Raw genomic sequence first — 115,343 nt, 5'->3', positions numbered from 1 at the left:
TGAAGCCTACTGGGATCGCTCCTTTCGGTTCACAGCTCAAAGGCTACTTCCATACCTCCTTCACGAAGATTTCCACCAACCATCTTCTCTCTTTGCTTCCGGTGAGTATGTACTCCTCCTTGTCAACGCTATTTTGTCATGTGTCCGTTTTTTAGTAATATTAATTTATAATATGCAAAATGTCAATAAATATTTATTACTTTATTTCATTTTGAGCCGCTACCAGGCTGGATGCTCCGAATTTCTCCCTCAGCCTGGGCTTTTCTATCTTTCCCGTTGGATTGCGGGGTACTGTATCAAATATAACCTTTTTAGGGCGTTTATAACGGGGCATCGGAGCACAGAAGGCTTCGATTTCCTCTGTCGTACAGGCACAGTCGGACTTGAGCTCAATAATGGCCGCCGCGATTTCCCCCTGCCGCTTGTCGGGCAGGCCGATAACCGCCACATCCTTTATTGCCTTGTGCGCCCTGAGGAAATCTTCTATCTGAACCGGATATATGTTTTCTCCCCCGCTTATGATGACATCCTTCTTCCTGTCAACCAGATATATGAAGCCGTCTTCATCCATTCTGGCCATATCTCCGGTAAACAGCCACCCTTCCTTAAGGACGGCAGCAGTGGCTTCAGGATCGTTAAAGTAGCATTTCATAACTCCGGGGCCCTTTACAGCCAGCTCTCCCACCTGACCCTGTGAAACCGGAATACCGTTTTCGTCGGTAATTCTGACTTCCCATTCATGTCCCGGAATACCTATGGCACCAACCTTGTGTATATTTTCAACTCCCAAATGCACACAGCCGGGGCCGATGGATTCGCTCAGTCCATAGTTGGTATCGTACTGGTGGTGCGGGAAGTATTGCTTCCAGCGGCGGATAAGGCTTGGAGGAACGGGCTGGGCACCTATATGCATCAGCCTCCACTGGGAAAGCTCATAATCCTCAAGTCTGACCTCTCCCCTGTCCAGAGCGTCAAGAATATCCTGCGCCCAGGGCACCAGCAGCCAGACAATGGTTATCCTCTCCTCCGACACCGTTTTGAGAATCCATTCAGGTTTTATTCCGCGCAGAATCACTGCTTTGCTGCCTGCCAGAAAGCTTCCGAACCAGTGCATCTTGGCTCCGGTATGATAGAGCGGAGGAATGCAAAGAAAATTGTCATCGCGAGTCTGTCCGTGGTGGTGGTATTCTGTATAACAGGCTGACATCAAGCTCCTGTGCGTATGTAAAATCGCTTTTGGAAAGCCCGTTGTCCCCGAAGAGAAATATATGGCCGCATCGTCCTCATCGGTCAGCTTTATATCAGGAGCCTCGGAGGAACAGTTTGCGGTAAGACGGTCATAATTTTCCGCAAAAGTCGGACGGTTTTCTCCGGCAAAAAACAGGGTTTTTACCTGTGGTATCTGATCATATATGGATTCAATCCTGCCTATGAACTCAGGTCCGAAAACCAACGAGGAGGTTTCCGACAGCTCAAGGCAATATTTGATTTCTTCGGCAGTGTAGCGGAAGTTCATGGGTACTGCGATGGCACCGGCTTTGAGGATTCCAAAGTATATTGGCAGCCACTCAAGGCAGTTCATCATGAGAATAGCCACCTTGTCACCTTTTTGGATTCCCCTCTTCAGCAGCAGATTGGCCATCCTGTTGGCTTTTTCGTCAAAGACGCGCCAGGTCATATCGCGCCGGTATTCTCCGGCAGGATTGTTCTCTATCAGTTCATATTCCTTCCATATAACGTTGTGACTGTCCTGGAGATCAAGATTTATTTCGGTAAGGCATGTCTCTGATCCGTATAATCCGGCATTTTTAGATAATATTTCAGTAATAGGCATTTCTGATTTCCTCCCGTTCTACCATAAAAGACAAAAATATTTTTATTCGACCGTACTACATAATACTTGATAATACTCGGCACAATTTACTTTCAAGTAATACAACACTATATAATATTATAAATACTTATAAGCTGCTAATCAACATAATAATACCACCTGAGGCCAGTACTTTAAATTAGCGTGCTGTACTAATTTTGCTTTAACTATATAATTTTTTATATCAACTGGTAACTTCCGTACTAACTTCATAAAATAAGAATGCACCCAAAACAATTACGAAAATTGTACCGCCTCATTTAAAGAGGTTTTGCCGTCGCTCAAACTCGACATCCTGTCTCGATTTGAAGCTCAAAGCAGCGTCCTGCTGCTTTGCCGGCAAAACCTCTTTACCTTCGTCGACAATTTAACGTAATTCTTTTTAACCGTGCATTTTATTTTATGAAGTTGTCCTCGCGCACCTGTTGATTCTAAATAAATCTATCTGTAAAGCAAAATTAAATTTTATTTTGCGCAAATTATCCTACCGCCTCCTCGAGACACTTCCGGGCGGCACTCCAAACCGTACTGACTATTGAAGGTTCAATGGCGGAGGGCTGATACTGAATACTCACATTCATGCTGCCTCCGGAGGTCACAATGCCAAGAACTTTTTCATTATTCGGCCAGTACGGAGGTATGAAGAAAACCGTTATAATAAGAGTCCCTAATATGCCGAATATTCATTTGTGCCGCTGATAAGGCGGTAGGTACCGCACTGTTTACAGTGACCTTTTCTTCAATTACTATCGCCTGAAAGACAGAGGTTTCAACCGTAATTGACTTTATGTAAAATCAAATGGTCCAACCCGGGCAATAGGGAAATATTGAAAAAACCTTTCTGCCATTACATATTATTTATGAAATGAATACATGCTAAATTAGGATAATTTTCAAAATTTAAGGTTGGATTATATTGTATTGAATTAACAAGGGATGCTACAATATAAATGAAATACAAAACAAAAAAATAGGGAGGCACATTTTAATGAAGAGGATTTTAGCAATAGGAATGGCTCTTGTAATGTCAGCTGTAATGTTCACCGGCTGCGGTGCTAACGCTGGCACAGGCTCTGACAACAACGGCAAGTTTGAAATCGCACTGATTACCGACAAAGGCAATATTGACGACAAATCATTTAACCAGGGTTCCTGGGAGGGTGTGGTAAAATTCGCCGATGAAAACAAAGTTTCCCACAAGTATTACAAGCCTGAAGAAGCCTCGGATGCAGGTTATCTTGCAGCTATTGACCTCGCTGTAACAGGCGGAGCAAAGACTATCGTAACACCAGGGTTTTTGTTTGAAGTACCTGTATACGAAGCTCAGACCAAATATCCGGATGTAAAATTCATACTTTTAGACGGAGTACCTCATAAGGCGGAGGAGGGCGCTCCACCAGATATAAAATCCAATGTAGCCAGTGTTAAATATGCTGAACAGGAACCAGGTTACCTGGCAGGTTATGCAGCTGTTACCGACGGCATGACAAAGCTTGGTTTCATGGGCGGTATGGCAGTTCCTGCTGTTCAGGCTTACGGCTACGGTTTCCTTCAGGGAGCTGAAGCTGCTGCTGCTAAATTAGGCCTGGGTGATGGTTCGGTTTCAGTTACTTATCACTATACCGGAGACTTTGCCGAAACAGATACCAACAAGGCTACGGCAAAGACCATTTACCAGGAAGGTGCCGACGTTATTTTTGCCTGCGGAGGATCGGTGGGCAAGAGTGTTATGTCAGCTGCAAAAGAAGCAGGTAAAAAGGTTATAGGTGTTGACGTCGACCAGAGATATGACAGCGATACGGTTATAACCTCTGCAATGAAGGAACTTGGCGGTTCTGTTTACCATGTGCTTGAATCCATTTACAAGGATAACAAATGGGATACTTATGCAGGTAAAACTACCATATTTGATTCCAAGAATGATGGTATAGGACTCCCGACTGTTGTAATCGGAGATGAAAAGGCAGATGCCTTTGACAGATTCAAATCCTTCAAGAAAGCTGATTATGAAGGCGTATTGGCAACACTCAAAGACGGTTCGGTAAAACCCATCAATACTATCAATGTTGCTGCTAAAACCGGATATGCCACAGCAGATGAACTCACTTCACAATTGAACCTCAAGAAGGTTAAGGTTACAGTAAGATAATAAAAATAATTACTGTACAGCCTTATCATTAAGTGTCTTAAAGGGGAAGGAAAAACCTTCCCCTTTAATTGTATGTAAAAAAATGCAATGTGGCTTTGCTACCTTTCTTTTTGTTTAAAAATAATTTATTATATATGTGTAACATCTCACAATACGCTACAATTTTTTACTACGTGCAGAGCACGCAGACGGGGAGCTTAAACTTATGGAAGAATTTATTATTGAAATGCTCAATATTACAAAAGAGTTTCCGGGAATTATAGCAAACGACAATATAACCCTGCGGTTAAAAAAGGGTGAAATTCATGCCCTGCTGGGAGAAAACGGTGCCGGTAAATCAACTCTTATGAGTATTCTTTTTGGTCTGTACCAGGCCGAAAAAGGCGAAATCAAAATGAACGGAAAGCCTGTCAAAATCAATAACCCCAACGATGCCAATGCCCTTGGAATAGGTATGGTGCATCAGCATTTCAAGCTTGTCGAAATCTTCACAGTTTTAGAGAATATTATTTTAGGTGTTGAGCCAAGCAAAGCCGGCTTCATTCAGAAAAAGGAAGCAAGAGAAAAAGTATTGCGTCTGAGTGAAAAGTATGGTTTGAAGGTCAATCCCGATGCGCTGATTGAAAAAATTTCTGTGGGCATGCAGCAGCGTGTGGAAATTCTAAAAATGCTGTATCGTGACAATGATATCTTGATTTTCGACGAGCCCACTGCAGTTCTGACCCCGCAGGAAATCGACGAGCTTATGGAAATAATGCGGGGTTTTGCCAGAGAGGGAAAATCAATATTGTTTATAACCCATAAATTGAACGAGATCATGGCAGTGGCCGACCGTTGTACTGTTTTGTGGAAGGGAAAATACAAAGGTACCGTTGCCATAAAGGATACCAATAAGGAAGAACTGTCAAGAATGATGGTTGGAAGAGATGTTACCTTTAAAGTTGACAAGAAGGATGCCAACCCGGGAAAGGTTGTTCTTTCGGTTCAAAATGTAACCGTCCCTTCCAAAACCCATAAGAACAATGCAGTTAAAAATGTTTCCTTTGATGTCAGAGCAGGTGAGATCGTCTGTCTGGCAGGTATTGACGGAAATGGCCAGACGGAGTTTGTGTCGGGGCTTACCGGCCTGGAAAAGTTAAGTGAAGGAAGCATTAAACTCTGTGATACAAATATAACTAAAGCGTCCATCCGTACCCGTTCCAAAACAGGTATGAGCCACATTCCCGAGGACAGGCACAAGCACGGTCTTGTACTGGATTATTCCCTTGAGGAGAATATGGTTTTACAGCGTTACTGGGAACCTGAGTTCCAGCAATCCGGTTTTATAAAGAGCTCGGCTGTGCGCTCCTATTCTGAGAAACTTATTGAACAATATGACGTGCGCAGTGGACAAGGCCCAGAAACCGTTGTCCGGAGCATGTCTGGCGGCAATCAGCAGAAGGCCATCGTAGCGCGGGAAATCGACAAGCGTCATCAACTGCTTGTGGCTGTCCAACCTACCCGCGGTCTTGATGTGGGAGCCATCGAGTACATTCACAGACAGCTGGTCGCAACCCGTGATGCGGGAAAAGCTGTTTTACTGGTATCCCTGGAGCTTGATGAGGTCATGAATGTAAGTGACCGCATTCTCGTAATGTATGAGGGTGAAATAGTCGGGGAGCTGGATCCAAAAACAACAACAGTTCAGGAACTTGGACTTTACATGTCAGGTGCAAAACGTAACACTGTAAAGGAGATCGAAAATGCGTAACAATACAGTTTCTTCATCCAGAAAAGTTGATTTTAAAAGGCTGACGGGCCTTAAGGGATTTTCGGCCTTTACAGCTGCACTGCTGGCAATATTTTTGGGCCTCATATTCGGCTTTATTGTAATGCTTGTTGCAAGCCCCGCCAATGCATCGGCAGGCTTTCAAATGGTACTGGTTGGCGGCCTGAAACGTTTAGGCGACGTATTCTACTTTGCCACACCCATATTGATGACCGGTCTGGCTGTGGGCTTCGCCTTTAAAATGGGACTGTTCAATATCGGAGCCTCGGGCCAGTATACCATGGGCATGTTCTTTGCGCTGTATGTGGGCTTTATGTGGGAATTGCCCCCCGGTCTCCACTGGCTCGTATGCGTTCTGGCAGGTATGGCCGGCGGAATGCTGTGGGGCTTTATCCCCGGCATATTCAAGGCTCTGCTCAATGTAAACGAGGTTATTACCTCCATTATGTTCAACTATATAGGTATGTATCTGGTGGACATGCTTATTCAGGGAAATGCGGCAATGTATATTTCCTCCAAGACCAGAACGGCATACCTGCCGGCTTCGGCACAGCTGCCCTCACTGGGTATAAAGAATTCCAGCCTGAACATTTCCTTTATAATCGGAGTTGCCGTAGCGTTGATTTTATACATTATATTGAATAAAACTACCTTCGGTTACGAGCTTAAAGCCACCGGCTACAATAAATACGCTGCAAGCTATGCAGGTATGAACGGCAAGCGGAATATAATACTTACAATGGTTATTGCAGGAGCAATGGCAGGACTTGGCGGAGCATTTGCCATATTGGCCCCATCCACCATAGCCGGCAGCAGCATGACCTATGAGCCTATAAATGTTATAGCGGCAAACGGTTTTAACGGTATCGCGGTAGCACTGCTGGGAAACAACAGTCCCGTGGGTATTATTTTCTCGGCCATTTTTGTTTCTCATATTCAGCGGGGTGGAACTCTTGCAAGCCTGTACGGTTTCAAGCCTGAAATCATTGATGTGGTAATCGCCGTAATCATTTATTTCTCCGCCTTTGCAATGTTAATGAATTCAACGGTTGTAAAAATGTTAAAGAGGCGCAGAAGCAACAAAGGTCAAGGTGACCCGGGAACCTTTGAAAATGCGGCCGACTTGAATAAATCGCAGCAAGTTGATAAAAAGGGGGAGGCGTAAATTATGGACACTATATACTATTTGATTCAAAATACGCTTCCGGTAGCCATTCCACTGCTTCTGGTAGCGCTGGGCGGTATGTTTAGCGAACGCAGCGGTGTAATAAATATCGCGCTTGAAGGTATCATGATGTTCGGTGCCCTGTTCGGCTGTCTGTTTGTTTACCTGATTCAGGGCAATTCCATGGACCCGCAGCTGATACTGCTTCTGGGCATGGTTGTGGCCGCAGTGGCCGGCTTTATATATTCCCTGCTGCTGTCCTTTGCAGCCGTGAACATGAAAGCAGATCAGACAATTACAGGTACGGCATTAAATATGCTGGTTCCTGCTGCCATGCTGCTTTTTGCCAAAATGTATTTCAACAGCGACGGAATAACTACCGACGTTGACTTTTACCTTAAAGGTGTACCTGGTTTAAAGGATATCCCCATACTGGGCAGAATGTTTTTTCAGAATACTTATATCACCGTGTATATAGGCCTGTTTTTCCTGCTGATAGCCACTGTAATCTTTTACAAAACAAAATTCGGCCTGCGCCTGAGGGCCTGCGGTGAGCATCCCCATGCAGCCGATTCAGTCGGTATAAATGTTTATTTTATGCGTTACGCAGGTGTGAGTATTTCAGGTATTCTGGGAGGAATGGGCGGATTTTTCTACGCAGTAGGTGTTATGGACGGAAATATCAACGGTCATACGGGAGTTGCAGGCTTCGGTTTTCTTGCACTTGCCGTAATGATTTTCGGACAGTGGAAGCCAATAAAGATTTTGTTTGCAGCCCTCTTCTTCGCCTTCCTGCGTACTCTGGCCTATTCCATTGCACTTATCCCCTTCCTGGATGCTCTGGATATAAATCAGACCTTCTACAAAATGCTTCCTTATCTGGCCACAATGGTGGTGCTGGCGTTTACATCCAAGAAATCAAGAGCGCCAAAGGCCGAGGGTATACCTTATGATAAGAGCCAGAGGTAAAGTTAAGTTACCCTGTTGTGCTATTTGAAATTTTGTATTGCTTTACAGATAGATTTTAATCAAAATCAACTGGTACGCGAGTACAACTTCATAAAATAAGATGCACAGTTAAAAACAATTGAGGTAGATTGTTTTGGGTGCGTCCTTATTTTATGAAGTTAGTATGGAAGTTACCAGTTAATGTAAAAATTACATATGTAAAGCAAAATTCAAATTAATCGGCACAACGAGTTAAGTTAAAGCAAAGCCGCAGAACCCAATAACTTTATGGTTTTCTGCGGCTTTATTTATAAATCCGTATGATTTACTCTTTTATTGTTTTCAGTTTAAGCAGGTGAATGCTGATCCCCAGACCTATCAGCAAAAGAAGTACAGTTAAATGAATACTTTTTACCACAAATATGGAAACAGACATGGAAATCCACAAACAAACCAATGCGTATATTTTCACGCTTCTTTTCACCGCTCTGTGAGTTATGTAGTTTTCCAAATACCTGCCGAATACTCTGTGATTCATTAACCAGCCATGAAGCCTTTTTGAACTCCGGACATAGCAAAATGACGCCAACAGCAAAAAAGGTGTCGTCGGCAGAACGGGAACGAAAATGCCTATAATGCCCAAAGCCAAAGCTATGGAGCCCAAGCCGGCCAGTATATATTTTTTTATGGTATCTGTAAACATGTACACCTGCCCCGTTTTTTATGCACCAAGTATAATATTTCTCAGTTTTCTGGTGAGCGCTGTTGTTCCGCTGTCGGTCTTCTGCATCATAAACAGGAAGGTCAGCTTCTCCCTGGGGCAGTTGCAAAAATATGCTCCCAGCCAGCCATCCCAACCATACTCTCCGGGGCTGGCCAGTATGCCTGCCTTGCTGCAGTCGGCCATCACCCGCATGAGATTTCCGTAGCTGTATCCTCCAAGGGCGGGCCAAATATACTTTTGATGTTCGGGATTCAAAGTGCAGGATGTCATATATTCAACTGTCTTGGGCTTTAAAATCCGAACACCGTCCAAACTTCCGTCATTCATAAGCATACCTGCAAACCGTGCATAATCATCAATTGTGGATGCAAGGCCTGCACCTCCGGATTCAAAGGCAGGAACCCTGTCCATGCCGCTTATTATACCCAGATGGTTGCCTTGGTAAGGTATCAGCTCCCCATTTTTGTCATATTCATAAGTTTTAGCAAGGCGGCTTCGCTTTTCGTCTGGCACCCAGAAAGCAGTGTCTTTCATGCCTAAAGGTTCAAATATCTCTTTTTCAAGAAATTCTCCAAACCTCATACCTCCGGCCACTTCCACGACAGCTCCCAATACATCGGCCGAGGCCCCGTACTGCCATGCACTTCCGGGCTGAAAAGCCAGGGCACATTTTCCCAGCCTGTTCATGGCTTCATATGTATTGACAGGGTTGTCGCCCAAAAGCCTGCTGTCAATCTCCTCAAACAGTGCCTCCGTTTCCCTTCCAGCCTTGTCATCGCCTCCATATACAAGCCCCGAGGTCATTGAAAGCAAATCCTTGACATTTACTTCCCTTTCCACAGAAAACAACTGATCTCCCGCTGCCACAGCCTGATTTTTGAAACCCGGAAGGAATTTGCTCACAGGCTCATATAAATCTATCACTCCGCGTTCCAGTAAGATCATGGCCGCTGCTGCCGTAACCGGCTTTGTCATGGAATACATCCTGAAAATGGTATCCCTTTCTATGGGCAATCCCTCTTCCAGGTCTGCACAGCCGTCCTGGTGATAGAAGATTTCCTTTCCCTTTTTTAAAATCATCATATTTGCACCGGCACATTCCTTATTGCCGATTGCATTCCTCAACACTTTTTCCAATTGTTCCTTTTCCGCTTTACCAAACATTTTACCGTCTCCTTCATAAATGTTTTATGGGTTTTGGTACTCTGACTCTACTCCTACTATAAGATAAAGTGGAAATGGTTTCAATATTATATTGTGTAAATTTCTTTTTTGATGCTATAATTTATTTAACTGGCGGGTCAAAACTATATAAAGGGGAATCAAAATTGATAAAGGACATTTATACACAAAAAAGAACCGTATTTTCGTTGGAGGTATTCCCTCCGAAAAATGATACCGATATTTCGTCCATTTATAGTGCGTTGGACGGGCTAAAAGCCTTAAATCCCGACTTTATAAGTATCACCTATGGCGCAGGAGGCAGTACAAGCAAAAGAACAATGGATATTGCAGCCTACGTTCAGAAACAATGCAATATTAATGCTCTTGCACACCTGACCTGCGTTTCCCTGGATGAGCTGCTTCTGGGCAAATTCATGGAGGAATTGAAAGCCAATCAGATCACCAATGTGCTGGCTCTCAGAGGGGACCGCCCCAGGGACATGACCGACGGTGCTTTTCACAGCCGTCCATACAAATACGCTTCCGAGCTGGTATCGATAATCAGGCGGAACTACGGTTTCTGTGTGGGCGGAGCCTGCTATCCCGAAGTTCATCCCGAATCCCGCGATCAGGAATCGGATCTGCATTTTTTGAAGGCAAAAATTGAAGCCGGTACCGACTTTTTATTAACACAACTATTTTTTGACAACTCAAAATTTTTCAGCTTTTATGAAAAATTGAGACATGCGGGGATATCTGTTCCTGTTTCAGCAGGCATTATGCCCATAACCTCAATAAACCAGATAAAAACAATAGTTGATTTATCAGGTGCATACATACCTTCCAGGCTGAAAGAATTATTTGAAAAATACCGGAATGATCCGGAGGATTTCAAGAAGGCAGGTTTGGAATATGCCATAGAGCAGATTCACGAGTTATTGCATCATGGCATCCAGGGAATTCATCTCTATACCCTCAACAAAGTCGACACCAGCACTGAAATATTCAAAAATCTATGATATTCAGCTTACCTGCAGCATGAAGAAAGTTACATCATCCCGCAATCCGCCGTTGTCTGAAAAATATTTTATATTTTTATCAATCTCGGCATAAAGCTCCAGGTTGCCCCTGCCTCCATACTTTAACAAGAGCTGTTTTAAATGCCCGGTATCAAAGATTTTGCCGGTCTGTTTGCTGTTTAGCTCCACAAGGCCGTCAGTATAGAAAAACACCCTGTCCCCATCTTCCAGCTGAATCTTTTTATCTATGTAATCTGCCGGACATATCTCTGCCAGGTTACAAATGGGCAATCCCTTGATATCCAATTCCAGCACCTGTTCCCTATTCTTTACAATAAGAGGCTGTGCATTCATCCCTGCAGACGAATATACCAGCTCTTTCGTTTCAGTATTAAAAATGGCATATAGGACCAATATGTATGTATCATCCTTAAAATGAACCTTATTGTACAGCTCGTAAAGATTCTCCAGAACTTTTGCCGGGTTAATTATCTCAGACCTGTTTCCTTCCAGTTCCTTTGTTGTTTTAATGCTTTGATTAAGAAATACCGTTAACATGGCTGCCGGAACCCCGTGTCCCGACACATCTCCTATATACATTCCTATGTTTTTTTCATCCAGCCTGAATATGTTGTAGAAATCCCCGCTCACCCTTTCGGCCGGATAGTATTGTGCAAAAAAGCTTACCTGCTCGCTGTCGGGTAATTTTACGGGCAGTATGGCCTTTTGAATATCCCTGGCATACTCCAGATCCTCAAGAAGTTTCTGATTTTTGTACGCCAGATCCTTAGTCCGTTCGGCAACCAGTCTGTTCAGGTTCCTGGCATTGGCCTTCAGCCTGTTTTTAGCTTCATATAGCGCCATGTAGGGCTTTTGAATGTTGTTGACAAAAGCAACTCTGAAAACCAGATAATATGATAGGAACTTATACACATGGCCCAGATAGTTGTAAATGTCATAGACCGAAAAGTATTTGATAAATGAAAACTCGCTGAATATACTGGCTGTAATGGCTATTGTAAAAACAAGGTTTGAATTGTCTTTATATTTTAAGTACTGCTTTAAAAACCTTAAGCCCGCAAAAGTAAAAAATAGAATTACAATGCACTCAAGCCCTTTTTTGGCTGCGGTCACACCGGCGCCTTCAATATACATTACAGGAAAAATCCCGGGATGATATGTAACGATAAGCAATACTGCAATTATAAATATGATGGATATACCAAAGGGTATCCTTCTGTCAATCCGACATCTTTTATTCAGCCTGATAAAGCTCACTGCCGTGATACCTAGTGCACCGACAAGCCTTGCAATTATCCAGAAGGTTGTTGCCCGGTTTGCAGTTCCGTTTTCCACCAGGAAAGTCGTCATGCCCTTATAACTCAGAGTATGAAACATATCGATACTGCCCATGATAAAGAAAACATGAGCCGTTACCAAACCTCTCAGCCTGTGATTTTGCTTGTATGAATAATAGGGCAGAGTAAACACGCACAGGGATATCAATATACTTATGAATTCGAAAAGTGTATGCCAGGAAAGATACGCCGCAGGACTCATGACACTGTTAAAAAACGGTCCAAAAATATATACAAATCTGAAAAGTATGATTGAAAATAAAATAAAAATACCCAGCCAATAAAGTTTTTTATATTCAAATATAATTTTATGCTTATTATGTAACTGCAAGACAACACCACCCACAAAATTTGGTTATTACCAAAAAAGCTAAATCGTTCTTGCACTTTCAGGCTATTTGATATCTTTTTCTATCAAATATATAACTATTATAAATTGTATTATCTCAAAGCTCAAGGTTATTCCATGCTTTAATCATATATTCGGCATCAAGCCCATAAATATAATAATACTCAAGTAATAAGGAGGGTTATTATGCTGTTAAAAGGATTAAAGATAGGCTATGGATTTACAGGAGCATATTGCGTATTTCACGAAGTTTTTCCTCAATTGGAGGCACTGGTCAACGAAGGAGCCGAGGTTATCCCGGTGGTATCCTATCAGGTCGCCGTCACTGACTCACGCTACGGTAATGCGGCGGACTTTTTGAAAAGAATGAAAAATATCTGCGGCAGAGAAGCTGTTAAAACAATGGCAGACGCTGAAATTTACAACAAGCAGGAAATACCTTTGGATGCATTCATCATATCACCCTGTACCGGCTGCAGCCTGTCAAAGCTTGCAGACGGAGCTACAGACACGCCTGTCCTGATGATGGCAAAAGAGATGTTCAGAAACAACAAACCCGTTGTCCTTGGGATAGCTACAAATGACGGTCTTGGAATCAGTGCAAGGAATATAGGAATACTGCTGGGCACAAAGAATGTTTTCTTTATTCCTTTCGGACAGGATAATCCAAAAGATAAGCCCTTTTCTCTCATATCCAAATTTGAGCTGACAGTTCCAGCTGTAATCGAAGCACTAAAAAATGAGCAGCTGCAGCCGGTGCTTGAAAAATATTGAGTTAGCCTGTTGTACTTGTTATTTCCCGGTACTCGCGTACCGGTATAGCAGGAAATCTTCCCGGTTTTCCTGCTTTTTTGCTATGGAAAACAGTACAAGTTCTATTTTCTCCTGTCCGGGTGATATATACCCCACAGGTATCCTCAGTCCTCTATACCCGATTCTCGGTACATCCTTCAGCTGTTCAATCAACATCATGGGTGCCATGGTATAGTTTATGCCGCCTTCCAATCTACCTGCGGTCAGCAGATCAAACGCGGATATATTTTCATCAAACTCAACCGCTGTACACAGCAAGCTTTCGTTTTCTTTACCCCGAAAAGGTTCCTTCTGTCTTCCTCAATTTGTTCTGCAAAAAATTCCTTTATATAAAGAAATCTATCCTCCAGAGTTACCGGGTCAGTATACCCCTTTCCTTTTAACCGTTTTATTATAGCAATCCAAAGAATCTCAGCAATTATCCGACCCCCACCTGTACCAATATTTCTTTAAACGCCTGTTTTTCGGAGTTTATTTTTATATGTTTAAGTATGTGGCTGGTAAGCTCTGAATTGTTTTGGTGATTTACCCTTTACCCTTTTAAACATTTTTGAAAACAGCAGGGGATCATCATAACCTACAGACCTTGAAATATCACTGATGGCCAGTTCTCTGTCCCTCATCAGCAGACAGGCCTTATTCATCCTGTATTCAAGCAGAAACTGCTGCAGGGACTTTTGTGTGTATTCCCTGAAAACCGACCCGAGATAACTCCTGTCAAGACCAATATAAGCTGCAATGTCGGAAATTTTTATCTTCCTTGAGTAATTCATTTCAACATATTCGATTACCTTCTTTACATAGAACTCCTGTCTGTTTTCAATTTGCCTGTTAATGGGCTGTATGCCTGCTTCATCTATAAGATAAGTGAGAAACAGATACAACAGGCTCAATATTTTAGTTTCATTCCAGATATTTGATTCATAGGTCTCCACCATTTGTAGTATGCAGTCTGCCAGAGCACTGTCCCTGTCATAGCGGAAAACCGGTTCCTCCTGATTGAGCCGGGCCTGTTCCAGATAGTATGACGCCTTATAGCCGGTAAACCCCACCCAGCAATAACTCCATGGCTCAGCGGTGTCAGCCTGATAATAGGTTACCTTTCCGGGACATATTAAAAATCCCTGCCCCTTCTCCAGCCGGTATATCTTTTCGCCATATTTAAAAATACCTTTTCCGCCCATAATGTAGTGTATCAGGTAATGATCCCTCACCGCTGGTCCGTAGTAATGTCCCGGCCTGCAGACTTCCATTCCGCAGTGGTATAAACCCAGATCATAATTTTCCCTGTTGCTGCCATACTGAAAATCCGCCATAGTACTCTCCCGATCAAAATTATAACCGCCGCCATATATCTAGCATTATACCATATAAGTGCAGTATTCCTCCATTTACATTTTAAACCGTCAAGGTAAAATATATTCATGGCAAAAATATAATCAAGGATGTGATAGTATGGCTATTTTATACAACCCTCAGGAAAATATCTTCCACTTACAAACTGATACTGCAAGTTATATAATCAGGGTTCTGAAAAGCGGGCACCTGGCACACCTGTATTGGGGCAAGGGAATAAGGAATTCAAATTTTGAAAATTTACTGAAAATGCAGGAAAGGGCCTCCTTCTCACCAAACGTATCCGGCTCTGATAAAGCGCTGTCACTTGATACACTGCCCCAGGAATACCCTGCATACGGAAATGGAGACTTCCGCACTCCTGCCTTTCAGCTTAAGCTGGAAAACGGTTCCACAATTACCGATCTCAGATACCAGAACCATCGTATTTACAGCGGTAAACCCAAGCTCGAAGGACTGCCCGCCACCTATGCCGAACAGGAAGACGAAGCAGAAACTCTCGAAATAGACTTGTTTGACTCATTAATATCACTCAGGGTGATACTGTCCTATACGGTTTTTAAAAACCACAATGTTGTAGCAAGGTCGGCCCGCCTCGTAAATGAGGGTCCTCAGCAGTTTAAATTACTGAGAGCCTTGAGTATGAGCGTGGATCTTCCCCGCTGTGATTATGATTTACTGCAGCTGCAGGGTGCCTGGGCCAGGGAAAGATATATGGAGCGCCGCCCTTTAGCCCATGGGAACCAATCCATAGAAAGCCGCCGGGGTGCCAGCGGACACCAGCTTAACCCGTTCATGGCCCTGCTTTCAAAAAATGCGGGGGAAAATTACGGGGAAGTATACGGCTTCAGTCTTGTTTACAGCGGAAGCTTTATAGCCCAGGTAGAAGTTGACCAGTTTGATACCGCCAGAGTTTCAATGGGTATAAATCCCTTTGATTTCACCTGGAAACTGGAACCCGGCAGCAGCTTTCAAACACCGGAAGCGGTTATGGTCTATTCCGACAGGGGATTGGGCCATATGTCCAGGGAATACCACAGACTTTACAGGTCCCGCCTGTGCCGCGGCAAGCATCGGGACAGCTCAAGACCGGTATTGATCAATAACTGGGAAGCGACATATTTTGACTTCAACGCAGAGAAGATCCTGGATATTGCCCGTGAAGGCGCCAATCTGGGAATGGAGCTTTTCGTACTGGATGATGGCTGGTTCGGTAAAAGAGACAGCGATAACTGTTCACTGGGCGACTGGTTTGTAGATAAGAGGAAATTGCCTGACGGCCTGAAGGATTTGGCTTCAAAGGTAAACCAGCTGGGATTGAAATTCGGCTTGTGGTTTGAGCCTGAAATGATATCGCCCGACAGCGATCTTTACAGGGCCCACCCCGACTGGTGCCTCCATGTTCCCGGACGCAAGCGCACCGAGGCCAGAAATCAGCTCGTGCTGGATTACTCCAGAAAAGATGTCTGCGATGCTATTATTAAAATGGTCTCCGACATCCTTTCCACAGCCCCTGTAGCCTACGTTAAATGGGATATGAACAGGAATATGACTGAGATCGGCTCTGCGGTTTTACCTGCCGACAGGCAGCGTGAAACTGCCCACAGGTATATTCTGGGGCTGTACCGCGTAATGGAGGAGATAACCTCCAGGTTCCCCGACATACTGTTTGAAAGCTGTTCGGGAGGCGGCGGGCGTTTTGATCCCGGAATCTTGTATTATATGCCTCAAACCTGGACAAGTGACGATACCGATGCTGTTGAGCGCTTGAAGATACAGCACGGTACAAGTATCGTGTATCCGGCAGGCACCATGGGGGCACATGTTTCAGCAGTTCCAAACCATCAGGTCGGCAGGAGCACCCCTATTGAAACCAGAGGCAACGCAGCCATGTGCGGCAATTTCGGCTATGAGCTGGATCTCACCAAACTCAGCGAAGCCGATAAAGCAGCTGTCAGGGAGCAGGTCAGAACCTACAAGGAAATCAGGCATATAATACAGTTCGGCGATATGTACAGGCTTCTGAGTCCTTTCGAAGGCAATGAGACGGCATGGATATTTGTAACCGAAGATAAGTCGGAAGCCTTTTTAACCTTCTTCAGAGTTCTGGCCCAGCCCCATGCACCTCTGTCCAGAATACGTCTGGAAGGCCTGGATGAGGCCAGAAATTACAAGCTTGAGGGAATGGATCTGATAATGGGCGGGGATATTCTTATGAATTTCGGCCTGAATGTTCCAGAACTCCAGGGGGATTATGCAAGCTTTTCCCTTGGATTGAAAGCTATATAGGTTAAAAACGGTACTGTTTGAGAACTGTATATCAGTTCAAAAGTGGCACCTCAAAGTGTTATTGCAATAAATGGATTGCCCACAAATTTCATGTACTTACTTTGCGGGCAATTCCATTTATTAAGACCGGTTCAGTTATAGCCAATATTTCACATGTACCCATTTACATTTTATTACATATATGTTAAACTGATATAAAGTTTGCTGTTCCCTTCGGGCATTTATTCCTCACATTCTATGAATGGAGGATATTTATGTCTCACAAAAGGAAATCCCTATTATCAGTTTTTTTATGTATTGTTCTGATTATTTTCTCTTTTCAGGTTAAAACCACATATGCAAGCTCCTTAAATTCCGTTTCATTTGTTCTTCTCTCAAAATACAATGCTTCTGTTGATATCGGCAATGAATTTTACATTTTAGCCATTACTTCCAACGGCAAGCAGCCAACCTGGAAGAGCAGCAGCTCAAGTATTGCTTCTGTCAATACCTATGGCAAAGTTACGGCAAAAAAGGCAGGTTCCGTTACCCTGACTGCCAAAATCAAAAATGCGGAAGCTTCCTGTAAAGTCAAAGTAAATAAAACGAATATCACTATCAGTAAAGCAAGCGCTTCCATCGAACGGGGCGAAAAGCTCAAACTCTCCGCTGCAGCCTCCAACAAGTCTGAAATCACCTGGAAAAGCAGCAAATCAAGCATTGCTGCAATTGATGACAATGGAAATATTACCGGTTTGAAACCCGGTGAGACAACAATAACCGCATCTGCCGACGGCAGCAGTGCCACCTGCAAACTCAAGGTGAAAGCTCCGACTGTTCAATTGAACAAAACAAATATCAAATTATACCGGGGTCAGAAAGTTAAGCTGTCGGCCACGGTTTCTTCAGGCATTTCGCCCAACTGGAAAACAAACAAGAAGAGTGTTGCGGTGGTCGATGAGTACGGTAACGTGACCGCAGTTAAAAATGGAACTGCCGACATCACCGCGACAGTTGACGGGGTATCCAAGGTCTGTAAGGTGTCGGTAGAAAAACCCGTCATCACTTTAAGTGCCGCAGAGATCAATCTCAAAAAAGGCACGGCTTCAGCCGTTTCGGCACAGGTTTCTTCAGGCAATCCGCCAACCTGGTCTTCAAGCAACTCCAATGTAGCCACAGTAGACAGCTCAGGTAAAATTACAGCAGTAAAGAAGGGCACCGCCTATATTTACGCCGCTGAAGACGGTACAAAAGCCAGATGTATAGTTCATGTGATCGAATAGACTCTGCATGAGGCTTAACTGATTTTCATAAAATTAAATTTCTGTGAGGAATAAATGCAGCAAACTTGTTATTCTCTTATTTACTTTGACCCTGCCCTAATCCCTATCAGTTTTGTTACATCATTTAGAATCATATGATCCGTAACATTTATCATTTACTTATGTCATCTAATCCGGGCTGATTGTCCGGACCATATATTTTACTCCATTCCATACAATAATCTCCGTTCTTTGCCTGCATTTTAAATCCGCCGGATATTTCATACCGGTTTAACCCATATTTCCATGCTTGTTGTATCAGGGCTATGACTTGGGTACCGTTCTGCCGCAAAAGGACTGACATTCATACTGTGATTCGGCAGCCAGGTTTCAAACAGATATCGGTGAGCCTTATACACCGCATCCATAACAAGATGCTCAAAGTCTTCGGCTTCGAAGTGACATACAATGTATTCGCCCTCTCGCAGGACCCAGTCTGTGAAATCTCCGGAATCACTGCCGGGAACGGCCTCAGCACCAGCGAAGTAGCGATAGCAGCCTTTTCTGGTTCCCGGAAAAGTTACACCAAGTTCGGCACCGTCAGGTTGTATTCCGGGTATTCCGGCCTTTGCAGCATGAAAGCTGTCCCATAGTGCCCCAAGTGTATCTATTCCTGTCCCTCCGCCGCCAGGCATCTGTTCAATGGGTTCTTCTGCCGTAAGTCCCGCAAAGTATTGTGGAGCGGTTATCCTTTTTCGGGTGATTTCAAGAATAATTCCATCGGTAATGAGGGGTACATTTTCATCAACAAGTGTGTAATTCAAAAGTAATTGCGGTTTTACATAATTATTTAGTCTCACAGGCTTCGACCGGAATTCTTCGGGTGTCATTCCGAAAGCACTTTTAAAATTACGGGTAAATATTTCGTGTGAAGAAAAGCCAAAATCCAACGCGATATCCAGAATCTTTTCTTCCCTGTTAAACAGTGCTTCCGATGCTCTGGCCAGCCTTCTCAGCTTGATGTACTCATTTACTGGTTTCTTTACCAGTCTGCAGAACAATCTCTGGTAATAGAACTGAGACAGCGATGCAAGCTGTGCTAAAGTTTCAATTTTGATTTCTTCAGAAATGTGTTCCTCAATATAGTCTACGGTTTTTTGTATCTGTTCCCATGCGTGCATAAGATTTACCTCCTTATTTGGCTTAAATAAAGCATAACATGAGACCGGTATTTTATCTTGACTGCCAATGCCCTTTTAAAATATTATACATTTATGCGTATACATAAGGAATCCGGACTACAGGTATATTTTAATTTACATGCCGTATCTAATATGATATACTCTTGTTACCAAATTCTGTAAAACTCCCGGTAAAATCCTGTTAATTTCATAAAAGGCTATCCTCAGCCATATGCAGCCGTTTTGCCGGGTTTCATGAAAAGGGGGTGATTAACATGCAGGACAAGACTTAAATGTACATACTCTATTAAATACGTATGAAATCTAAATACGGTGTTAAAAGGTAAAGGTAAAAAATCAGGAGAATGACAGCGCAGGTGTTTTTACATCTATTTTACTGTATATCTTTTACTGCTTCAGCTTTATAAATGAGATTTGAAAATTCTGAAATGAATTATCATTTGTATTAATCGGGACAAGCTGTTCACGTAATGAATTTTTTTGTAATATATTCCTCCATTTTCTACTGATACATAAAAAACCAATGATTAAAATAAACCGGCAAAATGTATAACCTGTTCAGGTTTATTTAGAAAATTGACATTAAAAAATACAGGAGGTAAAATTTATGTACGTGCAATTAAGAAGTATCAAAAGGTTCATAGCGTTTTTAGTTTGTATATCAATTTCGGTATGTCTATTGGCAATGCCTGATGTCCGCATGGCATCAGATCTGGTTTATGGAGACCTGAACGGCGATAGGGAAGTTAATGCTATTGACCTTTCATTAATGAAAGAATACTTGCTCGGAAAGATCAGCACTTTTCCGGGCGGACAGGGGAAAGAAGCTGCTGATGTGGACTTGAGCGGCAGCATAGATGCAATCGATATGTCATATTTAAAACAATTCCTGCTGGGAACCATTGACGGGTTGCCTGTCGGAGAACCTCTGGAACCGATACAAATCCCTTCCTTTGATTCATTGCAGCCAAATGCCAAACTTCCCGACCCCTTTATGTTTAAGACCGGCAGCAAGAAAGGTACTCGTATTACAAGCAAGAGCCAGTGGACAGCCCGCCGTGCCGAAATCTCAGCCTTGGCCCAGGCCTTCGAATTTGGTGTAAAACCGCCGAAACCGCAGACTGTCACAGGCTCCTTTAATAACAACTCAATAACGGTAACCTGCAGCCAAAACGGAAAATCAATTTCCTTTAGCTGTGCAATCCAGTATCCAACTACCGGTACAGCCCCTTATCCCGCTATGATAGGTGTAAATATGAACACACTTAATACCTCAGAGATACTCAAATTGGGGGTTGCCTTGATAACTTTTCCTGCCGACCAGATCGGAAAGGAAGATAACGCCGGTTCCAGGGGACAGGGTAAATTCTTTGACCTGTATGGAAGCAGTTACGATGCCGGTGCATTGATCACATGGGCCTGGGGTGTGGACTGTCTGATAGACGCGTTGGAAATGACTCCGGCAGCGAGAATCGACCCGAAAAAGCTGGGTGTAACAGGCGGTTCCCGCAATGGAAAGGGAGCACTTGCCATCGGCGCCTTTGACGAAAGAATTGCTCTTACCGTACCTCAGGAATCCGGGAACGGCGGCGCATCGGGCTGGAGAACCGCCGATGCACAGAAAGCGGCCGGTGAAGATGTTCAGACACTTTCCCAGATAATTACTGAAAATTGCTGGTTCGCCAAATCTCTCAACCAGTTCAGCGGCCAGACAAACAAACTGCCGTATGACCACCATGAATTAATGGCTCTGTGTGCCCCCCGTGGATTGCTTGTAATAGAAAATCCTGATTTTACATGGTTGGGCAACCTCAGCTGCTTTAATACTTCAACTGCCGCACATATGGCATATGAAGGTCTTGGCGTACCCGACAACATGGGCTATTCCTCTGTGGGAGGCCACGGCCATTGCCAGTTCCCCGCATCACAGCAGCCGGAACTGACAGCCTATATACAGAAATTCCTGCTGGGACAGAATAGCAACACCAAGGTCTTCCGGTCGGACAGGAACTATACTTTCGATAAAGCAAAATGGGTTGATTGGACTGTTCCGACATTTTAATAATACTTTACAATACGCAGACACTAAAGTTATCTGAATAATGAGAATCAGGCTTGAATATTTTGAACCGGCTCCCACATGTTGATTAAGCTGTATCGGGAGGTGCAGCTCATTTATATTCAAGCCTTTATATTACTTTTACACCAACTTAACGTGTTGTGCCAGTTAATATCAGTTTTGCAGTTGAATAGGCTACACTGATTATACTGGTACTCGAGTACAACTTCAAGCAATGGTGCGCACGGTTAAAAGTGCTTGCTGAAATTTGTAGGTGAAAAACAAGTATTTTGGACGGCGAAGTGACAGGAGGTCACTTTGAGCAGCACGCGAGACCCGGATGGTCGAGTTGCTGCGACGGCAATAAAATACCTGTTTTGAACCGTACTATTTCAAGTAAGCGCTTTGTGTGCCATCATTGCTTGAAGTTAGTATGGAAGTACCAGTTAATATAAAAAATCATACAGATAAAGCAAAGTGTATGAACTTTTCAGGTTTCTTTATACTTTTGGTTTTTTGGGAGTTTTTGACTTTATGTTTTTATTCCCAATCTTAGGCGCATAAGTAACTTTTTTTACTTTATTCTTGTCTTTCTTAAGTCTATCCGGATTTTTAAATGACATGTCAGCCCGCCTTAATAAATATTTACATATATTTTCTCCTGCTAAATCAATAATATTATATCTTTCTTTTGTGTTAAAGTCCAAACACTTTGAAAATTCAGCGCTTATAACTATATAATCCGCAGCCGGCAGCAGTACATATATTTCCCTATTTTATGAATTTGTCAGGGTAGGTTGCAATTTCCTCAAAGATTGCAGCTTTATAAATACCGCCCTGGTCAAGATTTGGATTATCTATAAAATTTGGATCGGCCACAGTCACAGTATCGTCTTTTACAGTCAATGTCAGGTTCAAATTGTAGATTTCATCCATATAGTTTATATTGATAATTCCATTACTGCGATAAAAAATGTCGGTTATTTTCAAACCCTTTTCAGTTATTTTATCCAGAATGCCGGATGCATTTTTCAACTTTAATAAGTCCTCTCTGCTTATTGAAATCCCTCCATATTCCCTGAACATACCGGTTGTTTCATCAAAGTAGAGATAGTAAGGCTTCCAGGTGTGACCGCCTGTGCCGTCGCGCAGCATGTCAAATGCGCCGGGATAGGTATAAAACTGCTTGTTCCCCGCATACTCCAGAGCTTCACCGGCATATTTCAATTCATAAGGTTTGCCGTCTCTCACCGACCAAACATGTGAATTGGAACCACTTCCCCCGTATCCCTCTTCCAGTCGGAACAATTTTTGACTGTCCACATCCCAAACAGCGGTTGAATTCCGGTAAATACTGGTCTCCAGCATTTTCTCAATGACGGTGTCACTTACATACCACACCTGGCCGTCAAGGATATCCTCTCCACTATCCTTTCCCTTGTTGACAATAGCAAACAGCCCGGGTTTGCTGTCTTTATTGAAGTCCTCCGCATATGAAACTGTAATTACACTGTCAGCCGGCAATTCGGACCTTAATTTTTGCAGAAGTTTGTCTTCTGATGTTTCAGCAGGGGCTTTTATAACTGTTTTATCCTCATTGTCAGCCGGTCCTGCTGCACCATTTGAAGTACACAAGGCCCCGGCCAGAATTATGGCAGCTACAGCTACAGCTGAAAATATAAATACTCCTGGTTTCCCAATTTTCATTTTTTTCTCCCCTTTAATACCTGCTCGTAGTCTTTATTGACAATGCAATTTTTAATTTTCCACATGGATAGTTGCTTTTTAATTATTCATGCTGGTGCTGCTATAGCTGCAGCTGACCACCTATTTTTCAAGTTTCAGTCTGAAACCATTTTTATTGTATTTAAAGTATTGAGGTTTATTAGGCTGATCCTTATAATATGCGACAAAATAGTTTTTTTCATAAATAACTGAAAGAGCATTATTTAAAATATTGTTAACATCAGCGATTTTTATCTGGGCCCCTTCACATTTTAATATCTGTGTAATAGTAGGGGTGCCGATTGAAACTATGATTTCATTTGAATTGTCTCCATCAATGTCTGTCTCCTCAATATGGCCTCCCAGTTTTAGAAATAAAGCTGGAGTATTTTTGCTTATCATATAGTAACTTGATTGGGGGTAGTCCGCTCCCAAAATACCATCAATACGAATCAGCTCCAAATTGCAGAATTTTGAAGTATTTATAGTGACCAGATCTGTATTTAAGTCTGATAAATTCTTTAAAGAAACCTGCCCAAGATCATACATCTTATTATCCGTTTCTGCCACAGAATGATAGTATTCCTTATCATCAGCCATTTCAACAATAGATATATTTATATCATTTACATCTTTTTCGGTAACCGTTTTACTTATTAGTTCCCTATCTATCAATTTAATCTGTTCAGCCGTTGCTTCCTTGTAATCTTCGTATAATACCGGAATTTGATTATTTTGTAAAGCAGTCTCCGAACTTCGCGCTGCTGCTACCTGTTTGCTTTCACTATTAAACGTACAGCCAGGAATCAAAAGTATTAAAAAATAAAGAATTATCATATAAAAGAATTTTTTCATTCAAATCACCCTTATTCATGTAAACCCATATATTACTATATTAAACAAGAATACTGCTATTTGCTAGTAGCCCTTTAGTTTAATAAGTTACAATATCGTAACTTATGCCATTAATTCAATTTTTTTGTCAGCTGCTTGCATGTGAATTTTAAGAAGCTTTTAACAACAGAAATTTTACTTAACGGTATATTTCCGGCAGCATAACTAAAAAGAGGCATAAGCTTATATGGCCTAACACCTCTTTTTAGTATTGCAACTATTCAATTTACCTGTCCGGTATTGTGATAACCACCCTGATCCCGCATGCCTTTAATGAGCCATGGTCATTTAAGGTACATAAGTATATGCCTTATCGTCAGTGGGACTTAATTTGACACCTTTCCTCTCAAACAGCTGGCTTAAGGTTACGAATTCATAACCCTGCTTTTGAAGAGTGGGAATTATTATATCCAGGGCCTCAGGTGTGGGATGTGGCAGCGGCTGGACATCGTGCATTAAAAAGATGGCACCGTCCCTTGCCCCGTTTATTATTAAATTTGCGCGTTCCTGGGCGGTGGTTGACTGAATCCAGTCATTGCAGGTAACGCCGTTTACAAAGGTCAAGTCTATGGCACTGAGCATTGTGTTGTTTATTGCAAGATTGGGTGCGCGGAAAAATTTCGGTGTAGTTCCCGAATACCTTTGAATGGCTGCATTTGTGTCACTGACCGACTTTTTGATATCGGCGGCCGACATGCCGGTCATACTTGAATAGCCCCAGGAGTGATTTCCGATTTCACAGCCTGATCTGATTATCCTGTCTATTACAGGTTTTGTGGAATCATTTACTTTCTGCCCGATCATCATGAAGGTTGCAGGAACTTTATATTTATCCAGCTTGTCCAGCACCAAAGGGGTAAGCTGGGTATCAGGCCCGTCATCGAATGTCAGAGCGGCAATTTTATCATATGTTCTCACGGGAAGGGATATCTGTCCCAATAAAAACTTCTTTAAATTTGCCAGGTCTATGGAATCAACTGCTGCGTCCACGTTGGTGTCGGCAGCTTCCATGCTTGCCAGGGTACCTCTGCCTAAAAGGTAAGACTTCAGCGCTGCAAGATCAAGAGAGTCAACATTACCATCCCCGTTGGCATCCCCGTACAGGATTGCAGCCGCCGCATTACTTTCCGCGTTGGTCATGGGAGTCTGCACAAATGCACAGGCAACAACAAGCATGATAACCAAGAATATCCCGAGAATATTCTTTAAACTATACATAATCATACCTCCTTTTTATTTATAGATAAGTTTTGATGGCATACGCATCGGAAAATTTGATTTGATAATTCCGGAAAGGTTGGTTTATGAATATATTATCATGTAATAATATGTAAATTCAACATATTATTGTAAATTTTATTCTTATTGGTTTTTATTTGCAGTGGCGCATAAATAACTTCGCCGGCAGTCCAGGTTTGACGTATATTCCTTTTTTTACTATAATATGTAAGTACATATTTGTTATAGTTGTTATGGAAAGGTGGAATAACCGTGTGAATATATTGACTGTTTTTGGTAAATTATTCAGCAGGACAAAGGTTAAAAAACAATTATATTTCATATATTACAGTGCCATCCTGATACCCATCCTGATCATCGGGTTTTTCTTAATACTGTATACCAGAAGATTATTGCTGGATCATTATCAGAACCAGGTTGAAGCAGATAATACCCGCATTAAATCCATCATGTTTGACGTAACAACTTCCGTTTATAATATCTCAGATGAAATCTTTAACGACAAAAATCTCCAGACACTTCTGGCAACCCGCTACAATAGCAAGGAAGAGGCTGATAGAAGCTGTATCAATTACACCAGGGTGAAGAATTATATAAATAAGAATACATTTATATCCTCCATAGAGCTGTACACGACAAACCCTACCATACACAAATACGCCTCCATAATACCCGCAACTGAAGATACGGCAAAAAATGACTGGTACCAGCAGGCCCTCCAGCATGCCGATATTTCCTGGAAGAGCTTGTACTCAATTGACACCTGGAACCATGTCTCCCAGGAATTATGCCTGATCAGGAGGATACCGGTCATATCGGCAAAAGAATATGCCGTCCTGATAATCAGGATCAGCAATAATTATTTGAAAAACCGGATTCAGAACAACACTCTGTTCAACACTGTATCGGTAAACCAGGATCCTGTTTTCTACAGCACTCAGCGCAATTTGTCGGGGCAAAATCTGACAATACCCATTGACTACGGCAAAACACAATATCTGTACTCAGGTCAGCTGACCTATGAAAACAAAAAGAGTATTGCAAATATTTCCACTCTCCTGCCCTATTCATCTAAAGACCGGATTTATATGACCACTCTGGATTTTGATGCTCTGCCCGACATTAATAATATAATTTTAATATGTACCTCCACCCTGCTTTTTGCCTCGGCACTGCCTGTTTTACTGATTATCTACTTTACCAACAAGTTCAGCTCACGTATTGTCACCCTGCGCGGAGAGATGCACAAGGTATGCAGCGGCAATTATCATATTATCGACGATTTTAAAGGGGAGGATGAAATATCCGAAGTTTACTCCGATCTGAAAGTGATGATACAGAGCATACAGCAGATGGATGCCAGGATGTATGAGGCAAAGATACAGGAAGAGATATTAAAAAACCAGCAGCAGAAGATGGAGTTTAAAATGCTGGCAAGTCAGATAAATCCGCATTTCCTGTATAATACTCTGGAGACCATACGTATGAAGGCACTCACAGAGGGAAATCCGGAAGTGGCCAATGTCATCAAATTATTGGGCAAATCCATGCATTATGTGCTGGAGAATACCGGCACCTCCTCCACCACATTAAAAAAGGAACTGGATTACATATCAATTTATCTGACCATACAAAAGCTGAGATTTAATGACCGCGTCAACTATACATTAAAGGTGGAGGAGAACATAGATCCGGAAGACTACCAGATCCTCCCCCTCCTGCTGCAGCCCATAGTGGAAAACGCCATCCTGCACGGTCTGGAAGGCACTGAAGCCCGTGGACAGATCGTTATTGAAGTGAAAACAAAGGGGGATGAACTTTTGTTAATTGATATCTCTGACAACGGGCTTGGCATGACCCGGGAAGAATTGGACAATTTGACAAGCAGTATCCGGGTGCGTAATAAAAAATCCGCAAGCGGTATCGGACTTTATAATATTAATCAGAGGATCAAATTATTTTATGGTGAGGCCTATGGAATGGAAATTAAAAGTAACCCGCTGGAAGGTACCCTTGTGTCTCTTACACTTCCCTTGCACAATTTGATGGAGGAATAGCTTATGATGAAAGTTTTTATTGCAGACGACGAATCAATCATCCTTGAAGGATTAAAGCATATTATTGACTGGCCGGAACTGGGTTTTTCAATTTGCGGAGAAGCAAACAACGGTGAAGATGCGTTAAATAATATACTGGAGTTGAATCCCGACCTGGTTCTGCTGGATATACGCATGCCCAAACTACAGGGCACCGAGATTGTGCAGCTTGCCAGAGAACACGGTTTTAAAGGGCATTTCGTCATATTGAGCGGTTTTTCCGACTTTAAATATGCTCAAACTGCGATCCGTTACGGAGTTGAGTTTTATCTTACAAAGCCCATTGATGACGAAGAGTTGTACCGTGCTGTAAATACCGTAAAAGAAAACATACTTAAAGAGCATATGCATGCAGATACAATGAATCAATTCCGGGAAAAAGCAAAATACACCATTTTGCGTGATGTTCTGCTTAATACCGGCGATGTATCAAATATTGATCTGGGTGAGATCAACCTTTCGGCTGCGGTATACCAGGTTGTAATATATGAGAATTATAATCGGGATACCTTCAATCTGATTTACGATTTTGCAGACCTCTTAAAGGTAACCAATCAGGGAAACAACTCCTTTGAACACATAAAGATTCATGAAAAGGATATTATCCTCCTGAAAGGAGCATTTTCCCTGAGCCATTTCCGTGACTTTCTAAGACATTATGATAAAAGCCCCCAGAAAAGTTCTCCTCTGGATTCACTGTTTATAGCTTACGGACGTGAGGTCGGCAGGGTGGAGGATATACACCGTTCCTACGAGGATGCCCTGTGCCTTATGAACCGCCGATTTTTCTGTGAGCAAAACCAGCATGCAATAGGCTATGAGCAGCTTCCGGGCTTTGATGACAGGGTTTATGAGATAAATGCAAGGGAAACCAATGAATACTGTAAATTGCTGTGCAGCTATATACAGAGCTACAACCGCAGGAAGATAGCCGATACCCTGTTTGCCCTTGAAAAAAACCTATATTATGCAAAAACGGATATATCCAATATAAAACTATTTCTGACCGATATCTATCTTCAGATCAAGGAAAACATAAATCACATATACAGCACGGTGGATATTCCTTTCCCCACCAACTCATGGGTAATTAACCTTATCGACGGAAAATATTATCTATATGAAATAATATTTTTCTTCTCAGTGCAATTTGAAATGATAATAAATGCAATCGGAAATTTTTCTCGTGAAAGTGTACTTGATGATATCGTTTACTATATCAATCACAACTACAGGGATAATATCAAACTGGAAACCATAGCACCGCTGTTCGGATATAACAGCTCCTACCTTGGAAAAATATTCAATAAAAAAGTAGGGGAAAGCTTCAACTCCTATATCGATCATGTGAGAATCAACCACTCAAAGGAGCTTTTGCTGCAAAAGAATTTAAAGGTCTATGAGATTTCAGAGCTTGTAGGTTATAAGAATGTTGACTATTTCCATAAAAAATTCAAAAAGTACCTGGGCGAAAGCCCGGCCGAATTCCGCAAAAGGAATAACGCTCCATAGCACAAAACTTCCCGGCCCAATGGAATGGAGAATATAAACCATCAGGCCGGGAAGTTGGCATGTATTATTACTTATTTGGATGCAGCCGCTGAGGCCTCTCTTGCCGTGTTCTGATCCTTTGCATTCTTCATGTCCACGGCCAATACCTTGTCATAGCCAAGACCTTTAACAGTATCCTGCATTTCTTTCTGCAAGCTATTGAATTCCGATTCATTTGCTGCAAATACCATCTTCCAGGAGTTCTCGATGATAATGGCTTTGCACTGCCCTCTTAATGCTGTGATTTCCGAGTCTTCGGCAGGAGCTATGTAAGAGCTTCCGGGAGCAACCATTATCTGGTTTTTCTTCTGGAGATATTCAAGTGTGGTGGAAGCCCCCATCTTTGCCTGCCAATCCATGTCCAGAGGTGTTTTATTTTTCTCCAGTACCGAATCCCATAAGGTATAGTTATACGGATAGTTTGTCAGTGGATTTATATCACTTGGCAAAACCGTATCATAATTCAATGCCGAAACTCCGTCCTTCCAGATGCCGCCGCCCCATTCGGTCGGCACAGGTGTGTTGCCGCCTTCAAAGAATGCCTTCCAGCCGAACTCAGTCAGGGCAGGTTTGCCGTCAGCCATGTCCCAGGTCAGGCCTTTAGGCCCGCTTGACTTGGAAGTTTGTGCAGCCGACATCTGAATTCCTTCGGGAGAATACAGCCAGTCTATAAAATCTGCCAATCTTTCAGGGTCTTCGGCCTTGCTTCCGATAGCTATAAATGTTTTATTTCCCACCGGGTTGCAGCCGTAGGAGAAAACCTTCATATCGTCGATGGGTGCAATCATAAAGCCTATGCCGGCAGCCTTGTTGTCAGGCGTATTAAAGGCCGATTGACCCAGCCACGGCCAAGGTGCATATAAAATCTGTCCATCCTGATACTTGGTGTACATGGTATCGTAGTTTTGCGTAGTTGATTCGGGATCAACAAGTCCTGCCTGATTTGCATCGAAATAGAATTTTAAAACCCTGTTGTACATGGAATCCTGATCGATTATACTCTGATAATCCGACCCGTCGGCCTTGGCCAATACGAAGCCCAGTTCATCATACCCATAGAAACATGTGGGCTGTTTTGCCATACACATCATGTTTCCGTCCCAATCCTTGAATAAGGATACTGCATAGGTTTTCTTTCCGGTTTTGCTTGCCGGCACCGCCTTCTGCATGTCCTTGAATACCTGGATCAAATCCTCCAGAGTCTTGATTTGCGGATATCCGATGGATTTGTACGCATCCCAGCGGAGGTACGGGCCAAATGTCAGATCAAGTCCTTCGGACGGGTTGGTGGCCGGCTGTTCCGATACCAATGAGGGAACTCCGTAAATTGCATCACCTTCCACCATTTTATTCAATGAATCTATAGCCGCCTGATATTTTGTGATATTTTTTCTCTCTGCAAATAATTTTGTAGCATCATACAGCAGCCCCGCAGTGACAACGTCCTGCATTCTGCCGTTCTCCGCACCGATAATTATTAAATCCCCCAATTCCCCGGCAGCCGAACGGGTTTGAAACAAGGTGTCACCGCCGCCGGCCACATTCGGTGCAATTATATTAAGTTCCATGTTGAAATTTTCTTTTACTATTTTTGCATACCAGCCTGACATTATTCCCTGATAATTAGCCAGATTGTCAAATACATCAACGGTTATAAATTCGGGATATTTGGCTGTCCCCACTGCCGAACCGTCTGCTGCGGTCCTGGCAGTGCTGCCTGCCGCCGTACCGTCTTTTGCGGCATTATCCCCTTTATTGCCGCAGCCATAAAGCATGGATGTTACTAATATCACACATAGCAACACACTTACCAGCTTCTTTTTCATTTCATAGCCTCCCTTAAATACATATAATTGGCAAGATAAATAAAAAATGAATTCATTTATCTTGTTCTGCCCATGTTCAGCCCTTGACCGATCCAATCATGATTCCTTTGATAAAGTACCTCTGGAAGATGGGATAAACAAACAGGATGGGCAGCGCCACAATAACTGTGACTGTCATTCGCACTGAAGTAGGTGTCTGCTGCGTTGCCAGGGTCATCACATTGCTGTAGGTCCCCATGCTGTTCATTATCAAGGCTTTTAAAGAATTTGCCTGATTGATATAGCAATACAACAAGTATTGCAGGGAATATAATTTTTGATCTGTCACATAAATCAAGGTATCCTGGAAGGAGTTCCACTGTGTAACCGCCGAAAAGATCGCGATAGTTGCTAAAATCGGCTTGCAGGTGGGCAGGATGATTCTGGCAAAGATTGTAATAATCCCGGCGCCGTCGATTTCCGCCGCCTCCTGCAGGGAAGCCGGTATGGATTCCACATAGGTTTTGGAGAGTATGATATTAAAGGGCTGCACAATAGCCGGAATAACATAAACCAAAAAATTGTTGGTAAGCTGTAAATTTTTCATGGTAATAAACATTGGAATCAAACCTGCATTAAAGTACATTGTTATAACGATAAAACGGTACCAGAACTTTCTTCCCCACAGCTTCTGCTGGGTAAACATAAACCCCAGAAATGCCGACGCCAATACGGTAAAAACCGTCCCTACCACCGTCCTTGCAAGGGAAACACCCGCTGCGGTCATCAACCCTTTTATTTTAAATACCTCTATGTAGTTTCTAAGATGTATCTGCCTTGGCAGAAAATTTATTGTTCCATTGGCACTCAGGTCATTTGCACTGATTGAATTGATCACCAAATAATAAAACGGATACAGGCAAATCAGCGTATATACTGCAAACAATGCGTAATTTTCAACGATAAACACAATATCCGGTTTTGATCTTTTTCCCGCTTTATCAGCTATATTTTTCATCACATATCCTTTCAACTGCAATTGAGTTTATGAAGCCGGCAGTCTGTAACATCTGAAACGTAAACGCAGTTCCGGGAAAATTTAACAGTCGGCAATGTATGAATTCAGATGTTACAGACTACTATATAATTGATTCCCCCCGCACCTTTTTGGATACCATATTGCATACTGCCAGCAGAGTAATACTGACCAGACTCTTTAACATGCCTATTGCCGTTGCCATTGACGGGCTCCTGCCCGTCATGCCGATATTGTAGACATACAGGTCGAGAACCTGTATGTGCTCCTTATTAAAGGAGTTCTGGAATACATAGTATTGGTCCAAGCCGTTGTTGAGAAAATTGGCCAGCGAGAGCAGAATTAATACAAAGAAGGTAGGCAGCAGCGCCGGCAATGTAACATGCCGCATCAGTCTGAACCGGCCCGCACCGTCGACCCTGGCCGCCTCATATAAATCCTGGTCGATGCCTGCAATTGCCGCAAGATACATAATAGCTCCCCAGCCCAGGCCTTTCCAGGTATACCAGAGCAGCATGGCAAGCCAGGTATGTGAATCCCCGTCTAAAAATTTAATGGGCCTGGTTAACAAACCCGTGTTTATTAAAAAGGTATTGACCATCCCTGTGGCCGAAAACAGGCTGAAGGCCACAGAGTATACCATTACCCAGCTTATAAAGTTTGGAAGTGTGGTTAATGTCTGAACTACGTTTTTAAACCATTTACTTTTTATCTCATTCAAAAAAACAGCAAACAATACTGGAAAGAAAGAAGTGGCCAAAGTCAGGCCACTTATGGCAAAGGTATTTGACATGACCTTTAAAAGCTGCTTTATCTGTGTTGGATTGGTAAACAGTAATTTGAACCAATCAAGTCCCACAAATTTACATTGTGATAATTTAAGCGGAGGCTTGTAGTCGAAAAATGCATATACCCAACCGTGTAAAGGAAAATAAGAAAATGCAAAGGACAAGAGCAAAAACGGTAGTATGTAGAGAAACATTTTTTTCCCCTGTGCATTTTTCACCCTCTTTACTTTCTGAATATTCTTTGTCTGTAATGCTACTGATTGCTGCATCTTTACCTCCGCTTTCAGTTATGCCATTATTTGTATGTACCGGTCACTGAGTGAATGTTACCATTTTTTCAGCAGGATTTATACTACAAATATTACATATGTTTTATAGTACAAATTGCATTTTAACCAGCTGTAAAAGAAAAACACCGCCCAAGGGCAGTTCAACTTAAAGATTTACGAAAGCAAGTAAATTTTTGACTGACTCTCTTCAGGCGGAGGCAAAATTAAAGACCACACAGAAGGATAAACCTATAGTGTGGTCTTTAATTTTCTTATAAATTACTGAGCCTTTCTTCCGCAATATCGCACCAGCGCTTTTCAAGCTCAATGCCAATCCATTGAATATGATGGCCTTGCTTGTTCAACTTTTCACAGCAGACGCCTAATGTTCCAGAACCGAGAAATGGATCAAGAATAATTCCTTCATATAGTCCGTCTTTATTTTTGGGACAGTATGCCTTAATAATTTCCGTAATTAAAGATTCTGGCTTCTGTGTTGGATGAGGTGTTTTTTCATCTTGGTACAGTTTTCCTGCAAGGGTTGGAAAAGCCCAGACGTCACCACGCATTGCACCGAGCGGATTTGGTTCCCACTTTACTCGTTCGCCTTTAGAATTTTTGTAATAAACCGGATTTTTTAGGCGCTCTGTGCTCTTATAAGGAACGCGGACATCATCCACATTATAAGTCCATTTCTTTGGTGATTTGGAAAACCACAGAAACGGTTCATATTGGGTAAGCGGGGCGGTTGTCAAACGGCTGAACCCATTTTCATAATACCATATGTTCATTCGACGATAATTTAATCCAACCTCATACATTATGGACTGGATAAATCCAATGTAATGGTGGATTCCGAACCATATTAGACTGCCGTTAAGTTTTAACATATCACGACACAGAGCAATTCTCTTGCGAGAGATATTCAGAAAGTCCTCTAACGATAGCTTATCGCTATCGTTGCCAAAATCCTTATTTAGATTGTAAGGCGGATCTGTTAGAACCAAATCTACCTTCACTCCATCATTAATCAGTTGTTGGAGAAGGATGTCGGAGTCACCGCATAGTAAACCATTATAATTCATGCCGCTCACTTCTTATCCTTCCTAAAAATTAAGATATATTGATGATGAATGTTTTCAACGTAAGCGAATGGGTAGCCATACGGTAGCAGAGTTTTGTGATTTTGTAAAAGGACTTTCACACCTTGTAGCGTTAATCGATACCCATCACTGGTTTCTCTGCAATTCATGGCTTGAATTAAGTCACTATGGAAACTTATAAACTCAGATTTATTTCTAAAATCTGAAACAACCAAGCACATATATTTTTTAGGGCGAAGAACGCGAGCACATTCGAGAAACACATCATCCACTATAATATTTAAGAAATCTTTATAGCTACCTACGTTAGCTAAATCGTTTTCATCATCCTCAGAGTAATTTGTTGCAAGGTTGTTGGCAATGCGTTCCTTCTTAACCTTATAATCAGCTTTTTTGTTAAGAATAGACCAGTAAGGCGGACTCGTTATCATAAAATCAAACGAACTATTCTCAAATCCTTTTAATATTCCTCGTGAATCACCCAATATGAATTCATGTTTAGTTGAGGTACCTTCACCAACCTCAGTCTCAAGGCGCTCCATAGCCAAGTCGTTCCACTTCGGCTGCAACTCAATGCTTGTGCAGAAACGGCCCTCCAGTTCACATGCTTTGGCTGTTGAACCTACACCTCCAAATGGGTCAAGCACTTTCATGCCTTTTTTGGTAAAGAAGGTTATTAAGTGCGAGACATCTTGAAAAGAGTATGGTGCAGGATGCTGCCGTTCAACCTTCGCATGAGGGTGCTTTGATCCGAGCCCTTTTTGAAAGAAAAAACTCTTAGTCTCTGGCAACCATTGTGATCCATTCAAATCATTAAGCATGTTACGTGGATCAACGGGTTTGTTTTCTGATTCCGGAGATGGCTTATGTTCTTCCTCTAGCGTATTATCAAACAATGACTCTTGATAGTACTCACGAACCATTGAACTGTTACTAGAAGATTCGGTTTTGTTTAAGTAGGGGTTTTGGGGAGCAATGATGCCTTTGCTGCTTTCTTTAAAATCTTCTAGCTGAGTAACGTCAAAGCGACGTTGTCCACCGGGTGTTTTAGTTGGCTGAAGAAGTCCTTGTTCTATCATTCTATAAACAGTGGAAATACTTACACCAAGTAACTCAGCAGCCTGTTTTGTTCCTACAATTTTATTGGACATGTTAATCTAACCTTTCATATGCTATTATAGTCATTAGAAATTGTATATTAAAAGGCAAGACTTGTCAACACTATTCATCACTTTTCACTTTGGATTATTTCATCGGCTCAAGTATACCAAGTGTTTTATCGCTTAAGTTGACTTTTCCGTCCAACTGCCACTCGATAGCAGGCCGCAAACTCATGTTGTCATAGTCGATGTAATATGTAACATCATCTGGGATTAATAAGCATCCGTTCCAATTTAAAATCATCATTGCACCAATCGTGATAGTGCTAATATGAATGTTTTCCACTGTTTTTACATCTTTTATAACTTGCCAATAACCCTGTCTTGCATTGGGAAGCTGCAAACAGACAACCAGCGCCTGATTGTCATTCTTATCAATTCCATAACGAGTATGCAGAACAGCGATATCGTCCAATATACCACGTGCAGCATCCAAAGTGTCGCGTCCAAATTCTATCTCTACGGCACCGAAGCTATTATCTGAAGCAGAATATACTGCATCCATTCTGGTATAGACATCCCCAATCCTTCGCATAGCACTTTTGCATCCGAGTGAAATTAAAAGATTGCGACCAATAGGATTATGATAAATATTCTTGATACTAAGCAATTTTGCATAAATCTTATCAAACAGCTCATCAGACTCTTTGATTAACACTCCACCCCTCGGCTTATTGATAAGGGTTTCAAGTTGCTCCTTTTGAAATTGTATAGAGTATGTACTGGCTTTTACCCTGGTTGTGTTGTCTGATGGAGTGGTACAAACTTTAACCTCCTCATCATAGTAAATTGCCCCAACAGGGCATCTACGCATACATATACCGCAACAAATACACTTATTTGTGTCAAAAATGGGACTGTCCTTATCAGCATTCCAAGTAATTGCATCAACTGGACATACGCTTAATCTTCTGTCATTGGTGAAGTTTTTTACTTCTGAGCACTCAATGTCGGACTCGTCAAAATACATACAACGTGGATTGACACAGTTGAGGCACGTACTTTTGCATTCTATTTCATCGTTAAAGTGGTGTGTTGCAGGAGCACCGGGTTTATATACGATTGCTATTGGCATCTCATTCAAGACCGAGAGGTTCTTGCGATTTACAGTTTCCTTAAATATTTGCATTTGCTAACCCCTCCAATGAATACAATTTTTCTTTATCAAAAGTTTTTTTATCAGTCAATATACTGACCGATATGGACAATAATGATTTTAAATCTATTACGCCAATACTATATCCATAGGTTGCCTTAAAATCCGCTATCAGTCGGTTTACTTCTGCACGCTCGTTAGGCATATAATAACCCACTGCAAGTGTTGTAACCTCTGGTGTTGTAACATGGGTTTTTCTTGAAAGTAAAATAATTTTATTCTCCAGAGCTTGTCGTATCGCCTTGATAGATAAAAACTGTTCTTCCGTCGGAGACTTAATTTCAATTGGAATGCTCCTGATGGGATCATCTATTATCGCGTCCCATCTGGCTCCGTTGTCTCCAGGCCTTGAAAACGAGCAATTGAACCCCATAATTTTGAATAGTGTCGCTATTAACGGATAGAAGGTTATCTGAGTAGCATCTATATAATAATCAAAGAGCTCATTTACGATTTCTCCGCTACTGTAACCATCTGAATAAAGTTTATTAACCGTTTTGAGAAACTCTTGCTCTTCGTCTCTGCCAAGAAGCTCGATTGACACTTCATGAGAAATATTCAAATCCCAAATATCCGTATTTGCTAAAGCCTCACGAACAGCAACTGCACTTTCAAATGTCCCGATGCTTAGGCGTGATTCAGTGCCAACATCCATCTGAATTCCAAGTGCTTCTTCTACTTGCTTACGCCTAAGCGTCTGACATGGCGAGAACAACAATTCTTTGCCTTGAAGTATGCCTTCGCAAATTACTTTGTCGGCTCGAATTATCTCATCAACGCTGGACATGTCATATCCAGAACGTTCCAGCATTGAGTAAGTGCCAAGCCGAATCAAGGCTTGTTGCACATTCTTTTCAAGTTTTAAGTATTTATCAAGGCGTAAATCATACATCACTTTGATCGCATCGTATGTTTCAATGCCATGTTGTGTTATTTTAAGGCATGCCATAGATTTGCCATACAAAGAACTATCATTTATGCTTTCCACCCAGCCACAGCTTTTCATGAATGCAATGGGCAATCGCGTGCAATTATCTACTGGCGTCGGCTTCATACGAAGGCTTACTGCTAAATCAAGGAATGCTTTATTCAATCTCTTTTGACTTCCTCGGATTGAACGAATAAAAGCAATCATATTTTGATATGCTTTTTCATCCTCATCGTCCACACTCATCGGCCCTAAGCATAGCTCATGTTTATACATAATGCCGTCCAAATCAATAAAAGTTCTAAGAGCGCATTGAAAAAAACGTAATTTCTCGTTGTAGCTCATATTATCTGTAAGCTGCGTTGGATTATTAATTCCAAGTACGCATTGTTCATATAGCCGAGAGCAATCACCTGTAGAAAGTGCTATGTGGGCTCCTATGTACGTAAAAACTAACGGGTAGGAAGAACTTTCGCTGTATGGAGTAACCCATCCAAGCATACGGAATACCTCTGCATACATTTTTGCATTCATTTTTGCTGAGTTCATGCTTTCTTGTTCAGTATTGCTAAGTCTCAAAGCATCATCGCCAGCATACCCGTATGCTGTCATTAACCTTCCCTGTGCAATTACAACGGCCATGTCATCTAAAGTAAAATTCTCTTGACCACTGAGTGCCTCATAAAGTTGCTTTATAACTTGTATTTGTGTGGAATATTGTGTTCCAGGGTTTCTAAATCTAATCATAATTTTCCTCCTTAGTTGTTGTGGGTTATGTTTTATAGGTCTTTAAATAATTCACTCAAGGAGACACCTAATCCATCAGCAATTTTCTTTATATTGCAAAGAGCAATATTTCTCCGACCAGCTTCAACAGAGGCGTAGTAAGTTCTATCCATTCCAATCTTTAATGCAAACTTCTCTTGGCTGAGGCCAGTTTTATTACGCAACTCTTTGATTCTATTACCGAAATCTACTGTAATCATAGAGATACACCTCCATATTAATATATATATAAGTAAACGGACTTTGAAACAACGGACTATAAGTAACAGAAGCATAAAAGAAAACCAAAGCATAGATATTCAGCGCTTCGGATGCTGCTTGAAAACTTCAACTCCTATACGAAGTATTCCGCCAGTAGGGTATTCATATTTACAGTAAATGCGATTTTGAGAGACTACCTACATATGCATACAAAAACGGCAATCTCAGACTTGCTAAGGTTTACTATATGAAAAATCTGAATAACCACTTGGAACTGTATATGGGCAGTCTTACAAATCGCTTGCGGCCTACTCCGGCGATGTGATTTTAAATGACTCTTAAAGAAAGCATAGCCACCGGTGTTTGACAGATATATGCACACTCTCACCAACGGTGACAAGGCCACAAAAGATTTCCGATGAGCGTTTTTCCAAGATGACTGCCAATTACGAAGCCAGCATACCCTTGAAAGCCGAGTGGCAGAACTGAAATCCACCATGATTGCAGAAAAGGAAAGCGTACTTAATGTAAACCACTTTCTCGCTTTGGTAAGAAAGTATACAGGCATACAGGAGCTCACAGCGGAGATTATCCAGGAGTTCATTGAAAAAATCTATGTTTACAAGGCAGAGCGCATTGATGGTAGACGAGTACAGTGTATTAAAATCGTTTATAACTGCATTGGCGAGTTTGACCTACCGGTTTCTACATCCGCCCCAGAACAAGAAAATCAGCATAGTCAGCAATACATACCAAACTATGCCGATTTTTTTCTGGGATTAAAAATCCCTAAGACGCACCCTCTAAGGGCAGTGTTTTGTTTTGCCTTACTATTTAATCCGGATTAATCCAGAATTTTTCTCAGAGCCTCATACGCAATTGTAAACGCCAATTCCCCATCGGTCATTGCCCGCTTGTCTGCATTTTTTTCCAGGCTTTTGAGTGCGGCAAACTCTGCCAGATGGGGCTCCAGGCTCAAAAAGCCCGAATATCCCTTGGCCTCCAGCTTTGCAAGGATTTCTCCGACTTTGCCGTCCCCTTCACCTGCCGGAGTGACCTCTCCATTTTCAAAGAGTGCATCCTTGATATGCACATATTCTATATAAGGTTCTAACATTTCATAGGCCTTAATGGTATCCTGCCGGCACTGTACAAAATTTGCGAAATCGAAGGTACATTTAAAGTGGTCGCCGTAGAATTTTTCAAACAATTGCAGGCAGCGCACTGCATTATCCCCATAAATATCCTTTTCATTTTCATGAAGCAATACCACACCCTGTTTCCCTGCATAAGCAATCAGGCGCTGCAATCTTTCGAAAACCTCTCCCCGGTATATTTCCGGTTCCTCACCTTCCGGCATGAAAAAACTAAACATTCTGATATAGGGTGTTTCCATGATCTTTGCAATTTCAACCACTCTTTGGTAAGTCTTAAAATGAGGTTCGAAATCATCAGTGATTTGGATCTTTCCGACCGGAGAGCCTATGGCCGATACCTGGATTTGATTATCTGAAAGATAATCCTTCAATTCCTTTGCCTCCTCCGGGGTAAAATCTGAAATATTTTTCCCATTGGCACTGCGCAGTTCTATATGGGAAATTCCCAATTCCTTTAGCAGCTTTACCTGTACTGTTATATCTTCATTGATTTCATCGGCAAAGCCGCTGATTTTTGAATTTTTTAACATCTTTTGCCCTCCGCTTCAATATTTTGTAAAATTAACAGCTTATTTTGACCCATAACTACCTTCGGTATTAAAGGTAACTTCCTTTACCTCTTTTTTCAATCCGGAGGCTTTACGGCGCTTATCCAGCTCCTCGAGGAACAGCTCTTCATCAAAGGGTATCTGAACCGCTTTACCCAGCCAGCTGGATAAATGCATGGCATTTGAAAGAGTAAGCCCGTTTATGCCTTCCGCACCTTCGGCTACCAGAGGTGTGCCATGGAGTATCCTTGCCGCAAATGCGTTAAGTACTCCCATATGCTGCGGATTTGCTCCGTCGGTTTCAAGCTCTACACAACGCCCCTCAGGCTTTTTGAAACCTTCGGCTGCCGTATGGCAGTGTTCTCTTTCATTTGTATCCAGCATATATAATGTTAACCCGTCATCCTCACAAACCAGCTTTCCTTTTTCCAGAGTGATCTCAAACCGGTTTGTCCCCGGTGCATCTGCCGTACTTGTGACAAATACTCCGGTGGCTCCATTGGGATATTCCAGGTAGGCCGTCACATCATCCTCGACTTCAATTTCATGCCATTTGCCGTTATGGCATTTCGCCATCACCGTTGACGGCATCCCGCATATCCACTGCAGCAAATCCAGGTTATGGGGACATTGATTCAGCAAAACTCCCCCGCCTTCTCCCGACCAGGTTGCTCTCCAATCCCCGGAATTGTAGTACGCCTGCGTACGGTACCAATCGGTTATTATCCAGTTTACACGCTTAATTGCTCCCAGTGTGTCTCCCTGGACCAGCTCATGCATCTTGCGGTATAAATGATTGGTTCTCTGATTGAACATTATTGCAAATATACGGTCAGATTTTGCAGCAGCCCGGTTCATTTCACGAACCTGTTTTGTATACACTCCCGCAGGTTTCTCGCATAAAGCGTGCTGCCCATGTTCCAGAGCCTTGATCACCAATCCCGGATGGTCGTAGTGAGGTGTTACGATAAACACGGCATCGCATAAGCCGGATTTAATCAGCTCATCCCCATCCTCAAATATTGTCACGGTATCGGGCAGATTCTCTTTTGCCCAGGTTCTCCTTGTTTCCCTGATGTCGGCGACAGCACGCAGCTCCACCTCTGGCGCCTTGCCCTCCAGGATGTTCACACAATGATTGCTGCCCATGTTGCCAACTCCGATAATTCCGATTTTTACTTTGTTCATAAATTTCTCCTTACATTATGAAGAATTAATTGTATTATATAATAAATGGAAGAGGCTATGCTTTTATTTTGGAAAAGCATAGCCTCTTGACTTTTAGCTGTATAGCCTGTAATCCGGCAAGCCTTTACACCCTGTCTGCATTGTATTTATTTTACAAGCTCAAGTGTTTTTACGATTACAGTTACCGCCTCTGCCCTTGTTGCATTGTCCAAAGGCCTGAAGCTGTTGTCGGGATATCCTCCTATGATTCCGTTCTCTTTAGCTGTGTTTATTGCACTGGAGGCCCACGGTGATATGTCCGACTTGTCAGTAAACACCGCCTCATCATTTGCCTTTGTGAGTTTCGCTGCATTTACCACCATAACCATCATCTGCTCCCGGGTTATAATTTCGTTGGGCCGGAAAGTGTCATCGCTATAGCCTGCAATTATTCCATAAGCACTTGCCGTGGATATGTAATCCTTTGCCCAGTGTTCCGAAGTATCTGTAAAGGCTTTTCCTGTCTTTGCGGAAAGTTTTAATGCATTAATGAGGATTGTGATGAATTCCGCTCTTGTAATTTTCTTGTCAGGCTTGAAGCTTCCGTCAGGATAACCTTTTATTGCTCCCAGAGCAACCAGTTTGTTTATGTTGGCTTCGGCCCAGTGTCCACTGGTATCCGTCAGGTTGACTGCCGTTTCAGGTTCGTGTGTTGTATCCGGTGTTTCAGGAGTTTCAGGCGTCTTTGGTGTCTCAGTTCCGCTGCTTCCACCACTGTTTCCGCTGCCACTGCCGCTTCCTCCGCCATTGTTTCCACCCGAAGGTACATCTGCCGGTAATACAGTAACCGTACATTGTCCAAATATATTACTATCCGATACGCTTGTTGCTATTATTGTGGTTGTACCCGGCCCAACCGCAGTTATCACACCGCTTGCCGATACCACCGCAACGACTGGATTTCCGGAGCTCCACAATACATTTGTATTGGAAGCATTTTCAGGAACCACTGCTGCAGTCAGCTGTTGAACTGCTCCAACTCTAATACTGCCTATAACCGATGGAGTGACAATGATTCCGGTGACCGGAACAACTGCCGCTTCCCTGGTAACACTTATACAGTATTCGGCAACCGTACCGTCCTGTGCCGTAACTACTACCGGGATGTCGTTAACTCCCACCTCAAGCTCTACATTTATTACCGCTCCCGATACCGCAGGCACACCGTTGACAGTCAGACTGCCGTATCCCGGAGCTCTCACTATGGGGGTAATACTTATACTGGATACGCTGTTTTCCACACTTGCCGTATAGTTTCTGTTATCCGGTGTAAATGCCGGTGACAGGGTTCCCCGGCTTATTATAAGGTTGCTTAATGCAGCATCGCCGCTTTGAGCCGCCTCTCTTGTAACACTTATAACATACATGTCGTCGGTTCCGTCCTGTGCCGTAACCACTACAGGTATGTTGTTAACTCCTGTAGCAAGTTCCACAGTTATTGCCGCTCCCGACACTGTGGACACACCGTTTACAGTCAGACTGCTGTAATCCGGAATTCCCACCGCAGGAGTAATTTCTATACTTGATATATCGTGTGCAACATATGCTTCATAGTTCTTATTGTCCGGTGTAAATGCCGGTGACAGGGTTCCGGGGTTTATTTCCAGATTGCTCAGCATGTCAATGCCGCTCTGGGCTGCCAGTCTTGTAACACTTATAACATAGGTCTCACTGGTTCCGTTCTCTGCCGTAACTACTATGGTAATGTTGTTAACTCCCACTGCGAGGGCCACACTTCTGCCTTCTCCAGACACTGCGGGCACATCATTTACAGTCAGGCCCGAGTATCCCAAAAATGCAGCTGTTGGAATAACCTGTATGCTTGATATGCCGTTTTCCACACTTGCCGTATAGTTCTTATTGTCGGGTGTAAATGCCGGCGACAGGGTTCCCGGATTTATTTCCAGGTTGCTTAATGTGGCGTCGCCGCTCGCTTCGGCTTCTCTTGTAACATTAATAACATATGTGCCGGTTGTACCATCCTGTTCTGTAACCACTACCGGGATGCTGTTGACTCCCACTGCAAGTGCCACGGTTTTTGCTTCTCCCGACACCGCGGGCACGCCGTTTACAGTCAGGCCGGAGTATTGTGGGAACGCCGCTGTCGGTGTGATATCGATGCTTGTTACATTGCTTGCAACGGTGGCCGTATAGTCCTTATTGCCTGATGCAAATGCAGGTGACAGGATTCCGGGATTTATCTCCAGGTTGCTCAATGTGGCGTTTCCTATTACGTATGGCTCTTTTTCAACATCCACATATGTTTTACCGGTATTGAAATCTGCTGCGTAAAATTCTATTTTGCCTATATCTGAAACAGGTGTTCTGAGTGCACCCTGGGTAACCTTTTTAACACCATCAATATAGAAATCAAATAAATCTGTGTTGGTATTTATTACCAGTTTCAGATCATACCACGTACCTGCCGTGAATGATTGTATTGTTTTCCAGCCTCCGTTGTATGCCTTGATGCTGCCGTTATCAAATTGTATGGTTTCGGCATATGTAACTCCATCACTGCTGTAAACATATGGCAGACACCACAGATTTGAGGTAGCCTCTCTCCTGACTTTTGCCTCTACTACCACTATACCGCTTAAGGGGCTGAAGGTCTTATACAATGAGGTCTTTGAGCCGGTAGCAGTACCGGTCTTATTAAGCATTACACTCTTGTCGGCAGCACTTGGAACCTCTTCCACCGTTACCGTACCTACGCTTGTGTCTACGTTCCAACCCAGAGGTGCGGCGCCGGTAGGCATGATATTAAAGTTATCATGGCTGTGATCTGCATCTCTTGTGATGACAATTGTGTATGTGGCAGTTGTGCCGTCCTGTGCCGTAACTATCACAGGGATATTGTTTTCTCCCACCTCAAGATTCACAGTGCTTACAGCTCCTGATGCCGAGGCAGTACCGTTTACAGTCAGGCCCTGGTATGCCGGTGAGGCAGCTGTCGGTGTAATATCAACACTTGTAACGCTGTTTGCCACCATAGCCGTATAGTCCTCATTATCCGGTGTAAATGCCGGTGTCAAAGTACCCTGACTTATTATCAGACTGCTTAATGTGGCGTTATTGCTCAGACCTGCCTCTCTTGTGATGACAATTGTGTATGTGGCAGTTGAGCCGTCCTGTGCCGTAACTACCACAGGGATACTGTTTTCTCCCACCTCAAGATTTACACTGCTGGCTGCTCCCGACACCGCAGGCACACCATTTACAGTCAGGCTCTGATATCCTGAAGTTCTCACTTCCGGTGTAATGTCTATACTTGCTGCACTGTTTGCAACAATGGCCGTATAGTTTTTATTATTTGATGCAAATGCCGGTGATAAGATCCCCTGGCTTATTGACAAACCACTTAGTGCAGTATCGCTTATTTCACAATACGGCTCGTTTTCAATATCCACATAAGTTCTGCCGGTATTGATATCTGCCGCATAGAACTCTATTTTGGCTATCTCATCAACAGGGTTTCTAAGTGTACCTTGAGCAAGTTTTAGGATACCGTCTATATAAAAATCAAATTTATCGGTATCGGTATTAATTACTAATTTCAGATCATACCACGTACCGGCAGTAAAAGGTTGTATGGTCTGCCAGCCTCCATTGTATGCCTTGATACTCCCATTATCAAATTGTACGGTTGCCGCAAACGTAGTTCCGTCACTGCTGTAGACATAAGGCAAACACCACAGATTTGAGGCTGCTTCCCTCATGACCTTGGCCTCAATTGTAACTTTACCGCTTAAGGGGCTGAACACCTTGTACATGGATGTCCTCGGGCCTGTAGAACTGCCTGTTTTATTAAGCAGTACACTCTTATCGGCGGCACTTGGAACCTCCTGTACAGATACCGTACCTACACTTGTATCAATGGTCCATCCCAAAGGCGCGCTGCCGGTAGGCATGGTGTTAAAGTTTTGGGAATCTTCAGGTACTAATCTTAAGATGTCTATTTTATATGTGGAAATTGTACCATCCTGTGCTGTAACTACCACAGAAATACTGTTTGCTCCAACAGCAAGATTCACGCTGCTGGCTGTTCCCGACGCCGAAGGCACACCGTTTACAGTCAGGCTCTGATATGCCGTTGATGACGCCGTTGGTGTAATATCTATACTTGATACACTGTTGGCGACAATGACTGTATAATTCTTATTATTCGGGTTGAATGCCGGAAACAAAATTCCATCACTTGTTACCAGGCTGCTCAAGTTGGCATCACTGCTTTGGAATATTGCTCTGGTAATCTCTATTGTATATGTGGCAGTTGTACCATCCTGTGCCGTAACTACCACCGGAATGCTGTTCAAGCCTTCTGCAAGGTTCACTCTGCATACGGCTCCCGATGCTGTGGGTACACCGTTTACAGTCAGGCTCTGGTAATCCTGAGAGGCCACTGTCGGTGTGATATCCATGCTGGAAACATTGTATACAACATTGCCTGCACTATAATTCACAGTACCCGGCGCAAATACTGGCGACAAGGTACCCTGGCTGATTACCAGCCCGCTTAATGCGGCATTGCTTGCCGAAACCGGCTCACTTTCAATGTCCACATACGTATCTCCCGCATTACCGTCTGCCGCATAGAATTCTATTTTGCCTATGTCATCAACGGCATTTCTGAGTGCAGACTGAGTGAGCTTCTGCTCCTCATCCACATACAGATCAAATTTATCGGTATCGGTATTTATTACCAATTTCAGCGTATACCATGTACCCGGCATAAATTCCTGTACCGTTTGCCATGACCCATCCCCGTATGCCTTGATAAAACCATTGTCAAATATGACAGATGCAGCCAGGATTCCGTCACTGCCGTAGATGTCAGGCAAACTCCACAAACCTGCGGTACTCTCTCTTCTGACCTTTGCTTCTATTGTCACTGTACCGTTCAAGGGATTAAACTCCTTGTACATGGACGTTTTACTGCCCCCGGCTGTGTCGGTTTTACTCATCAATACACTCTTATCGCTGGAGCTTGGAACCTCCTGTACCGTTATGGTACCTCCGCTGGTGTCCAGGTTCCAGCCCAGAGGCGCACTGCCGGTAGTCATGGTATTAAAATTATCGGCTTCCATCAGCCGGATATAATCTATGCCTGACATGTAACCCGAAGAAGACGGATTCTTGCCGGTCACCGTAAACCTGAAGGAATGCATGCCTCCGCTCAAAGTCTTTGTGCCCAGATCAACCTCATAATATCCATCCCCCGAGGCATACTGGTCAAAGGGCAGACCCTGGTTGGTTCCATCGATTGACAGCTGGGTAATGGCACGGCTGGTGCTCCTTTTAATGCCAATCTTAATATTGTAGGTACCTGCAGCTGCAATGTTGACGTTATTATATTGAATATATTCATTCACTCCCTGAAGATCAGCCTTGCTCCAGAAGTCATTGCTTGCACCGACAAGCTCCTTGACGGCTGACTTTGCACGGCCGGAGGATATGCTGGCTCCGCCGTTATAATTCTCTGCTTCATATATGGTATTGCGGGCAGGTGAAATATTACCGTGAACTCTGATAATAGCTGCCGAATAGGCCAAAGATGTATAATTGAGCAAATTGCCGGTTACACCTGTGGTGGTTGTGCCATAATCAACGCCATAGGCAGGGGTGCTCTGACCAGGACCGTCCTGATCCTCTCTCACGTAGTTGCTGCTCCTGCCGCTTCCATCCCCCGGTGTTACCGGCTTCATATAAGTGACATCCGCTGCGGGAGAAATATCTGTAATTCCGTTCAACACAATTGACGAGTCGATATCATTGGCGGAGTTATTTATAAGTTTGAGAATCAAGTCACCGGTTTCATTGTCTTTTCCTGCAACGACAACAAGTTCCTTATCTCCTGTCTGCCTGAAATTCACATTGGTGTCGGCCAGATTCTCGGCCCACATTTTATCTTTATAGTAATAGACGGTTTTAAATACACTGGCATTGTCAAAATCCACCTGTCTCCTCAGTAATGTAAAACATGTGGACTCGGTTATGTCGCCGTTTTTCTCAAATCTGGCCATATCCTTCATGGTATCAACAGCATCTGCTATTGTATGGTCTCTTGAATTTGAACCATATTCTCCGATTTGCACCTTCGGATAGGAAGGGTTGCGGTTGTAGCTGTTCAGGAAATCCTCCCAGCTCCTGTCGTTTCTCGGATAATAATGGTGAATATCAGTTGCATATACCCCGCCCAAACTATCGTTGAAATCATAGAGATTTTCATCTATGCCTCCGGTTACGATAAGTTTTAACTCGGGATATGCCGAATGAACCGCATCATATATTCTCTTGATGTTTTTTCTTGCATCGGGACTGTCTTTTTCCTCATTTCCCAGACCCAGATACTCCAGGTTAAACGGCTCGGGATGACCCATTTCTGCACGCTTTGCTCCCCAGGTGGTACTGGCGCTGCCGTTACAGAATTCCACGAAATCCAATGTGTCCTGTACAAGCTGGGCCACCTTTGGATCATTAGGATTAACAGCAGGTCCTCCGCATTTTACACCTACCGGAAGGCACGGCTGGGCAATTATGCCTGCATCCTCACAGAACTGGAGCCACTCAAACATTCCGAAGCCATTTGTTATATGCTCCTTCTTATTCATACCGTTCCAGGCTGTATTGAAGTACTCTTTACGCCCTTCCACCGGCCCGAGCTGATCTTTCCAATTATAATCGTATGTATGCTGATGTATTATACACCCTCCCGGAAAACGCAGGAACTTCATACTCATATCCTCAAGAGCTTCTCCTACGTCCTTTCTTAAACCATTGGGGCGGTTTTTGTAGGTTTCATCCGGGAACAGTGAAATAAAGTCCAGATAAACATCTCCTGTCCCATTTGCCAGTACTACCAATCTGGCATCCTTATCATTCGAATCCGAAGTAATGCTCCCTGTATATTTGACCCAATCTTCGGTTAGGGAGCTTATAGTTGAGCTGCCATAGGTTATTATGCTGTCGGCGCTCTCCAGGCTTACCGATAAGCCGGAATTAAAATTTGATCCTCTTCTGGCGTAAATTGAATAGTTATAGACAGCTCCCGCTTCCACATTAATCCCGTACCAGCCGGCGTTGGATATTCCAAAGCCGCTTCCTGCCGCGGAGACATTCAGATGTGCATAATGTGTATTGACAGAATTCAGCGGTTCACTGTTCTCAGCAGTTACCTGCCCTTCGGCGCCGCCGCGCATGATCTGATTCCAGCCTGCCAGTGGGGTATTATACGGTGCCTTATCCCCCGGGCCCAACTCAAAGGACCGGTTGAAAACTTTTTCGGCATAATAGCCTCCGTCCATTTGCAGATTCAGGTCTTCCGAGAACCCTCCTATGAGCAGCTGGGAAACCGCATTACCGGTTATATCTGCATTGACCGTGACATTTGCCGTTTTTGTCGCCGCAAATACGGGCCGCCCCACTGCAGTCATACAAAACAACATTGAAACTACCAAGAATAATGATACATACTTTTTGATTTTCACATTACTCCCCCTCACTTTTTTATCCAACAATATAAAATCTTTTTGTGTTTATTTGCTAGCCCTTTATTCCCGTTGTCGCAATACCTTCGACAAAGTATTTCTGGGCAAAGAAAAATATAAGTACACATGGTATTATTGCAATTACAGACATTGCCATAATTTCATTCCAATTTGCAGCAGTGGTGGTGTCCAGGGACATTCTCAGCCCCAGGGCAACTGTATATTTCTTGACGCTGTTGATATATATCATTGAATTGAAGAAGTCGTTCCAGGTCCAGATAAACTGAAATATTCCTGCTGAAAACAGAGCCGGCTTACAAAGTGGAAGTAAAATCCTGACCAGTATGGTAAAGGAATTGCAGCCGTCTATGGTTGCCGACTCATCCAAATCTCTGGGCAAACCTCTGAAAAACTGCACCAGCATGAATATGAAAAATGGGTAGCAGGCAAATAAAGCAGGTATTGTAAACGGCAAATAACTGTTAAGCCAGTCAAAATTTTTAAACAGAATATATCTGGGTATTATTATTACCGCATTGGGCAGCATCAGTGTCGATATCATCAAGGTAAAAAGTATTTTCTTCAAAGGAAACTTGAAGCGCGCAAACCCGTATGCCACCAGTGTGCTTGATATCAATGTAAAAACCACTACCGGAATGACAAGTTCAAATGTATTTACAAAGAAGACTCCGAAGCTGAACTGTCCGCTTCCTTTCCATCCGTTGTAAAATGCATCCCAAACCACGTTCTTTGGTAAGAGGTCAACCGAACCGAAAATTTCATTGTTAGGTTTGAAGGATGACAGGAACAACCATATAAGAGGATAGATCATAAATATGCCGAAGGCACTCAATAGCACGTACATTATGGTTTTTTCGAATATATTGTATTCCTTCTTCACGCTAGAAGTCACCTCCGTCCTCGTAATGGGTCCACGATTGTGATGATTTAAATGTCAAGGCGGTAAATGCCAGGATCAATAAAAACAGAATCCAGGACAATGCAGATGCATATCCCATTTTATAAAATTTGAAACCCTCATCATACAATTTCATGGCATATAAATAGGTTGAGTTCAAAGGTCCTCCGCCGGTTATGACGAATGGCCCTGTAAAGTCCTGAAAAGCATTGACCATCTGCATGATCAGGTTAAAGAAAATTATGGGGGTTAACAGCGGAATAGTTATGGTGAAGAACATCCTGATTTTTGATGCCCCGTCAACAGTCCCCGCTTCGTACAGTTCAGCCGGTATCTGCTTCAAGCCTGCCAGGAATAATACCATTGACGATCCGAACTGCCATACCGTCAAAAGGCCTATTGTGAAAAGTGCCACACTTGGGCTTCCCAGCCAATCTACCGACGGAATATGCAAAACCGAAAGCACTTTGTTTACGACCCCTTCCTTCATAAACAAAAATTTCCATAGTACTGCAACTGCAACACTGCCTCCCAGTATTGACGGAAGGTAGTAAACTGTTCTGAATACATTTACAAACTTCAATTTTATATTCAAAAGCATGGCCACTAACAAAGCAAAAGCAAGCTTCATCGGTACCGACATAAATACATATTTAATTGTAATTCCCAGAGATTGATAGAATAAATCATCGTTTTTAAACATTGAAATATAGTTTTTAAAACCTAAAAAACTGGGTGTATTAGTTATTGAATAGTCTGTAAATGAATACACAAAAGAAGATACAAACGGATATAACTGAAATACCAGGAAACCTATAATCCATGGGGATATATAGAGAAGTCCGATGTACCGCTTTTTCTTGGATGTCGTTGCTGCTTTTATTTTCATTTAAATCACCAATCTTAGTAAATTTTTACACATCTATAGGGTGATAACACATATGCCACCACCCTATAAATATCAGCTTGCCTCAACTGCTTATTTTGCCTTTGCCTTAAGTTCATCCAGCTTTGCCTGAACGCGGTTTGTAAGCTCATCAGCTGCCTGCTCGGGCGTTATTTTTGAGTAAGCGACTTTCTGGCATACGTCCTTTTCGATTTCGAACACTTCAGCATTGCTTAAAGCCACAGGTGGTGCTGCTGCAGGATTTTTTAATGTAAAGTCAACCACTTTGGCTATATCCATATCCACTTTATTGGCGTCCACCAGAACTTTCTTTGCAGTTTCCGATGTCGGTATGGATCTTGAGTCTGTAAGTATCATTGAAGCATCCTGGTCATTCAGGAACCAGTCGGCAAATTTCACAGCCTCATCCACGTCCTGGGATTTACTGTACACACCCAGCAGCATTGAAGGCTTGAACGCAATGGATTGGTCCTTTCCGTCCTTAACAGTTACCGGTTTGGCAACCGCAAAGTTTTCCGGCTTTAAAACATCCTTATACTTTCCGACAGTACCTGACCATTCGAGAGAAGAACCGATCTGTCCATTTATAAATTTCGGCATCTGCTCCAGCTTGGTGTTATAGAGCGCTGACTCACCTAAAGGCTGTGCAGTACCGCTTTCAAATAATTCTTTAATTGTAGTGAAGGCTTCGATCATCTCTTCTTTTGTAGCAGTTACCTTATAATCGTCATTCAGCCAGTAAGCACCTGTCTTTGAACGGATATAAGGGTCAAACACAACTATGGGCAAAGCACTTGGATCAGTGCTGAACAAATATGCCTCTTTATCTTTTGCGTGAATTTTTCTGCCTTCCTCGATAAATTTATCCCAGGTCCATTCAGTATCTACCGACAACCCGTATTTCTCAAAAAATTTCTTGTTGATGTCAAGTCCAAAGCCGTTTGTACCCATTGGAAGCCCTATAAGTTTCCCATTTACCGTGCAGTATTCCTTCAGCACCTTTTCAGGAAATGCTGTCAAATCAACATCTGTTTTAGTGTTAAAGTCAACAAAATTGTCCCCCTGAACTGCCAGATCCTGATTCCAGATATAGTCGAACTGAATTAAATCCGGCGCTGAACCCCCTGCAATCTGTGTCATCAGTTTCTGCTGGTAGCCGTCATAGCCCTGGTATTCTCCCTCGATTGTCACATTGGGATTCTTTTGCTTGTATGCGTCTATGGCCGCAAGAGTGGCCTGGTGACGCGCATCTGATCCCCACCATGCAAATCTCATGGTAATGTTTTTTGCAGGTTCAGATGCAGCTGCCTGCGATGAAGCTGCTGCCTGTCCGGTCGATTGATCCGCCGGAGCATTTGAGCTGCTGCCGCATGCTGAAAATGATGTGCCCAGCAATACCAATATACAAGCCATGCTGAGAAGTCTAACAGGTTTTTTCATATTACTTCCTCCTTAATATTTTATTTTTGAATTATATCAGCAGCCCTTTACATTTTTAAGATACCTGGATTGATATTAGATATCATTAATTGAATTGTTTTTTAAAAGATAATAAAAATATATCATTAATTGATTTTACAAATCAATAAACGACATAATTCTACATAATTTTCTTTATATACTTCCATTTTTATTAATTAAAGATATAATATAATTATCCGAGTTCAACATTTATTTCTCATGTAATCCTTTATAAATAAACTTTTATGGAGGGGCTATGTACAGACTCCTGGTTGTAGACGATGAATTTGAAATTAGGAACGGGTTGTGCAAGTTTTTTCCCTGGAACGAAATAGGTTTTGATGTGGTGGGCCAGGCTGAAAACGGTAAAGCTGCACTTGATTTTATTTATAGAAATTCCGTTGATGTAATACTCTGCGATGTGGCAATGCCTGTTATGACAGGTCTTGATCTCGCGAGAGAACTTAATTCGTCAAAATGCAAGTATAGAATAGTATTTTTAAGCGGATACAAGGATTTCGAATTTGCCCAGAAAGCGCTTGAATACGGTGCTAAAAACTATATTTTAAAATCCACCAATTATAATGAACTGATTAGAGTATTTTCAAAAGTAAAAGCCGAACTGGATGAAGAAGGATCCCATAAAAAAACAAATGAAAAAAAAGCGAATAAATCCGAAACGGAAATGAATTTCAATGAAAAGATAATATCCGTTATAAAAAGCTATGTGGAGTCAAATTTTCGGGAAGTCACCCTTGAAGACCTTACAAACCAGGTACATATGAATCCTGATTATATCAGTAAATTTTTCAAGCAAAAAACCGGGCAGAATTTTTCCGATTACCTGATAGAAGTCAGGATGAAGAAAGCGGCCGAGCTGTTGGACGACATTCGGTATAAAACCTATGAGATAAGTGACATGGTTGGCTACAGCAACTCATTCAATTTCACCCGTACCTTCAAAAATTATTACGGAATGAGCCCCCGTGAATACAGAAATAAAAAATCCGGCCGCCAATAGTCTTACGATAGGATGTATGAAACAAATGAGAAGAAAATTTTTTGTAAAAAACCTGATGCTTTTTATACTTCCCTTATTGATACCGGTAATTATGCTGGGCAGTCTTTCCATTACTCTTACACGCGGCTTTATAACCGATGATATAAACACGAATAACAAAAAAATGCTGCGGCAGGCAAAAGAAAGTATGGAGCTTATTTACAACGAAATAGATTCGCTCAGTTTGAACTTCAATATGAACGCATACATAAGCATAAGACTGAAATATATTTTGGATAACGGTTTGATGGATTACAGCAGCCTGGATGTGCTGAATATTTTTAAAAATATTGTTGATGCTCCCATCAACTCGAAACCATATATCCAATCCATCTACGTATATATTGACAATAAGCAGGGTAATTTTCTTGCTTCGGGTTCGGGAATTTCCAATCTGTCAACTACTGAAGACAGCACCTGGTATGACAGTTATATGAAAAACAGGGACAATAACAACATAAATACATGGGTTGAAATAAGGCATATCAACCTGTATAACTTCATAAACAGACCTGTCAATCTGGTCACAGTCTATAAAAAAACCTATACTTCCGGTTCTAATATTGCAGATGGTGTTATTGTTATGAACATAAAGGGCGATTACATTGACAATATGCTGAGCGGACTGATGACTTACAATGACCAGATGGCATTTACCCTGGATGATGACAACAACATCATATCCAGCAGCGCCGGTTCAAACAAATCGGATATGGGTATTCTGGAAAAACTCAGAAGTCAGACCGGTAATTTTTCCGAGTTGAAGTTTAAAAACAGGCTTTTTGTGGTTTCGCAAATCAATTCCGACAGATATTCCCTCAAGTATATCTCCATAGTGCCAAGACAGACAATTTATAAAGTCCCGAACAAATTATTCCTGATTACAGTCCTTTTTCTGCTGGCTTCCCTTGTTTTAGGGTTTATTCTGTCATACTATTTCACAAGAAAAAATTATAACAACCTGAAGGCCATAATTTCTACAATAGAATCGGCTGAAAACGGAGCCGAGCTGCCGCCGCTCCCTTCGAGAGTCAAAGATGAATACGGGTATATTCTTCAAAATATAATCAAGACCTTTATTGAACAGAGTTATCTCAAAGTTCAGCTTTCCGAAAAGAAATACAAGCTGAAAACAATTGAAATGCTTGCACTTCAGTCTCAAATAAATCCTCATTTCATGTTCAATACACTTAACACCATATTCTGGAAAGCAATAAGTCTTACCGGAGAACAGAATGAAGTCAGCAAAATGATTGACTACCTTGCAAACATACTCCATTTTTCTCTCGGTAACCCCGACAAAACAATTACACTGTCCGAGGAAATCAGTAATACCATAAGTTATATTGAGATCCAGAAAATCAGGTATAAAAATAAGTTCAGGGTTATATGGCAGTACGATGACAAAATAACTCAGAATAAAATCATAAAACTTCTGCTGCAGCCGTTGATTGAAAACAGTATTTATCACGGAATAAAGGGGAAGGATGGTGCAAGCGTCATAAAGATAAAAATCACGGAGGACGATTCACATTTAAAAATAAGTGTATTTGATAACGGCCTGGGAATTGACAGCGGGACACTGGATAAAATAAGAAAAACGCTCAAAGAGAACGGTGAATATTCAGGGCATATCGGCTTAACCAATACAAACAAGCGCTTAAAGCTTACCTATGGTGAAGAATTCGGGTTAAGTATCCGCAGCAAACACGGCCGGGGTACAGGCATATATATTAAAATTCCAATTTCATAGAAAAAATTAAAAGATTACTGCTGATTATACCGGTACTCCCGTACTAACTTCAAAACTGAGAGTCAACTAACCGGCACAACGAGTTAATTTAGATATGATATAAACCAGTAATTTAATCATTTTTCCGGCACGTACTTCATAGTAATAATCCGTTGTTTCTGCCAGCCAGCCCTTATCCCTCCAGAATTTAAAATCTGCAAGGTCCTTCGGCGCCTTTGAATAAGCTCTTTTTTGTTTTACAAATTGCAGAAGTTTAATAAAAGACGGCTTTTCGGGCTTTGTGTCCAGCAGTCTTTCATAAAACATCTCTGTCTTCCTTACCAGCTTATTCATTTCCTTTTTCAGTCTAGTGTCATTCCTCTCGTGGGCCGGCGGAAATGTTACACCCAGCTTTGCACAGGTTATAAAACCCATTGTGCCAAGTGAAAGTGACAAAAGAGCAGCAACAAAGCCCAACCCTACCGCTCCCGTAGACACAACCACCATGGCCTTTTTCCCGTGAAAATCCGGCCGGTGGCAGCGGTAGGCAAACCGGTCCAGAAAGTTCTTCATAATCCATGACACATTGTAAGTATAAACAGGTGATGCAAATATCACCCCGTCAGCCTGCTGCATTTTGAACTCCAGAGTTTCCCTGCCGTCCTTCAGGGGGCATTTTTCCTCCCCCCTTTCAATGCATGTGAAACAGCCTTTGCAAGGCTTGAGATTTGCCGAACCCAGTTGAACATATTCAAATTCTATTCCGGGATTTTTTATATTCAGCTCGTCTTCAATCAGTTTAACAGCCTCATATGTATTTCCATTATTCCTCGGACTGCCTATAACTGCAAGGATTTTCAATTTATCACCTCTTTGAAGCCGGTCCCAATCACTGAATCAGGAGCAGAATTATTGCCAGGACAGTTGATATAACAGCTGTTATGCCAATCTTCATATGAAAATTCAACGAACCTGGATCCCTGAGTCCCTTTGCTCTTATCCATAACCCGCAGATAAGTGTAGATAGCAGCGTGAGCAGCGCTGCGACAGCAATAATGATTGTAACAATTCCCATGTCAATCCCCCATTTATTTTATCAGATTTTGTACTATGGATTTAATAAGGCTGTCCCGTTCACTTTTCAATTCTATATTAATACCGGTCAGCATGTGAAACGCTTCCTGCCTCAGATATATACCCTGCATTGTAACTATCAGCTGAAACGCAATGAGACGCAAGTCAGTTTCTGATTTACTTTCATTGTAGATCTTTTTCAAAACCGGGATCAGATACAGATATATTCTGAAATCACCTTTCAGTAAATCATACTCCACCGAGAGTTTGTTCAGCTTATGGTTCTTCATGGCGGTATCGGACATGGCTATAAGCGTCTCTTCAAGATACTTTTTGGGATTGCTTGAATCTCCGTCCAGTTTTTCAATTATTTCAGCCAGGGATTCCATTTTTCCGGTTACGGCTTCTTTTACAAGATTGTCTCTTGAATTAAAGTGATAGTTTATCAACCCCGTCCCTATTCCGGCGGCTTCAGCAATCCTTCGAACGGTCACATCGTCGGGATTTTCCGTTGATTCCAGTAAATCCATTGTAACCTCCAATATTCTTTTCTTGGTATCGTCCCTCTTTAAGCTCATTTTACAACCTCTTATTCTCTTTTTGAACATATATTGAACATGTTCAATTATATAGAAGATGTTATTAACTGTCAATATATTTTTAATAACCACACTATTTCAAGTAAGCGCTTTGTGTGCAGCCATTGCTTGAAGTTCGTACGGAAGTACCGATATAATCAGTACAATTTTTACCGGTAATATTGATTAATCAATTAGTAATTAAAAAGAGCTTATGGGGTATTTTTTTCTGAACACCCCCTAAGCTCAACAAGAGAACTGAAATTTATTATTATTTATACGGTTTATTTTTCAAATCTGATTGCAATCCTCACTATCTGGGGCGCCGGCATGCTGTCGTGGAAGAACTTTATGCTGTTTATGCCTTTCATGAGATTTACCTTGACTTCCTTGGTTTCTATGATATCCCACCTTGACGGGCCCCAGCCGCTGGTATTGAACAGGACTGAGGTTATGGGCGCGGCACCGTTTACCGATATCATTACCGGCCTGTTCTCACCCGAGCAGTAATCTATGCCGAGCACATATTCTCCCTGCTCATCTGCTTCAATCCGCTCAAATACTATGCTTCCTCCGTTGCCTATGCCTGCTGCTTTCAACTGCTGTGAATTTTCGCAGACAGGAATTATGTCCACCCCTCCTTCGGTTTTTGCCATATCAACCGTATAGAACCTGTCAGGGTTGGGAGCATTGTCTATTAATTCAATTTTGCCCACGGCAGGACCGTCTCCGGAAACTTTGCCTATTTCTATGCTGTTGATACCCTTTCTGAAAGACATCACCACATCAAAGGTACGGAAAACCTTTTTTCCTCCGCTTGCCGGAAGTTCGGCATCCAGCGTTCCTTCTTCCGTCTTCAGGCGGACAGCTGATATGTTCTGAGAAGCATAGGTTATCCTCAAGGTATGCCTGCCGTCTCTTTCTGCCGCAATATTTTCAAAGACAGCTTTATCCTTCAGAACAACCGCCCAATCCCCGTTTTCATATGCCATCAAGGCCGAGGTTCCCTTAAGAGAGGCATTTTCAGCAGTACAGCAGGTTTTCCTGTCACTCATGTAGCCACTGCATACACCTGATTTCAGCTTCACGCTTCCATCACTTATATATACAGCTGCTCCGCCGCAGGCAAGCAGCTCCAGTGTCAGAACATCTCCCCCTGTGATGGTTCTGCTCTCTTTTACAAGCATATTGCCCTCACTGTCGTCCCTGTATATCTCAGCAGTAAATTCACCGGCAGGCAGGAAATCCATAGACAGCTCAATAGTTCTGGCGTCCGCTGTAATACAGCCTATAAACCATTCCCTGCCCACATAGCGGAGCATGGCGGCATACTCTCCCGGAAAGCCTTTCAGCAGCTGCATCCCATCATACCTGGGATACTGGCGTCTCAGATATTCGGTGCCCTTCCAGGCCTCCAGGTGGTATATGGATTCGGAAATATGCTGAACTCCAGACTCATACACTACCGACAATGCCAGCTGATGCCCCTGGGTGGTATTCCTGTTTTCGTTTGAGAAGCCTGTGACGGTGTAATCCATGGGGCCCACTACATTTCTTGTGAACGGAACGGTACAGTTATGGACCGCATCGGGCATACCGCTCCATTTATAATGTTCCAGCCCCATGATGCCCTCTTCCGTCATGAGATTGGGATAGGTTCTCCCTTCCCCTGCAGGTTTGGTACTGCCGTGGAAATTTATCATAAGTTTATGGCCGGTCATTATGTCGGCTATCATATTGTACTGCCACATGGTGTGCTGTGAATCGTTCATAAAGAAGTCCACCTTCAGGCCCACAACACCCCACTCTGCCCACCTTGCTATCTTTTCCGACGCCTTCTCAAAGGTATCCACCGCCTGCATATCCGACCACAGCCAAACGGTAACGCCCTTCTCCCGTGCATAATGGCACAGCGCCTTCACCCAGCTGTCATCCCAGCCCGCATCCACTGTAACGCTTTCAAAGCCCAGTGCCGCCGCAAAGTCAACATACCTCTTCTGCTCGCTGTAAAGCTGTGCACCGTTTTCAAAGGACCACCAGGACCATATGTTTCTGCTGGGCTTGATCCAGGAAGTGTCTTCAATGGCCGATGCCGGATTCAGATTGTAGTTAAGGGTGCTGTTGACCAGTTCATTCAGGGAATCAAAAACACCTATGACCCTCCATGGGCTTTCGAAAGGCAATTTTCCTGTCATGGGCCCGGTCTGCTCGGGTGCAAAGGCCACCGAAAGCTTTCTCTCACCGGCCCCTGTCAAATGGCAGGAACAGTAGCTTCCGCCGGTATTCAGCAGTCCTGCCTCGGTTATCATTATCCAGGACTTCCGGTCATCATCAGAAAACAAGCCCGGCATGCCGTAGTTCCGTCCCTTTGCCTCCAGCCAGCTGCGCTTTCCGTAAGGTGCCTCATAGGTGTCCACCAGTTCCTGGAGCCACATATTGTTATATTGAGGAGCAAAGCTTATTTCTGTATTTTCACTGTAAATTGCAAATTCCCTGCTGCCTTCCTCCCGGCTGCCGGCAGGCAGCTCATACCTGAAGGCGGCTCCGTCGTCAAACACTCTTATTCTCAAAATAAAGGCATGTTTCAGGGTAAACGGGTTCTCAGCCTCAAACAGCAGGCACAGTTCATTTGCGTTGTTATGGTAAACCGATTTTTTACCTGCCGGAATTGAATATTTTTCATCAACAGTACAGGTTAATTGATCTTTCAGGACAAAATCCCGTGAAAAGTCTCCCATACTTGTCTGTATTCCAAGTCCGCAGTCCCTCAATATCTCCGTTTCATACTTTTTCAAAGAGTAGAACAGCCTGTTGTGGCCATTCATATACACACTGAAATTTAATTTGCCGTCGGGCGACTTTATATTCCACATATTTTTATCTCCATTAGTATATTTAAGTATATTTATTGTATTCCCCCATGCCGCGGTAAAATGCGGCCTATTCCTTGATGGCTCCCACTACTATGCCGGTAGTAAAGTATTTCTGAAGGAAAGGATATGCCGCCAGCACCGGAATGGTTGCCACAAACACCTGTGCAGCCCGCGAGGTCCTTTCGGACACAGCTGCCAGAACTCTGGCATCCTGCATTGTCATCAGCTTCACATCCCTGTTTACTATTATGGTCTGCAAATAACTCTGCAAAGGATACTTTTCAGGGGAATTCATCAGTATCAAACCTTCAAACCAGGAATTCCAGTGGGTTACAATGCTGAATAAGACCAGTGTGGCAATGGAGGCCGAGGAAAGGGGCACATATATCTTCCACATTGTGGTCCAGTGGGAGGCTCCGTCAATCAAGGCCGCTTCCTCTATCCCCTTGGGGATTGACTTAAAGAAGTTGGTCAGCAGCACCACATTATATACAGGTACGGCCGAGGGTATGATCAGCGCCCAGAAGCTGTCAATAAGATGCATTTTGCTGATTATCATATACCAGGGTACCAAGCCGCCGCTGAATATCATCGTCACTACAAAAAACCACATGTATATATTCCTGCTTCTGAATTCAGCCCTGGTTTTTGACAGCGGATAGGATACCAGTATGGTAAGGAGCATATTCACAGGCACTCCTGCCAGCACCTTAAGCACAGATATTATAAAGGCCTTCATGAACTCAGGCTTTTCCACCACAAACTTATAGGATTGAAGAGTGAATTCCACCGGCCACAGGGTTACCTTGCCGGCCGCCACAGCAGGGCTGGAGCTCATGGATATGGCAAGAATGTTTATCATAGGGAGCAGGCAGGACAGTGCCGCCAGTACAAGTAGTGAAACATTAAAGACATTGAATATTTTTCTGCTCATGTTGATGTTAATACCTCCCTCCCTATAAAATCTGATAATCCGAAGTTTTCCTGGCAATATAATAACCAAGCGTCAGGAGTACAAAGGATATTATTGACTTGATCATACCTATGGCGGTTGCCACACTGAATTGGGCACTGCCCAGACCCAGGCGGTAAACAAGCGTATCGATGATATCTCCGGTTTTGTATACCTGGGGGCTGTACATGTTGAATATCTGTTCAAAGCCGTTCGTACCCGCATTGAGTATGGTTCCGAGCGCCAAAACCGTCATCAGCAGTATGGTGGGCTTGAGACCGGGCAGGGTGATATACCATACCTGTTTTACCCGTCCGGCCCCGTCCATTTTTGCCGATTCATACAGAGTCGGGTCTATGGCGGTCAGAGCCGCAAGGTACACTATTGTTCCATACCCGAATTCCTTCCATATCTCGGTGAGTATCATGGTTATGGGAAACCAGAATTTATCACCTAAAAAGTAAATGGGTTCGATTCCGAAAACAGTCAGGAATTTGTTGATTATACCTTCCGAGGGCGAAAGAAAATCTATCAATATACCGCTGAGAATAATCCAGGATAAAAAGTGAGGAAAATAAACGATTGTCTGGATGCTTCTCTTCAGTCCCGTATGTCTGAGTTCATTGAGGAGCAGTGTCACTATTACCGGAACTACGATACTTCCGATAATCTTCAATACCGAAATTAAAAGTGTATTTCTTATAACCTCCCAAAAATTCGGAAGTCCTAAAACATATCTGAAGTTTTCCAGTCCCACCCACTTTGAATGTAAAAAACCCCTGGAGGGCGAAAAATTCTGAAAAGCCATAACAAGTCCCAGCATGGGACCATATGAAAAGATTAAAAGAATAATTACGCCGGGCAGCATCATCAAATGAAGCGGTATGTCCCTTTTAAAAGATTTTCTTTTATTAGGGTAGGTTACCATTTCCATCATCCCTTTCGTAACGTAAAGTTTATTTATCTGTTTTGTTTGTACAGCAGTTGCCAGGATGGGCGTTTATAAACAGAGGCGGAAAGTTTATGCCTTCCGCCTGGTTTATTAATTAACTCATATGCCAGTTAACATTGATTGTACTGTTTCAATACCACAAAGGACATAATATGGGAGTACAGCTTTTAACTATCAATAGTGTGCGAGGGCGGTATCCATCAATTGATGCCCGGTTAGAAGTGCTTGCTTGAAATTTGTAGACTTGCTCCGGGTACATCGTGCCGGGAACACTACAACAAGTTGAATTAAGTCTATTTTCTTTCGGAATTCCACTTGTTAACTTCGGATGTTATTGCATCTCCGCCAAGTGATTTCCAGTCAGTCACATATTTTTCAAATTGATTTATGTCACCGTTCATTATTATATCTGTAAACGTTTGTAGCTGAATCTGTGAGAGTGTGGCATCCTTCTGGGTCATTGTGGAAGTCGGAGGTCCGAAGTAACGGTTGTCATAGACCTTTTTATTGGTTGCATAACCATTTATCACTGCCAGTGAGCCTTCGGGGCCATACATCATTTCTGTGGGCCAGCCTGACAAATCTCCGCCCCTGTATGCCTGAATCTGGTCATAATATCCCTTTTCCTCGGCATTCAGTGCACTGGTATCCTTTGACTCCAGAGCCTTTGAAACCTTTACCTGTGCATCTACATTTTTCATTGGAGGTTCTGAATATATGAGAGGATATTCAAATATGGGATTACCTGCCTGGTCAACATTGTATTTTCCGGGTTCGGCAGTTTCCCCGAAGCATTTTTCCAGTTGGAGGTTCAGCATTTCGATAATGGCTTCGGGATTTGCAGCTTTTTTATTGACTACATAATATGTGCTGACAGGGAACGGAACCTGTGCAAGTGCTCCGCCTTCTTTGGTTCCCACGATTCCAAAAGGCTTCCAGGTCATATCGGGATTTGCCTTCTTTGCATCGGAGAGCCAGCCCATATTCCAGAAAAGTCCGTAAAGCATGCCTATTTTACCTTCACCTACATTTGCACTGACCTTGAAAGAATCCTTAACTCCGAATTCGGGATCGATATATCCTTTGCTGAACATATCCTTGAGACTTGCCAGTGCGGTTTTCATCTCGGGCATAATATTTCCGTTCACAAGATTTCCGCTGCCGTCTTCGATCCAGGTGTTGGGATAGGCGCCGTAGCCGTTGAAGAAACCTTCCAGGGATGCAAACATTCCCCACAGATCCTTATTGATTCCAAAACCGTAGGTATCCTTTTTATTGTTTCCGTCAGGGTCGTTTTCTGTAAATGCCTGAGCTATTTTTATGACATCATCCATGGTTTTGGGTTCCTGGAGATTGAGTTTTTTCAGCCAGTCTGTGCGCACCCACAATACATTGGTCTGGCCCAGTCCCGAACCCATTTTGGGTATTGCCAGGAGTTTTCCGTCGAATGTTGCCGACAGGAGTGCATTTCCATCCTGGTTCAGTACATTTTTTGTATATTCGGAAGCATTTTTTTCATATATACCGGTGAGGTCGGCCAGTTGGTCGTCTTCAACCAGTTGCTTGAGCTGTACCGAATTGACCTGAAATATGTCTGGAATATCGCCGGATGCAATTGAAATATTCAACTTCTGCTCATATTGAGCTACCGGGGTCATCCATTTGTATTTCAATTTGATTCCCAGATCAGACTCGTATTGCCTGGTCCATATGTTGTTTTCCAGACTGTCGCCTTCAGGGAATTTCAGATCGTCAGGAATGGGTCTTACCGCTGTAACCTCTCTGATTGCGGGTTTTGTATCACTTGCGGCAGAACTGCCTGTTGATGAAGCTGTTGAACCACTGCTGTCACTGCCGCTCCCGCAGCCTGCTGCCGATAATATACTCGCTGCAACAAGCATGGATGCCAGCAATTTTTTTGCAGATATATTCATATAAGCACCGTCCTTTTCATTTTGTCATGCGAAACGTTTCATCACTTTGTAAGTAAATTATAATTTATGGCGGCGACCTCTGAATATAATAAGATTTATACTTTTATATCACTATATTAACTTTTTTTCACACTGATAAATTCTACATGGAAACATTTTCCTCAGCGGCCAGGTTCCGGTACTCCTGTGGAGTCACCCGTTCCATTTTCTTGAAAATGCGTATGAAATATGCAGGGGAATCATAGCCTGCTTCCTTTGCAATCATATGAATTTTCATTTCGGTTTCCACCAGAAGCTTCTTTGAATAATTTATCCTTTTAGCCGTTATATAATCCGAAAGATTTATTCCGGTGGTCTGCTTGAACAATCTTGACATATATACGGGATTTATATAGAACCTCTCGGATATGGCTGCCAGAGACAAATCTCCGCCTAAATTCGCCTTAATATAATTTTTTATACGTGCGGTAAATTTCTCGCTGTGGGATTCCCTGTTCTTTTTATTTACATCAAGTATCTGCTCGATCAGTTTCATTATGCGCTCTTTCATTTCGGCCCTGTCACTGTAGCTGAAAAAAAGCTCAAAGTTGGTCTGATCGGTAAAAACCTCCTCCGAAAGCGCTCTGTTGTTCAGATATGACAAAAGTGCACCTACCACGGTGTGATAGAGCTGAAGCTTCACCGGAAGTGTGGCTCTGTCCTCTTCACTTTCTGAAAGGAGGTCATCCAGAACCTTTTCAACCCCTTCCCTGTCCTCTTCCTCAAGACAGGTCTGGAGATTTTGAAAATTCCTCCCCCAATCCTTTCCCCTGTCCCTCCTGTTGACATCGGCACTGTCCTTCCTATCCCGGTAAAACCTTGTGCTGGCCAGTATTCCGTCGTCACCGTTGATTGTCAGCTGCTCAAGCACAAGTCTTACGGTTTTGTATCTGTTGTTCAATTCCTGCCAGTCTATAAAATCGTCATATATTACCGATATGGAGAGCCCAAGTGCCTGCCAGCAGTGCTGCTGGATTATCTCAAGGGTTTCCTTCAGCCTGTGGACACTCCCGTCGGCATTTCTTGCCTGGAGCAGCCATATCATGTTTTTATTCTGGTAAGAGGTCTGGTAACATATGAAAAACTGGTTCAGGTACTTGTCAAATATCCTTCCCAGCTGAATAAGATAATTCAGCTTGTCCTTTGAGCTGTCCCCGGGACTGAAGCGGTCGATACGGACACCCATGAGCAATACCGGCCTGCCGGTATCCAGTTCGATATTATACTTATGGAATTCCTGGGCGCATACTTCCTCAGCCTCTCCTTCCAGGGCATTTATAAGGCAGGAGTTCTGAATGATGGACATTACGGAATCCATCTGCTCACGGCTTTCCTCCAGAAATTGCTGCTGCCGCATCTCATTCTCTATCTGCTCTATGCATTGATTCACTGCCGAGACAATGGCATCCTCACCTTCTGTCTTCAGGACATAGTCCACCGCTTTGTTCTCTATGGCCTGGTACGCATAATCAAAATCACTGTAGGCAGTCAGAATGATTGTCCTGCAAAAGGGCCACCTGTGATGTATCTCCTTTAACAGCTCCAGACCGTTTTTTCCCGGCATTTGAATATCCGTAAGCACAATATCCATACGTATCCTGTCCAGAATTTCAAGAGCTGAATTACCGGAGGCGGCGGTGTATATGTCAAAATCCGGGTTGCTTCCCAGCAGGTCGGCCAGACCCTCTACAATATATGGTTCATCGTCCACTATTAAAAGTTTATACATTCTCCACCCCGCATATTTTCATGGTAATTTTCATGCCTCCCGCTTCACCTCTCGAAACCGAAATGCCGCTGTCCTGACCGAATCTTGATTTCAGCCGTTTGTGAATATTTATCATTCCGCTTATTTCCCCTCCGTCATCAATAAGCTTTGCTTTAACATTTTCCAGGGTTTCATCGTCCATGGGACCGTTGTTTTCTACCACTACAGTCAATATATTGGCTTCTTCGGCAAAAGTTATTCTTAAAAGACCGTCGCTTTCCACATGTCTGAGTCCATGCTCAAAGGCATTTTCGACCAGAGGCTGCAGAATCAGCCTGGGAACCCTCAAGTGTGAAGCCCGTTCGGGCACCTCTTCCATCTCAATTTGAATCCTGTCACCAAACCGGATTTTCTGTATATCGGCATATACCCTTGTATGCTCAACCTCCTGGGAAAAAGGAATGTCCCCGTCCTTTTTCTGCATTATGAATCTGTAATACCTGGCCAGGTATTCCGAGAAAAGCTTTATACTGTCGAAATCCCCCAACCTTGCCATATTGCTGATAACAAAAAAGCTGTTATACAAAAAATGGGGATTGATCTGTGACTGAAGCTGTTTGAGCTGGGCACTCTGAGTCAGTATTTTCTGCTGGTAGACCTGCTCCATAAGATCCTGGTTTTTTTCTGCCATGGAATTGAAAGAGTGATAAAGTAAACCGAATTCATCATTGCTCCTGTGCTTCAGCCTTACCCCCAGACTTCCTGTTTCAATTTGCTTGAATACCTTTACCAGACGATTCAACGGTGTCTTTATGATTTTGTACATGGAATAGCTCAGAACCATAACAGTTATTATCAATATGGCACTGAATATGACAAAATACATTCTCAGATCCTTCATCTGTGGATTTATTCCCTGGACAGGCACATAGGCTGCCAGGTTTACTCCCATCAATTCGGACTTGTGATTCACAAGCCACGAACTTTCACCCTCAACCATCACTTTGCCTACCCCGGGTTCCGAGCCGGTGCCCACTGTTTGGGCCAGGTCCGCATTTGGGGTCCCGGTTCCCTCCTGGTTATAATATACGTAGGAACCCGCCTCATCATATATCATGGCCTGCCTCGCTTCCTTTATGGTACTCAGCTCCTTTTTGATCTCTTCCTTCGATAAGCCCACCGTTATGAAGTATTTCGGCAGACTGCCGTTAGGCGTTCCGGCCGGAACAAATACGTAATACAGCTGATTATTTGAAACCACAAAGTGGCCTACGTTCTGTTGTCTTGAAATATCGTACAAGGTCAGAAGTGAAGATGCATCGGAGTATATGTCTCTGTCAGAGTCAACAACACGGGATAATTCAGGTATATAGGTACTTACCTCGTTGATGTATGCACTGCTGTTTTTTAAAATTTCCAGCCTGTTCATGTACCTGTTTATGGAAAGTGTCTTCTGGTAATTGCTCATTGTGGAGCTTGCGGTGGCCAGCATGATCAAATCTTCGTCATGCATGCTGCTCAGACCCATATCCTGTACCTTTTTAAGCTCTTTTTCTATTGAGGCCAGGCATTTCCGGGAGCTGTTGTCAAAAGCGTCCACGGTGGATTCGTCAAGTATCTTGATCTGCCAGTTATACAGGCCGATGGCAATAAAGCATACCGGTAAAATAGCTATGAGAAATGCCCCCACCAGTTTGGCAAATACAGAGTTTTTAAATTTGGTAATCAACTTCATGGCTGTTTCCTCCGGCAGTGTGCGTTTGCATCCGTGTTATGGCCTCAAACGCCCGTATTCAGGCGTTATTTATTCTATGGACTTACTCCAGATCATTATCATCCTTTATCCCAGGGTTGTCAATAATGGCATTAATATGACATTACGTTGTCAATTAATATATAGTATACTTGAATTAAAACTTAATTTAACCTGTTGGGCTAATTAAAATTTTGTTTTGCTTTACAGATAGATTTAATCAGAATCAACTGGTACGCATTTTCGTGTACGCTAAATTAGTGTGTGGAGATGAAATAAGTATATGGCTGATGCATTAAAGGATATTTATAATTCGAAGTTTTTAAATGATTTCGGGTGCATGGTAAAAGCTGCATATAAGGACTTTCAGTGTGAAGGGTTTGTAGCATCGGTGACGGCACCTCCGTGGGATGAGTTGCCGCTGAGGGCCCGTATGCACCGGATTGCAGAGGTATTGGGCAATTATTTGCCAAAGAATTACCGGGATGCCCTGGAGGTGCTTTTCTCTGTTGATGAATATTGCAACGGCTTTCCCTATCTGTTCTTTCCTGATTTTGTTGCTGTCTTCGGGCAGGGTGAACAGCATTGGGAGCTTTCCATGCATGCTCTGGAGCGTTTTACACAGCGTTCCTCCTCCGAGTTTGCAATCCGTCCGTTTATGCTCAGGAAGCCCCAACACGTTATGGAATATATGCTCCGCTGGTCCTCTCACCCCAACGAACATGTCAGGCGGTTTTCCAGCGAGGGCTGCCGCCCGCGCCTGCCCTGGGGTACTGCACTGCCCATGTTTAAAAAGGATCCCGATCCCGTGCTCCGGGTGCTGGAGCAGCTGAAAGCTGATCCCTCGCTTTATGTGCGAAAGAGTGTTGCCAATAATCTCAATGATATCGCCAAAGATAATCCCGATGCTGTTTTGCAAACGGCTAGGAAGTGGATGGGAACCAGTCCGGAAACAGACTGGATTCTCCGGCAGGGCTGCCGTACCCTCGTCAGGAATGCCCACCCTGAAGCACTGGCGCTTTTCGGGTATGCAAAAGCTTCAAAAAAGAAGCCTTTGTGTGGAAATGCAGTCCTTACAGCTGAACCGGGGCAACTTCACATCGGAGACAGTTGTGAATTAACCTATTTACTGGATATGAACCGGGATACAAAAGTCCGTATCCGTCTGGAATACGGGATTGACTTCATAAAATCAAACGGCAGACCATCCCGGAAGCTTTTCCTGCTGTCGGACAAAACCGTATCCGGAAAAGCACATTTGTCCGGAACACATACCCACAGCTTTGCCGAGCTTACCACAAGGCGTCACTATCCGGGAATACACAGGATAGTATTACTCATCAACGGGCAGGAAGCCGCACAAACAACAGTATTATTAAAGGAGGCAAAAACCGGTCATTAGCTGCCATGCTCCAGTCGTCATCCGCTGTTCCCTTTTTTATTTTATAAAATTATTTCACAAAATATCCTCATTAAACAGTCAGCGAAACGTAATATACGTATTAAAAATATGTGCAATTCCAAATACCGCCGCAGCCGCGGCAGCAGGGATGTTGTTCAGCCACAGTGCGGCTGCGATAAAGTATAGTACCGGAAAGACCGCCATGGGCTCAGGAATAAATAATAACTTTTCATTTAACAGTGAGTAGTTCCTTCCGCCGGTAAAATAACGGCACCAGAGCCAGTAGTATAATAGCAGCAAAACCAGCATACAAGCCGTATAGGGACTTATATACTTCACTTTCTGCCCATTAACCATGAAAATCAATAATATCATAAAAATTATCCGGCTTGCATTTTCAACAATATTTATAATATGCCCGCGGCCCTGGGGCATATCCGGAATATTGGCCGGAGGAAACACAAAATAAAAAATATTGGGCAGCATTACAAGCATGACTGCAATAAATCCCATCCAGGAGAATCCCAACGCATATTTCATTCAGCCGCCTCCTTTTCAAGTTTGCTGAGGTAATTGCTGCTCCAGGAACAGTTCAGTTCCTGCCACCTTTTCAGTTATCCGAAGCCATGCTCTGTTCATCCTTTACAAGTTCCCTCAAGTCACTGCTCAATTTATATATGTCCCTTACTACATTGCCGGCCTGCATTATCTCATTGTTTTCATTCTCAACGGTTGCAAGAACTTCCTGGGTTGCAGCCGCATTTTCTTCAGATATGGCGGCAATATTCTCTATCTGCTGCCGGATCTCGGCAAATTTTTCCGATATTGATATAATTTTTTGAGCTTCCAGCTCAAATTTAATACCCGTATTCTCAAATACTTCTCTAATTTCACCGAAATACACCGATATGTCTGCAACAAGCTCTTTCCCTTCTTTTGTTGCATTCTCTCCCTGGCTCACCTTTTCATATGCTTCCTGCGATTTGCCTGAAATCTCTGCGGTTACCTTGGTTATGTCCTTAACAATAAGTGCACTCTGTTCGGCAAGTTTTCTTACTTCATCGGCAACAACCGCAAAGCCTTTTCCCTGTTCGCCTGCACGGGCCGATTCTATTGCCGCATTAAGCGCCAGGAGATTGGTTTGATCGGCAATCTGGGTTATACCCTCAAGGAGACCGTTCACCTTTTCCATATTGCCCTGAAGTTCCGAAACGGTAACTGCCGCCGTACTTATTGCATTTTCAATTATATTCATCTGGGTATTCACATGCTGGATTTTACTGTGCCCATCCTGGACCTTATGACTCATTTGCCGTGTATTTTCTGAAATACTGACTGAAACCTCCTGGGTTTCACGTACCACTCCGAGGGATTGCTCCATTGTTTCGTTAATCCTGTGAGCACTGGAAGCTTCCAGCTGTATGGCGCCGGCCATCTCCTGCATGGACTCCGTTACATTCCGGCTCCCTTCACTTATAGTATCTATGTTTGTATTGAAACTTTCAATCTTTTCCTCAAGGACATTGGTACTGTCATCTACCTTTATAAGGGTTACCTTCAGCTTTTCAAGCAGTTCCTTTGCATGAAGCTCCCTCTGATATGACTCATTTATAAGGTCCCTTCCCCATTTGCTCAGGAAGAACAGCAGCACCACCGTTCCATTGAGCACCACCAGCGAAGAAACAAACTCCCCTGTTCCGCCTCCCGGGCCCAGTAGGTTTTCAGGCTTGATAAGAAAAACCGCAACCAGCATAATGTCAAGTAATATTCCATAGACCATAATGATTTCCTTTTTGAAGTACAAGGTAATCATTGCGACTGATGTGACAAGTATGTAATGCTTGTTCAGTGCATAATTGTCAATGCAAAAGAGCACCGAAATCACTATCCCCGGAATAAGCCCGAAAAGCAGGCCTTTTATATATTTATTTATAGGCAGGAATAAATTCACAACTGCCAGTATTATTACAAGCGAACCTTCAATCCCAACTTTCATACCATGGTTCAGCCCCTGGGTAACCATGGATTGAACAGTCATCAAAATGACAACCATAACAGTTACTATGACATTAACTCTATGAACTCTCTGTGTATTATACGTATCCTGCTGCAGCATGTAAAACCTCCGTAATCTAATTCTAATATGGTTAAAAAATTATCAAATATTATCCATTATACCACGTTTGATATAATTTGGTTGGATCATATGAAACACCTGAATTTTCTGGTATTCAAAATTATATATTAACAATATTTAGGATGTCAAATGAACCCGAATTTCGAAATGTCATATACCTGCCGCAGGAATATAAAAAGGGGCTATCTGCATAACCGTAAACAAGTTATGCAGATAGCCCCCTTATAATAAATATTTTATAACTATGACAACCCTGATTATTTAAACTTTGGCAGCCACGTTCCATGTGCATCGATCAAGTCGTCTACCATGCTCACTATGTCGTCAATGGAAAGCTCTGCGGCTGTGTGCGGATCCAGCATTGCAGCATGATAAACATGCTCTCTCTTTTTAGTAACGGCTGCCTCGATTGTTGTCAGCTGGACATTTACATTGGTCATGTTCATTGCAGCCAGCTGAACAGGCAGTCTCCCCACATGGCACGGGTTGACTCCCATTCCGTCAACCAGACAGGGTACCTCTACACAGGCATCGTAGGGCAGATTTTCTATGAGTCCGCCCTTGTTCAGCACATTTCCGCCGATCTTGAAAGGTGTATCGGTTACAATTGCATTCATTATATAGGATGCATATTCCAGGGTTCTTGTATGGGATAATGACGGATTGTTCATCAGTTCATCCCTTTGCTTCTTCCAGTCGGAAATCTGGTTGATACATCTTCTTGGGTACTCATCCAGCGGAATATTATACCGTTCAATCAATTCAGGATATTTTGACTTGATAAAGAACGGATTGTACTCGGCATTATGTTCACTTGATTCGGTGCAATAATATCCAAGCCTGTTTATATATTCATAGCGGGTCATATCATTGTGTTTCTCATTTTTGTTCTTTTCAGCCGCGCGCTTGCGGATTTCGGGATACAGGTCATTTCCGGCCCTGTCGGTTATTTCCAGCAGCCAGCCCATATGGTTGATTCCGGCAATCAATTCCCTCCTGCCCTCCAGCTTGTCTTCCATTCCCAGCGCCTTCAGCAGCCCTTCGGAGCAAACCTGCACACTGTGGCACAGTCCCACGGTATTCACACCTGTGTACCTCTGCATGTAGCCGGTCAGCATAGCCATCGGGTTTGTGTAGTTCAGAAACCACGCGTCGGGGCAAACCTCTTCGATGTCACGGGCAAATTCTTCAAGAACCGGGATGGTCCTCAGTGCCCTCATTATCCCTCCTATCCCCAGGGTATCTGCTATTGTCTGCCTTAAACCGTATTTCTTGGGTATTTCAAAATCAATTATTGTGCAAGGGTCATATCCTCCCACCTGGATGGCATTTACAACAAAGTCGGCACTCCTGAGAGCATCCTTTCTGTTTTCAGTGCCCAAATAGGTCCTGATCCTTGCCCTTCCGCCGTTAACGTTATTATTAATGGCTTCAAGCATTATCCGGGATTCCTCCAGCCTGTCCCCGGCAATGTCATACAAACATATTTCGCTGTCCTTCAAGGCTTCGGTGCACATGCTGTCTCCCAATACATTTTTGGCAAAGACAGTACTCCCCGCACCCATAAATGTTATTTTGACCATATCGCCAACCTCCAGTACATATTCGTAAATCAAGAATTCCATATGTATAGGATAGCATATAGATATAAAAATTAAATTGAATAATGTAACTATAATTTGTTATAATGTAACCTCAAGGAGATTTCATTACAGTTTTGTGACCGCTAAGCGGCTCATGGAGGTTAATATGATGCACGATGTGCCACTTTTAAATAAGGGTTTTACAGAAATAAATCCCCTGCTATGCGGCTGGGAAACCTGCGAAAGCGGTCATCCCTTCGGACCGGCCTCACGTGATTGCTATCTCATCCACTATATCATGTCGGGACATGGTATTTTCCAGAGGAACGGCAAAACCCATACCTTATCCAGGGGAAGTATGTTTTTGATCCGCCCCTATGAAATTACCTTCTATAAGGCCGACGATACCGACCCCTGGGAATATATCTGGATAGGCTTTAACGGACGTTTGGTCCCCGGCCTGCTTGAGGACAGCGGCTTTTCAAAGGATAATTGCACCTTGTGCGCACCGTCCCTGCGCAATATATTTTTAAGCATGAAAGAAACCATAAACCTGCATTATTCCGCCGAGATATTCCTATGCGGTAAAATTTTTGAATTGTTCTCAAATCTTCAGGCCGAATACCGTCCGGTGCTGAAAGGAAGCAGCGGAAGTCTATATTCGGAAAAGGCAAAGGACTATATAATGGCAAACTATGCCAATCGCATATCTGTGGAGAACATTGCAAACATGCTGGGCATTGACAGGCGCTATCTTTGCAGGGTGTTTTTCAAGAACATCGGTGACACACCGCAGAACTTTCTGGTCAACTACAGGCTTGAAAAAGCGGCTGTGCTGCTTGCAAAGTACGGCTATTCGGTTGGCGAAGCCGCCAGGAGCACGGGATATGACGACATCTATAACTTTTCAAAAATGTTTAAAAAGAAGTATGGAGTGCCTCCGTCCAAATATTCCGGAGCAGAGTAAAAGTTCCCAGGCCGAAACAATTATAATTCATGTATTATAACTGTTTCAGCCGGGGACATAACTGGTATGAAATTTATCTGCATGCCTCGATTGACGACTTCAATATCTCCAGTCCGCAGTCAAGCTGCTCGTCTGTAACAACCAAAGGACAAAGGAACCTGATGACATTGGAATATGCACCCGCACTTTCTATTATTAAACCATGCCGGGCAGCACAGGCAACAATATCCGATACCAGTCCGGGATTTGGAGTTTTGCTTTTTTTGTCGGTAACAAACTCAATGCCCATCATACAGCCTATACCGCGCACATCTCCCACTTCCTGGTATTCTTCCATCCATTTGCCGAATTCCTCCCTGCATTTTTTTGCAATTTCCAGAGATCGTTCACATAAGTTTTCACGTTCCATAATTTCTATTACTTTCAACGCAGAGGCACAAGCCAGCGCGTTACCGCCGAAAGTACCCCCGATTATACCGTTTTTTACACCGTCAATTATGTGGGCCCCGGCTGTTACGGCACTTAATGGAATCCCTCCTGCGATGGATTTTGCAGCCGCTATAATATCGGGTGCACAGCCTGCCTCCTCCCAGTAGTTTGAAACGAACATTTTTCCCGAGCGTGCAAAACCTGTCTGAACCTCGTCAGCAATCAGCAATATGCCGTTATCGTCACAGATCTTCCGGACAGCCTTTACCCATTCCAGCGGAGCAGGAATGAAGCCCCCCTCTCCCTGTACAGGCTCTAAAACGACTGCGGCTGCATATTCCGCCGGAGATGCCTCATCAAATACCTTCTTAAGCTTTTCAATATAATATTCTACAGCTTCTGCTTCGTTATATCCCCTGGGACCGCGGTACAAATAGGGAAATTCCGCACGGTATACGCCGTCCGGCAGCGGACCGATACCGTATGCATAGGCCTTTTTTGCGGTCATTGTGGACGCAAGCAGGGTTCTGCCGTGGAAGGCACCTGAAAAAACTATGATATTGGGTCTGCCGGTAAATGATTTTGCAATTTTGACCGCATTTTCTATTGCTTCTGCTCCGGAATTTGCGAACATTGTTTTACGTATTTTATTTTTAACAGGAACGATTTGATTCATTTTTTCAGCAAGTTTTATATAGCCCTCATGGGTGACTATATTCATCATTGCATGAAAAAACTTTTCCGACTGCTCTTTCACGGCGGCAATCAATTCAGGATGACTGTAACCGATATTCAGTACTCCCACTCCTCCTACCCAGTCAAGAAAAACATTGCCGTCAACATCTTCAAGCATTGCGCCCTCTCCCCTGCTTATGACACAGGGATAGGAACATTTGACGGCGCCTGGCATGGCTTGGGCCCTTCTTTCTATTATGGCCCGGGCTTTCGGCCCGGGCAAAGGTGTGTTTATTTTCGGTAAAGCATCTTTAAGCATAATCCGTCCCCCTTAACATGTTTAATGTAATTTTTATTTATAAAGCTTTCAAATATATTCTTTTTATATCCTCAAGGCCAAATATGACAGGATGGTTGGCAATACTGGGAGCAGACACCTTCAGGCAGTTTTCGGCCAGCCAGTCCACCTCTGAAGCTTTGATTCCCTGTTCCCCCAGAGTAGCAGTCAAATGCAGCTCATCAAGCAATTTCCGGACTGCAGGCACAAAGTCGTTTTCATCTTTTCCGCCTAAAATTTGTGACAATATGGAGAATTTCTCCGGCAGCCCTCCGATGGATTCTTCATATACGGCAGGTGCCAGCGCAGCAAGCCCAATGCCGTGCACAATATCCTTCAGTCCGCTGACGGGATGTTCCATTCCGTGCAGCGCCGTCACTCCGGCAGTATTGATAACCATGCCTCCAAGAGTGCTTGCCAGACAAAGGCGGTCCCAGCTGTCCAGATCCGCCGGGTCTGCATACACCTTCCGGAGGCTGCCGGCAGCCAGCCTGACACCCTCCAATGCCTGTATTTCTGTTAATGGCTGGGATATTGAGGATATATAGGCGTCAATATTGTGACATAATGCATCAAAGCCCACCGCAGCCAGTGTTGATTTTGGCATGGTAGTCATAAGCAGCGGATCGATTATGGAGCAGACCGGCACTATTGCCTTGCAGCGCAGTGACTTTTTATCCAGAGTGTCGGGATTGGTTATGACGGCAAAACCGTTTCCTTCGCTTCCTGTTCCGCAGGTAGTCGGTACGGCAAGTATGGGAAGGGCTTTGCCGCTGAATTTCCTTCCGAAAATATAGTCACTGATATCACCGCCGTTCACGGCCTGAAAAGCAATTGCCTTTCCTGCATCCAGGCTGCTTCCGCCTCCCAGAGCTATTACCGCATCACATTTTTCGGCGGCTGCAATTTCTGCCCCCTCATATATGGTTGTGGTTAAGGGATTTGGTGTAACCCGGTCATAGATCACAAATGACACACCGTTTTCGACCAACTGTGAAACGGTTTTGGCCAGCAAGCCCGAGCGTTTTGTACTGCTGCCTCCGGTGACAATTAAAACACGTTTCCCAAACTCAGCCGCTATTTTCCCGATTGTATCCGATTTTCCCCGGCCGAAAACAAGATTGACCGGCAGATCATACTGAAACTCCAACATATATATCCTCCCAAGTGGTAATTACTTAACGTTTTTTGTTACTCCATCTTCAATACCGACAAAATAATCTTTGGTCAGACCGTATTTCTCCAATATTTTCATAAGTGTTCCATCTTCCTTCATTTCATTTAGAGCCTTGTTTACTTCGGCCAGGAAGTCCTTGTCCTTGAAGCGTACCGCAGCACCGATCTGTCCGCTTGCTTCGGCTTCATAAGGCGACAGGAGTTTCAGCTTCAGGGAACTGTCCGACGAAAGAGTATACCCTGCTACTATACCGTCTGTTACAACAGCGTCCACCTTTCCCATATTTACAGCCGTCATCAGGGTTGCCTGATTGTCATAGGCCTCCAGCTTGCCGATCTTGCCTTCATCAAGCCATTTTTGGGCTGTTTCGTAGAAAGTTGTACCCGGCTGCGCTCCAATGGTTTTCCCCTTCAGGTCCTCCTTGCCGGTAATTTTTGAGCCGGCAGGAATAACCACCGCTTCACCCTCCTGATACCATTTATCGGTGAATGCAGCTATCTGCAAACGTTCCTCCTTGACATACATGGCATCCACAACCATATCTATGCTGTTATTGTTCAGCTCAACCAGCAGGTTTGAAAAATCAACAACCTTCATTTGAATATCCGGAATACCCAGTCGGCCGCATATTTCACTGAGGATTTCCATATCAATGCCCTCAAGCTTGCCTGTGTTTACATCCTTATAGGAAAACGGAGCATCATTGGATGAACCGATGAGTATATAACCTTTTTCCTTGATTTTTTTAAGTACTTCGGACTCGCCCGAAGAAGCGGAATAGTTTCCTGCTGTTGCCGAAGCCGTCGAAGCTGCTTTTGTTGTGTCTGCCCCATTGCCCGAGGTGCTGCCGCAGCCTGTTAAAAGTGTAAATATCATTGACAATGACAGACTCGCAGCAATTAATCGTTCAAGTTTTACTTTTTTCATAAAATCCGCCTTCTTTCTCTTAAATAGATTGTTTATTGTTTATTTTGCAATTTATAAAAACATGGGTATATCAGCGTATCTGTTTCAGTCTCCGCTCAACTATCCTGCTCAGCTGTGAGAGCGGAATACTGATTACCAGGTATACAAGGGCAAGGATGGTATATGCCTCAACTGTCAGAAATGTTTGCGATGCAAAGGTTTTTGTCCTCAGAAGCAGTTCCTGCACTGAAATCATAGCCAGCAGCGAGGTATCCTTGATCAGCATGACCAGGTAGTTTCCGAACACCGGAATTGAATTCCGGAGCGCCGGCGGTATGATAAAATGAAAAAGCACCTGATTTTCACTAAAACCGAGTGCCAGGCCGGCTTCCCGTTGTCCGGGGTCTATAGCCAGTATTGCAGACCTGATGACCTCGGACATATAGCAACCATAATTTATTGCAAAACCGATAATACCGCAGGTTGCAGCCTGAAGCTGAAGGTTGGTCTCATACCCCAGCAATCCGGTTATACCGTTAATCAGCATGGGCACAACATAATAAATATAGAAGAACTGAACCAGAAGCGGCGTACCGCGTACCAACTCTATGAATATGCCTAATATCCGTTCCAGAACCCTACGTTTTGAAAGCCGCCCTATGGCAATCAGCAAAGCCACGGCCAGCGCGCATATAAAGCCGGCAAGGGTGATATATACTACTATTCCTATACCTCTCAGCAGATCAGGCCCCAGAGTGTTCAGAGCTTTCATGAAATGTATTTCCATTGAAATTCACCTCCTGTCACAGTACCCGGGCCAGAAAAGCCCTGGTTCTGTCGTTTTTAGGTCTTGTAAAGATTTCTGAAGGTGTGTCCTCTTCAATAACATAACCTCCGTCCATAAAGATTACGCGGTCGGCCACATCTTTTGCAAACCCCATTTCATGTGTTACCACCATCATTGTCATTCCCTCTTTTGCCAGCTGCTTCATGACCTCGAGCACATCTCCCACCAATTCGGGGTCCAGTGCCGATGTGGGTTCATCAAACAGCATAATATCCGGCTGCATGGCCAGGGCCCTGGCTATGGCCACACGCTGCTGCTGTCCTCCCGAAAGGGCAAGGGGATAAACATTTGCCTTGCTTTCCAGGCCGACTTTGCAAAGCAGCTCCATAGCCTGGTCCTTTGCGTCCTTGGGCTGGAGCTTGTTCAGCTTGACCGGAGCGTACATAACATTTTCCAGGGAAGTCTTTAACGGAAACAGATTAAATCTCTGAAAAACCATCCCAACGTGCTTTCTATAGTCGGTGACCTTTTTTCCCAGCTGCATAATGTTCTGTCCCATGTATAGAATCTCACCGCCGGTGGGCTGCTCCAAAAGATTGATGCAGCGCAGCAGTGTACTTTTCCCCGAGCCTGACGGCCCGATAACAACTACCACCTCTCCCTTTTTTATGGAGATATTGACATCCCGGAGTACTTCCAGATCTATGAAACATTTTGAAAGCTTTTTTACTTCAAGCATTACCATATTAACCTCCCAAGACAATAATGAAATTCGTTCTATGGAAAAACAAAAAAACAGCAACAGAGCTTTTCAAAAGAAAAGCTCCATTGCCGTTCACTTATACTGCTTGCAATCCGTTATTAAAGATTGAATCTTTTTTTAATTATATCGGTAAGTATATCACAGGTCCCATCCACACCCAACAGGCTCGAATCCAGCATTACATGCTTATAGTCCTTGTCTGACATGGAATATCCGCTGTAGTGTCTGTGGTAGGATTCTCTGGCTTTATCGACCGAAGCGATCATTCTCTTGGCTTCGTCAAGCCGCATATCCAGCCTTTCAACGCAATTTACAAGTCTTGCCTCATACGGAGCATAAATGAATATGTTTATGATGTTTTTGCAGTCCCTTAAAATATGGTCTGCACACCGCCCTACTATAATGCAGGATTCCTTTTCGGCAAGATTGACAATTATCTTTCTCTGGGAGGCAAAGATGGAATCCTGAATTGCCGTCGTACCCATGCCCAGCGGGTAATTCATATTGAAAAAGGCTGATTTAGCACTTTCTTCAGCATCGCTGATTGTTGAAACCGGAAGATTGAGATTCTTTGCAGTCAGTTCTACAATGTCCCTGTCGTAATATTGGATACCCAGCTTTTCACTGACTTTTCGTGCGATAGGCCGCCCCAGACTGCCGAACTGTCTTGCAATTGTCACAACGAATTTTTCATCCATACTACATTCTTCTTTCTTAATAGTTTTGTTGGATTCATTATACTGCACAACAATAGGGGTTTACAATGGACTGAAACTCCAAACTTTCAAGATTTTATTGTACTCCGGATACAAAAGCTTAAATATAATAGTTCATGTATAGGGCTTTTCAAAATTAACAAATGTATGTTATCCTTTAAACAATAATTTTAGGAGGGATGTTGATTGCGTACTCAGGTTTCGGAGCTTTATGAGCATGCAAAAGAAAAATACAGGCTGGTACTGCACGGCGGACAAGCAGGCTTGAACAATTCCGCCTCCTGGGTATATCTTGCGGAAGATATCCAAAACATATCCTTTTTAAAAGGCGGTGAGCTGGTCATCACCACAGGGCTCTTCACTCAGAGCGGTGTCAAACTCTACGATTTCATCAGTGCGCTGGTTACACGCAACTGCAGCGGTATCCTTATCAATGTAGGCAAGTATCTCAAGCCTCAGGATATAACTCCTGAAATCCTGGAGTTATGCGACATTGCCGTATTTCCTGTTTTCACCATGCCCTGGGAAGTGCACCTTGTGGATATAATGCAGGATTTCAGTATCCTGCTGCTGCATAACAATCAAAGAGAGGAACATCTCGACGCATCATTTTTAAGTGCTCTTTACCAATCTCCCGTACAGGAAAATCTTCTCAGGACAATGAATCAGTTCGGATTTGCAACAGCCTCGGATTACAGGATAATGGTCATTCAAAATCTGCAGGACATTACAAGGCTTACTTCACCATTGAACAGTTACGGATTAAAGTATCACATATTTGAGCATGACCATCTGCATGTGCTGATATACAATGTTTCAAGCGGGAAGCTCTCTCTGAACGGCCTTATTGATTTGATCTGTTTTTGTGACAGTATAAAGCTGGGTTTGGGTGATACCATCCATTCTCTTGCTGAAATCAGCCTGTGCTATAAACGTGCCCGCTTTTCCCTGGCAGCTGCCGTATTCTGGAACCGGCAGTATATAAATTTTGACGATCTGGGAATATTTCAGATTTTATTCTGTTCCTCCGATCCGGCTCTGCTGCAAACAATATATAAACGGCATCTGGGTGTTTTAGAGCAATACGATGCCGAACATGATTCGGATTATATGAAAACGCTCCGCATTTTTCTGCTTTCAGACTGCAATATCCTGGAAACGGCCTCCAGAATTCATACCCACCGTAACACCATAGTCTATCGTATGCGGAAGATCAAAGATCTTTTAAATTCCGAGCTGGACAATTCCGAGGTGAAATTTAATTTACTTATGGCCTTCTACCTGAAAGAATATTTTTTGATATAAAAAATAGCAGCCTGAATTTTTACCTGTCAGGTTGCTATTTTACTTTATTGTACACAATTTTACCGCTTTTTATTGTTCCTTTGTCCGGGCATCAAACTCCTCCTGGCTGTATTGATTAATACCAGTCAGAGTACCGTGGCCGTCTGCATCCGGTTTCCCGTAATCACGTACGGCATAAACATCCACTTCACCCTTTCCATCGGGATTGTTTATCTGCCTCATGGAGCCTTTAAACTTTCCGCTTGAGAAAGACTCCCCGTTTGAGGACATGATGTCGGTAAAATAGCGGACGAGCTTATCTTTATAGTACAAGCAGCCGTTCTTTTTATCATAAGTTAATCCGAATGGTTTATAAACGGTGTACTCTTTTGCCAGTTCATCGGTTGTCACATTGCCCTCCTCACTATAGTCCATGGGTGAAGTGCTGTCATTTGAGAATTTCGGGACTGCAGCGGAATTATTTTTTCCTGAGCCCTCATCGACCGTTACGGCATATGTCTTGGGCGGATTTTTCAATTCATCGGTGTTCCTTGCATCAAATTCGGCCTGACTGTATGGTTCTATTCCCATAAGTCTGCCGCCCGGCTCAACTGCTCCGTCCGAATTATGGGTTAATTGGGCTAAATCCCTTACACCATGAACGTCTATGGTGCCGGCTTCATTGAAGTGGTCCATTCCTGCACTGCTGTGTTCATCCACCGGATAGTAGTCTTCAAAATATCTGACCAACTCTCCATTATAAAACAGCCGGTCGGTATTTTTATTGTAGGTAAGTCCATATTCTTTATATACAGCAAATGCCTCGGCCTTGCTTTCCAGCGTTTCCAAGTATCCTGTTTCTTCCGCGAAAGAGATATTTCCGTTCTGATGTTCTTTATCAGCTGCAGAAGCAGCGTTGGTAGCGAAAACAACAGATATGCCTATGACCAAAGCCATAGCCAGTATAATACTCTTATACGAAGTATTCTTTATTTTCATAATAGACACAATCCTTTCTTCAATAGCACTTTTGCTGAAATTGTTCACAAGGGGGACAAGGCTGCTTTTCTTTTCCTCCAGCCCAATAAGAGTCAAGGCATAAGCGGACTTTACAGTTTCTCCAAACTTTCTTACAACAGATTCATCACAGGACAGTTCAATATCCCGGTTCACAAGTACATACATAACCCATACCAGAGGGTTGAACCAGTGTAAGCACACGGCAGCAGTGAGCAGCAGCTTCATTAAAGTGTCAAAGCGCCGGATATGCATAAATTCATGAGTAAGGATGTACCTCAAACATGTTTCGTCCGTCCAGTCGGTTGTTTTTGGCAGGAGTATCACAGGACATATTATCCCATAAGTCAGCGGGCTGGCTATCCTGTCCGACTGCCGGATTTCAACCTTTCGCCTTAATGGCTGCTTTCGCTGCCAGGCTCTTATAAATTCATTGTCTGCCGGCAGGGCGGTCTTATACTCCCTGCGCCACCTAAGATGCGTTATGATAAAAAAAACGGCGCAGGCTGACAGGCCAATAAGCCAAGCTGCCAGGATAGGCCATATGCCTGCCGGGGCTGCGTCTGCCAATGGGGTGTTTATACTGTATGCCAAGTTTCCGGTATTAATGCGGGACATGCCTGCAATTGTCTCATTTGCTGGAAAGAAGTATGTTTTCAGCTTGTTTGCAAGAGTTTGGATGCTGAAACGTGATGAAACGGAAAAAGGAATGAGCAGGCGGCACAGCGCCACAGCCCAAAGAGCAAGAAATGTCAGCTTTGGAAGCCGGTGCAGCATAAGCGCCCGTATTATTACAACTGCCAGGATGACAACTGAAGCCGAAAGGCTCATTTTGAATATCTCCATAACCCCTCACTCCAATTTGCTGACGATGTCTTTCAGCCTTTTAATTTCTTCCGGCAATAAATTCCTTCTTCCTAAAATGGATGCCACAAGCTGGTCGGCAGCGCCGTTGTACATTTTATTGATAAGCTCGGTTGTTTCCAGCTCCCTTGCATGTTCAACAGTTACAAGAGGATGGCATACAAAGTTGGGCTCAATCCGTTCAATTGCACCCTTGTCAATACATCTCTTGATGAGAGTGTATGTGGTGGTCTTGCTCCAGCCGACCTGCTCTTTCAGAGTATCTGCAATCTCCTTTGCAGTGGTATCGCCATTTTTCCAAAGGACATTCATAATCTTTAGTTCCGAATCAAACAGTTTAATTTCCATACTATTCCCCTTTTTTCTTTCAGTCTACTGCAGTAGAATTCCTATATATGGATACTACCAGAGTAGAATGCAATTGTCAATAGCCAAAAAATAATACACTGTATATAAAAATATAAACCTGACATAATGATGTCAGGTTTATATTTTTATAATTGATTATGAGGTGATGGTATTATGCAAATAAGCAGATTATTTCAAATATTGTATATTTTGCTGGAAAAAGGAACGGTGACTGCCAACCAGTTAGCCAAGCGTTTTGAAGTATCGGTAAGAACTATCTATAGAGATGTTGAAGCTTTGAGCCAGGCAGGTATTCCCATATACGCAAGCCAGGGCAAAGGCGGAGGGATTTCCTTATCTGACAGGTTTGTACTCAATAAATCCTTGCTTTCAGAACTGGAACAGGAGGAAATTCTGCTTGGTTTACAAAGTATGTCCGTGGTGAGGTATCCTGAATTTGATGATGTGCTGTCCAAGTTAAGCAGTCTTTTTATGAAAAGTAATATCACCTGGATTGAAGTGGATTTTTCGACCTGGGGAGATGAGGAAGAGCAAAAGGAAATATTCAGCCTGTTAAAAAATGCAATACTTCAACAAAAGATAATTGCTTTTTCCTATTTTGGCGTTTCCGGAAATAAAAGTGATCGCACTGCAGTACCTTTAAAACTGCTTTTCAAAGACAAAGCCTGGTATCTTAAAGGCTACTGCCTGGACCACAGGGCTTTGAGAACCTTTAAAATAACACGTATGTCCAACGTTCACGTTACAGGTAATTACCCTGATTATCAGATTTTGCAGCATAAATTATCAGATCCGGCCAATAAGCCTTCCGCAGCTTTAAAGGTTGCTCTCAAGCTAAAAATATCCGCTGCAGGAGCCTATCGCGTATACGATGATTTCGGCAAAAATGAAATCACAAAGGATCAGGATGGCTCATACATTATCAACACCTCCCTGCCGGCCGGCGAATGGATTTTAGATTATCTTTTCTCCTTTGGTCCCTTGCTTGAAGTCATTGAACCTCCGGAAATACGAATGAAAATGGTCATTGGCATTCAAAAAATGGCAGAAAAATACTCAATATAACTTGACGTTATGTTGTCAGGTTATATCCGCTATAGTTAACTTGTAATCTATTTCAAGGAGGTAACAAACCATGGAAAATAGTCCGTACTTATTGGACACAAACAAGGAACTTGAAGGCAAACGTATACTCGTAACAGGTGGAACCAGGGGCATCGGCCGGTCTGTAGTTTTGCGGCTGCATAACGCAGGAGCAAAAGTAACAGCGGCAGCCAGAACTACACCTCAGGATTTACCGGACAATGTTGAATTCATCCAGGCTGATGTCAGCAAACCGGAAGGGACGGAAAAAATCATCCGTGAAACCTTTGAAAAGTTGGGCGGGCTGGATATTCTGATCAATAATGCAGGCGGTTCCTCCACATCTACCGCAGGAGCTTTGGCGTTATCCGACGAGGATTGGCTGACCACATTTAATGCAAATCTTTTTTCCGCCGTCGGCCTGGACCGGGGTTTTCTGCCTTACATGATCAAGCAGCGCAGCGGTGTCATCGTTCATATTTCATCCATCCAGCGTAAGCTTCCCGGGAATATGACCATGGCATATTCGGCTGCAAAAGCAGCATTGACCAATTACAGCAAAAACCTGGCAACAGTGTTCGGCCCGGACGGAATCCGTATAAACACTGTTGCACCGGGATTTACCGAAACTGAAGCAGCCGAACGTCTCATTGAAAGGATGGCACAAAATTCAAACTGCGGCTATGATACCGCCCGCAGGCAATTAATGGAGCAAATCGGAGGTATACCTCTGGGGCGGCCTGCAAAACCTGAAGAAGTAGCAGAACTTGTAGCATTTCTTGTATCAAACAGGGCATCCTATATCACCGGATGCGAATACCTGATTGACGGCGGCACAGTCCGGACCATCTAAAACGTTAATTAAAAGGAGAAGAAAAATGGATATTAATAATATTCCTCAAGTAATAACTGATTTTATTGCTGCATCAAACAAACCTGATCCTGCTGCCTATGTAAACTGTTTTTCAGATAACGCAACTGTTATTGACGAAGGACAGACCAGAACCGGTAAGACAGCCATTAAAAACTGGAGTGACGTTTACCACTTCGCAGCCAATGTAACACTTGAGCCACGGGCTGTAAAACAAAGCGATAATGGAATTACAGTCACCTGCAAACTTGATGGTGATTATGACAAGACCGGCCTGCCCGACCCGCTCCTACTGGACTACCATTTCAGTATTTGTGCCGGAAAAATCACCAGACTCTCCATCGAATAACATCAGCAATTGGCATGTAATATCAAACAGCTTATATGGAGGTAAATATGATTGTAAATAATTTGATGTTAAAGCTGAAAGACCGGAATCACATGGATAAATACCTTTCGCACCCCGTTCACCTGGAGGTTGCACAGTTTGTGGCTGGTGTTCTGGACACACAGGCATCTGTGTGCTATGAAACAAAATGATTTCAATTGGTATTAGTTAACCCTCTACTGCGAGTGACCGGGGAGAACATAACTTCCGTATACCAGGCACAAACTAAAAAATCCCTGTTTTTCGGTGCTAATGGATTTACTCCAATCATATTCTTATAGAAGATGATAATAAGAAGGGGAGTAGAATTGCTTGATAAAGGTTAAAGTCGGATTAAGGCCTCTTGTTAACAACCTGAATTTACCTACAGTTTTAAAAACCATCGTACCTCCTGGCGATACAACCGAGAGATTATTTATTGCAACCCAGCCGGGAGAAATTTTTTACATAGGAAATGGATTTATCGGGACTTTTCTTGATATCCGTCCTAAAGTTATAAAACTGGGTACATCAAATGGCGGATATGATGAACGAGGCTTGCTGGGACTGGCATTTCATCCGGAATTTCATAATAACGGTCTATTTTATCTGCATTATTCGGCAGCCGGAACACAAGGTCCCGGTGCTCTTACCGAACCCTTTAAGCCCAATCCGTGTGACCCTCGGACTTTGAATCTGAAGTGGGTAAACAGAGATATTCAATATGATCATATTGATACAGTTGAAGAATGGGTTTTACAATCCAATGGCCAACCGCAGAAACGCCGGACATTGCTTAATATAATCAGGCCATTTTTTAATCATAATGGTGTTAACAGTTTAAACTTTTCACCTGAAACAGGAAAACTTGTATTAACAACCGGTGATGGCGGTTCAGGTTATGATCCCTTCAATTTAAGTCAGGATGATATGGAAATTGCCGGCAAAATCATTGAAATTGATATAGCTAAGAATATATCTATCGTCAATCCGCCTGCAGTTACACGTTTTAATGAACTCCCTCCGCCCATACAGGAAACACTTACTGTGATTGCCAAAGGGGTTCGCAATATCACAGGCATTACATTTCAATGGTTTAAAAACCAGTATATCAAGTACGTGGGAAATGTGGGACAGGATCTGATAGAGTCCATTTTTTCATTCGATAACTTTAAACCCGTACAGGTTACTCAGCTTACTCAAACTTCAGCGTTTAAATCGGAACCCGTTCCCGAAGGATTTATCAACTTGGGCTGGAGAGGATGGGAAGGCGCTTTTCCTACTGCAATTATAAGAGGCTGCTCGGTTAATGCCGCTTTGAATGAAAAAATAATTGTTTATTACAATGAAGCAGTCAGAACTTCGGTGCAGCGTCTCCAGCCCATAACCCAATATTTTCATGAGGACCCCCGTCCCGGCAAGTTTGGGGCAACTGCACTTACCGGAGTCCAGCCATACATTGGAAATGAAATTCCCGAATTAACTGGAAGCGTGGTTTTTACAGATCTGGCCCGGAAAGAAAGATCACAATCCCCAGCCAGAGGGGTTTTGGCTTATACCCGTACAGGAGCAAACTGCAAACTAAATGATTTTAGAGTAATTGAAACTGATTACAATTTCGGAACTCAAGCAGCATATTATGTGAGTTTGGGAGCAAACCTTGATCAAACCAGGCTGTATTTGGGAGTTTATGGCTCCATGAAAGTGGCTGACTTAAATCAGGGCACTGTTTTTGAGATCACCGGATGAATTACTCAAAAATCCAGAACTTTATCGGTGCATTCTGCAAATTCACGGATTTTGGAGGTAATTCTACTGCGTTTCTGCTTATCCTGTAAGGTCTCCAGTGTAATGTTGATATATCCTCCGATTGCTTCCAGATTTTCACCGTCCTGTTCATGACAACAACTGCTGTTTTGCCAGATTGCATACATACATGGTGTACATGTAAAATATTGTATGTTCCGGTGCAGGTGTACCGTTTTTTCAGTTGCCAATTTCTTTACAATAAATCATTAATTTTTTCCCAAATGATTGCAGCGGCCTCTTTTCCTCCGTCCATGCCGCTGATTTTTTTCATTAACGCTTGATTTCAATAAGCTGTTCTTTGCTGCCTGAACTTCCCAGAGTGCAAAATATTTTAACCTTTTTTGTATCATGGCTGAATATTTCTTCAAAATGACATAGTGTCATCTTGACACTTTCCTTTTTCCGTGATAAATTATTCCTAAAATGACACTATGTCACTTTAGGAATAATTTATCACAAGAGGAGCTAATATGCCAAAAGTTCACAAGGAGTATGCTGCAAATAAAAGAAATTTTATCATCAAATGTGCAAATGAAGCGTTCATGGAAAAACCGCTCTATCAGATCACCATGAGGGATATTATTGTAAAGACCGGCTTCAGCCAGGGCACCATTTACCGATATTATTCAAATGTCGATGAAATTTTTTTGGATTCGGTCAACCGGAGCACACCGCCAGATGTGCTGGAAAGCGCCATAGGACATTTGTTCAGCCTCGATAAAAAAGAAGCTGATATTGTTTTTGAAAGCATTAATGCTATGGGTTATTACATAAAGAAGCTGCAAAATACCGTAGGAGGAAAAATACTCTTTGGAATACTTGTACTGTATGCCTTCGACCAACAAAAAAAAGAGTCGGTATTGCAAAGGCTGATTTTCAGGCAAAGTCTTGACAATGCCCAAAGCCTCATTATCGGGTATATACGGCAAAACATTGAGAAAGGGGTGTTTAAGCCAATCATACCTCTGGAAGAAATCATCCGCTTCACGCAGGCAGCTGTTGACGGGATATCCACCGATACGGCCATACAGTCCATTGCAGGCCGAAGTGAGACATACATTTCCGAAATGTTTGCAACACTTGCAAAAGCCATCCTATATTTTTTGGGTACAGCGGAGGAATAACCTATGTATAAAAATAAAGAACAAAACGGTATCCTGCAATATCTTATGCTCACCTTTTTAATTGCATGGGGTACGGAAGCTGTCATCATAGCCGGAGAAAGGCTGGGAATACTAAAGGGTGCGGCAGGTACGGCCCTGATCTTTTTGCTCATAGGTTTCGGTGCGGGTTTTGCACCGGCCTATGCGGTTTGTATTCTCTTAAAAAAGCAGGGGAAGGTAAAAGGCTTTAAGGATATTTTCAGGCTCATCCTGCATACCCCAAATATCAAACAAGCAATATGGATAACAGCAATCTTCCTTGCAAGCCAGCTTTTGGTCAATGCTGCCAGTGAGGAGTACACAGGCAATCCCTGGTATCTTTTTATTCTTCTCCTCCCTGTCATGGTCATAGGCGGCGGAGTCGAAGAGCTTGGCTGGCGCGGTTTCCTGCAGCCGCAGCTGGAAAAAAGGTTTCCCTTTACCCTATCGGCATTAATAACAGGCGTCATTTGGGGCTGTTGGCATTTGCCCCTCTGGTTTGTCCAAAGCTCCAACCAATCCGTCATGAATTTTCCGTCATTTTTATTATATTGCATCACATTCGGCTTCGTCCTGGGTCTGCTTTACCGGCTGACAAAATCCATATTTGCCTGTGTATTGCTGCACGCCTGGGGAAATTTGCTGCAGGGCATGTTCACACGCAGTGCACTTACCCAGCCTGTCAGCATAAAAATGGCCGCCCTTTGGGGATCGGAAATTCTCATGGCAATCATAGTTTCCATGCTCATAACACGTTTAAAAAGGGAGAGGACAATTATTAATACACATAAATAAGAATTGTTCACATTAACCGGCCATTTACAAATAATTAAATAACCAAATGGTTAAATCATAAAATTAAATTTACCTGATTGCGGCCATTGGTCTTGGATATATACAATGCTTCATCGGCGCGCTTCAGTACATCGCTGTAATCAGTGTCGGTTTCTTTAAAAAAGGTGAAACCTATGGATAGAGCAGGATTAATTTCATTATTTTCAGCTGAAATTTTTAGTGAAGATACCACAGATAATATTTTCCTACCGTACTCAAGCGCATTTTCCTGCTGCAGCCCGTAAAGAATTATCACAAATTCGTCTCCGCCCCACCGGATAAGCTTGTCAGAGCTTCTAATAACCCGGTAAATTGCCTTTACGATTTCTATTAAAACCAAATCTCCCGAGGCATGCCCATGCTTATCGTTTATATGCTTAAAATTATCGATATCTAACATCATTATGCCGGGATTGGAACCGTTCCTCTTATACTCCCTGAATGCGCGGATCAAGTCACTTGTTCCGCTCTTACGGCTGGCTGACTTTGTAAGAGAGTCCTGGTTAATTTCAGATTCCAGTATTTTTCTGGAATGCCGGTGATACAACTTTTCAATCAATACAATCAAGGAATAGCTCAGAAACAGTATTATGACGAATAAAAAAACCAGTACAAGCGTAAGTCTTGATGCAAGCGCCCTGCTTTTTTCATTGGTCTGGTCTACATATGACTGGAGATCATTCAAATATATCCCCATGGCAATAACCCAGTTATATTCCCTGTACAGCTTGGCATACGCTAATTTTTTGGAAACAGCATCACTGTCAGGTTCCTTGAAGTAGTAGGAAAAAAACAGCTCCCCGTCTTTATTAACCCCTTGAAGTTCGGTTAAATAAGGGAAATTGCCTTTTCCGTCGGTCATATCGGTGGATAGATACATACCTTCCGTTTCGGGCAGATTCGGGTGGACCCTTCTGATGGCATAATTTTTGCCGCCATTATAATTTATGATCTCATTAATCCAGATATAAGAATTATCATCAAATTTTAAATTTCTGATTGTGTCGGATATTTCAGACTTGACAAGCTCATCGATATAGTTCTTGCTTATGCCGAAAACAACCGTTTCATCCCCCCGGGTAACAACCCCATATGAAGATAAACCGGATATAACATTATTAAACGTAACCTTTTCCGGAGCATCAACCAGATTTTTTGAAATGTAAATCACTTTATTTTCTTTGTTGTTCCAAAGCAGTACTGTCCAAAATTCGTAATCTGAATTATCACTGAAGAAGCTGATAACAAAGTCCTTAAAATTCATATCGGTATGTGTTGTTTTTACATTGATAATAGCCGACGTATCCCTTACCAGTTTTTCGGTATACCTGGTCTTGGCTCTTCTTTCAGCGTCAATTTCGAAAATCAGGTTATTTACAGTATCTTTCAGGAAATCCTTCCTCAGGTCCAGAATAGTTTCCCGGGTCTTGTCTATATAAACATCGCTGACTTTATTGATTGAAAATAAATAAAAGTAAACCACAACAAAACAGGTAATTCCAGCGATTATCAGTGAGATAACTGTATATTTGAGCTTTATAATATGTGCCTCCTTAATCGTATATTTCCTTGAGATTATGGGGGAAGAAGTCAACCAATGAGGCTGAAGATCAACCTCTTGGTTCTGCTATTATAACATATTTCGACAATATTAGCCAGATTCGCAGCCTTAAAGTCAACATACCGGAGTTAGCCACATATGACAGATATTATTAATTTTCATACCCGTTAACAAAATTCTGTGATATATTTTATAATTAGTTTTAAAATATAATTATAAAGTAAAAATGAAGTCAAAAAACAGACAGGAGAATACTATGCCATTCACCACCTTACTATACCACGAAATCCGGGAGAGCCGGATGCACCGTCCGGAACAGGCCTCGCCAATTGAGGTGAAGCAGGATTACAGGGACAATTTGCCCTCTCCGCTCTTCATCAACCTGGAGAATTTCCTCGCCCAGATGGAGTATTTGCATGAAAACGGCTTTCATACTTTAACACTCTCTGAAATAAAAGATTATTATTACAGGGGAGCCGGACTGCCGGAAAAATCCGTATTGCTTACCTTTGACGACTGCTACCAGTCAATGGGACTTTACGCATATCCCACATTAAAAAAGTATGGGTTTCATGCCGTTGCCTTTGTGGTTACCGGCTGGCTCAATACACAAAGAAAACCTTTCGATCCGGAGAAATCCATTTGTCTTACCGTAAAAGAACTGGAGGAAATGTCCGATATTTTTGAATATGCAAACCATACCGACCAATTTCACACCAGAACCGGAACCACAGTCAGCAGGATGCTGGAAGCAGATCAGGAGAAAACCTCCGAAGACCTGGACCGCTGCAATGCCAGTCCTCTCGTGGGTGCAAAGGATGTTTTTGCATATCCCTTCGGCCTGTATTCCGATCTGAATGTGGCCCTGCTGAAAAATAAAGGGTTCAAGCTTGCTTTTACCACTGAGGGCGGCAGTAATACCAAGGATACCCCTCCGCTGCTTCTCAAGCGGAATGTCATCCCCTATTCCATGGATATGGAAACCTTCAGAGGCATCACAGGGTGACGGAAGCCCCCCGGCCGCATCAAAGTTGAAGCTGCGGATATAACATTAAACATTAATCATTAATATAAATAAAAGAGAGGAACATAAAATATGAAAAAATCAGTCATAATATTCGCATTATTAATAGGAATTCTATTCATGCCCTCATGCTCGAAAGCCGGCAATAATGCCGGAAATCCATCCGAACCCTCGGTCACCGGCAGTCAAGCACCAAGCGGGCAGGAATTGAAAGTAGGCATCCTGCCTGCCGAGTCGGCCATTCCCATCATTCTTGCAAAGGAAAAGGGCTTCTTTGACCAGACCGGACTAAAGGTATCCATCAAGTCCTTTTCTTCTCCAAATGACCGTAATGTAGCGGTTCAAGCCAAAGAGCTGGATGGGGCCATAGGCGATGTCATGACCGGCGCAGCCTTTGTAGATAAGGGTATTGCCATGAAAATCACATCGGATATCAGTGAAGACTTTAAAATATTATCCTCCCCCGGTTCCAAAATTGAGAAAATGGAAGAGTTAAAGGGCAAACGGATTTCTCTTGTACGGAACTTTCTCCTGGAATATATCATGGACCAGTTTGCGGAAAAAGACGGATTTGATTATCAGATCGTTGAAATACCTTCCTTTGCGGGAAGAGCCGAAGCTCTCATGTCCGATCAGATTGACGGAGTCGTTTATACCGAACCGCAGGCAGGCATGCTTGTAAAACAGGGTGCGCATCTGCTGGGAAGTTCAAAAAAAGCAGGAATCAAAGGCGGTACCCTGCTGTTCACAGATGCCGTGATTTCCGACCGTCCCGGGGACATAAAAAGATTCTATCAGGCTTACAACAAGGCCATTGATTACATGAACGACACCGATGTGAAGGAATACAGCGCCATCCTGAAAAATTACCAGTTTCCCGAAGCAATCGGAGATTACCTCTCTAACCTGTCCGGGAAGTTCACGCATGCAGGAACCATCAGTGAAGACCAGTTTGATAATATCATTAAATGGACTAAAGACAAGGGATTGACAGGCAAGCTCTATACCTATGGTGAATTAACCGACTTCTCGTTTATAAAATAGTATTAACTTAACGTGTTGTACTAATTGGTTAACCAATATTACCAGTAAAAATTCTATTGATTATATCGGTACTTCCGTGCTAACTTCAATCAATGGCTGCACACAAAGCGCTTACTTGAAATAGTACGGTTCACAACAAGTATTTTCTTGCCGTCGCAGCGACTCGACCATCCGGGTCTCGCGTGCTGCTCAAAGTGACCTCCTGTCACTTTGTCGGCTAAAATACTTGTTGTTTACCTACAAATTTCAGCAAGCACTTTTTACCGTGCCATCCATTGCTTGAAGTTGCACTCGCGTGCCGGTATAATCAGCATAACTTCCTAACCACAAAGTTGAGAGTTACTTCAATCAGTACAGCACGTTATTTCATACGCTTCAGCCAGGGAACACAGGCTGCTTCCAGCCGGTCCAGCAGCTTAAAAAGCACTATTCCCACAAGGCCAAGGGCCAGAATGCCGCTGAACATCTGCACATAATCCATCTTTGTCCATGCGCTCAGGATGTAATAGCCGATCCCGTATACCGTTGCATAATTCTCGGCAAAAAATAGTGAAGCCAGCGATATTCCGATACTTATCCGCAATCCTCCGAATATATGAGGGAGGATTGCCGGCAGGATCAGATACCGGTACTTCCGGCCCGCCGGTGCACAGAAGCTCTCCATCACCTTGAAATACAACGGAGGAATGTGCTCCACTCCATCCCGAACCGACAGTATGATCTGGAATATGATAATAAAAATCACCAGAATTATCTTGGACGTATTTCCAAGGCCGAACAACAGCATGAAAACCGGCAGAAAGGCAACCTTGGGCACGGGATAGATGAAGTACAGCAAAGGCGAGAACAATCTCTTACAGGTTTTATTCACGCCGAGAACAATCCCTGCCGGAACCCCAAGAAGCATGGAAACAACCACAGCTGCGGCCACTCTTAGTATGCTGGCGGCACAGTGTCTGAGCAATTGGCCGGGTACTGTCAGAATATAGTCCACAGTTTCAACCGGAGAAGGGATGGTGCGGGTTTTCAAAAGCAGGTGAAGAAGCTCCCAAAGGATGAGAAAGCTTAAAAAACCTGCCAGCTGGCTCTGAGTTAATCTTTTTATGTCCTTCATGGTCACATCTCCATCTTTAGCAGCTTTCTGAGCCTGATGCACTGGTCATAGAAGCCCAGCTCTTCTCTCGCGTTCTTTACCGAATAATAGGGGTTGTCCAGCTGTGAGACAGTTCCGTCCACGTTCATGAGAAGAATGTGCTGTCCCAGCATAACGGCCTCTTCAATATCATGGGTGACAAACAGCAGTGTCGCCGTCCGTTTTTGCTGTTCTCTTATTATTATGCCCTGCAGCTCCTCCTTTGTCATTGCATCAAGTGCAGAGGTGGGTTCATCCATCAGGAGCAGATCCGGTTCTCCGATCAAAGTCCTTGCCAGAGCCACCCGCTGCCGCTCGCCTCCGCTCAGTTCCTGCGGATACTTGTCCTTATGGCCTTCCAGCCGCATCTCAACAAGCAGCTCCATTACGGCAGCCTCCAGCCTGTCTGTCCGTCCCTTTATTTTCAACGGCATTGAAACTGCATCCTCTACGGTCTGCCAGGGAAACAGCCCCAAATCCTGAAACAGGAAGGCAGTTTCACTCCTGGGAGCCCTGACCTCCGCCCCATTGACGGTCACTGTTCCCCCGTCAGGCTTTAAAAATCCTGCAATGAGGTTCAGAATGGTACTTTTCCCCGACCCCGACTTACCGATCAAAGCGTAAGAACTTCCAGCTTCCAGTGTCAGGTGAACATTGCTGAGTATCTCCCGATTTCCATAGGAGAAGAATACCCGATCCATTATAATAAAATCTTTCATATATTTTAATTCCTTATACCTACCCTCTATTGACAAAGTACATTGTCAATAGAGGGTAGGATATTTTTATAACACATTATAGCATTGTTTCCAGGGTTAAAAAACATTTATCTATACGGCCGGTATGCCACGTAACCCTGGGGCTCGTGAACAAAGCCGGCACTGCTGAGTGCTTCTGCGGCCTCCTCCGGATAATCCTTGATCACAATACGGTTTTGTGATGAAAATATCCTGCGCCTTGAATAATCCTGTACGAATACTCCAAGTGCTTCAGCGGCGCTATCCGGCTCAAATACCCGCAAGGTCCTGCCCTGGCGCTCCAGAACGGCCACCGGCATGCCTGCCCGCAATGCAACAGCCGTACCGGCAACATTCAGAAATGCCCTGTCCGGCATATGCTGCAGGCATTTGCCCCAGGGCTGGGCCGGGTCGATTGCATTCAGCCATACTGTCTGTCGGCGGGGCTGTTCCAGTGTCAGCATGGTCCCGGCATAATCCTTCTCCCGTATAAACTGGATTCCCGACAGTCCTTCGATAAAGTACCCGCGGCGCACCCGGCCGGTATATTCCCAGATGCGAAGTGTCTCAAGGGCGGTGCTCCAGGAAATCCCCCGTATTGTCTCACGGCAGAGTACAACCGCCCTGTCGAAGCTGCGGTCCAGCTGCTGTTCCGTTGTCAGAGGCTTTAGAGGTCGGGTAACCTCCCACCGCCCGGTTGTCAGCATCTTCATGCGGGCATTGACTTTATGGCGGGCCGTGCCCTTTTCCAGCTTATCCCTGTCCAGCCACTGCCGGACCGGAATAAAACTGTCGGAGGTCACAAGTCCTTTTGCTGCAAGCTCCAGCAGGGTATCATAGGGCGAACCTTCAACCAGCCCGGTAAGTCTTTGCATAAAGCTGGCCCCGCTTTTTAACAATGCATCATATATGATTTTTTCCCTTCCCTCCAGGGTTTCGGCCGTTCCAGACAGCTCGGCCTCCCAGTCGATGTCTCCGGTCTGGTGAAAACAGAGGCTGGCCTGGGGACTGAGCTGCCAGAATGTATTTCCCCCGGATAAAACAGTGTCCATAAACTCCGGACGGTAATTCCCCACGCGTGCCGGCAGCAGGATGTTCTCCCAGGCCTCGGCCGGATACGGCTGATCGCCCAGTGTTTTAAGCGCGGCCTCCAGTTGTTCAGCCGCCGGTGCCGAAATAAGCATGCGACTGGCAAGCAGCGCGGCATACCGTTCTGCCGGAAGGGTTCTTACCTGCTTGCGCCGGCTTTTGATAGTTTCATTCCTGGCACGGTCATAAAGCCCCGAATGATAGTACATTCCCTCCTGCTCCACCGCGTTTCCCTGTGAACAGAGCAGAGTGAGAATTTCAAGTGCAGCCTCCTCGGCCCACAGGTACCTCTCTGCCACCTGTTCGCTTGATTTTGCCCCTCTGTATCTCAGCAGTCTCTGGACCAGGCGCTTTCTGGCATCCGTGACTATTCCCTCCAGAGCATCCGAGTATTCTTCCTCCTGCTCGGCGGCAATCCATAAGCCCGGCTCGATATATTTCACACGTCCCGCGGCAGCAAGTGCTTCCAGCCATTCAACCGGTATTTCCAGCTCCCCGGCAGTCAGATCACCCTCTATCATCAGCAGGGAATGAAGCTGCTGCTCATCCTCCGGAAGCCTGGTACGTTCAGATACACGGGCCAGCTGCTCCGGCGCCGGCTTAATCTTCCCGGCCTCTTTTAAGGCCTCTGCCGCAGCCTGATGTATTTTCTGCGGTGTGGGCGAATAATCATACATCATTGCGGCTTCGGTCTGGCGTCTCAGCGGCAGGGACATGGGAGAAGGCGTATCGAGATACATCTCACGGACCTGGATATCACCGGAGCGTATTCCATTCAGAATGTATTCAACTCCCTGCAGGTCCCAGTAATCCTCCAGACATTCCCGCCTTGTTTCCCGGATCAGGGGATGCTTTTCCTGCTCAACCAGTGAAGAAAGCAGTTCCGCACTTCTCATACGCTGTACCCACAGCGGCTGGCGCCTGCTGCTCCTCACACCCATTAAAAGTGCCCGGGCAGTGTTATAGCGGAAATTCATGTTATACAAAGGTGTTGCAGGAAGTAATGCTGTGACTATCTGCATGGCGGCAGTTGGTGATACCTCCTGAAGCAGACCTTCTGGCAGGGGACTGCCGTTATAGGGAAACAGGAGGAATCCGTCATCGTCGGTCACACAGCTGATTGTGGTATCCATATGGCGGTTTGCCGCTTCCTTCACAAGAAGGGACAGGGGTTCATTCACCTGACGGCCGAATACCGAATGCACCATCATCTGATGGTTGCTGTTTTCATCCATAAAATGTTCAATCAATATGGTCCTGTCGTCTGGAAGGATGCCTGTGCTCTGCAGCTGCCGCTTCAGAAAATCCGCCGCACTTTTTGCGGCCGGCTCGTCCAGCCCCATTTTTTCAAGCTCTTTCAGCATGGAGCCTGCCTCATCTGCACCGGCAAGCCTTCGGAACAGTTCACCAAAGGCAATGCCTGTCCGCAGCCTCCGCCCTTTGATCTCACCGTGCCAAAAGGGCAGTCTGGCACCTGCCGTATTGGTCTGGGTTACGATTACAGAGTCCTTTGATATGTTTACGATCCTCCAGGCAAAGGTGCCCAGGAGAAATCTGTCGCCGATTCTGGTTTCAAAGACAAATTCTTCATCCAGCTCACCCAGCTTGACACCGCTTTCGGTCCTGCATGTATATAAACCTTTGTCGGGAATGGTTCCTCCGGCACTGACCGCCAGCATGCGGCTGTAGGCATCCCCCGTTACGTGATTATGGAGCCTGTCATAAATGATTCTGGGGCGCACGGGAATATCCCTCTCATGCTCGTAATCCCCCGCAAGCATACACAGAATTTCCCGGACATCCTCCACCTTCACATCACGGAAGGGAAAAGCCCGGGAAAGCAGCTCCATGACCTCCTCAACCCCATAGCCTCCGCCGCAGGCCATGGACACAAGGTGCTGGGCCAGGATGTCAAAGCAGAGCCTGGGGGGCTTTGAGTATTCGATACCGCCATTTCGCGCCACCTCTGCGGTAAGTCCGCAATACAGCCCTTCCACCGCTTCCCTGGGGAACATGTGCATGATGCTTATGCGGTTTGGATTATGCCCGGCGCGGCCCAGCCTCTGCATGGTACTGGAGATGGAACGGGGACAGCCGATCTGGAATACCTGATCTATATCGCCCACATCTATTCCAAGCTCCATGGAGGAGGTGGCACACAGGAGCCTCAGTTCCCCGCTGCGAAGTGAGTTTTCAACCTCAAAGCGCTGTTCCTTGGATAAACTGCCATGATGCGTCCGGGCAAAACCCTCTCCTCCCAGCTGGTTTATAAAATAGGCCAGCTTTTCAGCATAAGCGCGCCCTTCTACAAAGGCAATGGCGCTGCCCGTACCGCTGCAATAGGAATATACCGTTTTTGCAAGCTCCTGCCAAACCGGGTCTTTCATCACAGTTCTTTTGTCCGACAGGGGACTTGTCACTGCAATCCGGATCTCCTTCTGCATTTTGGGTGCAATAACTGCAACCGGGTCGGGAGACAAATACCGGGCAGCAATATCCAGAGGTTCAATGGTGGCAGACAGACCAATCCTTTGAAGCGGCCGCCGGCACAGCCTGTCCAGTCTTGCAGCCGACAACATCAGATGGGCGCCCCGTTTGGAATCAATGAGGGCATGCAGTTCATCTATTATAATTGCTTTAGCCGTTTCAAGAATTTTCTGTCCGGATTTACTTGTCAGCATCAGATATAAGGATTCGGGAGTGGTAATCAGAATATGCGGAGGAGTCTTGCTCATCCGGCTCCTTTCCTTTTGCGAGGTGTCACCGGTCCGTATGCCGACACTAATTCCTGTGTCCTTTGACGGGATACCTGCTTTTAACTGTTCCTCAAGAATTCCGTCCAGAGGGCGCTTGAGATTCTCACGTATATCACCGGCAAGTGATTTAAGCGGCGATATATAGATCAGCTGCAGTTCCTGTTTTAAATTACCGCTCCGGGCCTGTTCCAGCAGTCTGTCGATAAATACCAGAAATGCGGTAAGTGTCTTACCGGTACCTGTCGGTGCCGATACCAGCGTGTGCCTGCCCGAGGCAATTGCCGGCCAGGCCTGCTGCTGAACGGCAGTGGGTGAACCGAGGGTATTTATGAACCATTTCTCTGTCAACTTGTCAAATAAATCCGGCAATTTTTCCGCCATAGGTATCTCCTTCGCTGTAGAGGAATAAATAAATTTCATTGTTTATATTCTCCATTTTAAAGTACAACTCCTCTCGTAATATTTTATACAATATTATTGACATATTATCATTAAAGTTCTTGACAACCTAACAGGTGTTAGGTATAATTTCCCTAACACCTGTTAGGCGGAGTGCGATAAAGGATACTTACCTGCATAACATTTTGTGGCCGCTAAGCGGCTCAAAGCCATAAAATGGCTCATGGAGGTTAATGTGATAAAAGATAAAAATGATACAAAAAACCGGATACTGCAGGTTTCACTGGACCTATTCTCCCTCAGAGGCTACAGTTCGGTATCCATACGCGATATATGCGGCAAGGTCGGTATAAAGGAAAGCTCGGTATACCACCATTTCAAAAGCAAGCAGGATATTTTTGACGTTCTCTGCAACTCCTTTACCGAAACCCTCTATGCATTACCCCAGGCCTTTTCTGTAGAGATGCAGAAAGTGACCTCGGTAAAGAACGAGGAGTTCATATTCGTATGTCAGAGCTTTGTTAACGACTATCTCATGAACGAAAAAATAAACAAGTTCATCCGGATGCTGATCATTGAGCAAAGCACCAATGTGCAGGCGGCTGAACTGTATCACCGGGTTTTGTTCGACGATGCTCTTGCAGGACAGAAGGTCATATACCAATGGCTGGTGGGCATCGGCTTCCTGAAAAATTCAGATGTAGATATGATGGTTATGGAATACTATTCACATGTTATTTATCTGTTTCACCGCTATCTGGCTGCAGGTGAAATAACCGCCGGGATCAGGGCAGAAGTTAACCGGAGCCTGTTAAGGCATATTCAGAATTTTCTGGCAAAATATAAAAAAGTTGATTAGTCAGGGGGTATCCAAAAATGTCATATGTCATACAGACAAAGGGACTGGGCAAGTTATTCAAAAAATCCGCCGCAGTGGACAGGGTGGACCTAAATGTTGAAAAAGGTGATATTTACGGTTTTATCGGTCAAAACGGTGCCGGAAAGACCACCACCATACGCATGCTGCTGAATCTGACAAGGCCCTCCTTCGGGACTGTGGAACTGTTCGGAGAAAAGGTAACAGACAGCAGCATATACCGGCATCTGAAGAAAATTGGCACAATCATTGAAACACCGGGGTTTTATCTGAACCTTACCGGAGAGGAAAATCTGGATATCCACCGGATCATGATGGATATTCCGGACAAATCCAGCGTTGACAGGGCTATGAAATTGGTGGGACTGTCGGAGCAGAAAGGTAAAAAAACCCGTCAATACTCCCTTGGAATGAAACAGCGCCTTGGCCTTGCAAGAGCCCTCCTGCACGATCCGGAACTGCTGATACTGGACGAACCCACAAACGGGCTGGACCCCCAGGGAATCGTGGAAATCCGGGATATGCTTATAAATATTTCAAAGCAGGGCAAAACCATCCTCATATCCTCCCACATCCTGGCAGAAGTAGAGAAAATGATCAGCCGGGTGGGTATCCTACACAACGGGAAACTGCTTGAAGAGAGCAGCCGGGAAGTTTTCCTCAAAAAATGCGGCCATTCCATCCAGTATAGGGTCAGCGACCCTGTAAAGGCAGCCGGCCTGATAAAAGAACTGGTGAACCAGCCGGGTATTACCGTCGACGGGGATCTCGTCATATTGAAAATTACAGAAAATGATAATAGCGGAAAAATTACAAAACTGTTGGTTGAAAACGATATTGATGTAAAGGAAAGCAAGCTTGTTCAGGCTTCTCTCGAGGATTACTTCATCAAACTTACAGGAGGGGGCATTCATGTATAAATTATTAAATCTGGAATTCAGAAAACTGAAGGGGACGTTCCTGCTCCTGCTGGTTCCCGTTACTTTTCTGATACCTCTCATTCTTGTCCTCATCCAGCATGCTTCGGGCCCAAAGGCTTCCTTACCGGATATCATAACAAAAAGCAGTGTTTTTATTCAGATGATATCCTTTGCATGTGTTGTGATTTCGGGATGCTACATAATCACAAGGGAATATAAAAGCAACATGCTGCCTTACCTGGCTGTTACGCCAAATTCCATGGTCCGGGTCCTGTTCTGCAAGTTCATCCTGCTGTTTATGGAGACCTTTGTACTTCAGCTGGCCATTTTCGGAGCTTTGTTCTGCGTCAATACGGTCCTTGACGGTTTTGACGGAGATATTGCCGTCCGCTTCCTCGTATCGGGCGTTTTAAGTGCATTGTTCCTGGGCTGCCTGATACCGGCCATTAGCTTTATAGCTTTATGGAGGCAGAGCTTTGCCGGCTCATCAATTATTTTCCTTGTCCTGTTCATGCTCACATTTCCATTTACTTTCATGAGCTATGGTTATATTTTTCCCCATCTGGTACCCATTATCCTTGTATCCAAATATCTGGGCTATGAACGTTACACCCAAATGGGCTACGGGCCCGGAATCCTGATCCTTGCCGGCACTTTTGCAGCTTTTTCATACCTGTCGGTACGCTGTATGAAGAAAAAGGAGTGATGGATAATGCTGAGATTAATGGAAGCCGAGATAAAAAAACTGCATGCCTCAAAAATGTGGTGGCTGCTTGCGGCCGGAGCAGTATTGCCGGCGCTGATCACCAGCCTTTCCTTCCTGGAGGACAGGAATATTTCATGGCTGATTTTCATGCATGTGGCACTGCTGATATTCAATGTTCAATCCCTTCTGATCTTTTCCTCCTTTGCAGCCTTCCTCCGGGCCAGGGAATATGAAGAAAACATGCTGGAGGTAATCCTATGTTATCCGTACCCGAAACGTAACTTTCTATTTTCCAAACTGGTTGTTATGCTTTTAGCCATTGGAATAACGGTTATTTTATTCGGCATGTGCACCCTGCTTTCAGGTTCAATACTTCTCAAGGCATCCCTGCCGCCGTCATTATTCCGGCATTTTATAAAAATCCTGCTGCTTGTGAGCCTGATGCATTTTCTATTGAGTCCGGCAGCCTTTTTTCTTGCAGGGCTCACCCATATGGCCGTATCCGGAGTTATTTACGGAATAGCCGGCATGTGCCTGTGTATGATGCTGTACAGTACTGATTTTATACAATTCATTCCCATGTGCATCCCTTTCGTTCTGACAGATCATATCCTGGGCATGGATGTAATGAAAATCCTGCCGGATTACGGTATTCACTGGAGTATCCTGGCGGTCTGGCCCGCCCTTTTCCTCTTTGCGGATGCAAAAAAGCAGGAGAATATCTACAGCAGAAACCAGTAGCCTGCACCCTCTAAAACGTATATTGTCCGGTTGGACCTCAGAAAGCCGGCCGTTTCCACACTCCCCTGCTGTTGGTTCCGGCAAAGATCTCCTTGCCGCTTATGCCCAAAGAGTATACATCAATATTTGTCAAACCCGAATCAAGCTCCCTCCAGTTTTTCCCGCTGTCAGCCGAAAGAAAAACACCTCCGCCATATGTCCCGGCATAAATCGTTGTACCGCTCACGGCCAGAGAATTGACGTTTTTGTTTTTCAATCCGGAATTGGCCGGATTCCAGCTTTTGCCGCCGGCCGCCCAACTGAAAACGCCGCTCCCGGGAGTTCCGGCAAAGATATTTGTGCCGCTGACGGCAAGAGAAAATATCTGGGAATTTGTCAGGCCCGAATTTACCGGAGTCCAGTTTGCACCATTGTTTGCCGAAACAAAAACACCGTCACCGAAAGTTCCGGCAAATATATTTTCACCGTTGACTGCAAGAGAGCCCACATTGAGGTTTGTCAGCCCGGAATTGGCAGGGCTCCAGCTTTTTCCGCTATCGGCAGAGATAAAAATACCCCCTCCCAGAGTTCCGGCAAAGATTTTGGTACCACTGGCGGCAAGGGAGTACACATACCTGTTTGCCAATCCGGTATTTACCTCCCTCCAGCTTGCACCGCTGTCGCCTGAAAGAAAAATACCTCCTCCGTTGGTTCCTGCCAAAATATTGGTACCGCTGATGGCAAGAGAAAAAACATAGGGGTTGGTCAAACCTGAATTTACCGCTTTCCAGCTTTGGCCTCCGTTTTCGGAGAGAAATGCACCTGCCCCGTTAGTTCCGGCAAAGATTTTAGGCCCGCTCATGGCAAGAGCTCCTACATAAATATTCGTCAGGCCCGTATTAACCGGACTCCAGCATGTGCCCCCGTCTGCCGAAAGAAAAACACCCCCTCCGTCTGTTCCTGCATAGATATTTTCTCCAACTGCGGCAAGGGAGTAGACATAAGTATTTGTCAATCCCGAATTGCTCCCCTTCCAGCATGTGCCGCCATCCTCCCACAGAAAAACACCTCCGGCCGTACCGGCCAGGATGTCTGCACCGCTTACGGCAAGGGAGTTGATATACTTGTTTGTCAGACCGGAGTTAAGGGCTTCCCAGCTGCTGCCGTTATTATTGGTAAGGAAAACTCCTCCTCCGTATGTCCCGGCAAAAATTGTCCTGCCGCTCACAGCCAGAGAATTTATTTGCAGGTTTGTCAACCCTGAATTCACCGGACTCCAGCTTGCACCGTTGTCGGTTGAAAGAATAACTCCTCCGTCCTCGGTTCCGGCAAATATATTGTTGCCGCTGATGGCAAGAGAATTTATATTAACCGATGTGAGCCCTGAATTTACCGAAGTCCAGTTTGTACCGCCGTCTGCAGACAGAAAAATGCCGTTGCCGGTTCCGGCAAAGATACTTGTGCCATTCACTGCAAGGGACAGGACAATGGTATTTGACAGTCCGGAATCCGGCAGCCTCCAATTTGCACCTTTGTCGTTGGAGATATAAACACCTTCCCCGGTTCCGGCAAGGATATCCGTGCCGCTGACAGCAAGAGAATAAATATTGTTGTTGGTCAACCCGGAATTAACCTCCTTCCAGCTTGTGCCATTGTCGGCCGACAAAAAGATACCTCCCCCCTGGGTTCCGGCATAAATATTCCCGCCATCGATTGCAAAGCAATGGATGTAGCCGCCATAGGGCCCGTTGGTTTGTACCCAGGGTTCGGATGACGATTTCTCAGGAATAAACAATATCACAGACACCAGCAATATGAGAAACGCTGGCAATAGATACCGGTATAGCTTTTTCATGTTCTTTCTCCTTGTAAACGGCAGCTGTCACCATTTCATGCAAAAGTTCCGAGGGAGATGCTGCAGCTGCTGGAATGTGCAGCCGGGATGTATTAACAATAAGCCGCCTGCTTTAAAACAGGCGGCTTGTAAAACTGTTCCGGTCTTAATATTGTGCGAAGCCGAAGCCGCGGTTCTTGAGATTCTGAACAATGGTGGCGATGGCGTTGTTGGTGGTCTGGTACGAATCGTGCATCAATGGGTTGCCGCCGGCATTCAGGCTGTTGCAGGCGTTGATGATTGACTGCGTGCTGGCTCCGTTCCAGTCCTGTGTGTCAACAGTGGGACTGATGATGGACAGCCCAAGTGCCGAACATGCCTGCTGGATGGTGGAGTTGCTTTCGAGATAGGGCAGCCGGATCTTTGTGGGCTTGGGAGCTCCGCCGTTCTGAATGGCCGTGTTGCATGCACTGAGATCGTTATATACCTGCTGATAGCTCCAGCCGGTCATATGCTGGTGGGTCTGGCTGTGGTTCTGGATGCTGAAGCCGGAGTTTTTATATGCATTCCAGCCCGTCTGGTTGCCGGCAATATTCCTGCCGATGACAAAGAAAGTGGCCTTGCTGCAGCCTGCGCTTTTAAGGTTGTTTACCAGAGTTGCCGAAGTGCTGTTACTCGGTCCGTCGTCAAAGGTGAGATAAACATTGCCGCTGCTGCCGCCACCGTCGTTACCACCGGTGCTGCCGCTGATTTCCAGATAGTCCACATAGACATCCCAGCTCCCGGTATCATTGGTCACTATGAGCTGAACGGGGTAGCTGCCTGTCTGCGGGGTGCAGGTGAAGGACTGGACCGTAGGAGTGGTGCCGCTGAAGCTCACTCTGCCCATCTCATAACCATTCATCCTGACAGCTACCGTAGCGGTGCTGGAATTGTTGGAGCACCCTCTGATACTGACGGTTTTCTGGGTGTTGTCCCAGCTGATATTGCCGGTTTGGCAATAATCATTATTGGCATATAAGGCTATCCCGGAAAAGGGTGAACTGATTTTTGCGGCGTACTGACCGCCCAGGGTCATACTTTCGCATTCATATCTGACCGATGCCGCCACCACCGGTGAACCGCTTGAAAACACTATAAACAGGGAAAACAATAATGCCGTTGCCGAGGAAAGAAATTTTTTCATATACAAACCTCCTTTCTTTTAAAATTTTTATACCAACATGAGATTTATGGTCCTTCCGGATGATGCTTATGGATAAAAACCGTATGAAGAGGTTTGACTTTGAGCAGCGATAAATATAATTTACAATATTTGAAATTACTTTAATATATTGTAAATTATATTTATTTTTCCAGATATTTTAAATGTATTTTTTTTACTGAAATAAGTAATTTTTTTACCAGTTTGTCCGCTTTATATAAAATCAGGGACGTGTAAGTTATCACTCCCACGTCCCTGGCATTGTCATTTCTCTGCTTTATTCAGTATTTATCTATTTTACCGACACATATTTATTATCCTTTATATAAAATCTCCAGGGATAATCCTTTGCTTCCCCGGCATAGTCAACCCCCACCCGTGCAGTGGATACAATGCTGAATTTTTCATCGGCTCCTTCTTCCACATATAGCCTGCTGCCGCACAAATCTTCACCGTTCAAATTCTTATCGATTAAAAAAGCATTGCATAATTTCCCCGGCCCGTTGGTCAACCCTTTAATCTGGCTGACAGTTAATTGATCATATGGCTTTTTAAACCTGTTTTGAGACATGAGGTCAAACCCCTCTATGGGTTCCACAGCCCTTATGAGGACAGCCTGGGGATTTCCTTCCTCCCTGGTGACTATATTAAAGCAGTAGTACATACCGTAAATAATAAATACATAGGAAAATCCCGGCCCACCGTACATAACCTCTACTCTTGGCGTTCTTTTCCCCCCATAGGAATGCGCGGCTTTATCCTCGATACCCATATATGCTTCGGCTTCAACGATTCTGGCAGCAAGCCTTTGTCCCCCGATGTGGTGTACAAGCACCTTTCCCAGGAGTTCTTTTGCAACTGTCAATGAATCCCTGTTGTAAAAATCCCTTTTCAATATTTTCATTTTCCAATTTCCCATTTCAAAAATTTTTTATCCTGGCAATTGGGAGCTCATACGTTTTCTCCACTGTCGGCATTCAGCATTTTTTCAAAAGCCTCATAACGGTTGCGCAGTACATTCTCATGATTTTCTTCATCTATCCTCAATTGTTCAAAAAATTTCTTAACTTTTGGATCTTTTGCCCTTTCAGCCAGTATTTGATAACGTTTCTGGGCTTTAATCTCATCTTCAATAGCTTCTAAAATGCCCTCCAGTATCTGCTGCATGCAGCTTCCCTCCTTAAACTCATTAATATGAAATCCAATATACTAGTCCAATGGCGGTAATAGTTTTACTACAACCAGTGTTATATCATCTTTGATTTTCTCATATCTTAAAAAATCAGTAAAATCCTCCTGAATCCTCCGGATAATGTGAGGGGGGTCCATGCAGTAGATTTCACCCAGCAGTCCCTTTAGCCTGTCTTCATAAAATTCATTATTGGATCTCTGCTCCGGCAATCCGTCAGACATAATAAACAGGGTCATGCCAGTGAAAAGCGGCAGAGAAGAATCCTCATAAATTAACAAATCAGCACCTATAGCTGCCGATATTGGGAGCCCAGCACGGTTCAGCTCTACTATATCATCCCCATTTCCGGCCAATAAAGGACAGGTATGCAAACCCGCATTACAATATGTCAATTCCTTTGTCTTCAGATCAAAAACGGCTATGAAAAGGCAAACCAGATATTCGTCCGGATACCCCTCCTTTAAATATTGCTCAATAAAAAAATGCATGATTTCTTTAGGGGACAACAATTGTCCCGGTACATGCTTGAGTCTGAAAAAACTTCTTATTGTATCTTTTACGAAAATAGCCAGCATGGCACTGTCCAACCCATGTCCTGAAACATCGGCTATAAAGCATACATATTGTTCAAAATAATCATCCAGCAGCCCATTTTCCACTTTAAACGCATCAAATAAATCCCCTCCCAGTTCTTCGGCAGGAATATACAGGGAAGAAAATGATATATTCGGGGTATCGGGAAGACTCTCAGGCAGGGAGCGCTTGTGAATTTTAACGGCATTTGTTATTTCAATATCAAACTTTTTTCGTATTCTTTCATATTCCACATATTTTTCATTACCGTAAATATATATAAGATTATCCTTCCGGAAAAACTTGAGATGAAGCTTCAACACATGGTGCCTGCCATGTAATAAAAACTCCGCCCAGCCCGTGGGCTCTTCCGACAGATTGTTCAGCAAGGCTTTGGCCTTACCGGCTTGAATGTCCTCAAGTATATCCAAAAAGTTTTTTCCTTGCAGCTCGGAACCGGTATAACCCAGATATGACTGCATGGCCTTATTGGAGAAAACTATCTGCCCGCCGGCATTGCAGACCAGAATCCTGTCATCAATCATACCGACTATTGTCTCATTTATTTTCGTTGTGTCAAAGTCCATCGCCAACAGTATTCTCCCCCAACTCCACCAGGCTTTTCATATGGTTTATACTATATTTGTTTTTAATTATATCATAATTACTCTTTGTTATCACACAAGGGGAACTTTTTTTGTATTCTCATTCTTCCCGCACAAACCCGTATACAGATTCCAGTTCTGTTCAATATCACAATTTGAATACCGGAAGCAATATCTCATCAACCAGTAATTCCAGCCGTTTTGTGTCCACCACCTCACGGAATAAATTTTCCATACGGATCAGATCAAAAGGCAAAAGCAGTGTCATATCATCCACCTCTTTTAATTTGTCACCGCGTGCTTTGGCCAACCTTAACAATTTTTTCATAACCAGAATGTTTTTTTCCATGGCTCCTGCTTTTATATCAGCTATCTTTTTTCCCTTTTCGCCTGATTTTATACCAGCCATCTTTTCGCTGTTTTGACTCATCTCAAACAGGAAGGCATTCATAACTTCGGTACCGACCCCGGTATAAAACCTCTGGTAGAGTGTAAGCAGCCGCAGCAAATCACTGCGCAGACTTCCGGTATTCTCAATCTTGTCAATAAGCTCACCGTCCAATGCAAGCGCGGATTTATACAACATAATCTCCCGGATCAGGTCAAAGGTTGTAGTCCACCGCCGGTACAATACGGTTCTGCTGGTTTTGGCATTCTGTGCAATTTGCTTGAATGTAAGATTGGAGTAACCGGCTTCCCTGATAATCCTGATGGTGGCATCATAAATATTGTCAATCAGTACGTCACCGCGCCTTCGCGTATTTTTATCCGGTTCTTTCATTTTACTTATCTCCTGTTTACAAGACTTTTAATCATTATATCACAAAACTTAATAAGATACACATTGACTCTTATTTTTTTTAGGTAGTATAATAAAGCACTGTTCTGGTCCAAAAATTTCAGCGCCTCATTTATTTCACTGTTTCTGGACGGATTTGCCACCAACGGTCAGATGCTCCCCTTACCCATATTCTTCCATATCGCGCGCAGCCTTCGGTTCGGCCATTCCGGCAACTGTTGTAGGCAACTCGCTGAACGGAAAGGCAGTTGCAGCCGCCAATGTCTCCGTGGCCTACCATGCAGGGTTTATTACAAGTCTGCTCTTCATGATGACTGCTATTATACCGGCATTATTTCTAACCAATAAAATCAATACAGCAGATAAAACAAGTTAAACATGCCATAATGACAGAAGTACCGGCTAATCAGTATTGATTTATATTGGCAAAGTTGGTAAGCTAATTGACACAAGGCGTCAAACTATATTTTATTCTTTACCATGAGAGGTGCAATATGAAACTCTGGCCAGACCAGAAGCCGTATTATTCTGTCAATCATTATTATCAACAACTCTTCGGCCGTAAAGCCTACAAAATCTCGTTGGACATTGGTTGTACCTGTCCTACCAGAGACGGCAGAAAGGGCACCGGCGGCTGCACCTTCTGTTCGGCAAAAGGTTCGGGCGATTTTGCCATAGCAGGGCCGATGGACATGCACAAAAAAATTGACTCGGCAATTGAGCTGGTTTCGGCAAAAAGCAGTTCAAATGGCTATATTGCCTATCTGCAAGCCTTTTCCAACACTTATGGACCGGTGGACCGGCTGGTGCCCATATATGAAGAAATCCTGGCTGATGAGAGAATTTTGGGCCTTGCCATCGGCACAAGGCCGGATTGCCTGTCGGGCAGAATGGTTGAGGAGCTTGGGCGCCTCTCCAAAATCAAGCCTCTATGGGTGGAGCTCGGGCTTCAGACAATCCATCAAAAAACAGCAAAGCTTTTTAACCGGGGATATGATTTGCCCGTTTATGAAGCTGCTGTTTTGAAATTAAATTCAGCTGATATTCCGGTGATTGTTCATCTGATTGTCGGACTCATGGGTGAGACTTATGAGGATTTCATGGCAACCATTGACTATATGTCAGGACAGCCTGTATGCGGCATTAAGCTGGCCATGCTGCACATATTGGAAGATAGTCCTTTATATAAAGAGTATCAGAAAGAACCCTTTCCCCTGCTGGACGAGGCAACCTATATAAAATGGGTGGCAGAAGCCATCACCCGGCTGCCCCAGGAAATGGTCATTCACAGAGTGACCGGAGACGGCGATCACAAGCACTTGATTGCGCCTAAATGGAGTGGGCATAAACGCCATGTGCTTAACGGGTTGTCTCAATACATGGCCAGGCATGGCATGTATCAGGGACAGGCACTCGGGGGGTAATATGGTTGTGTCTGATTGAAATTTTGTTTTGCTTTACAGTCAGCTCTATTTAGAATCAACTGGTCCGCGAGGACAACTTCATGAAATAAGATGCACGGTTAAAAACAATTTTTGTAATTGTTTTTGGGGCATCCTTATTTCATGAAGTTAGTACGGAAGTTACCAGTTGATATAAAAAAGTCAATAAACCGAAAAGCATAACAAGTTAATTTAAGTAGAAAATTATGAATAATATTGTGCTGGCCAATGCGATACTAATGTATGAAAATGTTTAATTCAGGGATGTGTCAGGATGTGCCGATATCTGTCGGCAGCATAGGCAACATGTCCCGAAAGGATTCCTTATGAGAAGCAAAACAAGCATTTTATATATTGTATTTATATGCGCATTTCTGACAGCGGGCTGTGGTTTACCAGTAAAGGATATACCCCGAAAAGAATCTGTTGATACTGTACCTTTTCGGCTCGAAAATAAAAATGAGATAACCTCCAAAAATGATTTTGCAGGTAAAACCGAAGAAAAGGAAAAAAAGGAAGAAAAATACGACAATAAAATTGCATATGTTACAATTGACGATGGTCCCTCCACCAATAATACCGTGGCAATTTTAGACATACTCAAAAAAGCTGAAATCAAAGCAACTTTTTTTGTACTCCCCAAAAGCCATATGGACGATATTTATGCACGCATAATCAATGAAGGCCATGTGCTTGGAAATCATTCCTACTCCCATTCCAATCATATATATGCTTCTGCAGATGACTTCGAGAAAGATGTATTAAAAGCAAAAGATTTTATATATAAAAAGCTCAACTATACAACAATGGTGTTCAGGTTCCCCGGGGGAACCCTGGGGAGGAAAAAGAGCATTATTCAAAAAAGAGCGGATATCCTGGAGAAAAACGGGTACCGGTATTTTGACTGGGATGTATCTGTTGCGGATACAGATCCCAACTTGAAAAATTATGGAGATGAAAAGTTTATAGTAAACCTGATGGCAGAAAATGTACTCCATAACACCCGCGGAAAAAAGCGGCTCATCGTGCTGATGCACGACGATTCCACAAAAATATACACAGTGAAGGCACTGCCCGCTATTATCGAAGGATTGAAAAAACAGGGATATACCTTTGATGTCTTAATAAACTACAAAAAGTAATACCTTTATCTCCAATTTTACTTCTGAAGCATACAACTGCATGTACAGCTGCAAAGCCTTTCCAGTCCACGGTATTCCCGTTGGCTTATATTGGCATGTCTGAATTTTTTAATTTGTTGACAGCTTAAGTGAAATATAGTAATATATCAAAGTAATCATATAAGAATAGTATGATTTATATGTTATATAAAGTACTGCCAGGGCCATATCCGGATTTTGATATAGTGAAAGGAGCATATTATTTTGGATTTTGATTTTATTGCAGAATACACACCTATGTATGTTACTGCAGCCGCACTTACGCTGAGGATTGCATTCTGGGGAATCATTTTCTCTCTGGTGACAGGACTTGTCTGCAGTTTGATTCAATATTATAAAATACCTGCTTTGAAACAGCTGATATCAGGCTATATTGAATTATCCCGGAATACGCCTTTACTGGTCCAGCTGTTCTTCCTATACTTCGGCCTTCCCAAGCTGGGTATAATAATCAGTTCCGAGGGTTGTGCCATACTTGGCCTTTCCTTTCTCGGCGGCAGTTATATGGCCGAGGCTTTCAGGAGCGGATTGGAATCGGTGGAAAAAAGTCAGGTGGAGGCAGGACTCAGCATTGGTCTGAAGCATGGTCAAATAATCAGGTATATTGTTCTGCCCCAGGCTATCTCAGTCTCAGTGCCCGCCTTTTGCGCAAACATTATTTTCCTGATAAAGGAAACTTCTGTTTTCAGTGTGGTGGCACTTGCCGATCTGATGTATGTGGCAAAGGATTTAATAGGGTTGTACTACAAAACCGATGAAGCACTGCTCATGCTGGTTTTATCCTATCTCGTCATCCTTCTGCCGGTTTCAATTATAGCGTCATTACTGGAGAGGAGGCTGCGCTATGCAGGATTTGGGAATTAGAGTACTTTTTGAAGGCAGCAATTTTTTGCGCCTGCTGGGCGGCTTGTGGATTACTGTAAAAATAGCTCTTATCTCTGTGGCCATTTCCTTTGTATTGGGAATTTTTCTTGGGATAATAATGACCTTTAAAAACCCTGTGACAAAAGCGATAACAAGACTCTATCTGGAATTTGTCCGGATCATGCCCCAGCTTGTGCTGCTTTTCCTGGTTTATTTCGGTTTGACCAGAGCTTTTAACATCAATCTTTCGGGACAATTGTCGGCCATAATTGTTTTTGTTGTATGGGGAACCGCTGAAATGGGAGACCTGGTACGGAGTGCCCTTATTTCCATATCAAAACACCAGTATGAGAGCGGAACAGCTCTGGGACTGACCAATCTGCAGGTGTACAGGTATATAATCATTCCCCAGACGGTGCGGAGGCTGCTCCCTTTGTCAATAAACCTGATGACACGCATGGTCAAGACCACTTCCCTGATTGTTCTCATCGGTGTTGTAGAGGTTCTGAAGGTAGGTCAGCAAATCATCGAGGCCAACCGTTATACTGCACCCTCGGGTGCACTGTGGATTTACGGAACTATTTTCCTGCTTTATTTTATTGTTTGCTTCCCCATTTCACGTTTGGCCGGACGGCTGGAAAAACGCTGGATGAATTGAAGTCTTATAGCTATAAGGAGTGGAAAATATTTCATTACAGTTTTGTGGCCGCTTTTGCGGCTCAAAGCCATAACATGGCTTAGGAGGTTAACAATGGCACAAACACAGAAGGTGCTGGAAATCCGGCATTTAAAAAAGCAATATGGAAATGATGCGGTTTTAAAGGATATCTCTCTTGATATTCACCAGGGTGAGGTTGTGGTGATAATAGGTCCCTCGGGCTGCGGAAAAAGCACTCTCCTCAGATGCATCAACGGACTTGAACCCATTCAGGCAGGAGATATACTGCTGGACGGGAAGGCCATCACCGACGGTAAGACTCAATGGAGCCAGATACGCCAGAAAATAGGCATGGTATTTCAAAACTATGATCTGTTTCCCCACATGACCGTATTGGATAATGTACTGCTTGGCCCTTTAAAAGTGCAGGGCCGTAATAAGCTGGAAGCTGCCGTTGCTGCAAAAAAGCTGCTGGAACGTGTGGGGCTTCAGGATAAAATCAATTCCTATCCCCGCCAGTTGTCGGGCGGTCAGAAGCAAAGAGTGGCTATTGTAAGGGCCCTGATGATGGAGCCTGAAATGATGCTGTTTGATGAAATAACTGCCGCGCTGGACCCCGAAATGGTGCGCGAAGTGCTGGATGTAGTTCTGGAATTGGCAAAGGGCGGCATGACCATGATTATTGTTACCCATGAAATGCAATTTGCAAGAGCAATTGCAAACCGTATTGTATTTATTGACAGCGGTGAGATAGTGGAGACTGGAAATCCGGAAGAGTTTTTTACTCAGCCAGAAACTGAGCGTGCGCGCAAGTTTTTGAATATATTTAATTACTGACAGAAAGAGGGATTTATTATGAAAAAATCAAAAAGAATTTTATCATCAGCTCTAGTGCTGATTCTTGCAATTACACTTTTTGCAGGCTGCGGAGCCGTCGGCTCTTCAAGTACCGATTCATCGGCCGCAAAGACTTCTTCAGCAGGCAATACGGCTGCCGGCACCGCCAGATCACTGGAAGATATAAAATCAAGCGGTAAAGTCATCATCGGTGTATTCAGTGATAAGGCTCCATTTGGTTATGTAGATGAAAAAGGAGCGTACCAGGGTTATGACGTTTATTTTGCAAACCGTATAGGTAAGGACTTGGGAGTAAACGTGGAATTTGTATCGGTTGAACCTGCCAGCCGTGTAGAGTACCTGAAAACCGGCAAAGTAGATATTATTCTTGCAAATTTTACAGTTAATGAAGAGAGAGCTCAATCGGTAGATTTTGCACTTCCGTATATGAAGGTGGCACTTGGAGTTGTCAGCCCCGACAAGTCACTGATCACTGATGTAGCCCAGCTTAATGGCAAAACTCTGATCGTTGCCAAAGGAACCACTGCCGAAACCTATTTTACCAAAAATCATCCGGAAGTAAAATTGCTTAAGTTTGATCAATATACCGAAACCTATAATGCACTTTTAGATGGACGAGGAGATGCTTTTTCAACAGATAATACCGAAGTTCTTGCATGGGCTTTGCAGAATAAAGGCTTTAAAGTTGGAATAGAAAGTCTCGGATCTCTTGATACCATTGCTCCGGCTGTTCAAAAGGGCAATACCGGGCTGCTCAACTGGCTCAATGATGAGATTAAAACCTTAGGTAAGGAAAACTTTTTCCACAAGAATTTCGAAGAGACACTTGCCCCTGTTTACGGAGATGCAGTTGACCCCGACAGTCTTGTGGTTGAGAGCGGCGTTGTGGAGAAATAATTTTTCTGTTATAATTGTAAAATAATTAAATGGAAAGGACGATAAAAATGAGGAAGATTTTGCTAACATCATCCGGCTTTGAAACCAAAAACCTACAAAACATTTTTTTAAATCTTATTGGAAAAAAGCCGGAAGAGATTAAAGCACTCTTTATTCCGACAGCCGCTATTGACCCAGATGCAATAGCCGTCCTTCCAAAATGTATGAACGACTTGTTGAAAATTGGTATTCTGCCGGAAAACATTAAGGTATTTGACCTGCATTGCAATATGGATGTTGAAGAACTATCCGAGCATGATGCAGTCTACTTTACTGGTGGGAGCACAAAATATCTCTTGGAGAGAATTAATGATACAGATTTTGATAAATCGCTGAAACAATATGTCGATAACGGCGGAGTCTACGTTGGGGTCAGCGCCGGAAGCGTAGCCGCAACAAATAACTTGCCGGATAACCTCGGATTTATTAATTGTACCTTGAAAGTGCATATGTCCAGCGGTACACAGTGCGGATTAATTGATGTCTCTCAAAATCCACAAATTGAATTAACGGGAGAAACTGCCGTATTAATCTTTGGTGATAGATATAAGGTCGTCGAATAGATGTTGCTATATTATAACGTCTTTAACTTAATAGACATGCCCGGCACCATAAACGGCGCTGGGCGCGGCTTTTTCAATGTGGTAACAAGAAAATTTAAGACATTAGCCATACTACTTGATAATTTGCGTATATCATCATCTATCAGTCAAATTCGAGAAAGTGAAGTATTTATTATACTTATTACAGACTAGTTGAGTAAATGTGATGGGCATTAACTATTTTGCAGCTTGATAAGCCTGTGAAAATAGGGGGCAACATTTTTCTGATGTTGCCTCCTATCTTTTTTCTTGTCATACCTGGATACCGCTTAAAGTTGTATTTCCGTATTTTAGGAATCGTCGGGTACAATAACGATTGTATACCCTAATGGGCAAAGTACTTTAAAGAGCGTATCAATTTGCGGAGTGGCTTTCATGCTTTCAAACCGCGCGATAGCAGGTTGTTTTAGTCCAGCCATCTCCGCAAGCTCCTTTTGGAAAATACCCTTTACCTCTCTCGCCTCGACAAGCTTACCAATTAACGCGACCCCAAAATCTATCTTTGCTTTTTGTGATTCATCTATAAATGCAGGATTTTTCAATAGCTCATTGAAATTGGACCCATATTATCGCTGCCAATACCTGTTACCTTTGATCACTGATTGTAGCAACGCTATTGCTGTTTACCAATTCAGTCAGCGGGTCGTAAGGAGCCCCGGTAGGTGTGCCGACCAGCAATGCAATATCAACTGCATTTTCCGGATTCCCCCAGGAATTGCCTGAAATAACGAAAATCGCCCTGTCAACTACAAATCCACGTGTATTGTAAACAATATTATTGATAATGTGACCTGTGGAATTTGGATTCAAATATGCAGGCTGCCTGAGAGAGTAAAAAATGTTTTCTTCCACAATCAAATTTGTTACATTAGATTGCGTTAAAAAGCCACGGTTTACTACCCAATCGGTAGATGGCCCTGCTTGGGGCGGTCCAAAAATTACATTATCAACAAGCTTATGGTTTGCTCCGGCAAGTTGAATGAATTCAACAGCATACGGAGCATCACTGGTAATGGTTAATCCGTCGATTGTAACACCGCTTCCTGTAACAAGAAAGGCTATTACAGCTGCTTGCAGCACAATCATGGTGCTCGGGTATCCCATTAATGTCACACCTGCTTTATTGACTGCCACTGTAGAAGTAATATTATAAGTTCCTCCCAGTATGTGGACAGTTCCTGTAGGAGAAACAGCTGCCAAACCTTGCTGTATCGTTCCGAAAGGATTCGCATGTGTACCGTTTCCACCCACCGCACCGGCTTGAACATATACCTCAAAGGGGTTAGGTTCTATAGAACCTGTAGGGCCCACCGGTCCGGTCGGTCCTATTGGCCCCGTTGGTCCTGTCGGACCTGTCGGACCGGTTGCTCCTGTGGCTCCCGTGAGACCGGTTGGACCTGTCGCTCCGGTAACTCCTGCACCTGTTGGACCTGCCGGTCCGGTTGCTCCTGTGGCTCCTGTGGCTCCCGTGGGACCGGTTGGACCTGTCGCTCCGGTAACTCCTGCACCCGTTGGACCTGCCGGTCCGGTTGCTCC

General features: G+C 43.7%; 93 protein-coding genes and 1 other annotated feature (1 of these 94 only partly in view). Of the genes, 37 read left to right on the top strand and 56 right to left on the bottom strand.

Translation table 11 applies throughout. From position 1 onward, the window contains the following. Positions 1-135: a binding site (T-box leader), on the bottom strand (it extends 134 nt beyond the left edge of the window). A gap of 61 nt (positions 136-196) precedes the next feature. Beyond that, entirely contained in the window at positions 197-1,834 is a 1,638-nt protein-coding gene (locus T344_RS0122615) for a class I adenylate-forming enzyme family protein (protein WP_027630590.1), read from the bottom strand. Positions 1,835-2,861: 1,027 nt separating this feature from the next. Here T344_RS0122615 and T344_RS0122600 point away from each other — a divergent pair. From T344_RS0122600 to T344_RS0122585, 4 genes are all read left to right on the top strand, one after another. Then, positions 2,862-4,022, top strand: coding sequence for a BMP family lipoprotein (locus tag T344_RS0122600; protein WP_027630589.1), 1,161 nt, complete (start codon positions 2,862-2,864; stop codon positions 4,020-4,022). 205 nt (positions 4,023-4,227) lie between these two features. Beyond that, entirely contained in the window at positions 4,228-5,772 is a 1,545-nt protein-coding gene (locus T344_RS0122595) for an ABC transporter ATP-binding protein (RefSeq protein ID WP_027630588.1), read from the top strand. Continuing rightward, positions 5,765-6,955, top strand: a complete 1,191-nt coding sequence (locus T344_RS0122590) for an ABC transporter permease (RefSeq protein ID WP_027630587.1) — start codon at positions 5,765-5,767, stop codon at positions 6,953-6,955. The genes T344_RS0122595 and T344_RS0122590 overlap by 8 nt, the downstream gene beginning before the upstream one ends. A gap of 3 nt (positions 6,956-6,958) precedes the next feature. After that, a complete protein-coding gene (locus T344_RS0122585) occupies positions 6,959-7,924 on the top strand; it encodes an ABC transporter permease (RefSeq protein WP_027630586.1) in 966 nt (321 codons plus the stop codon). Positions 7,925-8,228: 304 nt separating this feature from the next. Here T344_RS0122585 and T344_RS0122580 read toward each other — a convergent pair whose 3' ends face one another. Both T344_RS0122580 and T344_RS0122575 read right to left on the bottom strand, forming a co-directional pair. Continuing rightward, entirely contained in the window at positions 8,229-8,606 is a 378-nt protein-coding gene (locus tag T344_RS0122580) for a YbaN family protein (protein WP_027630585.1), read from the bottom strand. Positions 8,607-8,624: 18 nt separating this feature from the next. Continuing rightward, a complete protein-coding gene (locus T344_RS0122575) occupies positions 8,625-9,791 on the bottom strand; it encodes a serine hydrolase domain-containing protein (RefSeq protein WP_027630584.1) in 1,167 nt (388 codons plus the stop codon). A 164-nt stretch (positions 9,792-9,955) separates the two neighbouring features. Between T344_RS0122575 and metF the strand changes: the two genes are divergently transcribed. Continuing rightward, the gene (metF, locus tag T344_RS0122570) at positions 9,956-10,810 is read left to right on the top strand and encodes a methylenetetrahydrofolate reductase [NAD(P)H] (RefSeq protein WP_027630583.1); all 855 of its coding nucleotides are present in this window, start codon (positions 9,956-9,958) and stop codon (positions 10,808-10,810) included. Positions 10,811-10,813: 3 nt separating this feature from the next. Here the strand turns inward: metF and T344_RS0122565 are convergent, their stop codons facing one another. Beyond that, positions 10,814-12,499 (bottom strand): MASE3 domain-containing protein, encoded by a 1,686-nt coding sequence (locus T344_RS0122565; RefSeq protein WP_027630582.1) that lies wholly within the window; start codon positions 12,497-12,499, stop codon positions 10,814-10,816. A gap of 204 nt (positions 12,500-12,703) precedes the next feature. Between T344_RS0122565 and T344_RS0122560 the strand changes: the two genes are divergently transcribed. Continuing rightward, positions 12,704-13,291, top strand: a complete 588-nt coding sequence (locus tag T344_RS0122560; protein ID WP_027630581.1) for a dipicolinate synthase subunit B — start codon at positions 12,704-12,706, stop codon at positions 13,289-13,291. Positions 13,292-13,309: 18 nt separating this feature from the next. On the opposite strand, the gene T344_RS0122555 is transcribed toward T344_RS0122560, so the two are convergent. Both T344_RS0122555 and T344_RS0122550 read right to left on the bottom strand, forming a co-directional pair. Then, the gene (locus T344_RS0122555) at positions 13,310-13,588 is read right to left on the bottom strand and encodes a hypothetical protein (RefSeq protein ID WP_027630580.1); all 279 of its coding nucleotides are present in this window, start codon (positions 13,586-13,588) and stop codon (positions 13,310-13,312) included. 227 nt (positions 13,589-13,815) lie between these two features. Beyond that, positions 13,816-14,646, bottom strand: coding sequence for an AraC family transcriptional regulator (locus tag T344_RS0122550; RefSeq protein WP_027630579.1), 831 nt, complete (start codon positions 14,644-14,646; stop codon positions 13,816-13,818). Between the two features lie 139 nt (positions 14,647-14,785). Between T344_RS0122550 and T344_RS0122545 the strand changes: the two genes are divergently transcribed. Both T344_RS0122545 and T344_RS0122540 read left to right on the top strand, forming a co-directional pair. Beyond that, positions 14,786-16,975 (top strand): alpha-galactosidase, encoded by a 2,190-nt coding sequence (locus T344_RS0122545; RefSeq protein WP_027630578.1) that lies wholly within the window; start codon positions 14,786-14,788, stop codon positions 16,973-16,975. A 254-nt stretch (positions 16,976-17,229) separates the two neighbouring features. Beyond that, positions 17,230-18,237, top strand: coding sequence for an Ig-like domain-containing protein (locus T344_RS0122540; RefSeq protein ID WP_027630577.1), 1,008 nt, complete (start codon positions 17,230-17,232; stop codon positions 18,235-18,237). A gap of 260 nt (positions 18,238-18,497) precedes the next feature. On the opposite strand, the gene T344_RS0122530 is transcribed toward T344_RS0122540, so the two are convergent. Continuing rightward, positions 18,498-19,397: an AraC family transcriptional regulator gene (locus T344_RS0122530; RefSeq protein ID WP_027630576.1), complete on the bottom strand. Its 900-nt coding sequence runs from the start codon at positions 19,395-19,397 to the stop codon at positions 18,498-18,500. Positions 19,398-20,025: 628 nt separating this feature from the next. Here T344_RS0122530 and T344_RS0122525 point away from each other — a divergent pair. After that, the gene (locus tag T344_RS0122525) at positions 20,026-21,480 is read left to right on the top strand and encodes a dockerin type I repeat-containing protein (protein ID WP_027630575.1); all 1,455 of its coding nucleotides are present in this window, start codon (positions 20,026-20,028) and stop codon (positions 21,478-21,480) included. Between the two features lie 768 nt (positions 21,481-22,248). Here T344_RS0122525 and T344_RS29090 read toward each other — a convergent pair. The 3 genes from T344_RS29090 to T344_RS0122505 form a co-directional block, all read right to left on the bottom strand. Then, the gene (locus T344_RS29090) at positions 22,249-23,184 is read right to left on the bottom strand and encodes a hypothetical protein (protein WP_051572182.1); all 936 of its coding nucleotides are present in this window, start codon (positions 23,182-23,184) and stop codon (positions 22,249-22,251) included. A 120-nt stretch (positions 23,185-23,304) separates the two neighbouring features. After that, positions 23,305-24,057 carry a hypothetical protein gene (locus T344_RS0122510; protein ID WP_027630574.1) on the bottom strand — a complete coding sequence of 251 codons (753 nt, stop codon included), beginning with the start codon at positions 24,055-24,057 and terminating at the stop codon, positions 23,305-23,307. 327 nt (positions 24,058-24,384) lie between these two features. Beyond that, positions 24,385-25,314, bottom strand: a complete 930-nt coding sequence (locus T344_RS0122505) for a polysaccharide deacetylase family protein (RefSeq protein WP_027630573.1) — start codon at positions 25,312-25,314, stop codon at positions 24,385-24,387. Between the two features lie 275 nt (positions 25,315-25,589). Between T344_RS0122505 and T344_RS0122500 the strand changes: the two genes are divergently transcribed. Beyond that, a complete protein-coding gene (locus tag T344_RS0122500; RefSeq protein ID WP_027630572.1) occupies positions 25,590-27,392 on the top strand; it encodes a sensor histidine kinase in 1,803 nt (600 codons plus the stop codon). A gap of 3 nt (positions 27,393-27,395) precedes the next feature. Further along, positions 27,396-28,943 carry a response regulator transcription factor gene (locus T344_RS0122495; protein ID WP_027630571.1) on the top strand — a complete coding sequence of 516 codons (1,548 nt, stop codon included), beginning with the start codon at positions 27,396-27,398 and terminating at the stop codon, positions 28,941-28,943. 71 nt (positions 28,944-29,014) lie between these two features. On the opposite strand, the gene T344_RS0122490 is transcribed toward T344_RS0122495, so the two are convergent. From T344_RS0122490 to T344_RS0122455, 8 genes are all read right to left on the bottom strand, one after another. Further along, positions 29,015-30,808: a type 2 periplasmic-binding domain-containing protein gene (locus T344_RS0122490; protein WP_027630570.1), complete on the bottom strand. Its 1,794-nt coding sequence runs from the start codon at positions 30,806-30,808 to the stop codon at positions 29,015-29,017. Between the two features lie 76 nt (positions 30,809-30,884). Beyond that, positions 30,885-31,805, bottom strand: coding sequence for a carbohydrate ABC transporter permease (locus tag T344_RS0122485; RefSeq protein ID WP_027630569.1), 921 nt, complete (start codon positions 31,803-31,805; stop codon positions 30,885-30,887). Between the two features lie 121 nt (positions 31,806-31,926). Further along, positions 31,927-32,880, bottom strand: a complete 954-nt coding sequence (locus tag T344_RS0122480) for an ABC transporter permease (protein ID WP_027630568.1) — start codon at positions 32,878-32,880, stop codon at positions 31,927-31,929. Positions 32,881-33,152: 272 nt separating this feature from the next. Continuing rightward, positions 33,153-33,965 carry a DNA-methyltransferase gene (locus T344_RS0122475; RefSeq protein ID WP_027630567.1) on the bottom strand — a complete coding sequence of 271 codons (813 nt, stop codon included), beginning with the start codon at positions 33,963-33,965 and terminating at the stop codon, positions 33,153-33,155. A 5-nt stretch (positions 33,966-33,970) separates the two neighbouring features. Next, positions 33,971-35,134 carry a DNA methyltransferase gene (locus tag T344_RS0122470; protein ID WP_034862816.1) on the bottom strand — a complete coding sequence of 388 codons (1,164 nt, stop codon included), beginning with the start codon at positions 35,132-35,134 and terminating at the stop codon, positions 33,971-33,973. 94 nt (positions 35,135-35,228) lie between these two features. Further along, the gene (locus T344_RS30065) at positions 35,229-36,272 is read right to left on the bottom strand and encodes a 4Fe-4S binding protein (RefSeq protein WP_051572180.1); all 1,044 of its coding nucleotides are present in this window, start codon (positions 36,270-36,272) and stop codon (positions 35,229-35,231) included. Then, positions 36,259-37,974, bottom strand: a complete 1,716-nt coding sequence (locus T344_RS0122460) for a hypothetical protein (protein ID WP_027630565.1) — start codon at positions 37,972-37,974, stop codon at positions 36,259-36,261. Before T344_RS0122460 ends, T344_RS30065 begins: the two co-directional genes overlap by 14 nt. Positions 37,975-38,006: 32 nt before the next feature. Continuing rightward, on the bottom strand, positions 38,007-38,213 hold the full coding sequence (locus T344_RS0122455; protein WP_027630564.1) for a helix-turn-helix domain-containing protein: 207 nt from the start codon (positions 38,211-38,213) through the stop codon (positions 38,007-38,009). Between the two features lie 477 nt (positions 38,214-38,690). Between T344_RS0122455 and T344_RS0122450 the strand changes: the two genes are divergently transcribed. Further along, the gene (locus T344_RS0122450; RefSeq protein ID WP_242842128.1) at positions 38,691-39,062 is read left to right on the top strand and encodes a DUF4368 domain-containing protein; all 372 of its coding nucleotides are present in this window, start codon (positions 38,691-38,693) and stop codon (positions 39,060-39,062) included. Here T344_RS0122450 and T344_RS0122445 read toward each other — a convergent pair. From T344_RS0122445 to T344_RS0122420, 6 genes are all read right to left on the bottom strand, one after another. Beyond that, positions 39,059-39,901 carry a sugar phosphate isomerase/epimerase family protein gene (locus T344_RS0122445; protein ID WP_027630562.1) on the bottom strand — a complete coding sequence of 281 codons (843 nt, stop codon included), beginning with the start codon at positions 39,899-39,901 and terminating at the stop codon, positions 39,059-39,061. The two genes, T344_RS0122450 and T344_RS0122445, sit on opposite strands and share 4 nt — an antisense overlap. Positions 39,902-39,940: 39 nt before the next feature. Further along, positions 39,941-41,107, bottom strand: a complete 1,167-nt coding sequence (locus tag T344_RS0122440; protein WP_027630561.1) for a Gfo/Idh/MocA family protein — start codon at positions 41,105-41,107, stop codon at positions 39,941-39,943. 146 nt (positions 41,108-41,253) lie between these two features. After that, on the bottom strand, positions 41,254-48,633 hold the full coding sequence (locus T344_RS29080; protein WP_034862809.1) for a cadherin-like beta sandwich domain-containing protein: 7,380 nt from the start codon (positions 48,631-48,633) through the stop codon (positions 41,254-41,256). Between the two features lie 55 nt (positions 48,634-48,688). Then, positions 48,689-49,534, bottom strand: coding sequence for a carbohydrate ABC transporter permease (locus T344_RS0122430; RefSeq protein WP_004627846.1), 846 nt, complete (start codon positions 49,532-49,534; stop codon positions 48,689-48,691). Between the two features lies 1 nt (position 49,535). Continuing rightward, entirely contained in the window at positions 49,536-50,441 is a 906-nt protein-coding gene (locus T344_RS0122425) for a carbohydrate ABC transporter permease (protein WP_027630559.1), read from the bottom strand. 90 nt (positions 50,442-50,531) lie between these two features. Further along, entirely contained in the window at positions 50,532-51,899 is a 1,368-nt protein-coding gene (locus T344_RS0122420) for an ABC transporter substrate-binding protein (protein ID WP_027630558.1), read from the bottom strand. A gap of 277 nt (positions 51,900-52,176) precedes the next feature. Between T344_RS0122420 and T344_RS0122415 the strand changes: the two genes are divergently transcribed. Both T344_RS0122415 and T344_RS0122410 read left to right on the top strand, forming a co-directional pair. Then, on the top strand, positions 52,177-52,941 hold the full coding sequence (locus T344_RS0122415) for a response regulator transcription factor (RefSeq protein ID WP_027630557.1): 765 nt from the start codon (positions 52,177-52,179) through the stop codon (positions 52,939-52,941). A 25-nt stretch (positions 52,942-52,966) separates the two neighbouring features. Beyond that, positions 52,967-54,733, top strand: coding sequence for a cache domain-containing sensor histidine kinase (locus tag T344_RS0122410; RefSeq protein WP_004627836.1), 1,767 nt, complete (start codon positions 52,967-52,969; stop codon positions 54,731-54,733). Positions 54,734-54,799: 66 nt separating this feature from the next. Here T344_RS0122410 and T344_RS0122405 read toward each other — a convergent pair whose 3' ends face one another. The 9 genes from T344_RS0122405 to T344_RS0122365 all read right to left on the bottom strand — a co-directional run bounded on the left by T344_RS0122405 (position 54,800) and on the right by T344_RS0122365 (position 66,557). Then, positions 54,800-55,573, bottom strand: a complete 774-nt coding sequence (locus T344_RS0122405) for a flavodoxin family protein (RefSeq protein ID WP_027630556.1) — start codon at positions 55,571-55,573, stop codon at positions 54,800-54,802. A 28-nt stretch (positions 55,574-55,601) separates the two neighbouring features. Continuing rightward, entirely contained in the window at positions 55,602-55,787 is a 186-nt protein-coding gene (locus tag T344_RS0122400; protein WP_027630555.1) for a hypothetical protein, read from the bottom strand. Positions 55,788-55,800: 13 nt separating this feature from the next. After that, positions 55,801-56,364 (bottom strand): TetR/AcrR family transcriptional regulator, encoded by a 564-nt coding sequence (locus T344_RS0122395; RefSeq protein WP_027630554.1) that lies wholly within the window; start codon positions 56,362-56,364, stop codon positions 55,801-55,803. 284 nt (positions 56,365-56,648) lie between these two features. Beyond that, complete coding sequence (locus T344_RS0122390; protein ID WP_027630553.1) at positions 56,649-59,237, bottom strand: glycoside hydrolase family 97 N-terminal domain-containing protein; 2,589 nt, start codon at positions 59,235-59,237, stop codon at positions 56,649-56,651. A gap of 67 nt (positions 59,238-59,304) precedes the next feature. After that, a complete protein-coding gene (locus T344_RS0122385; RefSeq protein ID WP_004623149.1) occupies positions 59,305-60,171 on the bottom strand; it encodes a carbohydrate ABC transporter permease in 867 nt (288 codons plus the stop codon). 22 nt (positions 60,172-60,193) lie between these two features. Next, complete coding sequence (locus tag T344_RS0122380) at positions 60,194-61,117, bottom strand: ABC transporter permease (RefSeq protein WP_027630552.1); 924 nt, start codon at positions 61,115-61,117, stop codon at positions 60,194-60,196. 317 nt (positions 61,118-61,434) lie between these two features. Beyond that, on the bottom strand, positions 61,435-63,075 hold the full coding sequence (locus tag T344_RS0122375) for an extracellular solute-binding protein (protein WP_027630551.1): 1,641 nt from the start codon (positions 63,073-63,075) through the stop codon (positions 61,435-61,437). Between the two features lie 142 nt (positions 63,076-63,217). Then, the gene (locus T344_RS0122370) at positions 63,218-64,843 is read right to left on the bottom strand and encodes a response regulator transcription factor (RefSeq protein WP_027630550.1); all 1,626 of its coding nucleotides are present in this window, start codon (positions 64,841-64,843) and stop codon (positions 63,218-63,220) included. Further along, a complete protein-coding gene (locus tag T344_RS0122365) occupies positions 64,836-66,557 on the bottom strand; it encodes a sensor histidine kinase (protein ID WP_027630549.1) in 1,722 nt (573 codons plus the stop codon). The genes T344_RS0122370 and T344_RS0122365 overlap by 8 nt, the downstream gene beginning before the upstream one ends. 301 nt (positions 66,558-66,858) lie before the next feature. On the opposite strand from T344_RS0122365, the gene T344_RS0122360 reads away from it, so the two are divergent. Then, on the top strand, positions 66,859-67,977 hold the full coding sequence (locus T344_RS0122360) for a DNA alkylation repair protein (protein WP_027630548.1): 1,119 nt from the start codon (positions 66,859-66,861) through the stop codon (positions 67,975-67,977). A 78-nt stretch (positions 67,978-68,055) separates the two neighbouring features. On the opposite strand, the gene T344_RS31640 is transcribed toward T344_RS0122360, so the two are convergent. The 3 genes from T344_RS31640 to melA form a co-directional block, all read right to left on the bottom strand. Next, positions 68,056-68,517 carry a hypothetical protein gene (locus T344_RS31640; RefSeq protein ID WP_051572178.1) on the bottom strand — a complete coding sequence of 154 codons (462 nt, stop codon included), beginning with the start codon at positions 68,515-68,517 and terminating at the stop codon, positions 68,056-68,058. Positions 68,518-68,587: 70 nt separating this feature from the next. After that, positions 68,588-70,093: a methyl-accepting chemotaxis protein gene (locus T344_RS0122350; protein ID WP_027630547.1), complete on the bottom strand. Its 1,506-nt coding sequence runs from the start codon at positions 70,091-70,093 to the stop codon at positions 68,588-68,590. Positions 70,094-70,371: 278 nt separating this feature from the next. Beyond that, complete coding sequence (gene melA, locus T344_RS0122345) at positions 70,372-71,697, bottom strand: alpha-glucosidase/alpha-galactosidase (RefSeq protein ID WP_027630546.1); 1,326 nt, start codon at positions 71,695-71,697, stop codon at positions 70,372-70,374. Between the two features lie 166 nt (positions 71,698-71,863). Between melA and T344_RS0122340 the strand changes: the two genes are divergently transcribed. Beyond that, positions 71,864-72,664 carry an AraC family transcriptional regulator gene (locus T344_RS0122340; protein WP_027630545.1) on the top strand — a complete coding sequence of 267 codons (801 nt, stop codon included), beginning with the start codon at positions 71,864-71,866 and terminating at the stop codon, positions 72,662-72,664. Between the two features lie 73 nt (positions 72,665-72,737). Here the strand turns inward: T344_RS0122340 and T344_RS0122335 are convergent, their stop codons facing one another. The 6 genes from T344_RS0122335 to T344_RS0122310 form a co-directional block, all read right to left on the bottom strand. Then, positions 72,738-74,087 carry an aspartate aminotransferase family protein gene (locus tag T344_RS0122335; protein WP_027630544.1) on the bottom strand — a complete coding sequence of 450 codons (1,350 nt, stop codon included), beginning with the start codon at positions 74,085-74,087 and terminating at the stop codon, positions 72,738-72,740. Positions 74,088-74,124: 37 nt separating this feature from the next. After that, positions 74,125-75,255, bottom strand: coding sequence for an iron-containing alcohol dehydrogenase (locus T344_RS0122330; RefSeq protein ID WP_027630543.1), 1,131 nt, complete (start codon positions 75,253-75,255; stop codon positions 74,125-74,127). Between the two features lie 24 nt (positions 75,256-75,279). Then, a complete protein-coding gene (locus T344_RS0122325) occupies positions 75,280-76,209 on the bottom strand; it encodes a substrate-binding periplasmic protein (RefSeq protein WP_027630542.1) in 930 nt (309 codons plus the stop codon). A gap of 70 nt (positions 76,210-76,279) precedes the next feature. Further along, on the bottom strand, positions 76,280-76,975 hold the full coding sequence (locus T344_RS0122320; RefSeq protein WP_027630541.1) for an amino acid ABC transporter permease: 696 nt from the start codon (positions 76,973-76,975) through the stop codon (positions 76,280-76,282). A 16-nt stretch (positions 76,976-76,991) separates the two neighbouring features. Continuing rightward, entirely contained in the window at positions 76,992-77,714 is a 723-nt protein-coding gene (locus tag T344_RS0122315; RefSeq protein ID WP_027630540.1) for an amino acid ABC transporter ATP-binding protein, read from the bottom strand. Positions 77,715-77,836: 122 nt separating this feature from the next. Continuing rightward, on the bottom strand, positions 77,837-78,436 hold the full coding sequence (locus T344_RS0122310) for a cytidylate kinase-like family protein (protein ID WP_004623147.1): 600 nt from the start codon (positions 78,434-78,436) through the stop codon (positions 77,837-77,839). Between the two features lie 204 nt (positions 78,437-78,640). On the opposite strand from T344_RS0122310, the gene T344_RS0122305 reads away from it, so the two are divergent. After that, positions 78,641-79,759, top strand: coding sequence for a PucR family transcriptional regulator (locus T344_RS0122305; protein ID WP_027630539.1), 1,119 nt, complete (start codon positions 78,641-78,643; stop codon positions 79,757-79,759). 69 nt (positions 79,760-79,828) lie between these two features. Here the strand turns inward: T344_RS0122305 and T344_RS30055 are convergent, their stop codons facing one another. Both T344_RS30055 and T344_RS0122295 read right to left on the bottom strand, forming a co-directional pair. Beyond that, positions 79,829-81,601: a M56 family metallopeptidase gene (locus T344_RS30055; protein WP_051572175.1), complete on the bottom strand. Its 1,773-nt coding sequence runs from the start codon at positions 81,599-81,601 to the stop codon at positions 79,829-79,831. Between the two features lie 6 nt (positions 81,602-81,607). Next, on the bottom strand, positions 81,608-81,967 hold the full coding sequence (locus tag T344_RS0122295) for a BlaI/MecI/CopY family transcriptional regulator (protein WP_027630538.1): 360 nt from the start codon (positions 81,965-81,967) through the stop codon (positions 81,608-81,610). Positions 81,968-82,141: 174 nt separating this feature from the next. Between T344_RS0122295 and T344_RS0122290 the strand changes: the two genes are divergently transcribed. The 7 genes from T344_RS0122290 to T344_RS0122250 all read left to right on the top strand — a co-directional run bounded on the left by T344_RS0122290 (position 82,142) and on the right by T344_RS0122250 (position 88,055). Then, positions 82,142-83,053 carry a helix-turn-helix transcriptional regulator gene (locus T344_RS0122290; protein WP_027630537.1) on the top strand — a complete coding sequence of 304 codons (912 nt, stop codon included), beginning with the start codon at positions 82,142-82,144 and terminating at the stop codon, positions 83,051-83,053. A gap of 70 nt (positions 83,054-83,123) precedes the next feature. Continuing rightward, positions 83,124-83,924 (top strand): SDR family oxidoreductase, encoded by an 801-nt coding sequence (locus T344_RS0122285; RefSeq protein WP_027630536.1) that lies wholly within the window; start codon positions 83,124-83,126, stop codon positions 83,922-83,924. A gap of 25 nt (positions 83,925-83,949) precedes the next feature. Next, positions 83,950-84,291 carry a nuclear transport factor 2 family protein gene (locus T344_RS0122280; protein ID WP_027630535.1) on the top strand — a complete coding sequence of 114 codons (342 nt, stop codon included), beginning with the start codon at positions 83,950-83,952 and terminating at the stop codon, positions 84,289-84,291. Between the two features lie 47 nt (positions 84,292-84,338). Continuing rightward, positions 84,339-84,482: a hypothetical protein gene (locus tag T344_RS31290; protein WP_169738711.1), complete on the top strand. Its 144-nt coding sequence runs from the start codon at positions 84,339-84,341 to the stop codon at positions 84,480-84,482. Between the two features lie 160 nt (positions 84,483-84,642). Continuing rightward, positions 84,643-86,058 carry a PQQ-dependent sugar dehydrogenase gene (locus T344_RS0122270; protein ID WP_027630534.1) on the top strand — a complete coding sequence of 472 codons (1,416 nt, stop codon included), beginning with the start codon at positions 84,643-84,645 and terminating at the stop codon, positions 86,056-86,058. A 530-nt stretch (positions 86,059-86,588) separates the two neighbouring features. Further along, the gene (locus T344_RS0122255; protein WP_027630532.1) at positions 86,589-87,242 is read left to right on the top strand and encodes a TetR/AcrR family transcriptional regulator; all 654 of its coding nucleotides are present in this window, start codon (positions 86,589-86,591) and stop codon (positions 87,240-87,242) included. Between the two features lie 3 nt (positions 87,243-87,245). Then, positions 87,246-88,055 carry a CPBP family intramembrane glutamic endopeptidase gene (locus tag T344_RS0122250; RefSeq protein ID WP_027630531.1) on the top strand — a complete coding sequence of 270 codons (810 nt, stop codon included), beginning with the start codon at positions 87,246-87,248 and terminating at the stop codon, positions 88,053-88,055. A gap of 55 nt (positions 88,056-88,110) precedes the next feature. Here T344_RS0122250 and T344_RS0122245 read toward each other — a convergent pair whose 3' ends face one another. Then, positions 88,111-89,577, bottom strand: coding sequence for a diguanylate cyclase domain-containing protein (locus T344_RS0122245; RefSeq protein ID WP_242842127.1), 1,467 nt, complete (start codon positions 89,575-89,577; stop codon positions 88,111-88,113). Between the two features lie 334 nt (positions 89,578-89,911). On the opposite strand from T344_RS0122245, the gene T344_RS0122240 reads away from it, so the two are divergent. Together T344_RS0122240 and T344_RS0122235 are read left to right on the top strand one after the other, a co-directional pair. Beyond that, positions 89,912-90,661 (top strand): polysaccharide deacetylase family protein, encoded by a 750-nt coding sequence (locus T344_RS0122240; RefSeq protein WP_027630529.1) that lies wholly within the window; start codon positions 89,912-89,914, stop codon positions 90,659-90,661. A gap of 90 nt (positions 90,662-90,751) precedes the next feature. Further along, entirely contained in the window at positions 90,752-91,723 is a 972-nt protein-coding gene (locus T344_RS0122235; protein WP_027630528.1) for an ABC transporter substrate-binding protein, read from the top strand. Positions 91,724-92,084: 361 nt separating this feature from the next. On the opposite strand, the gene T344_RS0122230 is transcribed toward T344_RS0122235, so the two are convergent. The 3 genes from T344_RS0122230 to T344_RS0122220 form a co-directional block, all read right to left on the bottom strand. Then, complete coding sequence (locus T344_RS0122230) at positions 92,085-92,837, bottom strand: ABC transporter permease (RefSeq protein WP_027630527.1); 753 nt, start codon at positions 92,835-92,837, stop codon at positions 92,085-92,087. Between the two features lie 2 nt (positions 92,838-92,839). Next, complete coding sequence (locus T344_RS0122225; RefSeq protein WP_027630526.1) at positions 92,840-93,574, bottom strand: ABC transporter ATP-binding protein; 735 nt, start codon at positions 93,572-93,574, stop codon at positions 92,840-92,842. Between the two features lie 107 nt (positions 93,575-93,681). Beyond that, positions 93,682-97,818, bottom strand: coding sequence for a DEAD/DEAH box helicase (locus tag T344_RS0122220; RefSeq protein ID WP_027630525.1), 4,137 nt, complete (start codon positions 97,816-97,818; stop codon positions 93,682-93,684). A gap of 253 nt (positions 97,819-98,071) precedes the next feature. Here T344_RS0122220 and T344_RS0122210 point away from each other — a divergent pair, with 253 nt between their 5' ends. From T344_RS0122210 to T344_RS0122195, 4 genes are read left to right on the top strand one after another with little or no spacing between them, the layout of a single operon-like run. Further along, on the top strand, positions 98,072-98,695 hold the full coding sequence (locus tag T344_RS0122210; protein WP_027630524.1) for a TetR/AcrR family transcriptional regulator: 624 nt from the start codon (positions 98,072-98,074) through the stop codon (positions 98,693-98,695). 17 nt (positions 98,696-98,712) lie between these two features. Then, positions 98,713-99,633, top strand: coding sequence for an ABC transporter ATP-binding protein (locus T344_RS0122205; protein WP_027630523.1), 921 nt, complete (start codon positions 98,713-98,715; stop codon positions 99,631-99,633). Further along, positions 99,626-100,339, top strand: coding sequence for an ABC transporter permease (locus T344_RS0122200; protein ID WP_027630522.1), 714 nt, complete (start codon positions 99,626-99,628; stop codon positions 100,337-100,339). The genes T344_RS0122205 and T344_RS0122200 overlap by 8 nt, the downstream gene beginning before the upstream one ends. Before the next feature lie 6 nt (positions 100,340-100,345). Further along, a complete protein-coding gene (locus tag T344_RS0122195) occupies positions 100,346-101,080 on the top strand; it encodes an ABC transporter permease (RefSeq protein WP_027630521.1) in 735 nt (244 codons plus the stop codon). Positions 101,081-101,117: 37 nt separating this feature from the next. On the opposite strand, the gene T344_RS0122190 is transcribed toward T344_RS0122195, so the two are convergent. The 6 genes from T344_RS0122190 to T344_RS0122165 form a co-directional block, all read right to left on the bottom strand. Next, positions 101,118-102,914 (bottom strand): hypothetical protein, encoded by a 1,797-nt coding sequence (locus T344_RS0122190; protein WP_027630520.1) that lies wholly within the window; start codon positions 102,912-102,914, stop codon positions 101,118-101,120. Between the two features lie 145 nt (positions 102,915-103,059). After that, positions 103,060-104,079: a polysaccharide deacetylase family protein gene (locus T344_RS0122185; RefSeq protein ID WP_027630519.1), complete on the bottom strand. Its 1,020-nt coding sequence runs from the start codon at positions 104,077-104,079 to the stop codon at positions 103,060-103,062. Positions 104,080-104,389: 310 nt separating this feature from the next. Then, positions 104,390-105,001, bottom strand: coding sequence for a DNA-3-methyladenine glycosylase (locus T344_RS0122180; RefSeq protein ID WP_027630518.1), 612 nt, complete (start codon positions 104,999-105,001; stop codon positions 104,390-104,392). Positions 105,002-105,048: 47 nt separating this feature from the next. Continuing rightward, positions 105,049-105,264 (bottom strand): ferritin family protein, encoded by a 216-nt coding sequence (locus tag T344_RS0122175; protein WP_027630517.1) that lies wholly within the window; start codon positions 105,262-105,264, stop codon positions 105,049-105,051. A 42-nt stretch (positions 105,265-105,306) separates the two neighbouring features. Beyond that, positions 105,307-106,449, bottom strand: coding sequence for a SpoIIE family protein phosphatase (locus tag T344_RS0122170; protein WP_034862800.1), 1,143 nt, complete (start codon positions 106,447-106,449; stop codon positions 105,307-105,309). 166 nt (positions 106,450-106,615) lie between these two features. Further along, entirely contained in the window at positions 106,616-107,248 is a 633-nt protein-coding gene (locus T344_RS0122165; RefSeq protein ID WP_027630515.1) for a TetR/AcrR family transcriptional regulator, read from the bottom strand. Between the two features lie 512 nt (positions 107,249-107,760). Here T344_RS0122165 and mnmL point away from each other — a divergent pair. The 7 genes from mnmL (at position 107,761) to T344_RS0122125 (ending at position 113,768) form a co-directional block, all read left to right on the top strand. Further along, a complete protein-coding gene (mnmL, locus tag T344_RS0122155; protein WP_027630514.1) occupies positions 107,761-108,690 on the top strand; it encodes a tRNA modification radical SAM protein MnmL/YtqA in 930 nt (309 codons plus the stop codon). A gap of 344 nt (positions 108,691-109,034) precedes the next feature. Next, positions 109,035-109,850, top strand: a complete 816-nt coding sequence (locus T344_RS29060; protein ID WP_051572171.1) for a polysaccharide deacetylase family protein — start codon at positions 109,035-109,037, stop codon at positions 109,848-109,850. Positions 109,851-110,093: 243 nt separating this feature from the next. Beyond that, positions 110,094-110,753 (top strand): amino acid ABC transporter permease, encoded by a 660-nt coding sequence (locus tag T344_RS0122145; protein ID WP_027630513.1) that lies wholly within the window; start codon positions 110,094-110,096, stop codon positions 110,751-110,753. After that, positions 110,734-111,411 (top strand): amino acid ABC transporter permease, encoded by a 678-nt coding sequence (locus T344_RS0122140; RefSeq protein ID WP_027630512.1) that lies wholly within the window; start codon positions 110,734-110,736, stop codon positions 111,409-111,411. Before T344_RS0122145 ends, T344_RS0122140 begins: the two co-directional genes overlap by 20 nt. Positions 111,412-111,504: 93 nt before the next feature. Continuing rightward, positions 111,505-112,248, top strand: coding sequence for an amino acid ABC transporter ATP-binding protein (locus T344_RS0122135; protein ID WP_004624829.1), 744 nt, complete (start codon positions 111,505-111,507; stop codon positions 112,246-112,248). A gap of 18 nt (positions 112,249-112,266) precedes the next feature. Next, positions 112,267-113,166, top strand: a complete 900-nt coding sequence (locus T344_RS0122130) for a cysteine ABC transporter substrate-binding protein (protein ID WP_027630511.1) — start codon at positions 112,267-112,269, stop codon at positions 113,164-113,166. Positions 113,167-113,213: 47 nt separating this feature from the next. Further along, positions 113,214-113,768 carry a Type 1 glutamine amidotransferase-like domain-containing protein gene (locus T344_RS0122125; RefSeq protein WP_162178051.1) on the top strand — a complete coding sequence of 185 codons (555 nt, stop codon included), beginning with the start codon at positions 113,214-113,216 and terminating at the stop codon, positions 113,766-113,768. 329 nt (positions 113,769-114,097) lie between these two features. Here the strand turns inward: T344_RS0122125 and T344_RS31780 are convergent, their stop codons facing one another. Both T344_RS31780 and T344_RS31630 read right to left on the bottom strand, forming a co-directional pair. Then, the gene (locus tag T344_RS31780; RefSeq protein WP_034862796.1) at positions 114,098-114,349 is read right to left on the bottom strand and encodes a helix-turn-helix domain-containing protein; all 252 of its coding nucleotides are present in this window, start codon (positions 114,347-114,349) and stop codon (positions 114,098-114,100) included. A gap of 43 nt (positions 114,350-114,392) precedes the next feature. After that, the coding region (locus T344_RS31630; protein WP_242842125.1) for a right-handed parallel beta-helix repeat-containing protein at positions 114,393-115,343 on the bottom strand (951 nt) is incomplete at its 5' end.

Source organism: Ruminiclostridium cellobioparum DSM 1351 = ATCC 15832 (assembly GCF_000621505.1).
GTDB classification, from domain to species: Bacteria; Bacillota; Clostridia; order Acetivibrionales; family DSM-1351; genus Ruminiclostridium; species Ruminiclostridium cellobioparum.
Note: the sequence above shows the minus strand (reverse complement) of the source record. Positions and strands in the feature narration are given on the sequence as shown.

Coding starts and splice junctions, on each gene's coding strand:
- T344_RS0122615 (WP_027630590.1), bottom strand. CDS start 1,834: ATGCCTATTACTGAAATATTATCTAAAAATGCCGGATTATACGGATCA.
- T344_RS0122600 (WP_027630589.1), top strand. CDS start 2,862: ATGAAGAGGATTTTAGCAATAGGAATGGCTCTTGTAATGTCAGCTGTA.
- T344_RS0122595 (WP_027630588.1), top strand. CDS start 4,228: ATGGAAGAATTTATTATTGAAATGCTCAATATTACAAAAGAGTTTCCG.
- T344_RS0122590 (WP_027630587.1), top strand. CDS start 5,765: ATGCGTAACAATACAGTTTCTTCATCCAGAAAAGTTGATTTTAAAAGG.
- T344_RS0122585 (WP_027630586.1), top strand. CDS start 6,959: ATGGACACTATATACTATTTGATTCAAAATACGCTTCCGGTAGCCATT.
- T344_RS0122580 (WP_027630585.1), bottom strand. CDS start 8,606: ATGTTTACAGATACCATAAAAAAATATATACTGGCCGGCTTGGGCTCC.
- T344_RS0122575 (WP_027630584.1), bottom strand. CDS start 9,791: ATGTTTGGTAAAGCGGAAAAGGAACAATTGGAAAAAGTGTTGAGGAAT.
- T344_RS0122560 (WP_027630581.1), top strand. CDS start 12,704: ATGCTGTTAAAAGGATTAAAGATAGGCTATGGATTTACAGGAGCATAT.
- T344_RS0122550 (WP_027630579.1), bottom strand. CDS start 14,646: ATGGCGGATTTTCAGTATGGCAGCAACAGGGAAAATTATGATCTGGGT.
- T344_RS0122545 (WP_027630578.1), top strand. CDS start 14,786: ATGGCTATTTTATACAACCCTCAGGAAAATATCTTCCACTTACAAACT.
- T344_RS0122540 (WP_027630577.1), top strand. CDS start 17,230: ATGTCTCACAAAAGGAAATCCCTATTATCAGTTTTTTTATGTATTGTT.
- T344_RS0122530 (WP_027630576.1), bottom strand. CDS start 19,397: ATGCACGCATGGGAACAGATACAAAAAACCGTAGACTATATTGAGGAA.
- T344_RS0122525 (WP_027630575.1), top strand. CDS start 20,026: ATGTACGTGCAATTAAGAAGTATCAAAAGGTTCATAGCGTTTTTAGTT.
- T344_RS29090 (WP_051572182.1), bottom strand. CDS start 23,184: ATGAAAATTGGGAAACCAGGAGTATTTATATTTTCAGCTGTAGCTGTA.
- T344_RS0122510 (WP_027630574.1), bottom strand. CDS start 24,057: ATGAAAAAATTCTTTTATATGATAATTCTTTATTTTTTAATACTTTTG.
- T344_RS0122505 (WP_027630573.1), bottom strand. CDS start 25,314: ATGTATAGTTTAAAGAATATTCTCGGGATATTCTTGGTTATCATGCTT.
- T344_RS0122495 (WP_027630571.1), top strand. CDS start 27,396: ATGATGAAAGTTTTTATTGCAGACGACGAATCAATCATCCTTGAAGGA.
- T344_RS0122490 (WP_027630570.1), bottom strand. CDS start 30,808: ATGAAAAAGAAGCTGGTAAGTGTGTTGCTATGTGTGATATTAGTAACA.
- T344_RS0122485 (WP_027630569.1), bottom strand. CDS start 31,805: ATGAAAAATATAGCTGATAAAGCGGGAAAAAGATCAAAACCGGATATT.
- T344_RS0122480 (WP_027630568.1), bottom strand. CDS start 32,880: ATGCAGCAATCAGTAGCATTACAGACAAAGAATATTCAGAAAGTAAAG.
- T344_RS0122475 (WP_027630567.1), bottom strand. CDS start 33,965: ATGAATTATAATGGTTTACTATGCGGTGACTCCGACATCCTTCTCCAA.
- T344_RS0122470 (WP_034862816.1), bottom strand. CDS start 35,134: ATGTCCAATAAAATTGTAGGAACAAAACAGGCTGCTGAGTTACTTGGT.
- T344_RS30065 (WP_051572180.1), bottom strand. CDS start 36,272: ATGCAAATATTTAAGGAAACTGTAAATCGCAAGAACCTCTCGGTCTTG.
- T344_RS0122460 (WP_027630565.1), bottom strand. CDS start 37,974: ATGATTAGATTTAGAAACCCTGGAACACAATATTCCACACAAATACAA.
- T344_RS0122455 (WP_027630564.1), bottom strand. CDS start 38,213: ATGATTACAGTAGATTTCGGTAATAGAATCAAAGAGTTGCGTAATAAA.
- T344_RS0122445 (WP_027630562.1), bottom strand. CDS start 39,901: ATGTTAAAAAATTCAAAAATCAGCGGCTTTGCCGATGAAATCAATGAA.
- T344_RS0122440 (WP_027630561.1), bottom strand. CDS start 41,107: ATGAACAAAGTAAAAATCGGAATTATCGGAGTTGGCAACATGGGCAGC.
- T344_RS0122425 (WP_027630559.1), bottom strand. CDS start 50,441: ATGAAAATAAAAGCAGCAACGACATCCAAGAAAAAGCGGTACATCGGA.
- T344_RS0122420 (WP_027630558.1), bottom strand. CDS start 51,899: ATGAAAAAACCTGTTAGACTTCTCAGCATGGCTTGTATATTGGTATTG.
- T344_RS0122415 (WP_027630557.1), top strand. CDS start 52,177: ATGTACAGACTCCTGGTTGTAGACGATGAATTTGAAATTAGGAACGGG.
- T344_RS0122410 (WP_004627836.1), top strand. CDS start 52,967: ATGAGAAGAAAATTTTTTGTAAAAAACCTGATGCTTTTTATACTTCCC.
- T344_RS0122400 (WP_027630555.1), bottom strand. CDS start 55,787: ATGGGAATTGTTACAATCATTATTGCTGTCGCAGCGCTGCTCACGCTG.
- T344_RS0122395 (WP_027630554.1), bottom strand. CDS start 56,364: ATGAGCTTAAAGAGGGACGATACCAAGAAAAGAATATTGGAGGTTACA.
- T344_RS0122390 (WP_027630553.1), bottom strand. CDS start 59,237: ATGTGGAATATAAAGTCGCCCGACGGCAAATTAAATTTCAGTGTGTAT.
- T344_RS0122385 (WP_004623149.1), bottom strand. CDS start 60,171: ATGAGCAGAAAAATATTCAATGTCTTTAATGTTTCACTACTTGTACTG.
- T344_RS0122380 (WP_027630552.1), bottom strand. CDS start 61,117: ATGGTAACCTACCCTAATAAAAGAAAATCTTTTAAAAGGGACATACCG.
- T344_RS0122375 (WP_027630551.1), bottom strand. CDS start 63,075: ATGAATATATCTGCAAAAAAATTGCTGGCATCCATGCTTGTTGCAGCG.
- T344_RS0122370 (WP_027630550.1), bottom strand. CDS start 64,843: ATGTATAAACTTTTAATAGTGGACGATGAACCATATATTGTAGAGGGT.
- T344_RS0122365 (WP_027630549.1), bottom strand. CDS start 66,557: ATGAAGTTGATTACCAAATTTAAAAACTCTGTATTTGCCAAACTGGTG.
- T344_RS0122360 (WP_027630548.1), top strand. CDS start 66,859: ATGGCTGATGCATTAAAGGATATTTATAATTCGAAGTTTTTAAATGAT.
- T344_RS31640 (WP_051572178.1), bottom strand. CDS start 68,517: ATGAAATATGCGTTGGGATTCTCCTGGATGGGATTTATTGCAGTCATG.
- T344_RS0122350 (WP_027630547.1), bottom strand. CDS start 70,093: ATGCTGCAGCAGGATACGTATAATACACAGAGAGTTCATAGAGTTAAT.
- melA (WP_027630546.1), bottom strand. CDS start 71,697: ATGGTCAAAATAACATTTATGGGTGCGGGGAGTACTGTCTTTGCCAAA.
- T344_RS0122340 (WP_027630545.1), top strand. CDS start 71,864: ATGATGCACGATGTGCCACTTTTAAATAAGGGTTTTACAGAAATAAAT.
- T344_RS0122335 (WP_027630544.1), bottom strand. CDS start 74,087: ATGCTTAAAGATGCTTTACCGAAAATAAACACACCTTTGCCCGGGCCG.
- T344_RS0122325 (WP_027630542.1), bottom strand. CDS start 76,209: ATGAAAAAAGTAAAACTTGAACGATTAATTGCTGCGAGTCTGTCATTG.
- T344_RS0122320 (WP_027630541.1), bottom strand. CDS start 76,975: ATGGAAATACATTTCATGAAAGCTCTGAACACTCTGGGGCCTGATCTG.
- T344_RS0122315 (WP_027630540.1), bottom strand. CDS start 77,714: ATGCTTGAAGTAAAAAAGCTTTCAAAATGTTTCATAGATCTGGAAGTA.
- T344_RS0122310 (WP_004623147.1), bottom strand. CDS start 78,436: ATGGATGAAAAATTCGTTGTGACAATTGCAAGACAGTTCGGCAGTCTG.
- T344_RS30055 (WP_051572175.1), bottom strand. CDS start 81,601: ATGGAGATATTCAAAATGAGCCTTTCGGCTTCAGTTGTCATCCTGGCA.
- T344_RS0122295 (WP_027630538.1), bottom strand. CDS start 81,967: ATGGAAATTAAACTGTTTGATTCGGAACTAAAGATTATGAATGTCCTT.
- T344_RS0122290 (WP_027630537.1), top strand. CDS start 82,142: ATGCAAATAAGCAGATTATTTCAAATATTGTATATTTTGCTGGAAAAA.
- T344_RS0122285 (WP_027630536.1), top strand. CDS start 83,124: ATGGAAAATAGTCCGTACTTATTGGACACAAACAAGGAACTTGAAGGC.
- T344_RS0122280 (WP_027630535.1), top strand. CDS start 83,950: ATGGATATTAATAATATTCCTCAAGTAATAACTGATTTTATTGCTGCA.
- T344_RS31290 (WP_169738711.1), top strand. CDS start 84,339: ATGATTGTAAATAATTTGATGTTAAAGCTGAAAGACCGGAATCACATG.
- T344_RS0122255 (WP_027630532.1), top strand. CDS start 86,589: ATGCCAAAAGTTCACAAGGAGTATGCTGCAAATAAAAGAAATTTTATC.
- T344_RS0122250 (WP_027630531.1), top strand. CDS start 87,246: ATGTATAAAAATAAAGAACAAAACGGTATCCTGCAATATCTTATGCTC.
- T344_RS0122240 (WP_027630529.1), top strand. CDS start 89,912: ATGCCATTCACCACCTTACTATACCACGAAATCCGGGAGAGCCGGATG.
- T344_RS0122235 (WP_027630528.1), top strand. CDS start 90,752: ATGAAAAAATCAGTCATAATATTCGCATTATTAATAGGAATTCTATTC.
- T344_RS0122230 (WP_027630527.1), bottom strand. CDS start 92,837: ATGAAGGACATAAAAAGATTAACTCAGAGCCAGCTGGCAGGTTTTTTA.
- T344_RS0122225 (WP_027630526.1), bottom strand. CDS start 93,574: ATGAAAGATTTTATTATAATGGATCGGGTATTCTTCTCCTATGGAAAT.
- T344_RS0122220 (WP_027630525.1), bottom strand. CDS start 97,818: ATGGCGGAAAAATTGCCGGATTTATTTGACAAGTTGACAGAGAAATGG.
- T344_RS0122205 (WP_027630523.1), top strand. CDS start 98,713: ATGTCATATGTCATACAGACAAAGGGACTGGGCAAGTTATTCAAAAAA.
- T344_RS0122200 (WP_027630522.1), top strand. CDS start 99,626: ATGTATAAATTATTAAATCTGGAATTCAGAAAACTGAAGGGGACGTTC.
- T344_RS0122195 (WP_027630521.1), top strand. CDS start 100,346: ATGCTGAGATTAATGGAAGCCGAGATAAAAAAACTGCATGCCTCAAAA.
- T344_RS0122190 (WP_027630520.1), bottom strand. CDS start 102,914: ATGAAAAAGCTATACCGGTATCTATTGCCAGCGTTTCTCATATTGCTG.
- T344_RS0122185 (WP_027630519.1), bottom strand. CDS start 104,079: ATGAAAAAATTTCTTTCCTCGGCAACGGCATTATTGTTTTCCCTGTTT.
- T344_RS0122180 (WP_027630518.1), bottom strand. CDS start 105,001: ATGAAAATATTGAAAAGGGATTTTTACAACAGGGATTCATTGACAGTT.
- T344_RS0122175 (WP_027630517.1), bottom strand. CDS start 105,264: ATGCAGCAGATACTGGAGGGCATTTTAGAAGCTATTGAAGATGAGATT.
- T344_RS0122170 (WP_034862800.1), bottom strand. CDS start 106,449: ATGGACTTTGACACAACGAAAATAAATGAGACAATAGTCGGTATGATT.
- T344_RS0122165 (WP_027630515.1), bottom strand. CDS start 107,248: ATGAAAGAACCGGATAAAAATACGCGAAGGCGCGGTGACGTACTGATT.
- mnmL (WP_027630514.1), top strand. CDS start 107,761: ATGAAACTCTGGCCAGACCAGAAGCCGTATTATTCTGTCAATCATTAT.
- T344_RS29060 (WP_051572171.1), top strand. CDS start 109,035: ATGAGAAGCAAAACAAGCATTTTATATATTGTATTTATATGCGCATTT.
- T344_RS0122140 (WP_027630512.1), top strand. CDS start 110,734: ATGCAGGATTTGGGAATTAGAGTACTTTTTGAAGGCAGCAATTTTTTG.
- T344_RS0122135 (WP_004624829.1), top strand. CDS start 111,505: ATGGCACAAACACAGAAGGTGCTGGAAATCCGGCATTTAAAAAAGCAA.
- T344_RS0122130 (WP_027630511.1), top strand. CDS start 112,267: ATGAAAAAATCAAAAAGAATTTTATCATCAGCTCTAGTGCTGATTCTT.
- T344_RS0122125 (WP_162178051.1), top strand. CDS start 113,214: ATGAGGAAGATTTTGCTAACATCATCCGGCTTTGAAACCAAAAACCTA.